Source organism: Winogradskyella sp. (assembly GCF_013042245.1).
Lineage (GTDB): Bacteria > Bacteroidota > Bacteroidia > Flavobacteriales > Flavobacteriaceae > Winogradskyella.
In genome coordinates, this window is the sequence record NZ_JABDQL010000024.1 from 1 (window position 1) to 92331 (window position 92331).

Annotated in this window: 89 protein-coding genes, 5 tRNA genes and 2 pseudogenes; 67 read left to right on the forward strand and 29 right to left on the reverse strand. The window is 33.1% G+C overall.

The window, feature by feature from the left end; all coding sequences use genetic code 11:
* Positions 1-214 precede the first annotated feature (214 nt).
* Positions 215-1411 carry a prolyl oligopeptidase family serine peptidase gene (locus HKP48_RS01610; RefSeq protein WP_296342135.1) on the forward strand — a complete coding sequence of 399 codons (1197 nt, stop codon included), beginning with the start codon at positions 215-217 and terminating at the stop codon, positions 1409-1411.
* Positions 1412-1489: 78 nt separating this feature from the next.
* Here HKP48_RS01610 and HKP48_RS01615 read toward each other — a convergent pair whose 3' ends face one another.
* Complete coding sequence (locus tag HKP48_RS01615) at positions 1490-2167, reverse strand: Crp/Fnr family transcriptional regulator (RefSeq protein WP_296342137.1); 678 nt, start codon at positions 2165-2167, stop codon at positions 1490-1492.
* Between the two features lie 111 nt (positions 2168-2278).
* On the opposite strand from HKP48_RS01615, the gene HKP48_RS01620 reads away from it, so the two are divergent.
* The 9 genes from HKP48_RS01620 to HKP48_RS01660 all read left to right on the forward strand — a co-directional run bounded on the left by HKP48_RS01620 (position 2279) and on the right by HKP48_RS01660 (position 11279).
* Positions 2279-4654: a heavy metal translocating P-type ATPase metal-binding domain-containing protein gene (locus HKP48_RS01620; RefSeq protein ID WP_296342139.1), complete on the forward strand. Its 2376-nt coding sequence runs from the start codon at positions 2279-2281 to the stop codon at positions 4652-4654.
* A 79-nt stretch (positions 4655-4733) separates the two neighbouring features.
* A complete protein-coding gene (gene ccoS, locus HKP48_RS01625) occupies positions 4734-4904 on the forward strand; it encodes a cbb3-type cytochrome oxidase assembly protein CcoS (protein ID WP_296342140.1) in 171 nt (56 codons plus the stop codon).
* 16 nt (positions 4905-4920) lie between these two features.
* Positions 4921-7119, forward strand: coding sequence for a cytochrome-c oxidase, cbb3-type subunit I (ccoN, locus tag HKP48_RS01630; protein ID WP_296342141.1), 2199 nt, complete (start codon positions 4921-4923; stop codon positions 7117-7119).
* A 6-nt stretch (positions 7120-7125) separates the two neighbouring features.
* Complete coding sequence (locus tag HKP48_RS01635; RefSeq protein WP_296342143.1) at positions 7126-7311, forward strand: CcoQ/FixQ family Cbb3-type cytochrome c oxidase assembly chaperone; 186 nt, start codon at positions 7126-7128, stop codon at positions 7309-7311.
* Positions 7308-8267: a cbb3-type cytochrome c oxidase N-terminal domain-containing protein gene (locus HKP48_RS01640; RefSeq protein ID WP_296342145.1), complete on the forward strand. Its 960-nt coding sequence runs from the start codon at positions 7308-7310 to the stop codon at positions 8265-8267. Before HKP48_RS01635 ends, HKP48_RS01640 begins: the two co-directional genes overlap by 4 nt.
* Positions 8268-8317: 50 nt before the next feature.
* Positions 8318-9742: a cytochrome c oxidase accessory protein CcoG gene (gene ccoG / locus HKP48_RS01645; protein ID WP_296342147.1), complete on the forward strand. Its 1425-nt coding sequence runs from the start codon at positions 8318-8320 to the stop codon at positions 9740-9742.
* A gap of 10 nt (positions 9743-9752) precedes the next feature.
* A complete protein-coding gene (locus HKP48_RS01650; RefSeq protein WP_296342148.1) occupies positions 9753-10199 on the forward strand; it encodes a FixH family protein in 447 nt (148 codons plus the stop codon).
* Positions 10200-10201: 2 nt separating this feature from the next.
* Positions 10202-10903 carry a sulfite exporter TauE/SafE family protein gene (locus tag HKP48_RS01655; RefSeq protein WP_296342151.1) on the forward strand — a complete coding sequence of 234 codons (702 nt, stop codon included), beginning with the start codon at positions 10202-10204 and terminating at the stop codon, positions 10901-10903.
* A 121-nt stretch (positions 10904-11024) separates the two neighbouring features.
* A complete protein-coding gene (locus HKP48_RS01660; RefSeq protein ID WP_296342152.1) occupies positions 11025-11279 on the forward strand; it encodes a hypothetical protein in 255 nt (84 codons plus the stop codon).
* A gap of 81 nt (positions 11280-11360) precedes the next feature.
* Here the strand turns inward: HKP48_RS01660 and HKP48_RS01665 are convergent, their stop codons facing one another.
* Positions 11361-12194, reverse strand: a complete 834-nt coding sequence (locus tag HKP48_RS01665; protein WP_296342154.1) for a universal stress protein — start codon at positions 12192-12194, stop codon at positions 11361-11363.
* Positions 12195-12223: 29 nt separating this feature from the next.
* A complete protein-coding gene (gene hemN, locus HKP48_RS01670) occupies positions 12224-13588 on the reverse strand; it encodes an oxygen-independent coproporphyrinogen III oxidase (RefSeq protein WP_296342156.1) in 1365 nt (454 codons plus the stop codon).
* 153 nt (positions 13589-13741) lie between these two features.
* On the opposite strand from hemN, the gene HKP48_RS01675 reads away from it, so the two are divergent.
* Together HKP48_RS01675 and HKP48_RS01680 are read left to right on the forward strand one after the other, a co-directional pair.
* A complete protein-coding gene (locus HKP48_RS01675; RefSeq protein ID WP_296342157.1) occupies positions 13742-14323 on the forward strand; it encodes a superoxide dismutase family protein in 582 nt (193 codons plus the stop codon).
* A 94-nt stretch (positions 14324-14417) separates the two neighbouring features.
* Positions 14418-15590: an LETM1-related biofilm-associated protein gene (locus HKP48_RS01680; RefSeq protein WP_296342159.1), complete on the forward strand. Its 1173-nt coding sequence runs from the start codon at positions 14418-14420 to the stop codon at positions 15588-15590.
* Between the two features lie 473 nt (positions 15591-16063).
* Here HKP48_RS01680 and HKP48_RS01685 read toward each other — a convergent pair whose 3' ends face one another.
* The 7 genes from HKP48_RS01685 to HKP48_RS01715 form a co-directional block, all read right to left on the reverse strand.
* Positions 16064-16819 carry a LytTR family DNA-binding domain-containing protein gene (locus tag HKP48_RS01685; protein WP_296342161.1) on the reverse strand — a complete coding sequence of 252 codons (756 nt, stop codon included), beginning with the start codon at positions 16817-16819 and terminating at the stop codon, positions 16064-16066.
* A gap of 32 nt (positions 16820-16851) precedes the next feature.
* Positions 16852-17166 carry a 2TM domain-containing protein gene (locus HKP48_RS01690; RefSeq protein ID WP_296342163.1) on the reverse strand — a complete coding sequence of 105 codons (315 nt, stop codon included), beginning with the start codon at positions 17164-17166 and terminating at the stop codon, positions 16852-16854.
* Between the two features lie 5 nt (positions 17167-17171).
* Positions 17172-17522, reverse strand: coding sequence for a 2TM domain-containing protein (locus tag HKP48_RS01695; RefSeq protein ID WP_296342165.1), 351 nt, complete (start codon positions 17520-17522; stop codon positions 17172-17174).
* A gap of 66 nt (positions 17523-17588) precedes the next feature.
* The gene (locus HKP48_RS01700) at positions 17589-17912 is read right to left on the reverse strand and encodes a 2TM domain-containing protein (protein ID WP_296342168.1); all 324 of its coding nucleotides are present in this window, start codon (positions 17910-17912) and stop codon (positions 17589-17591) included.
* A 44-nt stretch (positions 17913-17956) separates the two neighbouring features.
* Positions 17957-19318, reverse strand: coding sequence for a histidine kinase (locus HKP48_RS01705; RefSeq protein WP_296342170.1), 1362 nt, complete (start codon positions 19316-19318; stop codon positions 17957-17959).
* A gap of 13 nt (positions 19319-19331) precedes the next feature.
* Positions 19332-19955: a hypothetical protein gene (locus HKP48_RS01710; protein WP_296342171.1), complete on the reverse strand. Its 624-nt coding sequence runs from the start codon at positions 19953-19955 to the stop codon at positions 19332-19334.
* A gap of 30 nt (positions 19956-19985) precedes the next feature.
* Entirely contained in the window at positions 19986-20462 is a 477-nt protein-coding gene (locus HKP48_RS01715) for a DUF2141 domain-containing protein (protein WP_296342173.1), read from the reverse strand.
* Positions 20463-20571: 109 nt separating this feature from the next.
* Between HKP48_RS01715 and HKP48_RS01720 the strand changes: the two genes are divergently transcribed.
* Positions 20572-21414, forward strand: a complete 843-nt coding sequence (locus HKP48_RS01720; protein WP_296342175.1) for a class I SAM-dependent methyltransferase — start codon at positions 20572-20574, stop codon at positions 21412-21414.
* Here the strand turns inward: HKP48_RS01720 and HKP48_RS01725 are convergent.
* From HKP48_RS01725 to HKP48_RS01735, 3 genes are all read right to left on the reverse strand, one after another.
* Positions 21411-22112: a tetratricopeptide repeat protein gene (locus tag HKP48_RS01725; protein ID WP_296342177.1), complete on the reverse strand. Its 702-nt coding sequence runs from the start codon at positions 22110-22112 to the stop codon at positions 21411-21413. The two genes, HKP48_RS01720 and HKP48_RS01725, sit on opposite strands and share 4 nt — an antisense overlap.
* A 129-nt stretch (positions 22113-22241) precedes the next feature.
* The gene (locus HKP48_RS01730; RefSeq protein WP_296342179.1) at positions 22242-22403 is read right to left on the reverse strand and encodes a hypothetical protein; all 162 of its coding nucleotides are present in this window, start codon (positions 22401-22403) and stop codon (positions 22242-22244) included.
* 357 nt (positions 22404-22760) lie between these two features.
* Entirely contained in the window at positions 22761-23693 is a 933-nt protein-coding gene (locus HKP48_RS01735) for a peptidylprolyl isomerase (RefSeq protein WP_296342181.1), read from the reverse strand.
* A 125-nt stretch (positions 23694-23818) separates the two neighbouring features.
* On the opposite strand from HKP48_RS01735, the gene HKP48_RS01740 reads away from it, so the two are divergent.
* Positions 23819-24253: a hypothetical protein gene (locus tag HKP48_RS01740; protein ID WP_296342183.1), complete on the forward strand. Its 435-nt coding sequence runs from the start codon at positions 23819-23821 to the stop codon at positions 24251-24253.
* A gap of 249 nt (positions 24254-24502) precedes the next feature.
* Positions 24503-24763 carry a hypothetical protein gene (locus tag HKP48_RS01745; protein ID WP_296342185.1) on the forward strand — a complete coding sequence of 87 codons (261 nt, stop codon included), beginning with the start codon at positions 24503-24505 and terminating at the stop codon, positions 24761-24763.
* Between the two features lie 59 nt (positions 24764-24822).
* Here HKP48_RS01745 and HKP48_RS01750 read toward each other — a convergent pair.
* Positions 24823-25017, reverse strand: a pseudogene (locus HKP48_RS01750) (IS3 family transposase); the annotation flags it as partial.
* Between the two features lie 399 nt (positions 25018-25416).
* Complete coding sequence (locus HKP48_RS01755; protein ID WP_296342187.1) at positions 25417-27621, reverse strand: ATP-dependent DNA helicase RecQ; 2205 nt, start codon at positions 27619-27621, stop codon at positions 25417-25419.
* Between the two features lie 95 nt (positions 27622-27716).
* On the opposite strand from HKP48_RS01755, the gene HKP48_RS01760 reads away from it, so the two are divergent.
* From HKP48_RS01760 to lptB, 4 genes are read left to right on the forward strand one after another with little or no spacing between them, the layout of a single operon-like run.
* Positions 27717-28682: a KpsF/GutQ family sugar-phosphate isomerase gene (locus HKP48_RS01760; RefSeq protein ID WP_296342189.1), complete on the forward strand. Its 966-nt coding sequence runs from the start codon at positions 27717-27719 to the stop codon at positions 28680-28682.
* Positions 28682-29518, forward strand: coding sequence for a twin-arginine translocase subunit TatC (gene tatC, locus HKP48_RS01765; RefSeq protein ID WP_296342192.1), 837 nt, complete (start codon positions 28682-28684; stop codon positions 29516-29518). Before HKP48_RS01760 ends, tatC begins: the two co-directional genes overlap by 1 nt.
* Before the next feature lie 8 nt (positions 29519-29526).
* A complete protein-coding gene (locus HKP48_RS01770; protein ID WP_296342194.1) occupies positions 29527-29877 on the forward strand; it encodes a carboxymuconolactone decarboxylase family protein in 351 nt (116 codons plus the stop codon).
* Positions 29878-29928: 51 nt separating this feature from the next.
* Positions 29929-30669 carry an LPS export ABC transporter ATP-binding protein gene (lptB, locus tag HKP48_RS01775; protein ID WP_296342195.1) on the forward strand — a complete coding sequence of 247 codons (741 nt, stop codon included), beginning with the start codon at positions 29929-29931 and terminating at the stop codon, positions 30667-30669.
* Positions 30670-30697: 28 nt separating this feature from the next.
* Here lptB and HKP48_RS01780 read toward each other — a convergent pair whose 3' ends face one another.
* On the reverse strand, positions 30698-31498 hold the full coding sequence (locus HKP48_RS01780) for a tellurium resistance protein TerC (protein ID WP_296342197.1): 801 nt from the start codon (positions 31496-31498) through the stop codon (positions 30698-30700).
* A 6-nt stretch (positions 31499-31504) separates the two neighbouring features.
* On the reverse strand, positions 31505-32257 hold the full coding sequence (locus HKP48_RS01785; RefSeq protein WP_296342199.1) for a CDP-alcohol phosphatidyltransferase family protein: 753 nt from the start codon (positions 32255-32257) through the stop codon (positions 31505-31507).
* 126 nt (positions 32258-32383) lie between these two features.
* Here HKP48_RS01785 and HKP48_RS01790 point away from each other — a divergent pair, with 126 nt between their 5' ends.
* The 3 genes from HKP48_RS01790 to HKP48_RS01800 all read left to right on the forward strand — a co-directional run bounded on the left by HKP48_RS01790 (position 32384) and on the right by HKP48_RS01800 (position 35008).
* Positions 32384-33454, forward strand: a complete 1071-nt coding sequence (locus HKP48_RS01790) for a PorV/PorQ family protein (protein WP_296342201.1) — start codon at positions 32384-32386, stop codon at positions 33452-33454.
* Between the two features lie 18 nt (positions 33455-33472).
* Complete coding sequence (locus HKP48_RS01795) at positions 33473-34654, forward strand: DUF4105 domain-containing protein (protein WP_296342202.1); 1182 nt, start codon at positions 33473-33475, stop codon at positions 34652-34654.
* 216 nt (positions 34655-34870) lie between these two features.
* Positions 34871-35008 carry a transposase gene (locus HKP48_RS01800; RefSeq protein WP_296342203.1) on the forward strand — a complete coding sequence of 46 codons (138 nt, stop codon included), beginning with the start codon at positions 34871-34873 and terminating at the stop codon, positions 35006-35008.
* Between the two features lie 139 nt (positions 35009-35147).
* Here the strand turns inward: HKP48_RS01800 and HKP48_RS01805 are convergent, their stop codons facing one another.
* Together HKP48_RS01805 and HKP48_RS01810 are read right to left on the reverse strand one after the other, a co-directional pair.
* Positions 35148-35567: a nucleoside-diphosphate kinase gene (locus HKP48_RS01805; protein ID WP_296342206.1), complete on the reverse strand. Its 420-nt coding sequence runs from the start codon at positions 35565-35567 to the stop codon at positions 35148-35150.
* Positions 35568-35645: 78 nt separating this feature from the next.
* A complete protein-coding gene (locus tag HKP48_RS01810) occupies positions 35646-36677 on the reverse strand; it encodes an alkaline phosphatase D family protein (protein ID WP_296342207.1) in 1032 nt (343 codons plus the stop codon).
* A gap of 85 nt (positions 36678-36762) precedes the next feature.
* Here HKP48_RS01810 and HKP48_RS01815 point away from each other — a divergent pair, with 85 nt between their 5' ends.
* Genes HKP48_RS01815 through HKP48_RS01825 form a run of 3 tightly spaced genes read left to right on the forward strand, consistent with a single transcriptional unit; the run spans position 36763 to position 39534 of the window.
* Positions 36763-37779 carry a bifunctional oligoribonuclease/PAP phosphatase NrnA gene (locus tag HKP48_RS01815; RefSeq protein ID WP_296342210.1) on the forward strand — a complete coding sequence of 339 codons (1017 nt, stop codon included), beginning with the start codon at positions 36763-36765 and terminating at the stop codon, positions 37777-37779.
* The gene (gldI, locus tag HKP48_RS01820) at positions 37779-38321 is read left to right on the forward strand and encodes a gliding motility-associated peptidyl-prolyl isomerase GldI (RefSeq protein WP_296342211.1); all 543 of its coding nucleotides are present in this window, start codon (positions 37779-37781) and stop codon (positions 38319-38321) included. Before HKP48_RS01815 ends, gldI begins: the two co-directional genes overlap by 1 nt.
* The gene (locus HKP48_RS01825; protein ID WP_296342213.1) at positions 38314-39534 is read left to right on the forward strand and encodes a peptidylprolyl isomerase; all 1221 of its coding nucleotides are present in this window, start codon (positions 38314-38316) and stop codon (positions 39532-39534) included. Before gldI ends, HKP48_RS01825 begins: the two co-directional genes overlap by 8 nt.
* A gap of 139 nt (positions 39535-39673) precedes the next feature.
* Here the strand turns inward: HKP48_RS01825 and HKP48_RS01830 are convergent, their stop codons facing one another.
* Positions 39674-41140 carry an aminoacyl-histidine dipeptidase gene (locus HKP48_RS01830; RefSeq protein ID WP_296342215.1) on the reverse strand — a complete coding sequence of 489 codons (1467 nt, stop codon included), beginning with the start codon at positions 41138-41140 and terminating at the stop codon, positions 39674-39676.
* Positions 41141-41285: 145 nt separating this feature from the next.
* Here HKP48_RS01830 and HKP48_RS01835 point away from each other — a divergent pair, with 145 nt between their 5' ends.
* The 3 genes from HKP48_RS01835 (at position 41286) to HKP48_RS01845 (ending at position 46737) form a co-directional block, all read left to right on the forward strand.
* On the forward strand, positions 41286-42353 hold the full coding sequence (locus HKP48_RS01835; RefSeq protein ID WP_296342218.1) for a DUF3810 domain-containing protein: 1068 nt from the start codon (positions 41286-41288) through the stop codon (positions 42351-42353).
* Between the two features lie 82 nt (positions 42354-42435).
* Positions 42436-45405: an amidohydrolase family protein gene (locus HKP48_RS01840; protein WP_296342219.1), complete on the forward strand. Its 2970-nt coding sequence runs from the start codon at positions 42436-42438 to the stop codon at positions 45403-45405.
* A 27-nt stretch (positions 45406-45432) separates the two neighbouring features.
* Entirely contained in the window at positions 45433-46737 is a 1305-nt protein-coding gene (locus HKP48_RS01845) for an amidohydrolase family protein (RefSeq protein ID WP_296342220.1), read from the forward strand.
* Between the two features lie 54 nt (positions 46738-46791).
* On the opposite strand, the gene HKP48_RS01850 is transcribed toward HKP48_RS01845, so the two are convergent.
* From HKP48_RS01850 to HKP48_RS01860, 3 genes are read right to left on the reverse strand one after another with little or no spacing between them, the layout of a single operon-like run.
* Entirely contained in the window at positions 46792-48051 is a 1260-nt protein-coding gene (locus tag HKP48_RS01850) for a hypothetical protein (RefSeq protein ID WP_296342222.1), read from the reverse strand.
* Between the two features lie 16 nt (positions 48052-48067).
* Positions 48068-48673 (reverse strand): hypothetical protein, encoded by a 606-nt coding sequence (locus tag HKP48_RS01855; RefSeq protein WP_296342224.1) that lies wholly within the window; start codon positions 48671-48673, stop codon positions 48068-48070.
* Entirely contained in the window at positions 48674-49888 is a 1215-nt protein-coding gene (locus HKP48_RS01860; RefSeq protein ID WP_296342226.1) for a hypothetical protein, read from the reverse strand.
* Positions 49889-50018: 130 nt separating this feature from the next.
* On the opposite strand from HKP48_RS01860, the gene HKP48_RS01865 reads away from it, so the two are divergent.
* Positions 50019-50384: a helix-turn-helix transcriptional regulator gene (locus HKP48_RS01865; RefSeq protein WP_296342229.1), complete on the forward strand. Its 366-nt coding sequence runs from the start codon at positions 50019-50021 to the stop codon at positions 50382-50384.
* Here the strand turns inward: HKP48_RS01865 and HKP48_RS01870 are convergent.
* From HKP48_RS01870 to HKP48_RS01880, 4 genes are all read right to left on the reverse strand, one after another.
* Positions 50374-51171 carry a DUF6503 family protein gene (locus HKP48_RS01870; protein ID WP_296342231.1) on the reverse strand — a complete coding sequence of 266 codons (798 nt, stop codon included), beginning with the start codon at positions 51169-51171 and terminating at the stop codon, positions 50374-50376. The genes HKP48_RS01865 and HKP48_RS01870 overlap by 11 nt on opposite strands.
* A 92-nt stretch (positions 51172-51263) precedes the next feature.
* Positions 51264-52154, reverse strand: a complete 891-nt coding sequence (locus HKP48_RS01875; protein WP_296342233.1) for a glycosyltransferase — start codon at positions 52152-52154, stop codon at positions 51264-51266.
* 170 nt (positions 52155-52324) lie between these two features.
* On the reverse strand, positions 52325-52531 hold the full coding sequence (locus HKP48_RS12180) for a methyltransferase domain-containing protein (RefSeq protein WP_363928576.1): 207 nt from the start codon (positions 52529-52531) through the stop codon (positions 52325-52327).
* Positions 52532-52936: 405 nt separating this feature from the next.
* Positions 52937-53620: an ATP-binding cassette domain-containing protein gene (locus tag HKP48_RS01880; RefSeq protein WP_296342235.1), complete on the reverse strand. Its 684-nt coding sequence runs from the start codon at positions 53618-53620 to the stop codon at positions 52937-52939.
* Positions 53621-53870: 250 nt separating this feature from the next.
* Here HKP48_RS01880 and HKP48_RS01885 point away from each other — a divergent pair, with 250 nt between their 5' ends.
* From HKP48_RS01885 to HKP48_RS01895, 3 genes are read left to right on the forward strand one after another with little or no spacing between them, the layout of a single operon-like run.
* Complete coding sequence (locus HKP48_RS01885) at positions 53871-56891, forward strand: tetratricopeptide repeat protein (protein ID WP_296342237.1); 3021 nt, start codon at positions 53871-53873, stop codon at positions 56889-56891.
* Positions 56892-56937: 46 nt separating this feature from the next.
* Positions 56938-58662 carry a TonB-dependent receptor gene (locus HKP48_RS01890; RefSeq protein ID WP_296342239.1) on the forward strand — a complete coding sequence of 575 codons (1725 nt, stop codon included), beginning with the start codon at positions 56938-56940 and terminating at the stop codon, positions 58660-58662.
* Between the two features lie 11 nt (positions 58663-58673).
* Positions 58674-59132, forward strand: coding sequence for a hypothetical protein (locus HKP48_RS01895; RefSeq protein WP_296342241.1), 459 nt, complete (start codon positions 58674-58676; stop codon positions 59130-59132).
* An 18-nt stretch (positions 59133-59150) separates the two neighbouring features.
* Here the strand turns inward: HKP48_RS01895 and HKP48_RS01900 are convergent, their stop codons facing one another.
* Positions 59151-59849 (reverse strand): methyltransferase domain-containing protein, encoded by a 699-nt coding sequence (locus HKP48_RS01900; RefSeq protein WP_296342243.1) that lies wholly within the window; start codon positions 59847-59849, stop codon positions 59151-59153.
* A 53-nt stretch (positions 59850-59902) separates the two neighbouring features.
* Here HKP48_RS01900 and HKP48_RS01905 point away from each other — a divergent pair, with 53 nt between their 5' ends.
* The 4 genes from HKP48_RS01905 (at position 59903) to HKP48_RS01920 (ending at position 62566) form a co-directional block, all read left to right on the forward strand.
* Positions 59903-60397 carry a YkgJ family cysteine cluster protein gene (locus tag HKP48_RS01905; protein WP_296342245.1) on the forward strand — a complete coding sequence of 165 codons (495 nt, stop codon included), beginning with the start codon at positions 59903-59905 and terminating at the stop codon, positions 60395-60397.
* Between the two features lie 2 nt (positions 60398-60399).
* Positions 60400-61299: a hypothetical protein gene (locus HKP48_RS01910; protein ID WP_296342247.1), complete on the forward strand. Its 900-nt coding sequence runs from the start codon at positions 60400-60402 to the stop codon at positions 61297-61299.
* 2 nt (positions 61300-61301) lie between these two features.
* Entirely contained in the window at positions 61302-62138 is an 837-nt protein-coding gene (locus tag HKP48_RS01915) for a sterol desaturase family protein (RefSeq protein ID WP_296342249.1), read from the forward strand.
* A 260-nt stretch (positions 62139-62398) separates the two neighbouring features.
* Positions 62399-62566, forward strand: a complete 168-nt coding sequence (locus HKP48_RS01920; protein ID WP_296342251.1) for a hypothetical protein — start codon at positions 62399-62401, stop codon at positions 62564-62566.
* A gap of 99 nt (positions 62567-62665) precedes the next feature.
* Here the strand turns inward: HKP48_RS01920 and HKP48_RS01925 are convergent, their stop codons facing one another.
* Positions 62666-63940 carry a DUF1343 domain-containing protein gene (locus HKP48_RS01925; RefSeq protein ID WP_296342253.1) on the reverse strand — a complete coding sequence of 425 codons (1275 nt, stop codon included), beginning with the start codon at positions 63938-63940 and terminating at the stop codon, positions 62666-62668.
* An 8-nt stretch (positions 63941-63948) separates the two neighbouring features.
* On the opposite strand from HKP48_RS01925, the gene HKP48_RS01930 reads away from it, so the two are divergent.
* The 31 genes and pseudogenes from HKP48_RS01930 to HKP48_RS02080 form a co-directional block, all read left to right on the forward strand.
* Complete coding sequence (locus HKP48_RS01930) at positions 63949-65181, forward strand: FtsX-like permease family protein (protein WP_296342256.1); 1233 nt, start codon at positions 63949-63951, stop codon at positions 65179-65181.
* 65 nt (positions 65182-65246) lie between these two features.
* On the forward strand, positions 65247-66227 hold the full coding sequence (locus tag HKP48_RS01935; protein ID WP_296342258.1) for a cysteine synthase family protein: 981 nt from the start codon (positions 65247-65249) through the stop codon (positions 66225-66227).
* 61 nt (positions 66228-66288) lie between these two features.
* Positions 66289-67563 carry a DUF2851 family protein gene (locus tag HKP48_RS01940; protein ID WP_296342260.1) on the forward strand — a complete coding sequence of 425 codons (1275 nt, stop codon included), beginning with the start codon at positions 66289-66291 and terminating at the stop codon, positions 67561-67563.
* An 8-nt stretch (positions 67564-67571) separates the two neighbouring features.
* On the forward strand, positions 67572-67799 hold the full coding sequence (locus tag HKP48_RS01945) for a PspC domain-containing protein (RefSeq protein WP_296342262.1): 228 nt from the start codon (positions 67572-67574) through the stop codon (positions 67797-67799).
* Between the two features lie 3 nt (positions 67800-67802).
* Entirely contained in the window at positions 67803-68825 is a 1023-nt protein-coding gene (locus tag HKP48_RS01950; protein ID WP_296342264.1) for a potassium channel protein, read from the forward strand.
* Positions 68826-68917: 92 nt separating this feature from the next.
* Complete coding sequence (locus HKP48_RS01955) at positions 68918-70534, forward strand: alanine/glycine:cation symporter family protein (RefSeq protein ID WP_296342266.1); 1617 nt, start codon at positions 68918-68920, stop codon at positions 70532-70534.
* A 19-nt stretch (positions 70535-70553) separates the two neighbouring features.
* Complete coding sequence (locus tag HKP48_RS01960) at positions 70554-71423, forward strand: helix-hairpin-helix domain-containing protein (protein WP_296342267.1); 870 nt, start codon at positions 70554-70556, stop codon at positions 71421-71423.
* 15 nt (positions 71424-71438) lie between these two features.
* On the forward strand, positions 71439-72605 hold the full coding sequence (locus HKP48_RS01965) for an acyl-CoA dehydrogenase family protein (RefSeq protein ID WP_296342269.1): 1167 nt from the start codon (positions 71439-71441) through the stop codon (positions 72603-72605).
* A 209-nt stretch (positions 72606-72814) separates the two neighbouring features.
* A complete protein-coding gene (locus HKP48_RS01970; protein WP_296342272.1) occupies positions 72815-74245 on the forward strand; it encodes a carboxypeptidase-like regulatory domain-containing protein in 1431 nt (476 codons plus the stop codon).
* A 138-nt stretch (positions 74246-74383) separates the two neighbouring features.
* Positions 74384-75010 (forward strand): hypothetical protein, encoded by a 627-nt coding sequence (locus HKP48_RS01975; protein WP_296342274.1) that lies wholly within the window; start codon positions 74384-74386, stop codon positions 75008-75010.
* A 9-nt stretch (positions 75011-75019) separates the two neighbouring features.
* The gene (locus HKP48_RS01980; RefSeq protein WP_296342276.1) at positions 75020-75643 is read left to right on the forward strand and encodes an outer membrane beta-barrel protein; all 624 of its coding nucleotides are present in this window, start codon (positions 75020-75022) and stop codon (positions 75641-75643) included.
* Between the two features lie 118 nt (positions 75644-75761).
* A complete protein-coding gene (locus tag HKP48_RS01985) occupies positions 75762-76298 on the forward strand; it encodes a YiiX/YebB-like N1pC/P60 family cysteine hydrolase (protein ID WP_296342279.1) in 537 nt (178 codons plus the stop codon).
* A 45-nt stretch (positions 76299-76343) separates the two neighbouring features.
* On the forward strand, positions 76344-76538 hold the full coding sequence (gene rpsU, locus HKP48_RS01990; protein ID WP_296342280.1) for a 30S ribosomal protein S21: 195 nt from the start codon (positions 76344-76346) through the stop codon (positions 76536-76538).
* 117 nt (positions 76539-76655) lie between these two features.
* Positions 76656-77546, forward strand: a complete 891-nt coding sequence (locus tag HKP48_RS01995; RefSeq protein ID WP_296342282.1) for a tyrosine-type recombinase/integrase — start codon at positions 76656-76658, stop codon at positions 77544-77546.
* A 17-nt stretch (positions 77547-77563) separates the two neighbouring features.
* On the forward strand, positions 77564-77866 hold the full coding sequence (gene raiA, locus HKP48_RS02000; protein ID WP_296342283.1) for a ribosome-associated translation inhibitor RaiA: 303 nt from the start codon (positions 77564-77566) through the stop codon (positions 77864-77866).
* 114 nt (positions 77867-77980) lie between these two features.
* Positions 77981-78054: transfer RNA gene (locus tag HKP48_RS02005), tRNA-Thr, on the forward strand.
* A gap of 88 nt (positions 78055-78142) precedes the next feature.
* Positions 78143-78224 (forward strand) — tRNA-Tyr (locus HKP48_RS02010).
* Between the two features lie 39 nt (positions 78225-78263).
* Positions 78264-78336, forward strand: a tRNA-Gly gene (locus HKP48_RS02015).
* A 73-nt stretch (positions 78337-78409) separates the two neighbouring features.
* Positions 78410-78481: transfer RNA gene (locus HKP48_RS02020), tRNA-Thr, on the forward strand.
* Between the two features lie 104 nt (positions 78482-78585).
* Positions 78586-79773 (forward strand): elongation factor Tu, encoded by a 1188-nt coding sequence (gene tuf / locus HKP48_RS02025; RefSeq protein WP_296342284.1) that lies wholly within the window; start codon positions 78586-78588, stop codon positions 79771-79773.
* Between the two features lie 61 nt (positions 79774-79834).
* Positions 79835-79907: transfer RNA gene (locus HKP48_RS02030), tRNA-Trp, on the forward strand.
* 110 nt (positions 79908-80017) lie between these two features.
* The gene (gene secE, locus HKP48_RS02035; protein ID WP_296342285.1) at positions 80018-80212 is read left to right on the forward strand and encodes a preprotein translocase subunit SecE; all 195 of its coding nucleotides are present in this window, start codon (positions 80018-80020) and stop codon (positions 80210-80212) included.
* 16 nt (positions 80213-80228) lie between these two features.
* Positions 80229-80786: a transcription termination/antitermination protein NusG gene (nusG, locus tag HKP48_RS02040; protein WP_296342291.1), complete on the forward strand. Its 558-nt coding sequence runs from the start codon at positions 80229-80231 to the stop codon at positions 80784-80786.
* Positions 80787-80859: 73 nt separating this feature from the next.
* On the forward strand, positions 80860-81300 hold the full coding sequence (rplK, locus tag HKP48_RS02045; protein ID WP_296342292.1) for a 50S ribosomal protein L11: 441 nt from the start codon (positions 80860-80862) through the stop codon (positions 81298-81300).
* An 11-nt stretch (positions 81301-81311) separates the two neighbouring features.
* A complete protein-coding gene (rplA, locus tag HKP48_RS02050) occupies positions 81312-82001 on the forward strand; it encodes a 50S ribosomal protein L1 (RefSeq protein ID WP_296342294.1) in 690 nt (229 codons plus the stop codon).
* Positions 82002-82020: 19 nt separating this feature from the next.
* Positions 82021-82542 carry a 50S ribosomal protein L10 gene (gene rplJ / locus HKP48_RS02055; protein ID WP_296342296.1) on the forward strand — a complete coding sequence of 174 codons (522 nt, stop codon included), beginning with the start codon at positions 82021-82023 and terminating at the stop codon, positions 82540-82542.
* A 59-nt stretch (positions 82543-82601) separates the two neighbouring features.
* Positions 82602-82979 carry a 50S ribosomal protein L7/L12 gene (rplL, locus tag HKP48_RS02060; RefSeq protein ID WP_296342297.1) on the forward strand — a complete coding sequence of 126 codons (378 nt, stop codon included), beginning with the start codon at positions 82602-82604 and terminating at the stop codon, positions 82977-82979.
* A 131-nt stretch (positions 82980-83110) separates the two neighbouring features.
* Positions 83111-86923, forward strand: coding sequence for a DNA-directed RNA polymerase subunit beta (rpoB, locus tag HKP48_RS02065; protein WP_296342299.1), 3813 nt, complete (start codon positions 83111-83113; stop codon positions 86921-86923).
* A 96-nt stretch (positions 86924-87019) separates the two neighbouring features.
* Positions 87020-91321 carry a DNA-directed RNA polymerase subunit beta' gene (gene rpoC, locus HKP48_RS02070; protein ID WP_296342300.1) on the forward strand — a complete coding sequence of 1434 codons (4302 nt, stop codon included), beginning with the start codon at positions 87020-87022 and terminating at the stop codon, positions 91319-91321.
* 109 nt (positions 91322-91430) lie between these two features.
* Positions 91431-91748: a DUF3467 domain-containing protein gene (locus HKP48_RS02075; protein ID WP_296342302.1), complete on the forward strand. Its 318-nt coding sequence runs from the start codon at positions 91431-91433 to the stop codon at positions 91746-91748.
* A 140-nt stretch (positions 91749-91888) separates the two neighbouring features.
* Positions 91889-92331, forward strand: a pseudogene (locus HKP48_RS02080) (secretion protein); the annotation flags it as partial.

A 92331-nucleotide genomic window follows, 5' to 3' on the forward strand; every position in this document is an offset into this window, starting at 1 on the left:
AAACTGTAACATTATGACTTTTATGGATATATTTACTATTCTGTGACATCGAGTCACAAAATAGTAATAATTAACGAGGCAAGCCTCGAGGTATTAAACCTGAAAGCGAATAAAAATTAATGAAAATCAAAGTGCCAATGAATCTCAGGATTTTTCAGCAGATAATTCATTATTTTATTACACAACAGATGAAGGTGGGGAATTTTCCGTTTTAATGTCTTATAATTTTAAAACTGAAGAACGTAAAAAAGTTCTCGAAAAGAAATGGGATATAAGCAGTAGTTATTTTACAAAAAACAATAAGTATATGATTGTTTTTGTAAATGAAGATGGCAAAAATGCTATAGAGGTAATGGATACAAAAACGATGACTCCTATTGATTTGCCAAATTTTGATGATAAAAGTATTACTAGCGTTTCATTTAGCGCAGACGAAAACTGGATGCGTATGTATGTTGGTGGCTCAAATACGCCTTCGGATTTATATACCTATAATTTTGAAACTAAAAAACAATACAAACTTAGTAACGTTCTAAACAGTGCTATTAATCCTGAAGATTTAGTGAGTGCAAAAGTCATTCGTTTTGAATCTTTTGATGGCACAATTATACCTGCTATTTATTACCTACCTCATCAAGCATCAGCAGAAAACAGAGTACCTGCAATGGTTTGGGTACATGGCGGACCTGGAGGACAAACACGACAAGGATTTAGCTCATTAATTCAATATATGGTAAATCAAGGCTATGCTGTTTTGGCTGTAAATAATCGTGGTAGTAGCGGTTACGGCAAAACCTTCTACCAAATGGATGATAAAAATCATGGTGAAAAAGATTTACAATATTGCGTTGAAGGAAAAAATTGGTTAGCAACACAACCAGAGATTGATGGTGAAAAAATAGGAATTATAGGTGGTTCTTATGGTGGTTATATGACCATGGCTGCTTTAACTTATACTCCTGAGGAGTTTGCTGTTGGTGTTAACCTTTTTGGTGTGACAAACTGGATGCGAACTTTAAGAAGTATTCCTCCGTATTGGGAATCCTTTAGAGAATCCTTATATAAAGAACTAGGCAATCCATTTTCGGCAGATTCGGTACGATTAAAACGTATTTCTCCTTTATTTTATACAGATAAAGTGACTAAGCCACTTATTGTATTACAAGGTTCGCAGGACCCAAGAGTATTACAAGTAGAGTCTGATGAAATTGTTGAAGGTGTTCGAAAAAATGGAGTTCCTGTAGAATATGTTTTATTTGATGACGAAGGTCACGGTTTTGTAAAGAAAGAAAACCAAATTGAAGCTAATGAGCGTATTGTGAAATTTCTAGATAAATACCTTAAAAAAGAAACCACACCAAAAGACGGTCAGGAGTCCGTTGAAGAAAAAATTGAAGCTGAGTCAAATTAAAATTACCGAGATGTAAAAAAAAGCCGATAGTTTATTGACTATCGGCTTTTTTATATCTAAAAGTAACATTTACGATACTTACTCAACCCATTTTAATCCACTTAAATTTTCTATTTTAATACGTTTCCCTGAAGTACTTATAAAATCATCTTTCTTAAACTGAGAGAGTATGCGGATTGCCGATTCTGTTGCAGTACCTACAATACTTGCATAATCTTCTCGAGATAGAATTATCGTCAAATACCCTTCATCATCGGTTCCGAAGTCGTCATAAATATATAACAAAGCCTCAGCCATTCTTTTCTTTACAGACTTTTGCGCCATATTTACTATAGAATGCTCTGACACTTTTAAATCTTCTGTCATTTGTCGCAAAACATCTAAAGTGAAATTGGGGTTCTTTTCTAAGTCATTCATTATTTCAGCCTTAGGAATAAAACACATTTCCATTTCTGTTAGTGCTGTAGCTGTTAAACTTGAAACTTGATTGGTAACCAAAGAACGTTTACCTAAAAGTCCACCTTTAACAATCAATTTTACAACTTGGTCTTTACCATTTTCGCTAAGCTTTGTCAATTTACAGACACCGTCTTTTACACAGTATACACCGTTAACTGAATCACCTTCTTCGAAAATGACACGACCTTTATCAAAAATTTTCCCTGTTTTACAAGCAGAAACTCTCATAAGTTCGTCTCTTGTCAAAGATTTTAAAGAGTTAAATTCCCTAACTATACATGACTCACATTTACTCATACCTATTGATTTAGTGATTAATCAAATATAATAAATTACATGATTTTTATCATGTTTTTTTTCTCAATAATGTAGAATATTTGCATCAGGTATGATTAAAATAGCAAGTTAATGGAAAACAATAATTGTTTTCATTGTGGTGATGACTGTGGTAAAAACCCAATAGACTTTCAGAACAAATTGTTTTGTTGTAATGGTTGTAAAACAGTTTTCGAAATATTCAACGAAAATGATTTAACCTGCTATTACGATTTACAAAATTCACCAGGTGCCATTCCTAAAGAAGTTGAAGGTAAATACGATTTTCTATCTCAAGAAAACATTATCGAAAAGCTCACGGAGTTTAGAGGTGATACTGTTGAGATTACAACACTTTACATACCTCATATTCATTGTAGTTCGTGTATTTGGATTTTAGAAAACCTCAACAAAATCAATCCTAATATTACAGATTCGCAAGTTAATTTTGGTAAAAAAACGGTAAGAGTTACCTACAAATCTAAAGAAACAGATTTGAAGTCCGTTGTGCTTATATTAAGTCAAATTGGTTATGAACCTTACATAAGTTTAGATGATTTTAAGTCCTCTGAAAAATTGATTAATCGGTCTTTAATTTATAAATTAGGTGTAGCTGGTTTTGGCTTTGGAAACATTATGTTTCTCTCCTTTCCTGAATACTTTGAGGTTAATGAGTTTTGGTTAGAGCAATACAAACATCTGTTTAGATGGTTGATGTTTGCCTTAGCACTGCCTGTAGTCTTCTACTCTGCTCAAGACTATTTTATTTCAGCCTATAAAGGACTTAGAGCTAAAATTCTAAATATAGATGTACCTATTGCCTTAGGTGTTTCAGTCTTATTTATTAGAAGTACTATTGAAGTAGCTTTGGATTTAGGTTCTGGTTTTTTTGATAGCTTGGCTGGTCTGGTATTTTTTCTTTTAGTCGGAAAATATTTTCAACAAAAAACCTATGATTTTCTATCCTTTGAACGTGATTATAAATCATACTTTCCTATTGCTGTTACAAAAATTAATAAAAGTGGAGACGAAGAAAGCATCCAAGTTTATGATATAAAAAAGGGAGATAGAATCTTGATTAGGAATGAAGAACTCATTCCTATGGATGGTATTTTAATCAATGGGCGCGCAAAAATAGATTACAGTTTTGTTACTGGAGAATCGCAATCCGTAACTAAACAATCTGGAGATAAATTGTTTGCTGGTGGAAAACAAACCGCTGGTGTTATTGAGCTTGAAGCGCTTAAATCTGTTGAGCAAAGTTACCTCACACAATTATGGAGTAACGATGTCTTTAACAAAAATAAAGAAGATGGTTTTACCAACATCACTAATAGAATAAGTAAACACTTTACCATAGCCATTTTAACTATAGCCTTTGTGGCAACAGCATATTGGCTATTCTATGATGCAAGCAAAGCCATGAATGTATTTACGGCAGTACTTATAATTGCTTGTCCTTGCGCCATAGCTTTATCTGCACCGTTCACTTTCGGCAACCTTCTTCGAATTTTTGGTAAGCTCAAATTTTACATTAAAAATGCTAACGTTATAGAACAGTTAGCACAAATAAACACTGTTATTTTTGATAAAACAGGAACTATAACCTCTAATCAAAAAAGCACTGCGGAATATGATGGTCAAATACTTACTGAAGATGAAGCTCTGGTTTTAAAAAACTCCTTAAGAGGCTCTAATCATCCTTTAAGCAGAACGTTATATGATATTCTAAAAACGAATGATATAGTAAGTCTAGACGAATTTGAAGAGCACACAGGTAAAGGTATTGAAGCTAAGCACAAAAATATAAATCTCAAAATTGGCTCTGCAAATTTTGTAGGCAATTCTGAAACGGCATCAGTATTAAATACTGCAGTACATATAAGTAGCAACAATATTTACAAAGGCAAATTCACATTTTACAACAGTTATAGAAAAGGTGTTTCAAAACTATTTAATAAATTCAAAAAGCATTACGATTTAGTCATACTGTCTGGTGATAATGAAGGAGAATTTGAAAACCTAAAAAAACTATTACCCGCAAAAACGAAATTAATTTTTAATCAGAAACCAGAAGACAAACTAGACTATATAAAATTTCATCAAAATGAAGGTGCAAAAGTCTTAATGGTGGGTGATGGATTAAATGATGCAGGAGCATTGGCTCAGAGTGATGTTGGTTTAGTCATTTCGGAAGATGTCAATGTCTTTTCGCCTGCTTGTGACGGTATTTTAGATGCTTCAAAATTTGAAGAATTATTCAAATATATACGTGCTTCAAAATCAGCTATTACGATTATTAAATGGAGCTTTGTGCTATCATTCTTCTATAACATTATAGGACTTTATTTTGCTGTTACAGGTCAATTAGCACCTGTCATAGCTGCTATTTTAATGCCTTTAAGTTCAATAAGTATTGTTGTTTTTACAACTGTTGCTACAAATATTTTAGGTAAACGATTGAAATAAAAAAACTTGTTCTACATGACAAATATCATGTTTTTAAAAATGGTTCAACTGTATTTTTGAGCTATAACTTCAAATAGGTATGAGCGTTATATATATTTTATTGGCTGTTAGTATTATAGTGGCTATTGTCTTTTTTGCAGTATTTGTTTTTGCTGTAAAATCTGGACAATACGATGATAGTTATACACCATCTGTTCGTATGCTTTTTGAAGATGAATTGGTAAAACCTAAAAAAACAAACACTAAATAAATCAATTACACTAACTATGGAAATTCAACAATTTTATTACGATAACAAAGTCGTTAAAAAATTCCTCTATGCTACAATACTTTGGGGAGTTGTTGGAATGCTGGTAGGGCTTATACTGGCATTTATGTTTTTATTCCCAAATATGACTGACGGTATCTCATGGCTGAGTTTTGGGCGTTTACGCCCATTACATACCAACGCTGTAATCTTTGCTTTTGTGGGTAATGCCATTTTTGCAGGAGTCTACTACTCTACACAACGCTTGCTCAAGGCAAGAATGTTTAGCGACTTTTTAAGTAATTTTAATTTCTGGGCTTGGCAATTACTCATTGTTGGTGCAGCAATTACATTACCATTAGGTTACACCACTTCAAAAGAATATGCCGAGTTAGAATGGCCTTTTGATATTGCTATTGCACTTATTTGGGTCGCATTTGGTATTAACCTTATAGGAACCATACTAAAACGTCGACAACGTCACCTTTATGTAGCTATTTGGTTTTACTTAGCAACTTTTGTTACCGTAGCTGTACTTCATATTTTTAATAGTTTAGAATTACCTGTTAGCTTGACAGGAATGAAAAGTTATTCTGTTTATGCTGGTGTTCAAGATGCCTTAGTACAATGGTGGTACGGTCATAATGCAGTAGCATTCTTCTTGACAACACCGTTCTTAGGTTTGATGTATTACTTTGTACCTAAAGCTGCAAACAGACCTGTATATTCTTATAGACTATCCATAGTACACTTTTGGTCTTTAATATTTATATACATCTGGGCAGGACCTCACCACTTATTATACACCGCTTTACCAGAATGGGCACAGCACTTAGGTGTTGCATTCTCAGTAATGCTTATTGCGCCATCTTGGGGTGGTATGATAAACGGACTGTTAACCTTACGTGGTGCTTGGGATAAGGTTCGTACAGACCCTGTTCTTAAATTTATGGTGGTAGCTATTACTGGTTATGGTATGGCTACGTTTGAAGGCCCAATGCTTTCACTTAAAAATGTAAACGCTATTGCCCACTTTACAGATTGGATTATTGCCCATGTGCACGTCGGTGCATTAGCATGGAATGGTTTCCTAGCTTTTGGTATGATCTATTGGTTAATACCTCGATTATTTAAAACAAAATTACACTCTATTGGTTTAGCCAATTTACATTTCTGGATAGGTACGCTAGGTATCATCTTATATGCATTACCAATGTACGTCGCAGGATTTACTCAAGCGAGTATGTGGAAGCAATTTAACCCTGACGGAACAATCGTTTACGGTAACTTTCTTGAAACCGTGACTGAAATCATGCCAATGTACTGGATGCGTGCTATTGGTGGTACACTTTACATAACAGGTATGTTAATCCTAGTTTATAACGTAATAGTAACGGTAAGACGTTCAGATGAAAAAGTTACTGATGAGTTAGCTGAAGCACCAGCATTACAACGGGTATCTAAAAGAAGAGTTGCAGGCGAAGGATGGCATACTTGGCTAGAGCGTAAGCCTGTATTATTAACTATATATGCAACAGTGGCTATTTTAATTGGTGGAATTGTACAGATAATTCCAACCTTAGTTGTTGAATCTAACATCCCAACAATTAGCAGCGTAAAACCTTATACACCTCTAGAATTAGAAGGTAGAGATATTTATATCCGTGAAGGTTGTGTAGGTTGTCACTCGCAAATGGTAAGACCTTTTAGAAGTGAAGTAGAACGTTATGGCGAATACTCTAAGGCTGGAGAATATGTTTACGACCACCCTTTCTTATGGGGAAGTAAACGTACGGGACCAGATTTACATAGAGTCGGTGGAAAATACACAGATAGCTGGCACCTAAGTCACTTGTATGACCCACAAGCTATGAACGAAAAGTCTATTATGCCACGTTACCAATGGTTAATTAAGAATGAATTAGATAAGTCCATGACTGAAAAGAAAATGGAAGCCATGGTCACTTTGGGTGTTCCTTATTCTAAAGAAGATATTACCAGTGCTCAACAATCAATGCTGGAGCAAGGTGCTCAAATAGAGAAAAACCTCTATGATGATCCTGACTTTGTAAAAAGTTATGAAGCAGACAAGGATGCTACAGGCAAAGATTTTGTAGAAATGAAGAATCGTGAAATCGTTGCTATCATAGCTTATCTACAACGCTTAGGTACAGATATAAAAGTTAAAGAAATTATTGAAGAAACCGCTCAAAACTAATTAGCTATGTTAAAATTTATAAAAGGACATATGGAAAGTATTACGGGTATAGAGATATATCCACTAATATCATTACTTATTTTTTTCATCTTTTTTGTAACACTTTTTTACTGGGTATTTACAGCAAAGAAAGACTATATCTCGAAGGTGAGTAATTTACCATTAGATAACCAAAACGACACATTATCATGAGAAAATTAATCCCATCATACATTAGAGTACCAGCTATCTTTTTCATTATCGCTGGTTTGGTAGAATATTTTGTAGAATCTGGTGACCAACCAGCTTTTATAGAAAAACCAGTAGTATTAGTGTTCCTATTACTTGTATTGGTCATTCTTCTTGCGGTAGAAGGTATTGTTGGTGCTATGGAGAATGTTTTGTATCAAAGTTTAGATGAAGAAGCTAAAGCAAGATATGATGCTAAGCAAGCAGAACCTTCAAAACTAGTACAATGGATTAAAGACACCTACAAAACACTTGCTGGTACAAAACAAATTGAAGAAGAAGGCGAAGTTATCCTTGACCATAACTATGACGGTATAAAGGAACTAGACAACAATCTTCCACCTTGGTGGGTATATAGTTTCTATATTACAATAATATTTGGAGTTGTTTACATGATACGTTATCACATCCTTGATGCAGATGACCAATTTGTAGAGTACGAAATTGAATATGCTGAAGCACAACGCGCTATTGAAGAATATAAAAAGAATGCAAAAGATTTAGTTGATTTTAATACCGTAGAACTTTTAACGGATATAGCCGACTTAAAAGCTGGTGAAAATATTTTTACTGAAAAATGTGCTGTTTGTCACAAGGCTGACGGTGGTGGTGGTATTGGTCCTAACTTAACCGATGAATATTGGATTCTTGGCGGTGGTATTAAAAATGTATTTAAAACCATATCTGAAGGTGGGCGTTCTGGTAAAGGAATGGTTTCCTGGAAAAAAGAAGGTTTAAAACCTGCCGAAATGGCTCAAGTAGCAAGTTATCTTTTACAATTTCAAGGAACTACACCAGCTGAACCAAAAGCTGCTGAAGGTGATATTTGGGTAGATAAAACTGCTCCTGAAGCTGATTCAGACGCAGAAGAAGTGCCTGCAAAAGAAGAAACAGAAACTGTTGAAATTGCTGAAAACTAAAAGAAACGATAGACAAACTATCAATCTGAACCGCAGACAGTACTAATAAAATGGAGACACCATCTAACGAAGTTTTTAGAGATTCTATTGCTACCATTAATGAAGATGGTAAGCGTAATTGGATATTCCCCAAAAAACCTTCTGGTCCTTTTTGGGAAAAACGCAAACTAGTAAGTTATTTTTTATTAGCTTTTTTATTTGCTGCACCATTTGTGAAAATCAATGGTAACCAGTTTTTAATGTTCAATGTTTTAGAACGTCGTTTCAATATTTTCGGGTTTCCATTTTGGCCGCAAGACTTTCATTTGTTTGTAATATCAATGATTATCTTAGTTGTTTTTATTACACTCTTTACGGTTGGTTTTGGTCGTATTTTTTGTGGTTGGATATGTCCACAAACCATTTTTATGGAAATGGTCTTTAGACGCATAGAATTTTGGATCGATGGTGATAGAAACAAACAACGAAAGTTAGCTAGGCAGAAATGGAACAAGGAAAAAATCCGCAAAAGAGTTACAAAGTGGTTTATATTTTTAATTATTTCATTTTTAATTGCTAATGTCTTTTTAGCCTATTTAATAAGTGGAGATAAACTCATAAAATATGTCGTAGAAGGTCCTTTTGAACATTTAGGTACGTTAATACCGTTACTCATTTTCACAGGTGTATTCTACTTTGTTTTTGCATGGTTTAGAGAACAAGTATGTATTATTGCATGTCCTTATGGACGCTTACAAGGTGTTCTTTTAGATACAAAATCTATTGTAGTAGCATATGACCATAAGCGTGGTGAAGGTGAAAATGGGAGAAAGTCTTTTCGTAAAAATGAAGATAGAGAAGGACTAGGTCATGGCGATTGTATTGATTGTCTTCAGTGTGTACATGTTTGCCCAACTGGAATCGATATTAGAAACGGTACACAGTTAGAATGTGTAAACTGCACAGCTTGTATAGATGAATGCGATACTATAATGGAAAAAATAAACCTCCCAAAAGGTTTAATTCGTTATGCAAGTGAAGAAAATATAGAAAACAAAACTAAGTTTAAACTTACTGCACGACTTAAAGGATATATTGCCGTACTAACAATATTAACTGGCGTTTTAATGGGTATGCTTGCTTTAAGAAATGATGTGGAAGCAAATATCTTAAGATTACCAGGACAGCTTTATGAGCAAAAAGGTGAAAATATTATTAGTAATGTATACACCTATAAATTGGTTAATAAAACCTCTGAAGATATAAAGAACATAAGTTTTAAGATTAGAAACGTAGAAGGAAAAATTAATCTTGTTTCCAACGCAGATAATTTAACATTAAAGGCTCAAGACATCGCAGAAGGTACGCTATTTATTGAGTTAAACAGAAGTGATTTATCTGGTGATAAAAATAATTTTACAATAGACGTTTATAGCGACGACACCCTTATAGAAACCACAAGTATTGGCTTCTTAGGACCACGAAGCTATAATTAAAATAAAAGTGATGAAAATAAATTGGGGAACAGCAATAGTTATTGCATTTGCAGGTTTTATATCTTTCATAATGTACTTTGTAATTAGTATGAGTACAAATAAAAAGTTTGACCATGATTTGGTAACCGAAGATTATTACCAACAAGAATTAAAGTATCAGGAAGACATCAATAAGGTTAAAAATTCAAAAAAACTTTCTGAAAATATTAGTTGGTCAAAAACTGACCAAGGCGTTCTATTGTCTTTCCCAGAAGATTTAAATATTAATGATATAAAAGGAAAAGTGTTCCTATATAGACCATCTAATAAGCAACTAGATTTTGAGATTACAATCTCATTGTCTAATCACAACTTGCTCATACCTGACAATCGCTTGTTAGATGGTCGCTGGAACATTAAAGTAGATTGGTCTTATAAAACAGACAAGTTTATGTATAAAAAGGGATTTAATTACTAAATATGTTAGCAACAGCATTTGCACTAGGTCTTTTAGGGAGTTTACACTGCGTCGGTATGTGTGGACCCATAGCCTTTATGTTACCTGTAGACCAATCTAACTCTTTCAAAAAAGTATCACAAATAAGTATTTACCACATTGGTCGGTTACTCGCTTATAGTATAATTGGTTTAGTTTTTGGCATTGTTGGTAAAAGCATTTACATTTTTGGAATGCAACAACAACTTTCAATAATTATTGGTGTGGTGATGATTGTTTTAGTATTGATACCTTATAAAACTATTGGAAAATATAACCTATCCAGACCATTACATAGACTTATATCTAAAGTTAAGTCTTCGTTAGGTGCCGCATTAAAAAAGAAAACAGCAGATGCGTTTTTAACCATCGGGTTTCTTAATGGCTTTTTACCTTGTGGCTTAGTCTATATGGCTGTATTTGGAGCTACAGCTACTGGGAGTTTAGTCAATGGAAGCATCTACATGCTATTGTTTGGCTTGGGAACGATTCCATTAATGACCTCTGCTATATACGTAGGAAAGTTTTTAAACAGCTCTGTAAAACAACGCATACAAAAAGCAATTCCTGTTTTTGTAATTATTATAGGTGCTTTATTTATTCTCAGAGGTTTAGGTCTGGGCATTCCTTATATTTCTCCGGAACCTTATATAGAAATGGCTTCTGGCAATATAAATTGTCATTAAAAGTTTTAATTATAGAAAACTATTCGATATTTAATATTGATGACGTATCAATCATTTATAATGCTTTACCATTTTTAGCAATTACCATAATTTATTCTGGAACATATATTTTAGAAAACAATTGTCACAAATAAAACTAGACTTGCCTTTAAATCAGAAGCTAACACATTATCAAACAGCTTCTATAATTAGATATGCATTGATTGAAGGACCTGCTATTTTATGCTTCATTATTACCTTAATAAGTGAACAAGTATCATTTTTAATTATCGGCTGGTGTATTCTAGTATACATGTACACTATAAGACCAACAAAAGATAAAGTCTTAAAAGACTTAAGACTAAGTCTAGAAGAACGCATTCAACTTTCAAAATAAAAACACCAACGCTGATGAGGCGTTGGTGTTAATTACTTGAGTCTAAAAAATACTAACCTAACCTTAAAAAAGAATCAAGTATTATATTTTAAATGTCATTACTGGTAATGTAGAATGATTTGCGATATCCTCAGATATACTACCTTCAAAGAAATGTGATAATCCTCTACGACCGTGCGTTGCAACGGCAACTAAATCTGCTCCAATATTATTAGCGAAATTCAAAATACCTCTTTCGACAGAATAGTCAGACACGACATGTACGTTTAAGTAATTGTCCAAATTACCGTCTGCCTTCTTTAAAAACTTAGTAATTAATACATCTATCTCAGTACTGCTTTTAAAGCCGTTGTCAGGTGTGTTTACGTATATAATATGCATATTAGAGTCTAACTTTTTAAAAGTGCTTTTTGCTCTTAAATAAGACTGAATACCATCCTCAGAAAAATCACTTGCAAAAATTGCAGTTTCAAATTCTACTAAAATTGGATTGTGCTTAACAATGAGTACTGGTACTTCTGCATAACGTACAACTTTTTCTGCGTTAGAGCCTATCACAACTTCCTTAACACCGCTAGCGCCATGAGAACCCATAACAATAAGGTTTATATCATGAGCATCAATAACATTATTGATATCCTTAAATACTTTAAAGTGTTTTACTATTGGTGTTACTTCTACTCCCTCTAAAAAGTTTCTGTCCAAAAATGTGTCCATCTTCTTTTCGGCAAGCTTCAAATAAAAAACAGCTTCTTCACCCAAGGAGTCTGAACTTGCAGTATAAATTGCATTAGACAACTCTAACATGTGCAAAACAAAAATTTCTGAGCCATGTTTTTTTGCTATAGCTGCAGCAGTTTCAAGAGCATATTCTGAATGCTCCGAAAAATCTATGGGTACTAGTATTTTTTTCATAACTAATAGTTTTAAGGTTACTAACTAAATTATACAGTCATTGAAAACAACTGTCTGTCCGGCTGCTTTCTCTGCAAAAGCAAATCAAAAGCCATACATATATTTCTTATAAATGGTTTTCCTGCGTCAGTAACTTTCAACCCATTTGTTTCAAAAGTTAGCAAACCATCTTTTTCAAATTCTTTAAGTTTTATAAGTACTTCTGGCAACTCATCAAAACGCTGATTGGCGTCTTTCCAAGTGGTTTGAAAATGACACATCAAATTCAAAACATGTTTTCTTATTTTTAAATCTTCGGTATTAAGAATATGACCTCTATATATTGGAATTATATTTTCATTCAGCAGGTGATAATACTCCTCTAAAGATTTTACATTTTGAGCAAAACCATACCAACTATCACTTATTGATGACACGCCTAGACCAATCATAGCTTGTGTTTTTGAAGCAGTGTAACCCATAAAATTTCGATGAAGTGTATTATTTTCCATCGAGGTGTACAAGGTGTCTGTAGTCAACGCAAAATGGTCCATGCCAATTTCCTTGTAACCAATTATTTCTAGCAACTTCTTCCCTGTTTGATACTGCTGACGCTTAGATGTACCGGATGGTAAATCTTCATCCCTAAAACCACGCTGACCGTTTCCTTTTATCCACGGCACATGTGCGTAACTGTAAAAAGCTATACGGTCTGGAAGCAATGCTTCTGTATGTTTTATAGTTTGAATAACATCTTCTTTAGTTTGAAATGGTAATCCGAAAATAATATCGTGACCAACAGAGGTATACCCAATTTTTCTAGCTAACTCTGTAACCTTTTTTACATTTTTAAAAGGTTGAATACGATTAATTGCCTTTTGTACTTTAATATTATAATCCTGGACACCAAAACTAACACGTTTAAACCCTAAATTGTATAAAGCTTGTAAATGTGCTTCGGTTGTATTATTTGGATGACCTTCAAAACTAAATTCATAATCATCGGCTAAATCGGAAGTAATCAGTAACTCCTCGATAAGAAATTTTAAATTCGCTTCAGAAAAAAATGTTGGCGTACCACCACCTATATGTAATTCTTTAATTTTTGGTTTAGCCCCTAAAACTTTTCTGTATAAACTCCACTCTTTTAAAAGGGCTTTTATATAAGGTAACTCAAGGTCATGACGCTTTGTAATGCGCTTATGGCAACCACAAAACGTGCAAAGGCTCTCACAAAAAGGTAAGTGTATGTATATACTTAGACCTTCGCTGTAATTACTTTCAGCGAAAGATTGCCTTAAAGACGATTTCCAACTGTCGAGAGAAAACGTATCTAAATTCCAATATGGAACCGTTGGGTAACTCGTATACCTTGGCCCCGCTACGTTATATTTATTAACTAGTGATTTACACATACCTATGAATTGATACTCAAAATTACTAGTATGTCTTATTATATAATATGACATTTGTCATATAGGTATATTAAAATTGTTTAAAGCTATACTAAAGCATTTGCAAAGCCCAGACAATCTACTTAACTTTACTTCAAACCAAAAAACAGAATGATGAAGAATTTTAAATTAATTACATTTCTATTTTCCTTAGTGTTTATAGTTGGATGTAAAGACAATAAAAAAACTGAAGAAGTTATAGAAGATATTGAAATTGAAGAAGTTGTTGAAGGCACTGAAAAGAAAATGGATATGACCATTACACTATCTCCCAAAAGCGAAAGTACAGTTAAAGGTACTGTAACCTTTTCTCAGGCTGACGGAAAAGTAAGTATGGTAGCTAATATGACCGGTCTTACAGAAGGTAAACATGCCATACATATTCACCAAACCGCAGATTGTTCTTCGGCAGACGGTAAATCCGCCGGAGGTCATTGGAACCCAACTAATGAACCTCACGGAAAATGGGGAGATGAAACAGGTTATCATAAAGGCGATATAGGAAATTTTGATGTTGCTGCTGATGGTGTTGGTAAAGTTGAATTTTCTACAGACGAATGGTGTATTGGCTGTGGAGATAAAAATAAAGATATCTTAGGAAAAGCTATAATTGTGCATCAAGGTACAGACGATTTTACATCACAACCTAGTGGTGCCGCTGGTGCTCGTGTAAGTTGTGCTGGGATTATAGAGTAATTAGAAAAAAAATAATATTACAAAAGCCGTCATAATAATGATGGCTTTTGTATTTTAGAAATTAAAATTAAGGTTTAGCCTTTAAATTATATCTATGAATCCTTCAGCTACAGGTTGGATAAAAAAATTACTGACTGTACTTCCTCAAAGTGCTCTACTAAATCTCAACCTTAAAGATTTTTACAGAAGGCTCAAGGAAAGTGGTTTTATATATGGGAGTAACGTTTCTTGCCTTTACGAATTGATAAAGAATAAAGACTTTAATGAGGAAGAACGGTGTAAAGTCAATCTAATAACTGCGTTTTATTATATCTATAACTCAGATAGCTCTACTTTAGATTTTATAGATTCAGTAATTGCATTTTATAAAATTACAGATGAGCATAAACGCTCGTTTCTTTCAGAATTATTTGGTGACCCAAGTGGAGACAGACTATTAGAAAAGATTATTCATAAACGTATTCATATTGATGATAATATTATCACTAAAAATTTTAATTACTTTTTAATTAATGCTTTCCTTTTTATAGATATCATTGGGTATCATCACTTTTTAAAACAAAATGAAGATACCAAAACCTATATTACAAATTTTGAATCTGTATTAGAAAATATTGTTTTTACAGTTTTAGACTCTAAAACCAATAAAACAGAGTACGACCATAATCTTATAAAATTATTTGAGGCTTCTTTAGGTCATAAAAACATAATACATAATGACAATAAAGACGTTGCAAAAACCATAAAAGAGCCATTAGAAAAACTCTATGTAATTGACACCGTTTGCATGGCGTCTTGGAGTGATAAACAAATTGATAAAGAAGAATACATATACCTCAATCAATTAAGACAAGATTTGCAAATAGACACAGAGACTTTAATACAATCGGTAAACGATATCAATAAATTTTATGAGTTAAATAAAGATAAAATAGCTTTTTTGAGTGCTAAGAATTTAGCCCAAAGTTTCTATGACAACAGTAGCAGCATTGTTATAAGACTTATAAAACGAAACAGCAAAAGATTACATAAAGAGTTATCTCAGAGCAAGGAAGCCATGTTGCTTTTAACACAATCAACTACAAGAAATCTTACAGAAGAGGAACATAAAAAAATACAGAATCAGCTTTTAGACATATTTAAGTCCATTCCGAGTTTAGCTATTTTTATGCTTCCCGGTGGCATGCTATTACTACCTCTTTTTGTAAAGTTTATCCCCAAATTTTTACCTTCTGCTTTTGATGAAAACCGTATTGATGACCACTAATTTGTAACATTTTAAAGGAATTTTTGACTTACAAGTAAATCCTTCTTTTAAAATGATAACAGACTACTACTCTATTCTTGGTGTATCTAAAGATGCTAATTTAGAAACCAAAAAAAAAAGTCTTCAGAAAGGAAATAGCATTCTACCATCCAGAAAAAAATAAATCTCCTGAGGCTTGAGAAAAATTAAACATGCTAATAGAAGCATTTAATGTACGCTCTGATGATAAGAAACGTAAAGATTATGATATCATTTTAGAAAAAACTTTTCAAAAAAACCAATAGTTATTACCCAAAAAGAAGAACAGAATTACAAAGATTGGCAAAAAGAGGCAAAAAAGAAATCTAAACCATCTTGGGAATCTGATTTGACCGATTTACTTATTCTAGACTTATTTTTTGATGCGAGTTTTTTTTGGAATATTTGATGGATTTGGTGATATTCTTGGTGATGGTATCGATGATATTTTAGATTTATTCTAACCAGTTTTTAAAATCTCTCACACGCTCACGTGCCACGATAATATCCTGATTTTTAAAGGTATTCAACTTTATCTGTAACCTTGAGTTTGTATAACTCACCATATCGTTTATAGCATTAATATTCACATAAAATTTACGGCTAATCCTGAAGAATATATGTGGTTCTAATTCATTTTCTAGCTGGTCTAAAGTAGAATCTAACAAGTAGTTTCTACCTTCTTTTGTGTAAGCATAAGTGCCTTTATTTTCGCTATAAATACATTCGATATCTTCGATATTGATTAACTTTAAATGTTGACCAACTTTTACCGAAAAACGCTTTTTATACTCACGTTCAATAGGATTTACCAAAAGATTTTTAATATCGTTAAAGTCTAAAGTCACCACTTGTGTCTGAGGTGCTCTATTTTTAAACTTATCTACCGCGGTTTTTAAATCATCTTCATCAATTGGTTTTAATAAATAGTCAACACTATTTAGCTTAAAAGCCTGAAGTGCGTACTCATCATAAGCAGTAGTAAAGATAACAGCAGATTTAATTTCTACAGCATCAAAAATTTCAAAAGACAAACCGTCGCTAAGTTGAATATCCAAAAAAATCAATTCCGGATGGGTATTTTTCTGAAACCAATGTAAAGCCTCTTCAACAGAATGTAACATGATCTCAACGTGAACGTCTATAGCGTTTAACATTCGTTGTAGGCGTCGTGCTGATGGTTTTTCGTCTTCAATGATTATTACGTTCATAAGTATATTTTATAATGCTGTTTATTTAGGTATTATTCCCAGTTTATATGATTATCGCCCATAAACTCTTTCATCTTTTTTTCTTCCCATTTTTCACTAAAAAAGATGTGACCTTTAAAAATTCTTAGCGCATGAAATACTATGAAAAAACCCCAAATAAAAATAGTAGAATAGTTTATGACCAAAATAAAATTTGTGTACGCTGTGTCTTCGATTATTAAGAGATTCCAAATAATCAGTCCGAGTATAACTAAATAGCCAGCTAAATGCACGTAAAACCACCTTAGTCTAGACACTTTTCTTTGTGCTTCTAAATATAAAAGTGCTTTGTTGTCTTTATCATTCATAGCTTTTAAAATTTATTCTGTTCCTGACGTTCCTTTTCCATAAATTCTTCTATTTTCTTTTGTTCCCAGTTTTTTCCCAAAACAAAACTAAAACCAAATACGCCTATAAAGTGAAATAATAAACCAATGCCCCAAAAGAATGCTGTAGCATAAGGTCCAAAGCCCGAAAATCCACTATTTGAATTTAATCCTATAAGTAATATTAAAAACAAATTAACTACGATATACACTGCCAAATGCCAGTAGAATCCAACCATAGCTTCTACCCGTTTCTTTGCACGTATATAAGCATCTTCTTTTCTAAAATCTCTTCGATTTTCTTCGTCTTTATAAGGTTCTATAGTATACTTTTCCATATTTTAAAATTTTAATTACCTACTGCTAACTCACTCAATTGAATGTTATTACAGTATAATAAATTGTTAGTCTTTTGAATTTAATTCTTCTTCCATTAATTGCTTTATCTTGCGTTCTTCCCAATCATATCCCATTATATTTGGAAATACAAATACAGTAAGCGCATGTATTAGTAAAATAATGCCCCAAACTGTCCATGAACTTAGCACGTCAAGACTTCTCATTTTGGTTATAAAAGCGTCCCAACTGTCTAGTTTATTTGAAACCTTAAATCCCGTTATCAATATATTGATGACTAAAAAGATACCCAAATGTGTGTAAAACCCTTTTAGCTTTTCTACTTTTCGCTTAGCGCGGTCAAACTTTGAAAATGATTCTTGACGTTTCATAATATTTTGATTTTATTGATTGATTGATTGATTGATTGATTGATTTATTTATATCGATTTTGTTCTTCCTCCTTGCGCATAAACTCTTTAATTTTACGCTGTTCCCAATTAACGCCTAATGTTGCATTATGATAAAACACCCGGTAAGCCTGAAAACACAAACTTAAACCCCAACCTATCATTGGAAACCAAAACCACTGGATTGTATATCTTGAATACGTGTACCAAATAAATATTAAAAAAGGAATAATAACAAAGTATGATGCAAGACTACCATAAAATGCCTTGAGTTCTTCCATACGTTTACGAGCATTCAGATAGCTTTCGTCTAACTTATTTTGAGGTAATTGTGATGTTCTCATGATTGATACTTGTTTTGTAAGCATCGGTATTGCTACTGCAAAATCCTCCGCTCTTTGATTGATGATAACTTTTTTATTTGACAGCAACTTATAACGCTGCTTAATATTCTCAAGACCAACACCGCTACTCTTTTTTACAATTTGCTTTGGCTGTAGATTATTCAAAACAACAAGGTAACCCGCATCTTCATATATTTTGATTCTTAATGGTTTGGTTGAAGTGACCATGTTATGCTTTACAGCATTTTCTAGAAGTAACTGAAGCGATAATGGTACTACACGACTCTCTGGGTTTGATGCTTTTTCTGGTATTTCAAAAATAATACTATCTTCAAAACGCATTTTTAATAAGGTCATATAAGTTTTTGCAAACTTCAACTCCTCATCAACAGTAACTAAATCTTTACTCTTTTGTTCTAAAACATAGCGATATACTTTTGACAAAGAAGTGGTGAATTTTTGTGCACTTTTTGGATTTTCCTCTATTAAACTTGTTAAGACATTTAGACTATTAAATAAAAAATGGGGGTCTAACTGATTTTTTAAGGCATCAAACTTTGCACTTGCTGCACCAGCAATAACTTTCTGCTCTTTTATTTTCGTTTTTTGATAACGATTATAAAAATAGATAACATAAAATCCTAAAATTATGGTAAGCGTAATCCACAGCGCAAAGGAGTAACCTTGCCAGCTATCTAACTCTATAAATCTTTGAAAGGTTTCACCATAAAATAAAACTGTAATACCTACTCTTAACAGAAATATTGTTAAAAGCGTAATTATTACTGCGCCAATTATTCCATATAAAACTCGTTTAACGATTTCATATTTGTCAAATTTCTGTTTTAATACAAAATTGAAATAGAGCGAATTCACATAACTAATACAAAACGTGTAAAGTTGGTAGAACCAGAACTCAATTAAAAATTCCCTAGCGTTATTGTAAGTAAACATATCTCTCGATAGTAACTCGCCAATGATAAATATTAGGCAACCTATAAGAAATGTAACAACTATACTCTTAAATGACTTTATATTAAACATACTTTTTTATTAATTAAGCTTTACACTGCTTTAAAGCTTCTTTGGCTCGCATTTCTCCCCAATTAGGGTGGTATTTACTTTCTACTTCAAAAGTTTCAAATAACTCTAATGAACTCTCCAACTCTTTGCAGTATGGTGTTGGGTCTTGTCCAAAATAACGTGCTGAACCCATCGCCCAGTCGGCCTTACACATCACAACTCTTGGGTTTTTTGGAGCTAATTCATAGGCTTTATTGTAAAGTTCCGAAACTTTTGCAGCGTATTTCATACCATAGGTTCGTCCGTCAAAAGCCACCCAATTGGTGTAAATTTGACCTTGCATCACTAATAATTCAGGATTATCTTCACTTAGTGACATTGCCGTATCTAGATGTGATTGTGCCTTGTCTAACTGTGCTTTTAAAACAGTTTCGTCTTTCTCATTCCAACTCTTAATACTGTTAATTTGCACGATGTAATAATGAGGTAACCAATTATCTTTTTCAGCATTAGCTATACGTTCAAATAAATTTTCGGCCTCGTTAATTTTATTGGCATTCCATAATTCAAAGGCTTTATCCATGCCTTTATTAAAATTAGATTGGGTGTTTAGCATTCCAAAGGCTAAAACTAAAGTTAAAGTAATTAGATGTTTCATGACGATGATTTTGATTGATTGATTGATAATTTATAATGTTATATGTACGACTTCGTCTTTACCCTTTAATTCAAACTTTGCATCTTTCCATTTTGGTGGTCCCATGGCACCCCTTGCATTGTTTGAACAACCATAATCTTCCTTAGGAATTCCTAGAAAATTAGTATCCATTTTTCCATTACTATTTTCGTCATGAATAAAAGAAACGGCATAGGTCCCTTCTGGAATATTATTAAAGACAACCTTTCCTGTTTTCTCTGAAATTTCAACAATTTCAGATTTAAAACGTTTATCCAAAAAGTTTTCTTCAGTATTGTACAAACCTACTAAAAGTCGTCCCTTATTACTTTCTAGTCCGCTAATATTTACGGTGATATTCTGAAATTTTAAGTCTTGCGCATTTCCGAATGTGGAATTTACAATTAGTAGAATTAAAATTTTTACGATAGTTGACATAACGATTACGCTTTTATTTTTTTCAAATATCGGAAGGCTTTCTTGTTTCATAAATCAATTTTTACTCAATTGTAGTTTATATAGGATGAATTGTAACTTTTTAGAACCAAATAAATTTTTAATTACTTATTTTTAAGTATTTATGTAAAAATACTGATTAGTGAGCAACTCAAAAAACATAAGAGTAAGTGATACCGCATTTGTCACTTGTGCATTTAGAAGATTGGATGAAGAGCTTAGTGGAGATTATTATGCAAAACTTTGGAATAACGAGAACGCAGAAAAAATTCTAAAGGGTTATATAAACTATGTTTCTAAAGAAGAAATTGAAACACATTGTATACGAAACAGGTATTTTTTAGAGACGATCAAAAATTTAGTAAAAAATAATGAGATAGAAATTTTAATCAACTTTGGAGCAGGTTTTAGTATGTATCCTTTTTTACTAGACAGTGATATAAGTCACATAGAAATAGATAAACCTGAAGTGGTAGAGTATAAAAAAGAGGTTATAACAAAATTGATTTCACAAAATAAATTGCCAAAAAGAGATCTCACTTATGTAGGTGTAGATTTTAGTCAGGACTATCTTGATAAACTGCTTACTAATCTAAAACAAATAGTAGATAATAGGTCTTGCTTTATACTAATTGAAGGTGTATTATTTTTCTTAAATAAATCTGAAACTATCTTAATATTTAGCTTATTTGATAAGCTCCAAAACACAAATGACTACATTGGAAGTGTGTCTTATACCGAAGATGCTAGAGAAACTAGTGCCTTTTCACGTTTAATAGAATACACCAATCGTGGTCTCAAAGATGCAAGTGCAGACGGTTGCCAAATTGTTCCTAATAGTTTTTATGAGAGTTTAGAATCTTACAGACTCATTAACAAAGAGGATTACTTTTCGTGTTCAAAATTATACAATCATAAACCCAAATTAGATGCGGATGATATTCTCAATGAAAGCTTTTATATACTTAAAAAAACTATAAGTTAATCTAAGCTACTCTCGTAAGCATCAATGTACTTTTTAGCTCTTTTATTACCTCTATTTAGCTCGTAGGCCTTCTTATAGTTTTTGTAAGCTCTTAAACTATCACCAGACACCAAATAAGCTTGCCCCAAACTATCGTAAACATTAGGGCTGTTTGGGTGCAACTTTGTATTCATTATAAAAACACCAATAGCATCATCATAATTTTTTTCTCTGAAATATTTATAGCCTAATCGGTTAAACTTATATTGATTTATAAAATCACTGACAGAATCTTTTTCTTTTATAGCTAAAAAGCCTTCTAATGCCTTATCAAAATTTTTATCGGCTAAATGCTCACTTGGTGTTTTATAGTTATTGGCAACCTTAAGGTAATCGTAACTCAAGCTATCTGGATTTGTTTCTGAGATTACAGAGAGGTATCTTGATTTTGTATCTGGGTGTTGTACAAAATGCAACTTTTGATACAAATCAGGAACAAAAAATTCATTAGTATCTGTTACTACAGGCTTTATTTTCACTCCTCGCCAATTTAAATATAAATCGTTATCATCGTAAGAAATTGTAATAATATCATCGGCATTAAACAAATATTTACCAGATGTTTTCGCTTTAAAATCATCAGAGTAGTTTATAGACGATGAACATGCTGTGATTAAAATAAAGAGAAATAAAAGTTTTGCTAAAAATTTAGTTTTCATATTCAAAGTTAAAAATTGATTGGTTGTTAGAAAAAGCTCACTAAAAGTGAGACGATTTTTAATCCAATTTGTTACTTGAAAAGTATAACCAAATAATTTACAATTCGGTAAAAATTTTTCTCTTGCCCATTACACGGCAGCTTCGAGGCTATTGAATCGTTGAATTTTTTTATTAAAAAACAGACTTTCAATGACTGTGTTAAGAATACTTCCATCGGTATAGGCTACAACTCCATAACCCTGAAGCTTATAACTATTAGTAAAAAATGTGAGCCATTCATTAGGTTTCACGTCATAAGAATTACTCCTATTTGAGATATAGATTAAATCATCACCATCTGTTTCAAGAAAATTAGTAACATCACTGACAACAATTTTTACATGATTTTCTCAGGAAAATGAAACACCACTATTTATTTCAGATATCACAATACCATCAAAAACAAAAACTGTAGCAAAGTCGTAGGTAAATTCTTTCAATACGTATTTATAAAAAATAGAATCCTTTACACTTATCATATAATTAATGGATTACAACATGATACAAAGTATCTAAAATTTAAGCTTTATTGACTAAATCTAGGATAAAGTATAAAAAAAAATCGTTCTAGTGAGGCTAGAACGATTTAATTTATCTGTGATAATATTTTATTTAATATCCATCAATTCAACATCAAAAACTAATGTTGCATCTGGTGGAATGACACCACCGGCACCAGCACTTCCGTAACCTAAATCACTAGGTATTACCAAACGTGCTTTATCGCCTACATTCAATAAACAGATACCTTCGTCCCAACCAGCAATAACTTGTCCTACACCAACCTGAAAGTCTAAAGGCGCATTTCTCTTATATGACGAATCAAAGACAGTTCCGTCTGCTAATTGCCCCTTATAGTGTACAGAAACCATATTTCCTTTTTCTGCTTTTTGTCCATCTCCTTTTTGAAGGATTTGGTAACGCAAACCTGAAGCTGTTTCTTCAAAACCTGCTGCTAATTTATCTAACTCAGTTCTTTTAGCTTCGCGCTCAGCTGCTATACGTTCTTCTCTAGCACCTTCAAAAGTTCTAAAAGCTTCTACAGCGTTAAATTTTTCAGAAGCATCACCTATTCTTACAATTTCTAAACTTTCAATAACATCTCCTTGAGCAACAGCATCAACAATATCTTGTCCTTCTACTACATGACCAAAAACAGTGTGCTTACCATCTAACCAATCTGTAGCAATATGAGTTATAAAAAACTGACTTCCGTTTGTTCCAGGACCTGCATTTGCCATTGACAAAATTCCTGGCTTATCATGTTTTAATTCTGGATGAATTTCGTCATCAAATTTATAACCTGGGTTTCCTGTTCCTGTACCTTGTGGACAACCACCTTGAATCATAAAATCAGGAATTACTCTATGGAATTTTAATCCGTCGTAATAAGGTTTTCCTTGAGGTTTAGCGGAATTTTCTAAATTTCCTTCGGCCAAAGCCACGAAATTACCAACAGTTCCTGGTGTTTTTTTGAATTCTAGGTTCACTAAAATCTCACCTTTTGTTGTATTAAATTTTGCGTATAATCCGTCTTGCATTGTTCTGTATTTTATTTAAGGCTGCAAAGATAATGCTTTAAGTTACAAGTAAAAAGTTGAACGTGTAAAGTTTATCTGTTCTCTAAAGTGGAAAATAATATTAGTTTTGCTAAAAACTAATATTCATGGGATTTTCATTTTTCAAAAAGAAAAAAATCAATGCCTTAGACAGTATTGAAACTATTATAAAAGATGTTGAAAATACACCGTTTGGGATTTCTGAAGAAAATGTACTCTATGCAGGTTTAAATGAACTCGGCGGTTATTACTTTTTTCAAACGGTTGTTGTAGGGAAATTAAAAGTAAAAACTATAGATGGTGCAACTCTAATTATGAAAGGAGTTGATACTGAATTAGAAATAAAATCTGATACGCCAGAGTTTGAGTCTGATCCTTCAAATATTCCTTCTAGGCATATCACAAAAATTGACTTTCAAATTGAAGAATCTGATATCGAAATACTTAAAAACAGTAGAATCACCAGTATTCAATTAAAAACTAAAAAACAAGATATTTTGTTTACGAAGCATGATGGTGTTGGTGATGAGGAAGAAGAGTGAACATGTACGAATAGCCAACTAAATCAATACAAACTATTTGGTTAAATTTATAAAACTAAATTTTAGCTTTATTCTAAATTAATGAAACGATTTCTATTTATACTTTTGCCTTTTTGATAGCTTTTATAAATAGTGAAAGCATAAACGCTCAGAAAACTTTAAACAATCATACTTACAATTTTAAAAGCCTAGATATCATAGATGGCTTTGATGTTTACGAAGTAAGCTAAATTTTTTTGATGACTTACGGTGGCTCTGGATTGCTGGCACAAATTTAAATGTAAACAACACACTTATTATAAAACAATTATTCAGCGTTATGACGGACAATCCTTCTACACATTAGAACTACCTGAATTTTATACCTCAGTAAAGCCAGAAGTTGGTATTACAAAGCGACAAGATGGACAAATTTATGCAAAGTATAAATCTAATAATGAAGTACAACTTTTCAGCATGAAAGTATTAAATATGCTGCGTAAAATTAAAGTTATATTAATGCGAGTTTAATAGAATGAAAAGTAGTTGTTGATTTGATGGTATAAATCTAATCCAGTATTAGGTGGATTAAGATAGATACTTTCATACTTGACCCTGCGCCAAAGTCTTTCTATAAACACATTATCAATAGCTCTTACCTTGCCATCCATACTCAGCTTTATGTTAGACAATACTGTTTTGGTAAACACTTCAGAGGTGTATTGACTTCCTTGATCGGTATTGATAATTTCTCGTGTGCCATATTGATTTATAGCTTCTTGTAGTGTTAGAGTACACCAACCAGCCTGTTTCCATTGTATTAGATACAGACCAATATATAAGTTAACCTGTTGTACACTTATCTCAAAGTGTTGTGATATTTCTTTAGTATTTGGCGTTCTTTTAGAGCTTCTAAAACGACTTTCGTTTTAGATCTTGAGGTGAATTTTCTTCGTGTTATATCAGTAAATTTAAGGCTCTTTTTTTGAACTTAACTTACTATCCTAATTATTGGAGTATGATCAGTAACTAAACAATTGATAAAAAAGTGATTCAATTTAGCTATTAATTCTATGGATGGCTCTGCGATATCTAATCTCAGACCTTTTCTTTTTTAAAACTAAAACTTACTTTCTACTGAAACTGAATACTTCTAACTATTAACTGAGAACTCCATAGTAAAATTAATTTGCCACCTCACTAATAAACTTAATACGATACAGACGTAATTCCTCGTCATCATAATCACCATCAAATTCGTCAATGGCAACGTCTATTTTATCGGTTTCGGATTCCATGAAGTACTCGTGGATTTCTTCCTGTTGATCTTCATCTAAAATCTCATCTACCCAATAACTAATATTTAATTTGGTACCTGAATAGACAATAGCTTCCATTTCTTTTATCAAATCAGGAAGTTCCATACCTTTTGAAGAAGCAATATCAGATAGCGGCAGTTTTCTATCCACATTTTGAATAATATAAAGTTTGTTCGCCGAATTGCTTCCCGTAGATTTTACAACCATATCATCTGGTCGTACTATATCATTTTCATCTACATAATCCTTGATGAGTGCAACAAAATCAGGACCATATTTTTTCGCCTTACTTTCGCCGACACCATGAACATTAGATAATTCTTCGATACTTATTGGATATTTAAGAGCCATATCCTCTAAGGATGGGTCTTGAAAAATCACAAATGGTGGCACTCCCAGATGTTTTGCATTAGATTTTCGTAAATCCTTAAGCATTTTCATAAGCTTATCGTCTGCAACACCTCCACCGCCAGATTTAGCGTTGGTAATGATACTGTTGTCGGTAGCTTCATCAAACACATGGTCTTCGGCCATCATAAATGATGTAGGAGTCTTTATAAAATCTTCTCCAGCCTCGGTAATTCGTAAAACACCATAAGTTTCGATATCTTTTTTTAAAAGCTTTGCAACCAAAATCTGTCTTATCAATGCCATCCAGTGACGCGCATCTTTAGCTTTACCTGCTCCAAAAAATGTTTGTTGGTCTGTCTTGTGAGAAGAAATCAAAGCATTAGATTTTCCAACAATGACTTGTACTAAATCCTTTGCCTTATACTTTTGATTGGTTTTCTGTAAGATATCCAAAACGATTTTAACATCATCTTTTGCCTCTTTTTGTGGTTTTGGGTGACGCACATTATCATCCATATCTCCACCTCCACCAGTGTCGTTATCAAACTCTTCACCAAAATAGTGTAAAATGAATTTTCGTCTAGATACAGACGTCTCACAAAATGCTACGACTTCTTGCAACAATGCATGCCCAATTTCTTGCTCGGCGACAGGTTTACCTGACATAAATTTTTCGAGCTTTTCGATATCTTTATAAGCATAATAGGCTAAACAGTGGCCTTCTCCTCCATCCCGACCAGCACGACCAGTTTCTTGGTAGTAACTCTCTATACTTTTTGGGATATCGTGGTGTACTACGAAACGTACATCTGGCTTATCGATTCCCATACCAAAAGCTATAGTTGCCACAACAACATCAGTATCTTCCATCAAAAACATATCTTGATGTTTTACACGAGTCTTAGCATCTAATCCTGCATGATATGGAACGGCTTTTATGCCATTAACCTGAAGTACTTGGGCTAGTTCTTCAACACGCTTACGACTTAGGCAATATATAATCCCAGATTTTCCTTCGTTCTGTTTTACAAAGCGGATAATATCTGCATCAACATTTTTGGTTTTAGGACGTATTTCGTAATATAAGTTAGGTCTATTAAAAGAAGCTTTAAATTTTACTGCACTAGGAATTCCTAAACTCTTCAGAATATCTTCTTGCACCTTTTCTGTAGCAGTCGCCGTAAGACCAACTATTGGAATATTATCACCAATGCGTTTTATAATGTGTCTTAAATTTCTGTATTCTGGCCTAAAATCATGACCCCACTCACTTATACAATGAGCTTCATCGACAGCCATAAAGGATATGGTGACGGACCTTAAAAACTCAACATTCTCTTCTTTAGTCAACGATTCTGGAGCGACATAAAGCAGTTTTGTAATTCCATTCCGGATATCTTCTTTGACGCGTTTGACTTCAGTTTTGTTTAATGAAGAATTTAAAACATGTGCAACGCCATCATTATCAGAGACACTTCTGATAGAATCAACTTGATTTTTCATCAAAGCAATTAAAGGCGATACCACTATAGCCGTACCTTCTTTTATCAATGCTGGCAACTGGTAGCAAAGCGATTTGCCTCCACCAGTTGGCATAATGACAAACGTATTATTACCCGCAACTACATTTTCTATAACGTCTTCTTGCAGCCCTTTGAATTCTGAAAATCCGAAGTATTTTTTTAGTTCTGCGTGCAAGTCAATTTGTGCAACTCTCATTAATACCTATTCCTAATTTTAATTTACCTTTGCGTGAAGTTTAAAGATAATAAAAATCTTAATAAATAAACCATTTATAAAAGTACGTTTCTGTTTTGAACACAAAAGCCAATATTCTCGACATTGCAAAGTCAACAATCACGATGGAAAGTAAAGCCATTGCTAATCTTGTTAACTTATTAACCGATGACTTTGCTCTAGCCATTGAACTGATTTACAACTCCAAAGGGCGTGTGATTATTACCGGAATTGGAAAAAGTGCCATCATAGCCAACAAGATTGTAGCGACTTTAAATTCTACAGGAACACCTGCAATTTTTATGCATGCGGCAGATGCTATTCATGGTGATTTGGGATTAATTCTTGAAGACGACGTCGTAATTTGTATATCCAAGAGTGGAAACACGCCAGAAATTAAAGTTTTAGTACCACTTATTAAGAATGCCAAAAACAAAATGATTGCCATTACAGGTAATAAAGATTCTTTTTTAGGACAAAATGCAGATTATATTCTGAATGCATACGTAGAGCAAGAAGCTTGCCCAAATAATCTCGCACCAACCACAAGTACAACCGCACAATTGGTAATGGGCGATGCATTAGCAGTTTCACTTTTGAAACTTCGAGGGTTTTCGAGTAAAGATTTTGCCAAGTACCATCCTGGCGGCGCATTAGGGAAACGCTTATATCTCAGAGTTAATGATTTATCATCTGTAAATCAAAAACCTGAAGTAACCCTAGATGCCACGTTGAAAGAAGTAATTATTGAGATTTCTGAAAAGATGCTGGGCGTAACCGCAGTTACCGAAAACTCTAAAATCGTTGGAATTATAACTGATGGTGATTTAAGACGAATGCTAAGTAAGAGTGATGATATATCTAATCTTACGGCGAAGGATATTATGGGTCGCCATCCTAAACGCATTGCTGAAGATGCGATGGCCGTTGATGCTAAAGAAGCCATGGAAGAATTTGGAATTTCTCAACTTTTAGTTGAAAATGAAGGTAAATATGCTGGAGTGGTACATTTACATGATTTAATAAAAGAAGGCATTTTATAATGGCAAATAAAAATGTAGACGAAATGTCATTTCTAGACCATCTTGAAGATTTAAGATGGCATTTAATAAGGAGTACAATTGCTATATTAATAGCAGGAATAGTAGCGTTCTGTTTTCCTAAGATTTTATTTGGCATTATCATTTTTGGGCCAACTGAAATGACTTTCCCTACCTATCAGTGGCTATGTGAAATGTCACAACTTATTGGAATTACTAATACTACATTTTGTGCAGATAGGTTTCCTTTCGATTTGCAAAATCGTCTAGTTGCAGGGCAGTTTTCTACACATATCTGGACCTCAATATACGCAGGTTTTATTATTGCATTTCCATACGTTTTATATCAACTCTGGAGATTTATTAGCCCTGGTTTAAAAGAAAAGGAACGTAAAAACTCAAGAGGATTTATTATTATTGCTTCTCTTCTATTCTTTACAGGTGTTTTATTTGGATATTATGTCATCACACCTCTATCATTTAACTTTTTAGCAAATTATAGTATAAGTAACTTAGTAGTTAATGATTTTGATTTAAACTCTGTAATAGCTGTTGTAAAATCTTCTTCATTAGCTGCAGGTTTAGTATTTGAATTACCAATTATCGTTTATTTCTTGACTAAAGTTGGTTTAGTTACACCTCAGATTTTAAAGAAATATAGAAAATTTGCCTTAGTCATAGTATTAATTATTTCAGCAGTAATAACTCCACCAGATATTGCAAGTCAAGTGATTGTGGCCGTACCAATTTTAATATTATATCAAGTAAGTATATTTATTTCGCGCATCGTTGTAAGGAATCAGAAGAAAAAAGAACAAAAAGCGAAAGCAAAAGCATAAACAAACCCATGTCAGACATAGTAAAAGAATTTAACGACTATCGTTCTAAGATGAACGATAAGATATTAGCCGATAATAACAAGATTGTTAAACGTATATTTAATTTAGACACAAACGCTTTTGCGCCAGGTGCTTTGGATGTAAAAACTAAAGAACTTTTAGGTCTAGTAGCCTCTACTATACTACGTTGTGACGATTGTGTACGCTATCACTTAGAAACATGCTATAAAGAAGGTGTTACTAAAGCTGAAGTCAGCGAAACTTTAGGCATTGCCACTTTAATCGGCGGCACTATTGTTATACCTCACCTAAGGCGTGCTCATGAATATTGGGAAGCTCTTGAAAACCAAAACGAATAAGTTGCGTACGAAAATTGTATTTTTACCGTTCTAAGGTCTAGATAATACTATATGAAATTACACGCTGAAAATCTAATGAAGTCCTACAGTGGACGTAAAGTGGTAAAAGATGTTTCTCTTGAAGTAAATCAAGGAGAAATAGTTGGCTTACTTGGCCCAAATGGTGCCGGTAAAACCACATCATTTTACATGATTGTAGGTATTATTAAACCAAATGGCGGAACCATATATCTCGACGACAAAAACATTACCAAATATCCAATGTATAAACGTGCTCAAAACGGAATCGGATATTTGGCTCAAGAAGCTTCAGTTTTTAGGAAACTAAGCATAGAAGATAATATTCTGAGTGTTCTACAAATGACTAAACTAAGTAAAAAAGAGCAAAACGATAAAATGGAATCGCTCATTGAAGAATTTGGTCTTGGGCACATCCGTAAAAATCGTGGTGATTTACTCTCTGGTGGTGAGCGTCGTCGTACAGAGATAGCTCGCGCTTTAGCCACTGACCCAAATTTTATTTTACTTGATGAGCCTTTTGCTGGCGTTGACCCTGTAGCTGTTGAAGATATTCAGCGTATTATTGCCAAGCTTACCAAAAAGAATATTGGTATTCTAATTACAGACCATAACGTACAAGAAACACTAGCAATTACAGACCGCACTTATCTTATGTTCGAAGGTGGTATACTTAAAGCTGGAAGACCAGAAGAACTGGCTGAAGACGAAATGGTACGCAAAGTATACTTAGGTCAAAACTTTGAACTTCGTAAAAAGAAGTTGGAGTTTTAAAGGTAAATTTTTGCTCTTCTAAATTCTATTATTTTTTTAAGTTTTCTTTTAGAAGTTTCTTCTGATAACGACCTTGTACGATATCTACAACAACTAAAACTAAAATAACAAAATAGAACGTCGTTTTACTCATTGGTACAATTTCATTACCAAAGATTTTGAGATGTGCTAAATGTCCGCCTTCTGTAACCAGCATAATACCTACAATAAAAAGGATAAATAAGCCTAGCACTTCGTACATTCTGTTTTTTGCTAAGAATTCTGAAATACGGTCTGCTAAAAAAAGCATGAGTAAACCACTAACAACAATAGCTATAGCCATGACTACAAATGCAACTGTTGAGTTTTCAATTTCATTGGTAAGTCCAATCGCTGCTAAAATAGAGTCAAACGAGAACACCAAATTCATAATGACTATGCTTGTTACAACAGCATTTGAAGATTTTGTACCTTTAGATTGGTCTTCAACATTTACTGTTAAGTCATTTAGAGATATCATATGCCAGATTTCCTTAATGGCTGTGTAAATAATAAATCCACCACCAGCTAAAACAATTAAACTGTGACCGTTGAATGCAAACTCTAGAACATCTTCAATTTTTCCAGTTAAAAAGGAAAATGGATTCTGAAAATAGCCGATTAAAGACACAAGCAAAAACAGCAAAACAATACGTAAGCCTATAGCAATAAGAATTCCTATTTTTCTAACGCGTTTTCTATCTTTTTCGGGCGCTTTTTTAGACTCTAGAGAAATATAAAGCAAATTATCGAATCCTAATACAGCTTGTAACATAACAAGCATGAGTAGTGTAAATATAACTTCGGCCATAAGTCTTTATGAGATTTGTTTTTGGGTAAATATTGAAACTAAAATATATAGAATGATAATAATAGGAATAGCGATAAAATGAAATACAATCAACAAAACAACACTAGCCAGCAAAAATAGATAACGCGTTATATTGGATTTAAAACTCCAAGATTTAAACTTTAAAGCGAATAATTTAATATCAGAATTAAGCAAATAACTACTCAAGAAAGTAACACCAATTAAAAACCAAACATTGCTAAACAAGTTTGAAACCGTTATCGAAAATTGAAAGTGTAATATTAACGGAATCGAAAGTATAAGTAATGTATTAGCGGGTGTTGGAAGCCCTTTAAAATAACTTTGCTGGTCTTCATCTAGATTAAACTTTGCCAAGCGATAAGCAGAGGATAAAGTAATTAAAAATCCAACTAAAGCTATAGGAATAATTTTAACACCTACCCAATTAACAGTGGCGTTCCATCCTTCGTCAATAACAAAAATACCTTGATTCCCTAGAGCTTTACTAATCAAACCATACATTACTAAACCTGGCACAACACCGCTTGTTACTAAATCGGCTAAAGAATCTAGCTGAATCCCTAAATTACTTTGCACATTGAGCTTTCGTGCTAAAAGTCCATCAAAAAAGTCAAAAAAAACACCAATACCTACAAATAAAGCGGCACCAACATAATGCCCCTGTACTGCGAATAAAATAGCAACACAGCCTGAAAGTAAATTTAATCCAGTAACAAGGTTTGGTATATGTCGTTTCATCTAGCTTGGTTAGTTTCTGTAAAAATATAAAAGTATTTGAGTTCTACCTCCAAAGTGTACAATAACTCTACACTTTTATAGTTTAATAGAAGTAAAATATTGTGCATCTTTGTAAAAAAATTGTTCTTGAAAAATTACTTTGTAATTCTTTTAACGTTTTTAGCGTTTTCAACGTTTGGGCAAACATCAAGAAAGTACTCTAATGAGTTTATGAATATTGGTGTAGATGCTGCTGCGTTGGGCATGAGCAATGCTATAACTTCACATACAAACAATGTCAATTCTGGCTATTGGAATCCTGCAGGTTTGGTTAATCTTGAGGATAATGAACTTGCACTTATGCACTCTAGCTACTTTGCCAATATTGCCAACTACAATTACATTGCATATGCAATGCCATTAGATGACAAAAGTGCACTAGGTATTTCTGTGATTCGTTTTGGTGTGGATGATATTTTAGACACCACACAACTCATCGACGACCAAGGAAATATCAACTTTGATAGAATAAACACCTTTTCTACCGCAGACTATGGCATCACACTATCCTATGCAAGAGAACTCCCTATAGATGGTTTAAATTATGGTATTAATGCCAAAATTATACGTCGTGTTATTGGTGATTTTTCATCCTCATGGGGTTTTGGATTCGATCTAGGTATTCAGTTTGAAGGTGATAACGATTGGAAATTTGGTTTCATGGCAAGAGATATAACTACAACTTACAACTCTTGGGCGATTGATGAAGATGAATTTGAAAAAATTAGTGGTGCAATTGATGGGCAAAATCAAACCTTACCCGAAAAATCAGAATTAACGCTACCTAAACTAGAACTCGGGGTATCCAAAGAATGGGTTTTTCATTATGATTATACGCTGCTAGCCGCTTTTAATCTCAATGCGCGATTTGCAGAAACAAACGATATAATTTCAACATCATTTGCCAGCATAGCTCCTGCATTAGGCTTTCAATTTGGATATACAGACTTAGTGTTTTTAAGAGCCGGAGTTGGTAACTTTCAAAATGAATTACAAATTGATAATTCTGAAAATTTAACCTTTCAGCCAAATTTTGGAGTAGGATTTAAATACAAAGGTATTGAAATCGACTATGCATTTACAGATATTGGTGACCAAAGTGCAGCATTATATTCCAATGTTTTTTCGGTGAAGTTAGATTTCAGTATTTTTAGATAGAATATTCCAAAGACACATATGAAACTTAAGTTATCGTTACTAATTACTTTTTTTCTTTTTTATATAAGTCCCTCACAAGAATTACAACTTTCTCCACAAGCTGAAGTATCGGTGCTAACCTTTAGTCCAAGTACAAACCTTAATGATGCTTTTGGACATAATGCCTTCAGAATTAAAGATAGAAATTTAGGACTAGATGTCGTTTACGGCTATGGTGGTTATGATTTTGAAGCGCCTAATTTTATACTCAAATTTGCACAAGGAAAATTAAACTATCTAATTACAAAAAAAAACTTTTCAGAAACATTACAGACATACAGTTATTATGACAGAACGATAGAGCAGCAAAAACTAAATCTTAATTCGGCCCAAAAACAAAAGCTTTATAACTATCTAATTAACAACTATAAGCCTAAAAATAGGCGTTACCTTTACGACTTTTTTTATGATAATTGTGCTACAAAGATTAGAGATGTTACTAATATTATAGTTAATCAATCCATTAGCTATACAACTACTAGTAATGAAGAAACAACTTTCAGAAACCTTATTCATGAGCAAGTAGGGCGAAATACATGGGGAAGTTTAGGTATAGATATCGCTCTTGGCTCCTTGATAGATAGAACTATAACTATTGAGGAAAAAATGTTTTTACCAAAATACATTTATAAGAATTTTGAAACCGCTAAAATCAATAATACACAACCACTTGTAAGTAGTACAAATACCATATATAAGTCTAGAGAAAACAAAAGCTATACTTCAAATGTTTTTATAACAAGTCCAATAGTGATTATTGGTCTACTATCGGCTATGATTCTATCCATAACTTATAGAGATTATAAATCGCATAAGAGAACCAAATGGCTAGACTTTATCATATTTGGTGTTACTGGCATAACAGGTGTATTACTTTTGTTTTTGTGGTTTGGTACTAACCATATAGCAACAGGTTATAATTATAATCTGCTTTGGGCATTTCCGCTGAACCTTCTAGCTCTAGTTCAAGTGTATAAAAACAGTGTGAAAAACTGGTTTAGAAGCTATCTCAAATTCACTGTTATTATGCTTTGCTTAATGACCATGCACTGGATTATTGGTGTTCAGATATTTGCATTTGCTCTACTTCCGCTTCTTGTTGCGCTTTTAACAAGATATATCTACATTATTAGTTTCTTTAAAAAACAGCAAGTGCTTTAGTTTTTTTTAGTTAGACTATTGTCCTCGGTAGTATAATACTGTACTCAGAGTTTTCAGAATAATATTTAAATTCAGAAATGGGCTAGGGTGTTTTATATAATATACATCGTGAACTTGCAAGAAGAAACTGGACAATTAGATAAGAGATTATGCCGCTAACTTTTTATTATAGATGTTTAATTCAAATTCGTTAATAGTTTTATAATTTAAATAGAAATGTCTTCTATTTTTGGTAACATCAAGCAAAATATGAACTTTAAACGCTTTATGCTAAGAGGAATTGATAAAGTAAATGTAAAAATAGGGCTTATTGCAATGGCTCATAACCTTAAAAAGTTCCGTCTAACCATGTAAAGTTAACTTGAAACTTGCTCTTTATAATCTTAACTTAAAATATGAACGCTATTAAAAATCGAATAGCTCTAAAAAAGAAAATCGCCTAAAAATTACTTTTTAGACGACCTCTTTTTTAATATTATAAACTCTAAATAGCTTAGAACATATCTCTACCTGAGAAATGGAAAGCACCTTCAATAGCTGCATTATCATCACTATCACTTCCATGAACTGCGTTTTCACTAATAGAATCTGCAAACATCTTACGGATAGTTCCTTCTGCTGCATCAGCAGGGTTAGTAGCACCAATTAATGCTCTAAAATCTTCAACAGCATTATCTTTTTCTAAGATAGCTGCTACGATTGGTCCACGAGTCATATACTCTACTAATTCTCCAAAGAATGGGCGCTCACTATGAATTGCGTAAAATTCCTGAGCATCAGCCTTAGTCATTTGCGTTAATTTCATTGCTACGATTCTAAAACCCGAAGCGTTGATTTTTTCTAATATTGCGCCAATGTGTCCTTTTTCAACAGCATCTGGCTTTAACATTGTAAATGTTCTGTTAGTTGCCATGTTTTTCTTTTTTAGCTTCACCAAAACCCTTGGCGAATTCGCGTGCAAAAATACGCTATTTTATAAAATACACAAGCATCAATACTCTTGTATCAGTTGGTTTATTTTCTCATTGTCATTAGCATACATTTCCATAATTATTTTGTGGTCTTTAAAGTTAAATTTTAAAAGACCATAGCTCTTTACAGAAACCACCTCTCCAACTCTATTTTTATTCGATTCACTCGTAAAGCTTGAATAAGAGTGTGTCAATCCACTCGATGTAAAATCTATTAAAGGATAATCTAAACCATCAACATTAATTTTAGAAAATTCTGAAATATGTCTATCACCAGACAATAGCAATACACCTTTTGCATTAGAATCTGAAATTATATTTTTTAATCTTTCGACTTCATGAGGAAAGTTGCCCCAAGTTTCGAAGCCATGCTCCATTGACAAAAATTGGATACTACCAACGATAATATTAAAATCTCCTTTAGAGTTATTAAGCTCATCTTCTAGCCATTGCCATTGGGTCTCGCCAAGAACTGTAGACGTATTATCTGTTGTAGGTTTGTATCGTTTTCTACTCTCGGTATCTTTTACTAATGCTGATCTAAAATAACGTGTATCTAAGACTATAACTTTTATAGTTCCTTCTGCAATTTTTATTTCCTCAGCGTGATAAACACCTTCTCTATTTCTTCTTTTATCATTTTGAGCAACACCCATAAAATCAAGGAACTGTTGCTGACTTTCCTTCTTCATTTTAAATTCTAAACCACCATCATTTAAGCCATAGTCATGATCATCCCAAGTACCTAGAATTTTAGTTGTTTCCACTAGTTTTTTATATGCTGGGATATTAAGTTGCTTGGTGTATTCGGCTTTTAAAACAGTCATATCATCTGTATCTGCGTATATATTATCGCCGCCCCATATCCATAAATCAGGATTCTGTTTCAAAATATCATCCCATAATTCATTTTTGACATCTTGCTTGTTACAAGACCCAAAGGCTATTGTATAATCTGTTTCTGTTGAATTTAGTCTTGAATTTTCTTTTTTTGTTCCGCAGTTATAGAACACCAAAAAAGCGAGAAAAATAGCTTTAGATATAAACTTCATGATTAAATAATTTACAGTCAAAGATAATCTAAAATATGCCTAAAGCCTTTCAAGGATTTATTATTAAATTGTATATTGGTCCGTTATGAAAAAAGAAGATATTTCGGCTGTAAAAACGCTATTAAGCGTGCCAAAAAGGATTATAATCGTTCCGCATAGAAACCCAGATGGCGATGCTATTGGTTCAACTCTAGGCTTAATGCATTACCTAAAACTCAATAATCATGAGGCTAGGGTTATTGCGCCTAATGATTATCCTGATTTCTTGAAATGGATTCCTGGAGAAGATTCAATCTTAAAATTTGAATCGCAAAGAACTGATTCTAAAAAGCTTATTGCAGAAGCAGACATTATTTTTACATTAGACTTTAATGCCTTAAACCGTACAGGTAATGATATGGCAGAAGTCTTAGAAGCCTCAATAGCTACAAAAATTATGATAGACCACCATCAAGCACCAGATGATTATGCAAAATATATGTATTCTGACGTGAGTATGTCTTCAACCTGTGAGATGGTGTTCAACTTTATTGAAATGCTTGACGATACTGACAAAATCACTCCAGACATTGCTACTTGCATTTATGTTGGAATTATGACAGATACAGGTTCTTTCAGGTTTAGATCTACAACAAGCCGTACACATCATATTATTGCAGATTTGATTGATAAAGGCGCCGATAATACGGAAATCCACAACCAAGTTTATGACACTAATAGTTATCATAGACTGCAACTGTTGGGAAAAGCACTTCAGAATTTAAAGGTTTTACCCGAACTAAACACGGCTTATATAACGCTTTCTCAAAAAGAATTGGATGAATTCAACTTTAAAAAAGGAGATACAGAAGGTGTGGTTAATTACGCATTATCCATAGAAAATGTTGTTTTAGCTGCTATTTTCATAGAAAACATACATGAAGGTATTATTAAAATTTCACTACGAAGTAAAGGCGACTTTTCGGTAAACGAATTTTCAAGAGCACACTTTAATGGTGGTGGACATACCAATGCTGCTGGCGGACGAAGTGAAATGTCCTTAAAAGAAACTGTTGAAAAATTTATTGCTATATTGCCTGAATATAAAACCCTACTGTCATAATGCGTCACCTACCTTTAATTTTTATATTGGTAATTTTTACAGTAAGCTGTAAGTCTCCCGAAGCACGTCCTCCTGTCGTTGTAAAATCGGGTTCTTTTATTGAAGAATCGGTAGAGCGTAACAAAGCACTTAATAAAAAAGAACGTAAAGAAATACAAAAAGTCATAGCCAGTTTTTCTGATAAAGATTTTATGAGTTCAGAGAACGGCTTTTGGTATCACTATAATTCTAGAGCACAAAACGATATGGTTACACCACAATTTGGTGACCGTGTAGAATATACTTATACCGTTTCAGACCTCAATGGGATAGAGATTTATTCTGAAGATGAAATTGGTACTCAGTTTTATACTATGGATAAAGAAGAATTATTTTCTGGCTTAAGAGAAGGTTTAAAACTCATGAAAGCTTCCGAAGATATTACTTTTATATTTCCATCTCAAAAAGCCTTTGGCTATTACGGAGACAATAACAAAATTGGCACTAATGTGCCGCTAATTTGCAACGTAAATTTAAAAACAATAACCCAAAACAATGATTAAGAAAATTTTTATTCCACTACTCGCCATAGCATTATTAGCTACAACTAGTTGTAAGAAACCTCGTTACGACCTAGAAGATGGATTATATGCCGAATTTGTAACTAACATGGATACTATGGTTGCTAAATTATATTATGATAAAGTACCGGTAACTGTCGCTAATTTTGTAGCCCTTGCTGAAGGGAAACACCCATTGGTCAAAGAAGAGTATAAAGACAAAAAATATTACAACGGTACAACCTTTCACCGTGTTATGGATGGTTTTATGATTCAAGGTGGTGACCCAACTGCAACTGGTTCTGGTGACCCAGGTTATAAGTTTGAAGACGAATTTAGTAACGAACTAAAGCATAGCAAATCAGGAATTTTGTCTATGGCAAATTCTGGACCTAATACAAACGGTTCTCAATTTTTTATTACTGAAAAAGCAACACAGTTCTTGGATGCATACCAAGCAGACGGAACCCTAAAAAAATGTGGCCGTTTCCCAGGTGGTGGATGTCATGCAGTATTCGGTGAATTAGTATTAGGATTAAACGTACAAGACTCCATCTCTAACGTAAAAGTTGGGGCTGCCAACAAACCTGTAGAAGATGTTGTACTTAAAGAAGTAAATATTATCCGTATTGGTTCTGAAGCTAAAAAGTTTGATGCCCCTAAAGTTTTTACAGAAGAATTACCAAAGATTAAGGAACGTGTTGCAGCAGCAGAAGAAGAAGCGCGTAAAAAAGCTGAAGAGGAGCAACGCATTAAAGACGAAAAAACAGCAGCTGCCACTGCAGAGTTTAAAACAACAATTGACAATTATACTGCAAAAGCAAAGCAATTACCATCTGGTTTAAAGGTACACTACCTCAATAAAGGCAATGGTGCAAAACCAAAAACTGGACAAATGGCTTTAATCAATTATCAAGGCTATTTTACAGATGGAAAACTTTTAGACAGTAATGTAAAAGAGGTTGAAGAAAAGTACGGTATGCTCAATCCTCAGAAAACACAGCGTAATATGTATGCGCCTACACCAATGAAAGTGAGTCCAGATGCGGCTTTGTTTGCTGGTTTTAAAGAAGCACTTGCAACTCTACGTGTTGGTGACAAGGCATTCTTTTATTTTCCATCGCATTTGGCGTACGGCGAAAGTGGTCGCCCACCAATGGTACAACCAAATACAGATTTAGCATTTATTATTGAAATGGTAGATATTCAGAAATAAGATTTTGGTTTGAACTCGTTATAGAGTTTGAAAAAAAAGCAGTTGTATAAAATTATATAACTGCTTTTTTTTTCAATTTTAAAAAAGGTTTAAACTTGGAGTTATCCTGAAGTCTAGAAGTTAAATCAGATCTTCTCTCCTAACTCTTTACTGGAATATTCTTCAAAATTTCTAAAACAAAATCCCAATATTTTTGAGCTGAAGAAATTTGAGCTCGCTCGTCTGGTGAATGCGCGCCTTTAATATTAGGTCCAAAACTAATCATATCCATTTCTGGATAATTCTGTCCAAGAATCCCGCATTCTAAACCTGCGTGGCAAGCTGCTACGTGTGGTTTTTCTCCATTATTGAGGCGCTCATAAATAGGCACCATAAGTTTTAGGATATCAGACTCCATATTTGGTGCCCAACCTGGGTAATCACCAGAAAATTCAACCTCACAACCTGTTAACTCAAAAGTAGCACGTAACGTATTTGCCAAATCATACTTAGAACTCTCCACAGAGCTACGTGTCAAACAGCCAATTTTAATTTGGCCATCTTTTACAATAACACGCGCTATATTATTAGAAGTTTCTACCAATTCTGGAATATCAGCACTCATTCTATAAACACCATTTAAAGCTGCATATATAGCTCTAGTCAAACCTTCTTGAACCCCTAATTCCATGATTTTTTCTGGAATAATCGTTTTAGAAATCAGGATTTCTAAATCTGGCTCCATTGTCCTATACTCGTTTTTTATAATTTCTGAAAGTTGCGCCATTTCAAAATTAAATGCTTCTTCATGCACTGCATCTACAGCAACAATTGCATTACTCTCTCGAGGAATAACGTTACGTAAACTTCCGCCATCAATTTGTGATATACGTAATCCAAAATTTTCAAATCCATCAAAAAGTAAACGATTCATTATTTTGTTTGCATTACCTAAGCCTTCATGAATTTGCATCCCTGAATGTCCTCCCTGCAATCCTTTTATAGTAATCGTATATCCAATTTTAAATTCAGGAGTTTCTTCTTCAGCATAAGTTCTTGTTGCCGTGACATCGACACCACCGGCACAACCCACACCGATTTCATCGTCTTCTTCAGTATCAAGATTTAGTAAAATTTCGCCTTTAAGCAAGCCGCCTTTTAACCCCATTGCGCCAGTCATACCTGTTTCTTCGTCAATTGTAAACAAAGCTTCTAGAGAAGGATGTGCAATATCTTTACTTTCTAAAATCGCCATGATTGTAGCAACACCTAAGCCATTATCTGCACCTAAAGTTGTTCCTTTAGCTTTAACCCAATCACCTTCAACAAACATCTCAATACCTTGTTTATCAAAATCGAAAACGGTATCGTTATTTTTTTGGTGTACCATATCTAAATGGCTCTGCATCACTATAGGTTTTCTGTCCTCCATACCTTTTGTGGCTGGCTTGCGGATGATTACATTTCCGACTTCGTCTTCAATAGTTTCTAATCCAAGATTTTTTCCGAAATCTTTCATGAATTTAATGACACGTTCTTCTTTTTTTGAAGGTCTGGGTATGGCATTTAAATCTGCGAATTTATTCCAAAGTTTCTTTGGTTCTAAGACTCTTATTTCTGAACTCATATGTGTATTTTTATATTAATACAAAGGTAGGAAATAGTCTTCGTAATATTTACCATTCTGAGCTTGATTCGGAATCTAACTAAAATGCTGAAACAACTTGTGCATAACTGTGTTTTCCCTAAAGTAAATTACTTATTTTTGAAACATGCGAGTAACCAAAAAAGGAGCATTATTTATTTTTTTAGCTATTCAAATTATTGCTATCAATATTCTGAAACAATTCCCTGAATTCATTGAGCAGTTTTACAGCAATGGTATTTATGTTTGGTTATCAAAATTGATGCGTTATTCTTTTGGTTGGGTACCGTTTTCTGTTGGTGACATACTATATACGCTTGCAGGAATTTATATTATAAGATGGCTAATTGTAAACTTTAAAAATAGCTACAAGGACACTATAAATTGGTTGTTGGATATTACAGCTGTGCTATCCATCGTCTATTTTTCATTTCATATGCTTTGGGGTTTTAATTATTACCGTCAACCGCTTCATAAATCGTTGAATATTAAAGCAGATTATTCAACTGAAGAATTAATTGCATTTACTGAACAGTTGATTGAAAAATCAAACCAAATTCACACTGAGTTAAGTATTTCAGACACGCTTAAAATTATTCTACCCTACAAAAAATTTGAAATTTTTGACAAGGTTAAATCAGGTTATGATAAACTTTCAAAAAACTATCCGCATCTATATTATAAACCTGTAAGTCTAAAAAAATCCATTTACAGTATACCATTAACTTATATGGGATTTTCTGGTTACTTGAATCCTTTTACTAATGAAGCACAAGTAGATGGATTAATTCCTATATACAAATTCCCAACAACCTCTTGCCATGAAGTTGCTCATCAGCTCGGTTATGCTGCGGAAAACGAAGCTAATTTTATAGGCACACTTGCTGCTTTAAGCAATGAGGATTTATATTTCAAATATTCCGGATATACATTTGCCTTGCGCTATTGTTTAGTTGAGATTTACAAACGAAATCCTAAAAAATATACGCAGCTTCTAGAAACTGTAAATGTTGGTATCCGAAAAAATTATCAAGAAGTTCAGGAGTTTTGGCAATCTTATCAAAATCCGCTTGAGCCTGTTTTCGAAAAAACTTTTGACACCTTTTTAAAAGCCAACAACCAATCTAATGGCATGAAGAGTTACAGTTATGTTGTAGCTCTTTTAGTAAATTATTACAATAACAAGCCACTTTAAAAACGTTAAAAATTCTTAATAAAAAAGAAGATTTAGCATTAAGCGTTATATTTAAAAAACAAAATTCTAACCAACAATACATATGATTAAAGTTTATTTACGGCTGCTCATGCTTATGTGCAGTTTTTCGTTATTTGCACAAGATTATTTTCCTAGTAATTCTGGTGTAAAATCTGACAACTCTAACTACAAGGCATTTACTAATGCCAAAATCCATGTATCGCCATCACAGGTAATTGAAAATGGAACTTTACTTATTAAAGATGGTAAAGTCGTTAGCGTCGGAAAATCGGTAAATTTACCAACTAACACTACTAAGTTAGATTTATCTGGCAAATCTATTTATCCATCATTTATAGATATGTACACGACTTTTGGTGTTACCAAACCAAAACGTGGTGGTAATGGCCCACAATACAGACCAAGTCGGAGTGGTTTTTATTGGAATGACCATATTATGCCAGAACAAGACGTTATGGCAAATTTTAAATACGACGCTAAGTCGGCTTCAGACATGCACAAGCTAGGTTTCGGCGTTGTCAATACACACATGGCTGACGGAATTGCACGTGGCACTGGTGCATTGATTTCCTTAAATAACGATGCAGACAATTCGCTTCGCGTCGTGGATGGCGAAATATCTCAACATTTTTCATTCAGTAAAAGTGTGAGGTCAAGACAGTCCTATCCATCATCAATTATGGGAAGTATGGCCTTGTTGCGTCAAATGTACGATGATGCTAAATGGTATGCCAACGGTAATGTAGATACAAGAGATTTGTCGCTTGAAGCTTTAAACGGAAACAAAAATCTACTTCAAATTTTTGAAGCTGGAAGTCGCGCAAATTTATTACGTGCTGATAAAGTTGGAGATTCTCGCAATGTACAATATACTATTGTTGGTGGTGGAGATGAATATGAGCGTTTGGATGAAATAAAAGCTTCTAATGCAACGATAATATTACCTATTGACTTTCAAATGGCATACGATGTGGAAAATGCTTTTTTAGCATCTACCCTTTCGTTAAGTGATATGCGTGCTTGGAATCAAGAACCACACAACCCAAGATTACTGGCAGAAAATGATGTGCAATTTGCATTAACCACTCACGGTCTTAAAAAGGTAAGTAGTTTTAAAAGTAATTTAATAAAAGCTATAGAAAATGGTCTTTCAAAACAAAAGGCGCTTGAAGCTTTAACGACTATTCCTGCGCAATTACTTGGAAAGTCTAATATGTTGGGAACTCTAAAAACTGGTAGTTATGCCAACTTTTTAATTACTTCAGGAGATATTTTTGATAAAAAGACAAAGCTCTATGAGAATTGGGTTCAAGGTATGCAACATGTTATTTCCGATATGAATGTAAAAAATATCGATGGTGATTACACTTTTACACTTGCTGGAAGTGATTATAAATTAAATATTTCTGGCAGCGCAAGCAAACCAAAAACAAAATTAGAATCTGGAGATAAGAGCTTAGGTACCAAAATGAATTATTCTGACGATTGGGTAAACCTTACCTTCAAAACAGCAGATAGTACAAAAAATGAATTTATTCGTATCGCAGCAAATGTTGCTAATGAAAACAATTTAAGCGGAAAAGCGATTATGCCAAATGGCGCAGAATATAATTTCTTTGCTACAAAAGCTTTAAAAGATGAAATGGCTAAGAAAGACAAGAAGAAAAAAGGTACCGCTAAGGATACACCTTACATGAGTCCAATAACCTATCCTAATATTGCTTACGGCTATGAAGAAAAGCCTAAAGCTGAAACTATATTGTTTAAAAATGCAACGGTTTGGACCAACGAAAGTGAAGGTATCTTAGAAAACACTGATGTTCTTATCAAAGACGGAAAAATTGCAAAAATAGGCAAAAACCTTTCCGATAGAAATGCAAAAGTTGTCGATGCGACAGGAAAACACGTTACAGCTGGTATTATCGATGAGCATTCTCATATCGGTGCTGCATCAATCAATGAAGGCGGACATAATTCTTCGGCAGAAGTGACTATCGAAGATGTTATTGACGATGAAGATATTGACATTTATAGAAACCTTGCTGGTGGCGTAACATCAATACAAATATTACACGGTTCGGCAAATCCTATTGGCGGGCGCTCTGCTATTATAAAATTAAAATGGGGAGAAGCAGCAGATGACTATGTTTATGAGAATTCGCCTAAGTTTATAAAATTTGCTTTAGGCGAAAACGTAAAGCAATCGCGAAGCCGAACTAACTCACGTTTCCCACAATCTAGAATGGGAGTTGAACAAGTATTTATAGATTATTTCAGTAGAGCTAAGGCTTATGATGAAGCTAAGAAAAGTGGAAAACCCTATAGAAAAGATACTGAAATGGAAGTTTTAGTCGAAATTTTAAATGGTGAGCGTTTTATCTCATGCCATTCTTACGTACAAAGTGAGATTAATATGTTAATGAAAGTTGCCGAGCAATTTGATTTCAGAGTCAACACATTTACTCATATTCTCGAAGGTTATAAAGTCGCCGATAAGATGGCCGAGCACGGGGTTGGAGGCTCAACATTTAGTGATTGGTGGGCTTATAAGTATGAAGTAAATGATGCCATACCATATAATGCTGCGATTATGCATAATGCAGGTGTTGTAACTGCTATTAATAGTGATGATGCAGAAATGTCACGTCGCCTGAATCAAGAAGCTGCTAAATCTGTGAAATATGGTGGTGTTAATGAGGAAGATGCTTTTAAGTTTGTGACACTTAATCCTGCAAAACTATTACACTTGGATGACCGTGTAGGTAGTCTAAAAGTTGGTAAGGATGCGGACGTTGTATTATGGAGTGACCATCCGCTTTCAATATATGCAAAAGCAGAAAAAACAATCATTGAAGGTGTGACGTACTTTGATTTAGAAAAAGATAAGCAAATGCGTCAAGCCATTGCTAAAGAGAAAAGCGAATTGATGAACTTAATGCTTCAAGATAAAAACAAAGGCTTGAAAACTCAACCTGTTAAAAAGAAGGAAAAAGTGTTGTTAAACTGTGACTCTATGGATTCAGGCTATTAATCAGACTCAAAATTTAAATTTATCAAAATGAAAAATTACATATATATCGCAGCTATTTTACTCTCAATGAGTATTGGTTATGCACAACAAACACCAGCATCAAAACAGACAAAAGATATTGCTATCGTTGGAGCTACTGCACACATTGGTAATGGAGAAGTTATTGAAAATAGTATTATTACATTTTCTAACGGAAAAATAACCAATGTAGGTGATGCCACTACAATTCGTATTAATTCTGCAGAAATGGATGTCATAGATGCAATGGGAAAACATGTGTACCCTGGTTTTATTGTATCTAACGGAACATTAGGTCTTGTAGAAGTTGATGCCGTAAAAGCCTCAAATGACTTATCTGAACTGGGAACTTTTAATCCACACATAAGAAGTTTAATCGCTTATAATGCAGAATCAAAAATTGTAGAATCCATGAGACCTAATGGTGTACTCTTAGGGCAAGTTGTTCCTCGTGGCGGACGTATTGCCGGAACATCATCTGTTGTACAATATGATGCTTGGAACTGGGAAGATGCGACAATCAAAGCAGATGATGGGATACACATCAATTGGCCAAATAGTTTTAGTCGTGGCCGTTGGTGGCTTGGTGAAGACCCAGCTTTAAAACCAAATAAAGATTACAACAAACAAGTTAAAGAACTATATATGTACTTTAACGAATCTAAAAGTTATAATGCTGGACCAAAAGATGAGCGTCACTTACCTTTTGAAGCCATGGCTGGATTATTTAACGGTTCTAAACATTTATACATTAATGTAAATAACCAAAAGAGTATCACTGATGCAGTTAATTTTGCTAAATCTCAAGGTGTATCAAATATTACTATAGTTGGCGGTTATGAAGCTGGTGAGATTGCAAATTTCCTAAAGCAGAATAATGTATCTGTATTTTTAAGACGTATACACACACGACCAAATAACGAAGATGATGATTACGATCAGCCTTTTAAGTTAGCAAAACAATTAGTAGACGCTGGTGTTTTGGTTGCTTTAGAACCAAGCGGACAAATGGAACGCATGAATTCTCGTAACTTACCATTCTACGCAGGTACAACAGTTGCTCATGGATTAACTAAAGAGCAAGCATTACAGCTAATTACTCAAAATCCTGCAAAGATTATGGGTATTGATAATATGTATGGAACTCTAGAGCAAGGCAAAAGTGCGACGCTGTTTATTAGTGAAGGTGATGCTTTAGACATGCGTACCAATATTGTAACAAACGCATTTATTGACGGTCGTCAATTAAGTTTAGAAACCCATCAAACAAAATTATGGAAACGTTATTCAGGAAAATATAATCAACAAGAGTAAAAATAAAAATGCGAGCCATATGGCTCGCATAAATTTATTATCTACGTTATTTGCTTAGCCTAGTAATTCATTCAAGCCTTCATTATCGAAAAGAATTTTACCAATATTTATCTGAGACCAACCCTTTTTTACTTTATAAGTTAACATTGGTTGTGAATCTTCTAATTTACACTCCATATGGTAAAATGTAATATTTTCATTTTTTAAATGGTTTAAATTTTTTAAGTGGCTAGATATAAAAAAGTAACCTTTTGTTGTTTTACTCAAACCTGAAATTGTTTTTTCAATGAGTAATTTAGCATCATCAATATCAGTACCATTAAAGAGTTCATCAAAAATAGCAAAACAAAATTTGCTATCTTTTGCATTTACGAGTGTATCTTTTAAACTAATAACCTCATTCATAAAATGACTATAACCATTACTAATATCATCAAATTTATTAATACCAATTGAAAAGTAATTACAAAAGGGAATAGTACTATTATTATCTGCTGGTATTGCCAATCCTAAGTTACCAAGATATGTACATAAGCCAATTGCTTTTAAAAATGTAGATTTACCAGACATATTTGCACCATTTAAAACTATAACACCATTACAAATCTTAAAATTATTTTTAACTGGCGATGATAAACTGGGATGGTAAAAAGCCTTTAAATCTAGTGAGTTTGGAGAAATTTCAGGAAACTTGAAACCGTGTTTACAGGTACCTTTCGCTATAGACAAATAAGCTTCAAACCTAAAAAGACAATCCCAAAACGTACTAATCTTATTTGACTTATATAAATCATCAATATGTTTACAAATATTTTTGAGCTCTTTAAACTTTAGCCTACGTATCCTTAAACTGCTAGTATAAACTTTAAGATTAAAGCTTTTTAAAAACTGTTGAAAATACCTAATTTCTTCTTTGTATTCTTTAGGGAAACACTTCAAATTTATGTGATTGAAATATAATTCCAGCTTAGAAAAAAACAAAAGTATAAGTTGAATATTGTCCCTAACATCACTGACTACGTGTTTATTACTAAAAAATGAAAGGTTTGTATTAGGAATAGGATTATGCCAAGAGTTCAGATAGTTAAAAGCCTTATTAAATGATAAAAAAGAATAGTTGTAACTGTCTAAAAGATGATTATTTTGAATAAAACCCTCTAAAATTTTTTGTCTGTGAGTAATAGCTTCAATTGAATTTAGAGAATTATTAAAAATATCGTGTAATACAACTTTTGAATTAATATTGATAGTAAAATCAAATAAAGGAAGTATCTGAGTTTTTATTTGTAAATCATTTATATTCTGTGCCGTCATTTTTACTAAATAATATCTAATTTAAAATGTAATTTAATAATAAGTGTAAAAAAGCATAATAACTAAGCATACCTAAAAAAAAGCAAAACCCTATTTTGAATATCGTATTAATCGTAAATTTTATTCTCTTTTGTAAAATAAAAATACTAGCTATAAAAAAAATGAAAACTAAAACACTAATACTATAATAAGGCAATCCTAAATATGTACTTGCTGCAAAAACTTCTTTAAATGGATTAAAAAAACTAATATAATATTGATTTTCTGCCTTAATTAAGCTGAGCAATATTAAAAATACTCCTAATGCTTGAATGATAAAAAAACCATATAATATGAAGTATATCAATCTTATTTTATTGTTGTATAATTTTATTAAACCATATATCCCAATAATTAATAAAATCACAAAAAGAAAAAAATCATAAGAATTTGAACCCTCCATCGGATAAGAACAAAACCTTGATTTACTACCAAAATGCTTACTTAAAATAAAGGGCATAAAACCATCGGTAATGTGATAAAATAAATTTAAAATAAATTTTATGCAAAACGTCAGTAATGAAAAAAACGGGAACATCAAAAATGCACCCGCTTTTAAAATATTTTGTTCTGATCTTATCATTTAACCTCTACTTAAAATGTCATTTAAAACTGCAGATCTTGATTTGTTTTTAAAATGATTTATATCATTTTTGATATTGTTAAAAATTGATACCAACATGCTGTAATTATTATTTCTTATTATTTCATTATCTATGAATACTATCAAATCAGAAGCTTCTCTACTTGATAAAACTTCACCGTTATAAGAACTATCTTGAATTCTTTTACTTACTGCATCTATAGTTGTATAAATGTAATAATATTCATCTAATTGTCTCCAATTATACAAATTTTCTTTACAGTATATATCACTTACCATATAGTAACTATCAATATAACTTCTTGTAAAATTATTAGATTGCAAAAAGCCATCCCTAAATGAATAAGCGTTTGATAAATCAACAATTCTATTTTGATTAGTAGTTTTATCGGCTAAAATTCTTACGCAACAAATACAGCCATTATCTTCACAATAAGCAGTTTTTACATCTGTAATAACTGGATCATCACCACCATTTGGAGTTTCAATACAATCTTCAAAATCTTGTCCATAATCGCATCTACCTCCACATGTTGGATTACTTCTTTCAACAATACTAGCGTTTCTAAAAGAAACATCTCGAATATCTAAATTTTTATAAATTAATGATTCTAACCTTTCTCCAGTCAAAATTTTATTAATCCTGTATCCTTGGGTAGTTAAAAAAGAATAAAAGAAAGAATTACCTTCAAAATCACCAACAGCGTAATTAAATAATTTCTCACTTATTGATGCTTTTAAGTCTTTAAGTTGACCATTTAATTGAGTTTGGTTTACAAAACCATTGTTGTTGTTTTTAAAAAAATTATGATTTATAATTTTATTGTCATCTAAATAATAAATGTTTACGCCAAAGATATCATCAATATATTTTATGTATTCTGTTTTAGCTGATATATCAACCTTAATTATATCACTAGTATTGTAATCTATATTAGCTAACTGAAGTATCGTAATTAAGGTTTCATTATTTACTGAATAAAAATTTTGACTATCAGTAAAGTTTATACTTGTCCCAAAATTAATAACTCTTGTCGTTGATTTAGTATTAATAACATCTATTGTATTATTAAGGATACTAATTTTTTCTATTTTTATGAAATCAGAAGAAGTGTCGTTTTGTATTTCATCACTGGAGTTATCACAAGAGAAAAAAAGAATTGAAATCAAAAAGAATTGAAAGAAGTTTTTCATAATATTTTTATTTTATTGTTTGTAACTGTAAAGTTGTGATAAATCTTTATAATAAAAAATAACACTTTCCTTTAAACTATAAGTTTTACTTATATTTACTAAACTTTTAATAATCACTATTTAATTGAATATGGAAATTGGTGGAAAAATAAGAAAGCTCAGAAAACTTAAAGGTTTCTCTCAAGATTTTATGGCTCATGAACTGAATATAAGCCAGGTAGCATACTCTGATTTAGAGAATGATAAATCAATGATTAGCATTGATAGACTTGAGAATATTAGCTCAATATTAGGAATGGACATCAAAGATGTATTAACTTTTGATGAAACAAAAATTTTCAACAATACATTTAACGATTCTGCTAAAGGTTTTTTTAACGTCCAGAAAGTTATTAATCATGCATTTAATAATGAAAGAGAGTCATATCTAAAACAAATAGAATTTCTAAAAGATGAAATCACTTACCTAAGAAATAAACTAGACTCTAGCGATTAAAGACTTTAGCACCTTCTGGCATTCCAAACATTGTATTTTCAGGAGCTTCTTCAGAAACAAGAACATCTACAAATTCTCTTACTGTAGCAGCTTCGGTTGGCTTTCCATCTTTAACGTTATACCAAGTCAAACTATTTGGTAACACCAAACCATTAATTTTTTGCCAATCGTTATAGCGGATGTAGCTAAATTTATTACTTTTTTCTTCTTTACCATAAGTTACGGTATATGCCAACCATTGCATTTGTCCAGTTTCGGCGTCATAGTATACAATATATTGGTCATTTGGAGATTCACCTATACCTGCATCATAAGAAATTAATACGCCAGGATATGTCTTACCTTCAAAGGTTAATGGCTCTGCTTCTTCATAAATAATACCATCATCACCAACAATAAAAGGCATGGCATAGAAATATAGCATTAAGCCTTTGTAAAACTTAGCATTCCCTTTGTATTCATTACCGTCTTTTTCGTTAACCCATAAGGTTCTGCCATCAAAACCAGCAGCATAAGTCGGCGTTTCAATTAGTTCGGCCCTTGTTTTTAGGTTTGTTGTCGTTACTTCAGCACCATTTGGTTTATTCATAGTAAAAGACAATGTTTTCATTCTGTTCCAGTTGTCTATTCCGCCGTGAGCGTCAAATACTTTTGTAATATTTTCTGGATAGATACTAGTTGTGATATCCTCTTTAGATATATCTTCAATAAGTGTAGATTCTTTTTTATTCTCTTTGCAAGCAATAAATAATAGTGCAAGTGTGAATACAAATGGTAATTTTTTCATGTTTTTATATGTATTGTTTTTTTAAAGGACACATGCTGTTCGCTATTAATCATTCCTTTGGGTGATAATATGTTTAGCATGCGCGTTTCATACTATTGATTAAGGTCTCTATGACTCATGAATAGTAGTTTATAAATCTGAAGTAAATATATATTAGGAGAGTCACTTAATAAATTTATACGAATACTCTTATTAAAAAAAAGATACAACAATGCAGTAAAACAATTTAGTTTTATTTTTTTAATAGAGCCGTAAGTTTTTAGTAATTTATTGTTGTGAGCGGTTACATTTTCTGAGCCCATCATCCACAAGAGAGTGTCAATAGCCTCTTCGCTTTTTCTTAAGTAAGCAGCATTATCTTCTAAACCATAATGATAGACTTCATTATTAATATGCAATACTTTTGCTTTTTGTTGCTTTAGTAATGCAGAAAAATAATTATCAAGACCGTAACCTTTTCTGTTTAATTTGGGATTAATCTCATTAAAAATGTCTTTCCTTATCATAAAGTTAGCAGATATTATAAGTCCGTATGGTTTGAGATTACGTCTTTTTGCATCGACCTCTTCAAATTTTTTTCCGTACTTCCAACGTAAGATACCTTTTTCAATTGTTTTTGTAGTGTCATAAGCAAAACCACCGAAAACTGCATCGTAATTAAATCTGAAGTAGTTAGTATAGTTTTTAATAAAATTATTGGTTTTTGGTATTACATCAGCGTCCAGAAATAATAGCCAATCGTATTTTGCTTTATCACATAGAAACTGTCTGGAAGCTGTCCGCCCCATATTTTTATCAGATGTAAAATAGCAGACGTACTCTAACTTTTCTACACTACTCTTATTCTTTTCAACATATTTAGAGGAAGCATCGTCTTTGCATAAAACTTCAAATTCAATACCAGTATCAATAGCTTGTCTGTGCAATACGTTTACTAAACCAGTTATTTGATAGTTGTATGTTGGAATTAAAATAGAAAGCATAAAACAAATATAAAGTTTAGAAACAGTAGTTTAATGTAATCGTTGAAGATTAAAAATTTATTTTTTGTATACGATTACTGTCTCATCAAAATAGCCAAATAAAGAATCCTGTTTATAATTCACAATCTCAGTATAAAAACCAACAGGTTTTAATTTTGAATTTAAACCTTCTATCGAATAAATACCAACATGATCATCTTGACCAAAATGTTCAAGCCTATCTTTAGGCTTTTTAATCGTATAATCTTCGTAAATATCAGTTTCCTTAAAAGGTGTTTGTATATAACAAATACCATATTTTTTAGTACCCGATACAATTCTCGCATGGCTTTGATATCATCTTCTATATGTTCAAGAATATGAAAGCAAAGAACAATACCAAATTTGTTATTATCTTAGCTAATATTTGTGATATCAAACTTATAGTTTGCTAAAAAAGCATCAGTAAAATCTGTGCTGTAATAATCAATAGCATTATTTAGGTTTAATTTTCTGTATATGCCTCTTGAGGGAGAAAAGTATAAGATGGTTTCTCTAAATAAATTATTTTTAGATAACTTATCATAAAGTCTTCTTGTTCTTGAAAGACCTCCGCAAAAGGGTAAAATAAATCTGTATTCTCATAATTTATAAATGAGCTTAATTTATTATTACAAATGGAACACTGACTAGATTTACCTTTGTAAAAAAGTCTAAAAGTGTACCTGAAAATGAATTCGTATTTATGAAGAACTTTATTTGCAACAATCTTCTGTAATAGAGCCTTAAAGATTTATACATTATTATGATTTACGCTGCACAACCTCAAACACCTTATTTTCATCACACTTAAACGTCTTACTTGGATATTTAAGAAGTAAAGCATAATCATGAGTAGCCATTAAAATGGTATTTCCATTTTTATTAATGTCTTGTAAAACTTCCATGACTTCAATACTGGTTTGCGGATCTAGATTCCCAGTAGGTTCATCAGCTAAAATTAGCTCCGGTTCGTTAAGTAAAGCACGAGCTATAGCAATTCTTTGTTGCTCACCACCAGATAGTTCATGAGGGAATTTAAAACCTTTATTACCCATGCCAACTTTGTCCAAAACCATAGAAATACGTTCGCTAATTTTAGTTTTTTCTTTCCAACTGGTAGCTTTTAAAACAAATTCTAGATTACCGTTTATGGTTCGGTCTGGTAATAGTTTAAAATCCTGAAATACTATACCCAATTTTCGTCTTAAAAACGGAATATCTTTTTCTTTTAAGCCATTGAGTTCAAAATCTACAATATAACCCTCGCCTTCAGTCAATTCCAAATCGCCATAAAGGGTTTTCATGAAACTACTTTTTCCACTTCCTGTTTTTCCAATAAGATAAACAAAATCACCGCGTTGTAATTCTACATTAACATCACTAAGCACAAGGTTACTGGCTTGGTATATATTTGCGTTTTTAAATTGTAAAACGGTATCAGACATAGGCTTTATTTGGTGTAAAAAATGTTAATGGGTATAAAAGTATTGTAAAAAATTCAATTTATTGATTTTAAAACTGGTATAATAATTGGCAGTGTAATAACATCGTTTTAATTAAAAACGTTGTATAGTTTTTCAATAATAAGAAACTTTGTTTAATAACTTGGTTTATAATTATCATTAATTTTCTGCGTTACCATTTAGGTATTGACTTACTTTTATCATCATAATTTCAAACCAAAAAACAATGCAAATGACGCTACTAAAAAAACAATTTCTTGGCATTTGTCTATTGCTAACATCTCTTCTTTTTGCACAAGAAACAGCTATTTATACAAGTCAGTTTAAAGATTATCAGAAGGCACTGACGCTATATAATAACAAGCAGTATAAAGTAGCTCAGTCTTTATTTGACGACATTAAATACGAAACTAATGATGAGGTTTTGAAATCTGATTGCAGTTACTACATCGCCAATTGTGCAGTACGTCTCAATCAAAAAAATGCAGATGATTTAATTGAGGATTTTGTTGAAGAATATCCAACAAGTACTAAAAAAAACACTGCATTTTTAGATGTAGCAGAGTATTATTTTGAAAATTCTGATTACGCCTACGCTAGGAAATGGTATGGTAAGGTTGATGATATGAGTATTGCACGTGCTGAGTTAGATAAATTCAATTTTAATTATGGATACAGTTTATACAAAACAAGAAACAAAAATGGAGCAGAAAAGTATTTAAATCGTGTAAAAGATAATAGTGAATATGCCTCTCAAGCTAAATATTATTTAGGATTTATGGCTTATGAAGGTGATGATTACAACTCTGCAAACGAATATTTTGATGCCGTATCTGATAACCAAAAGTATAAGGAGAAGCTTAATTATTATCAAGCAGATTTAAATTTTAAACTCGGAAAGTTTGAAAAAGCTATTAAACTCGCAGAAGCACAATTACCAAAAAGCAATGCCGAAGAAACTTCAGAACTATCGAAGATTATAGGAGAAAGCTACTTTAATCTCGAAAAATATGCTGAAGCCTTACCTTACCTTAAAGCTTACAAAGGTAAAGATGGCAAATTGAATAATACAGATTTTTATCAGCTCGGATATACCTATTACAAACAAAACGATTTTGAAAATGCTATTTCAGAATTTAATAAAATAATCGACGGAAATAATTCTGTTGCACAAAATGCGTATTACCATTTAGGTGAAAGTTATATCAATTTAGATAAAAAGCCTGAGGCGCTCAATGCATTTAGAAATGCATCGCAAATGTCTTTTGATAACAAAATAAAAGAAGATGCTTGGTTAAACTATGCCAAATTGAGTTACGAGATTGGTAATCCGTACCAATCAGTTCCGCAAGTATTGTCGAGTTATTTAGAAACCTATCCAAAAACACCATATAAAGAGGAAATTGAAGATTTATTGATTGACTCTTATATCACATCAAAAAATTATAAAGAAGCGCTACTATTACTTGAAGATAAAAATAGTTTTGAGAATAAATTAGCCTACCAAAAAGTAGCATTTTATCGCGGAATAGAATTATATAATGAAGACCAATATGCCGAAGCTTTAGAGATGTTTAATAACTCTTTAAAGCAGCCGAGAGATGAAGAGTTTGTAGCTAGAGCTACATTTTGGAAGGCAGAAACAGATTATAATCTGACCAATTATAACGATGCTTTAATTGGTTTTAAGCAGTTTAAGCAAGATGCAGCTTCAGATTTAAGTGAGGCCAAAAATCTAGATTATAATTTGGCATATACTTACTTTAAACTCAAAGATTACAAGCAGTCCTTTACTTATTTTCAAAATTTTATTTCTAAAAATTCAGATGATAAACTTAGAGCAAACGATGCCTATCTCAGATTAGGTGATGGTTATTTTGTTTCTAGTGATTATGCGAATGCGATTTCGGCTTACGAAAAGGCAATTGACATTAATGAGATTGAGTCGGACTATGCTGCTTTTCAGAAAGCAATGAGCCACGGATATATGGGGAAATCTTCTAAGAAGAATGAAGGATTAGAAAAGTTTATTAGAGGTTTTCTAAAATCAGGATTAAGAGACGATGCTATTTATGAGTTGGCAAATTCTTATATAAAAGCCAATGATATTAGTAGAGCAATGAGATTGTATGAGCAGTTAAATAAAGAATATCCTCAGAGTGCATTCATTTCAAAATCTCTATTGCGTCAAGGTTTAGTACATTATAATGCTGACCAAAACGAAGCGGCTTTGAGTAAATTCAAAAAAGTAGCTAATGACTTTGCAGGTTCTCAAGAAGCTGTGCAAGCAGTATCTACAGCACGTTTAATCTATATTGATTTAGGTCGTGTAGATGAATACGCACGTTGGATAAAAACCCTAGATTATCTCGAAGTCACTGATGCAGAATTAGACAATACAACCTATCTCGCAGCAGAAAAGCAGTATTTAGATAGCAATACAGATGAAGCTATTAAGCAGTTTAACAAATATCTAAATGCATTTCCAAGTGGAATTCATGCAGTAAAGTCTCACTTTTATTTGGCACAATTGTATTACAAAAAAGAATTATTTGGTAATGCAAAACCAAATTACGAAGCTGTCGTTAATGCTGCAAAGAACGAATACACAGAACAAGCTATGGTAAAGCTTTGTGAAATTTATTTGAACGATTCAGACTGGGACAATGCTAAATCTGTGTTATTACGTTTAGAAAATGAAGCGGATTATCCTCAAAATATAATATATGCCGAGTCTAATTTGATGAATGCCTATTATCAAACTGAGGATTTTAATGAGGCTGAAACTTATGCTGAAAAAGTATTAGCGAATTTAAATTTAGATAACAAAATCAAAAACGATGTACAACTTATTATTGCGCGATCTGCCTGGAAAACTGGTAATGAAGAAAAGGCAAAATCTGCTTATACAATTGTAGAAAAATCAGCGAGTGGTAGTGTTGCTGCAGAGGCTTTATATTATAATGCGTATTTCAAAAATAAAGAAGGTATATATGAGGCTTCTAATATTGTAATCCAAAAATTAGCTAAAGATTATAGCAGCTATAAACTCTATTCGGCAAAAGGCTTGGTGGTTATGGCTAAAAATTATGATGCACTAGGTGATGCTTTTCAAGCAACTTATATTTTAGAAAGTGTAATTTCTAGCTTTCCAGAATTTGAAGATGTAGTAGCAGAAGCTAAATCCGAATTGGAAAGAGTAAAATCAGAAGAAGCAAAAACAAATTCATCAATTAAATCAGGAGATAATTAAGCTCAAAAGAATTGAATTAATTATCATTTTAATCAAAACTAAATTCATGAATATCAAATATAAAATAGCAGTTTTACTAATCACATTTGTTTCATTTTCTTTTGCGCAGGTAGGCACAAAAGATACTATCGATGACCAAACTGTTAATGTTATAAAGCCATATACACCTACAATTTCTGATGCTTTTAAGATAAAAGAGAGGCCGTCTTTGAAAGATGGTAATACCATCAATCAAAAAGAGGTTAAGTATAATATTTTTTCAATTCCAGTAGCATCTACATTTACGCCCGCTAAAGGAAAAGCGGCTACTTTAGATAAAGCAAAACCTGTAAAGTTATATGATAATTATGCCTCATTAGGATTTGGAAGTTATACAACCATTATAGGAGAAGTTTACTTAAATCACGAGCTAAACTTTGGTGAGAATGTAGGTGGTTATTTTAGTCATCATTCCTCTCAAGGCGGCATAGAAGGTTTACTTTTAGATGATAATTTTTCAAAAACAGGATTAAATGTTAATTACTCTCAGAAGCTCAATGACTTTTCATGGAAAATAGACTTAGGTGCTGATGTCATGGCATATAATTGGTATGGCTTACCACAAGAGTTTTTTGGGCAAACAGAAGCCAATACAATAGACTCACAAATAAGGTATAATAGTTTTTACGTTGGTGGTAAAATGGGTTTCGATAACTCTTTTATTAAAGACGGAAGTGTACGGTTTAGAAGGTTTGGAGATAATAGAGATTCTGGAGAAAATCGTTTTGTAGCAAAGACATCTTTTGATGTACCGATTAGTGATCAAGTTATAGAAACAGAATTCAGAGTAGATTATCTTGGAGGAAGTTTCGATAGAAACTACAACACAACTACAGGTTTAGATTATGGGAATATTAATATTAGTTTGGCACCGTGTTATCAATTAAAACAAGATGATTTAACAGTTAATTTAGGAGTGCAATTAACGTACTTAAATGATACAGAGTTCAATGAAAATAAACTTTTAATTTACCCAAATATAGAGGCAAGCTATCGTTTGGTTAGTGATATTTTAATCGGTTATGCCGGGATTACAGGAGACTTAATACAGAATTCTTATCACGGTTTTGTAGAGGTAAATCCATTTGTGTCACCAACGTTATTGGTAACACCAACAGATCAACAGTATCATGGGTTTATAGGGTTAAAAGGGAAGATGTCTAATAATGTAAGTTATAATATCAAAGGAAATTATTTTGCTGAAGAAAACAAGGCTTTATTTAGAGCAAATAATGCGCAAACCTTTGCTGTAGAAGATTATCAGTTAGGCAACTCTTTTGGAGTTGTTTATGATAATGTGAAAACGTTTTCCGTAGGTGGCGAATTAAATATTGATGTTAATAGAAATTTTAAGCTAGCTATTAAAGGTGAGTATTTTAACTACAACACAGATGTAGAGTCTGAAGCTTGGAATTTGCCTAACGTACAAGGTTCTTTGTTTTTAGATTATCAAATATCTAGACAATGGTTTATGGGCGGAAGTCTATTCTTTACAGGAGAACGTAAAGATCAGTCTCTACTTCTTGGTACACTAATACCATCTAATCCGACCACAGTAACTTTAGATAGTTTCTTTGATGCTAATGCTCATTTAGGCTATAATGTTACGGACTACCTATCGGTTTGTGCAAAAGTGAATAATATTGCAAATCAAGATTACCAACGCTGGCAAAATTTCCCAGTTCAAGGTATTCAGTTTTTGGTTGGCGCGACCTATCAGTTTGATTTTTAAAAATTAAGACTATGAGAACTCTTTTTACTTTATTCGTATTCTGTTGCAATGTTACTTTTGCTAACGCACAGAAAACAAATCCAAATTACGATGCAGAACTTGCAAAAAAAGTAGGTGCCGACGATTACGGAATGAAATCTTACATTTTTGTAATTCTTAAAACAGGAACTAATACATCTACTGACAAAGCTAAAGTAGATAAGGCTTTTTCAGGACACATGTCTAATATGAACACCATGGTTGAGGCTGGTAAATTAGTCGTTGCTGGACCTATTGGAAAGAATGATAAAAATTACAGAGGTATTTTTATTTTAAATGAAAGTGATATTGAAAAAGCCAAGACACTATTGGCAACTGACCCAGCAATAAAAGCTAAGTTTTTAGACTACGATTTATTTCCATGGTATGGTTCTGCAGCACTATCAGAATATCTTGAAGCTTCAGATAAAGTTTGGAAAGTTGGGTTTTGAAATAGAAAAAATAAATACCTAAAAGCCAATTCTAGCTAGATAGTCATAATGGTTACCATCAATAATCTTCTCGCATTGTAAACCAACAGTTTTACAAGCTAGTTTTAATGTTTCAAAATCAAGGTAAAGCCATTTTATTGGGTTTTCATTTTCACCTTTATAGCTGAGATAATAATCCAATTCGCCATAATAGCCACTATTTATATCCATCCAAGTGCCACCATCTTCATCTATATACATATATTTAATGTCTGAGGAGTCAATGATGATTTGTCCATCAGGATTTAAAATCGATTTTAAGTGCTTTAGATAATAAGAAACTTGAATCATTTCTTGAAAAATTCCAGTGCCATTCATTAGTAGAAGAATAGTATTAAAAGTTTCAGTTTCTTCTAAAAGTGGTTTTAATTCTGCATGTATAACACCTCTTTTTTTTGCAACTTTAATTGCGCCTTTGGAGCTGTCAATAGCTTTGACATTAAAGCCCTTGTCTTGAAGATATAAACTGTGACTTCCTGCGCCACAACCAACATCTAAAACTTTACCTTTACAAAGCTGTAATGCCTCTTGTTCTAGCTTTGGCATTTCAGAATACACTCTAAACAGGTAGGGCAGTGGTAAAACATCATCATCTGAAATATTTGTAGATGTTATAATATCTTCAGAATAATTTCCGTTGAAATAATCTACTAAGGCATTGCCAAAAAGGTCTTTCATAAACGTTCTATAATGTATTTGATTCAGCTTTCTTTAATTTGTAATTTAGCATTATGCAAGACCAAATCGATAAACTTCCAAAATTAGCCAAAGATAAGCATAAGGAAAACAAAATGTTTTTTACTAAGCTAAAGAAGAAGCCTCCCAAAAAGTTGGATTATATGATGCAAGAGTTTCACGAGGAAGAATTTCAACGTACAGATTGTCTAGAATGCGCTAATTGTTGCAAAACAACGGGTCCGCTTTTTACAGATAAAGATATTGTGAGAATTGCTAAACACTTTAAACTAAAACCACATCAATTTACGGAACAATTTTTGAAGCTAGATGAGGAAAATGATTATGTACTTCAGTTAGTTCCATGTGCGTTTTTAGGAGCAGATAACTATTGTTCTATTTATGAAGTGCGTCCTAAGGCATGCCGAGAGTTTCCGCATACAGATAGAAAGAAGTTTCAGCAAATTTCTAATCTAACACTAGAAAACGTAGCTATTTGTCCTGCAGCTTACAATATTGTTGAAGCCATGAAGCAACAGATAAAATTATAACTATGAAGAGATTCTTTTTTACAATTCTTATTGGTTTTACATTGTCTCTGCCATCACAAAATTGGATGGAGTCTATGAAGATAGCAACACGATTAGCTAGAGCAGAAAATAAGTTGGTTCTTATGGTTTGGCAAGAAGCCACTGAGTATCCTTTACCCATAGTGATTAAGGATAAAGCAACGGGCAAGGATGTTTTTTTGAGAAATCTTTTTGGCTCTCCAGAATTAACCCAACTACTTTGGACCTATTTTGTACCTGTAAAAGTAGATGAAATTTTTTATGAGGATATGTTACAGGAGATAGAAGGGAAGCGAAGTCGGAGTTATATAGATGATTTTAGTGACGATTCCTTAAAAATTATGGATGCCAATGGAAATATTATTGGGACTTCTGGGGCTCTCGTAGATTTGTTAAATCTTTCAAATTTTATAACAAAGTATAATCTTAATACATCTTACTTAAAGCAAGAATTAGTCAATTATTTTTATAATAAAGATTTTTATTCTGCATTTTATTTGGGGGCAAAATACCTAGACTACAGCATTTTTGTCAATAAGTCTGTAAGGTCTGAAATACTGAAATTATCAGAAATCTATTTTAATGAAGCAGAAGAGTTTATTTTAAATGATGAGGACCTGAAAGACAAACCGGCTTTGAATCAACGTGTTTTATTAACTAAGTTGAAAAAAGATTTAATAAAAAACAGACCAAAAAAGGTACTGAGACAGCTTAGAAAGATAGATGATGAAGATTTGAAGGAAACCAATCAATCATTAAAAGCATTTTTGTCTTACACAGCCTATAAATTATTAGGGGAAACAGAAAAATTTGCTGCTTTAGAAAAAGATATTTCTTTATTAAATTTGAAACTTGCCCAGCAAATAGTAAATATCAAGAGATGATTATGGAGACACTTTACAATTATTTTGAAACGATACCTTCTTCGCATAGAAGTATACTATTAGTGTCAGGTATTATTTTGTTTTGGTTACTAGAAGGAGCAGTGCCGTTATTTAAATTCAACTATAAAAAATGGCGACATGCGGTACCAAATTTCTTTTTTACACTAACCACTATTATTATAAATTTCGGATTAGCCTTTATACTGCTTTGGTCAGCAGATTGGGTAAAAGCAAGTAATTTTGGTATTATAAATTGGTTGCCAGAAATACCGCTTTGGAGTTATATTCTTATAGGTGTATTATTATTAGACTTCTTTGGGGCTTATCTCGCCCATTTTGTTGAGCATAAAATAAAACCATTATGGATGGTGCATTTGGTGCACCATACAGACCACAAAGTAGATACAACGACAGCCAATCGTCATCATCCTATAGAAAGCCTGATTAGATTTTCGTTTACACTCTTAGGGATTTTTGTTGTTGGTACGCCAATAGCTATCGTTATGCTTTATCAAGCCATATCACTAATTTTTACTCAGTTTACACATGCCAATATAAAATTGCCAAAAGTTATAGATAAAGCCATTAGTTACGTTCTTATTTCACCCGATATGCATAAGATTCATCATCATTATAGATTACCTTATACAGATTCTAATTATGGGAATATATTTTCGATTTGGGATAGAATCTTTGGAACATATATGTATATGGAGCGCGAAAAATTAGTCTATGGTGTTGATGTCTTTCCTGATGAGCTTAAGAATAGTCGTATACCAGAATTATTAAAACAGCCCTTTCAACCTTACGAGAAGCCTACACTTTCTGCCGATAAGTAAGTAAAATTATTTTTTAGATTAATACTCATTATAAAGTACTGATATTCAAATTCTTAAATTTTAAAGCTGATATAAACTATTGTTAAACTAAAATTGAGACCATCTATAATCTCTTAAAACTCGTAGATTGAGCATGATTAATTAATTTCTGTTAAGATAAACTTTCGGTTTAACTTAGTAGAGATATGAAAATATTCCCCACCTAATAACAGCAATCCTAATTGCCGGCTTTGTTAATACTTCGTTTTCTCAAAACGGATTTGCGACGATACGCAAAACAAAAAATTGTTGCCTCAGGATTATATCATGATTTAAATAAAACTAAGGACACACTTATTCTTAGGAGTAATAAAAAAATAAACTATTTATATACTGCTAATAATTCTGAAGACAAAGAAGTTAACGTTAGAGTAGATCGTAATTCTTAAAAACTACCTCTTAATAGATTAAAAAAAAGGCGTAACGTCATGGTAGCTATATTGTTTTTGTTGTTGAGGTTTTAAGAATATCCTACTAGCGGTAAGTACTTACAACTCATATAGGAGATATTTCTGACGCATCATATTATAAGCGTTAATTTCATCTTTCCAGCTTTCTCTAATTTCACTCTCACTTAATCCCGATTCTATTTGTTTCTGTAATTTTTCTGTACCTGCGTGCGAAGTAAAGCCTGATGTTATAAAGAATTTAGTTTTGTCTGTAGAATTATTATAAGCGTCAATAATATATTTTAGACTAAAGCTTCTATCTGCATTTGTATTAGATAAATCTACACCATAACAAACAGAATTTTGGTGTTTTGGATATTTTGCACCAAAGTTTGAAACTGGAGTATAGCTAAAAGAGTAATAATTCTTATCTAAAAATGGAGCACCATAGCGTTGAAACTGAAATTCAGTTCCTCTACCGGCATTAATATTGGTGCCTTCAAACAGACCCAAACTAGGATACAGCATTATAGATTGGTCGTTTGGTAAATTTGGAGAAGGTCTTATGGGTAAACTATAAGTCATTTGGTGATTGTAATTTTTAATAGGAATAATAGTTACATCACACTTAATACCATCTTTTAACCAATTTTCATCATTAATCATTTGCGCATACTCGCCAATAGTCATTCCGTGTACCAAAGGAATAGGATGCATACCTAAAAAACTGCTGTGTTTTTTTTCTAAGACTGGTCCATCTACATAAGAACCATTTGGGTTTGGCCGGTCTAATATTAAAAGTGGTATGTCACTTTCCGCACAAGCTTCCATAACATAATGTAGAGTTGATATATATGTGTAAAATCGAACACCTACATCTTGGATATCAAAGACCATGACATCTATATCTTTGAGCAGTTTTGCACTAGGTTTTTTAGTTTTTCCATGTAAAGATGCTATAGGTAATCCTGTTCTACTGTCTTTACCATCTTTAACCAATTCTCCAGCGTCTGCTTTACCTCTAAAACCGTGTTCTGGCGAAAAAATTCTCTTTACATCTATGAATCCGTAATTATGTAAATAATCGACAATATGCAGTGTAGTTTTAGAGCTGCCCATTGTCGAAGCGTTAACGGGATTTTTTTGTAAAACCGTTATCATTGAGGTTTGGTTAGCAACAATTCCAATAGACTTTCCTTTTAAAATGGGTAAATATTTTCCAACTCGGTCTGCTCCAATAATGATGTTTTTGTTATCCTGAACTTGTTTAGTGGTTACATCAATATCAGCAACATCGTTTTTAGTTTTAGAAGCACACGAAATCGCTATCAAAACAATAAATAAAACTGTATTTTTGAGCATCTTAAATCCCATATCAGATTTTGAATTTTGAGTTGTTTATAGCCAAACGTATAATTGGCAGTAAATCTTATAAAAGTAGTGTATCGGCACCAATAATTAAAATTGGGATTGCTGCAATTGCTATTGGTATAGTGGTTATGCTTATTGCTATCGCTACAGGTTTGGGTCTTCAAGAGAAAATTAGAGATAAAGTAGCAGCTTTCAACGGGCATATTATCGTTGATAATTATGACACTAATGCTTCTGACGAATCACAAGTTCCTATAAGTATAGACCAAGATTTTTACCCTGAGTTTACTGCAGTAGAAGGGATTACCCATATTCAAGGTACAGCAAGTAAGTTTACCTTAATCCGTACAGAGCAAGATTTTGAAGGTGTTGTAGTCAAGGGTGTTGGTAAAGATTATAGTTGGAATTACTTTGAAGAATTCCTTGTCGATGGTAGATTGCCAGATTTTTCAGGAAAGCTAAATAATGAAATATTGATTTCAAACTACTTAGCTAATAGATTAGGTTTTAAAGTAGGCAATCAGTTTCAAACACTTTTTGCTGAAAACCTTGACAGGCTTCCGCGTATACGTAACTTTGAAATTGTTGGAATTTACAATTCAGGTTTTCAAGAATTAGATAAAAAGTTTTGTCTTATTGATATTAGACACATTCAACGTCTAAACAAATGGGAACCAGATCAAGTAGGTGCTTTTGAAATTTTTATTAACGATTTTACTAAAATTGAAGAAAAAGGAGAAGAAGTATATCGTGAGGTTCCATCTTTGATGAAGTCAACTACTATTACTAAAAAGTACAGTTCTGTATTCAATTGGATTGAAATTTTTGATAACAACACCTATGGTATCATTGCTATTATGATTTTGGTAGCTGGTATAAATATGATTACAGCATTGCTTGTTCTTATTTTGGAACGGACACAGATGATTGGTATTCTTAAAGCTTTAGGTACTGCGAATTGGTCTGTACGTAAAGTGTTTTTATATAATGCATCCTACTTAATTGGTCTGGGTCTACTTTGGGGAAATATCATAGGTTTGAGCTTATTGTTTGCGCAGAAATATTTCAAATTATTTCCTTTGAACCCAGACACCTATTATGTAAGCGAAGCGCCCGTTTATCTAAGTTTAGATTACATTCTGTTACTTAATTTTGGAACATTTGTATTGTGCCTATTAATGTTACTAATTCCTTCAGTTATTGTTTCTAAAATTTCCCCTGTTAAGGCAATCCGATTCGATTAAACATAATAGTTATTTAGCTTTCACTTTTTAACTTTTAGCGTAACTTTGCACCGCAAAAATGACTTATGGACTACGCAGAAAATATATTAGGAACTATTGGTAACACACCAATGGTTAAAATAAATAAATTAGTTGAGGATTTACCTTGTTTGGTATTGGCTAAATACGAAACATTTAATCCGGGAAACTCAGTTAAAGATAGAATGGCGCTTCAAATGATTGAAGACGCAGAAGCAGACGGACGTTTAAAGCCAGGAGGAACTATCATTGAGGGTACTTCTGGAAATACAGGAATGGGCCTCGCTTTAGCTGCTATAATCAAAGGCTACAAATGTATTTTTGTAATTAGCGACAAGCAGTCTAAAGAAAAAATGGATATTTTAAGAGCAGTTGGAGCTGAGGTTGTAGTCTGCCCAACAGATGTTGAGCCAGACGACCCCCGAAGTTATTATTCAGTATCAAAACGCTTAGGTGAAGAAACACCTAATTCTTGGTATGTTAATCAATATGATAATCCAAGTAATTGTAAAGCACATTTTAAAACTACAGGTCCTGAAATTTGGGAACAAACCGATGGTAAAGTCACACATTTTGTAGTAGGTGTAGGTACAGGAGGAACAATTTCTGGAGTAGGAAGTTATTTGAAAATGAAAAATCCTAACGTTAAAGTTTGGGGAATTGATACTTACGGTTCAGTATTTAAAAAATATCATGAAACTGGTATTTTTGATGAAAATGAGATTTACCCTTATGTAACTGAAGGTATTGGCGAAGATATTTTACCTGCAAATGTAAACTTTGGCGTAATTGATGGCTTTACTAAAGTAACGGATAAAGATGCTGCAGTTTACACTCAAAAACTTGCTAAGGAAGAAGGTATGTTTTTAGGTAACTCTGCCGGAGCAGCTATTAAAGGTGTATTGCAACTAAAAGACCATTTCGGGCCAGATGATGTTGTTGTTGTCTTATTTCATGACCACGGTAGCCGTTATGTTGGTAAAATGTTTAATGATGATTGGATGCGCGAAATGGGTTATATAGACTAATCAAAAAGATATTTTTGAAATTAAAATCTCGAGCATTGCTTGGGATTTTTTATTTTAGTGCATGCAAGAAGATTTTCTTCATTTTATATGGAAATACAAAAAGTTCGACACCTCTTGTTTAGAGTCAACTAACGGAGCGCTTATTTCTATAATTAATTTGGGACAACACAATCATAATTCTGGTCCAGATTTTTTTAATTCACTACTTGAAATAGATACCCAAAAATGGGCTGGTAATGTTGAGATTCATTTAAAGTCTTCAGACTGGTATGTGCATAATCATGAAAAAGATGAGGCTTACGACAATGTCATCCTCCATGTCGTGTGGGAGCATGATACCGAAGTTTTTAGAAAAGATAATTCAGTAATACCAACTTTAGAGTTAAAGGCTTATGTTAATACTAAATTACTTCAAAATTATAAAAAGCTTATACTCTCCAAAACTTGGATTAATTGCGAAAATGATTTCAATTCTGTAGATGACTTTACGATTAATAATTGGTTAGAGCGTTTATATATTGAACGTCTTGAACGAAAATCTAAAGATATCTATAAGTTACTAGATAACTCTAAAAACGATTGGGAAGCCGTATTTTTTAAAATGTTGTGCAAAAACTTTGGACTTAAAGTTAATGGAGAAACATTTATGAGTTTGGCAAATGCTACAGATTTTTCAGTTATTAGAAAAGTACGTAATGACGTTTTAGATTTGGAAGCCTTATTTTTTGGTCAAGCCAATTTACTAGTTAAAGATGTAGAAGAGACTTATTTAAATGATTTAGAGAAACGTTATCAGTTTTTAAAACAGAAATTTCAATTAAATAATAAAGGAGTTTTACCACTGCAATTTTTTCGACTGCGGCCACCTAATTTTCCAACAATTCGTTTATCCCAGTTGGCGATGTTGTTTTTTAGAGAACAGAATCTATTTTCAAAAATAATTGATATTCAAAATATTAATGAAGTCTATACTTTGTTTCAAGTAGAAACTTCTAAATTTTGGGAATCTCACTATACATTTTCAAAATCATCAAAGTCGACTAAAAAGAGATTGACTAAATCGTTTATTGATTTATTGTTAATTAATACTATCATACCTATAAAATTCAGCTATGCAAAATCATTAGGGAAAGCTTATGAAGATGCTATTTTAGATTTGATTAAATCTATAAAAATTGAAAAAAATAGCATAGTCGATAAGTTTTTAGCTTTAAAAGATTTAGAAAAGTCAGCGATGACATCTCAAGGATTAATACAGCTTAAAACCCAATATTGCGATAAAAATAAATGCTTACAATGTGCAATTGGTAATGGTTTAGTGGTAAAAAATAAATAACTTGCAGGATGAAACTATTTTATCAATTACTATTGTATTTTCAAAAGAGAGGTTATTACGTTTGTCAGCGTATAGCAGACCGTATAGGGATTCGCGCAAAGATAGTACGTACTACTTTTATGTATTTGACTTTTGTAACTTTAGGTTTTGGTTTTGCACTTTATTTATTTTTAGCGTTTTGGATGCGTATCAAGGATGTTATTTACACCAAAAGAACCTCGGTATTTGACTTATAAATTATGGGAAATCCATTATTAAAATTATTTAGGTCTAGGATATATACAGCATTAATAATGCTACTCATTATAATGTTTATAGGTGTTTTAGGTTATAGATTTATTTCAGATTACTCTTGGGTTGATGCCGCTTACATGACGGTTATTACAATAACTACTGTTGGTTTTGCAGAAGTAAATCCTTTAGATACCCAATCTAAGATATTCACAATTTTTTTAATACTTGCAAGTATTGTAATTGTAGGTTATGCTATAACAATTATTACAGAATACATTTTGAATAAAAATAATTTTGAAAATATAAAACAACGTAAAATGCAAAAGCTAATAAATAATATGTCTAATCACATTATTATATGTGGTTTTGGGCGCAATGGAAAACAAGCAGCCAAAAAGCTACTAGCTTATAAAAAGTCTTTTGTTATTATAGAAAGGGATAAAGATATAATTGAAAAATTTCAAGATGAAGATTTATTGTTTGTACATGGTAATGCCAATGAAGATGAAACACTCTTTGAAGCAGGTATAGAAAGTGCAAATACATTAATATCTGCATTACCAAGTGACGCCGATAATTTGTTTGTAGTACTTTCTGCAAGACAGATTAATAAAACAATGAGTATTATAAGTCGTGCCTCTCAGGAGACATCTTATAATAAGTTGAAATTAGCAGGAGCTAATAATGTAATCTCACCAGATAGAATAGGTGGTGATCATATGGCGTCTTTAGTTGTTATTCCTGATTTAGTAGAGTTTATAGATAATTTAGGTATTGTCGGTGAACAAAACATTAATATAGAAGAAGTAAAGGTAGAGCAGCTTTATGATGTAAGTGTTGTAAAAACAATAAGACAGCTAGATTTAAGACGGCAAACAGGCTGCAGTGTTATAGGGTTTAAAGACGGAAAAGGTGAATATTTAGTCAATCCTGAAGCAGATACTAAGCTTATCGCAGGTTCTAAGATTATAGTCCTTGGGCGCCCAGAGCAGATAGAAAAATTGAATTCAGAATATAACATCGCTTAATCTTACCTTTTTAACGCTGTAAGCTTTATAAAATCATTTTTTTTTAGCATCTTGTAGCCTACTTTTAAAAAAAACTAACTAATACTTTACTTATGAAGAAATCTCTTCTGACTATTTTTGCACTTTTATTACCCATATTAAATTTTGCTCAAGAAGCACAAGAAAAAGGTTTAGACCAAAAAATTGATGAAGCATTTCAGCCAATCGCTGATGGTTTTTTCGACGCAATTTTCTTCCCCATATATAAATCAGAAACAATGGAAATTCCATTTGTTTTAGTGCTCTTAGTGGGTAGTGCAATGTTTTTTACATTTTACTTTAAGTTTCCTAATATTCGTTTTTTCGGTAAAGCAGTAAATGTTGTTAGAGGTAAATATGATGATATTGATCACCCAGTAGTGGAAGAAGCTTATGGTGATTCTACGCCAGGAGGAGATTCTATAGAAACAATAAAAGACGAAAGTGAAGAGGGAGAAGTAAGTCATTTTCAGGCCTTAGCTACCGCAGTCTCAGGTACTGTAGGTAATGGGAACATTGCAGGTGTTGCACTAGCTATAGCTCTCGGCGGTCCTGGAGCGACGTTTTGGATGATTATTTGTGGTCTATTAGGAATGTCGACAAAGTTTGTAGAATGTACTTTAGGCGTTCAGTTTAGAGATGTTGGAGAAGATGGGGTTGTTTATGGCGGACCGATGTATTATATCAGTAAAGGTTTAAAATCTAAAGGATTTAAAATACTTGGTAAAATTGCAGCTGCAATATTTGCGGTATTTTGTATAGGAGGTTCTTTTGGTGGAGGTAATGCTGCTCAATCTAATCAAGCTACAATAGTTATTAAGGAATTATTTAACTGGGAAAGTACAGCGGCAGGAGCAATTGTTGGAGTAGTTCTTGCAATATTAGTAGGTATAATAATCATTGGAGGAATTAAACGTATAGCTCAAGTAACAGAAAAAGTAGTTCCGTTTATGGCAGTAATGTATGTTGCAGCATGTTTATACATCATTTTCAGTAATTTTAGTTTAATTGATGACGCAATAGGACTTATTGTTAGAGAAGCTTTTAATCCAACAGCATTTGGTGTTGGAGGGTTAATTGGTGTACTATTAGTTGGTTTTCAAAGAGCAGCATTCTCAAATGAAGCTGGTGCCGGTTCTGCATCTATTGCCCATTCTGCGGTTAAAACAAAGTATTCTGCTTCTGAAGGTTTAGTCGCTTTATTAGAGCCATTTATTGACACAGTTTTAATTTGTACAATGACTGCTTTAGTAATTGTTATTTTTAATTTTGGAGGCTTCTTTGAATATGGTGGTGACGGTTCAGGAGTCGTGTTTATAGACGGCGTTGGATATGAAGGCGCAGGTATCACTTCGAAGGCTTTTGCTGAGTATATTCCATATTCTAATATATTTTTGACGGTAGCTGTTGTGTTGTTCGCAGTATCTACAATGATATCATGGTCCTACTATGGCCTACAGTCTTGGAAATTTTTATTTGGAAGAGGTAAAACGGCAGATTTAGTATACAAGATTCTATTTTTAATGTTTGTTGTAATCGGAGCGGCTGCAAGTATGGGCTCAATTTGGAAATTCTCAGACGCAATGATATTTGCAATGATATTCCCTAATATGGTTGGCTTATTCTTTTTATTTCCTATTGTGAAGAAACAATTGACTAGGTATTTGGATGCTATAAAAGCAAAAAAATAATTTCTATTACATAAATTTTATGAAATCCCACTTCAAGTTTTCCAAGCAAAAACGAAGTGGGATTTTTTTATTAGTATTACTGATAGTAATTGCACAATATGTTTATTTTTTTGTAGATTTTTCATCCGAGGACATAGATAGTCTAACAGATGAAGAACTCGAAATTTATAGAAGTGAAATAGATTCTTTGCGCCAAGTAGCAATTAAAAATAGTGTACCAAAAACATATCCCTTTAATCCAAATTATATAACAGATTATAAAGGGTATACGTTAGGAATGTCTAATGAAGAAATTGATAGATTACATCAATTTAGATCAAAAAATCAATGGGTGAATTCTGCTAAGGAATTTCAGGAAGTTACAAAAGCTTCAGATTCTTTACTAGCAAAAATTTCACCGTATTTTAAATTTCCGGATTGGGTAACTAATTCTAAACCAAAGACCTACAGTAATTCATATTCTAATACAAATAAGGTTAAAACCTATGCTCAAAAGCAAGACTTAAATAAAGCAACAGCTTCTAAGCTTCAAAAAGTATATGGAATTGGAGAGAAGCTTTCAGAACGTATTATAGCATACAGAGAAAAATATAATGGTTTTGTGTCTGAAGTAGAATTAACTCAAATATGGGGATTAACACCCGAAGTTATAGAACGAATCAATCAGCAATTTATAGTAAAGACACCAAGGGCTATAAAAAGCTTTAATCTTAATACAGCGACGAGAGACCAATTGGTTACTATACCACATATTGATTATGAAATTGCCAATAGTATAATTGAAGAACGAATACTTCGAGATGGATTTAAAACTATTGACGATTTAACAAAAGTTGAGTATTTCCCTCTTAAAAAATTAGATATTATTAGGTTATATTTGCAACTCTAATAAAATTGCTAATAAATGTCAAAGTTATACTTCACTGAAGAGCACGATTTATTTCGTGAAAGTTTAAGAGATTTTTTACAAAAAGAAGTTGTTCCGCATATTGATAAGTGGGAAGAAACAGGCTACATAGAACGTTTCATTTGGAAGAAATTTGGTGATATGGGCTATTTTGGTTTAGCCACTCCCGAAGCTTATGGTGGCTTAGACCTTGACCTTTTTTATACAATTATTTGGTTAGAAGAACTTCAGCGTATCAATTCTGGAGGATTTTCTGCAGCGATGTGGGCTCATGCTTATTTAGCAATGACACATCTTAATAAAGAAGGCAACCACGCCCAAAAAGAAAAGTACTTAACCCCAAGTGTATTAGGGGATGCTATAGGTTGCCTATGCATAACTGAACCTTTTGGTGGTAGTGATGTTGCAGGTATGCGAACTACGGCTGTAAAAAGAGAAGAGACATACGTCATTAATGGTTCTAAGACTTTTATAACCAATGGTGTTTACAGTGATTATTTAATTGTAGCTGCTAAAACAAACCCAGAACTAGGTAATAAGGGCATCAGCATTTTTGTTATTGACAGAGATATGCCAGGTGTTTCAGCAACAAAATTAGATAAGCTCGGCTGGAGAGCTTCAGATACTGGAGAGATAGCCTTTGATAATGTGATTATTCCTGCGGAAAACTTGATGGGCGAAGAAAATCAAGGCTTTCCATACATAATGCAGCACTTTGCTTTGGAGCGTTTAATTATGGGAGTTAATGCGCATGCAAGAGCAGAATTTGCATTAGAATATGCAAAACAATACATGTCTGAGCGTACTGCTTTTGGAAGAACTATAAATAAATTTCAAGCTTTAAGGCATACGTTTGCAGATTGTGAAACTCAAATGGAAATTTGTAAACAATTCAATTATTACGTAACAAAACGCTTAGATATGGGCGACTATGTGGTAAAAGAAGCGACAATGTCCAAGTTGCAATCTACTAAAATGGCAGATGATGTAATTTATCAATGTCTTCAGTTTTTAGGAGGTTACGGCTATATGGAAGAATATCCACTAGCACGTATGGCTAGAGATAGTCGTTTAGGACCAATTGGTGGTGGAACATCAGAAATCTTAAGAGAGATTATCGCTAAAATGGTAATCGATAATAAAGATTACAAACCAGCTACATGATTTTCTGACTAGCTTTTTAGCGAAAATTGTAAAATAATTTCGCTAAAATGGTAATCGATAATAAAGATTACAAACCAGCTACATGATTTTCTGATTGATGCCAAGGACTTTAAACTCTCAACATAAAATAATTTGATTAGTTTTGGAGTTTATACATAACGGAATGGTCTTTGCCATTGTGTAATTATAAACAACATAATCAACTTATAATGTTATATAATCGCTTCAAATTTTACCTTTCTTTAAGTTTTCTTTTATTAACCTATATCGGATTTTCTCAAGTAGAAATCACAGGAAAAGTTATTGATTCAGTCTATTCCGAACCTATTGAAAATGCTAGTATTTACGTAAAGAATACGACAATTGGTACTATAAGTAATACCGATGGTCGTTTTGCTTTGACAGTCCCTTTAGCAAATAAAAAAGATACTCTAATCATATCTTCGATAGGCTTTAAGAGTTTCAGAATTGCTGTTGAAGAATTTCAAAATAATCAAGATGTATTTTTATATGAAGATGTAGCATCTTTAGATGAAATTGTTATTCTCGCAAACCCACGGCCAACGACAGGTAATGCCATTGTTTTAAAGGCTATTGAAGAGCTTTCAGAAAATTTACCAGATTCAGCCTATTTACAAAAAGGATTTCTTCGTCATAAAGAGCGAAATAAATTAGAGTTTAAGTGGCTTATTGAAAGTGCAATTACAGTCTATGATTCGGGCTACGGAGCTAAAAGCACAGAGCATCTTAAGATTAACGTTGACGAAATGAGAAAGAGCTATGATTTACGAAATGTAGATAGCATTTTTTCTTATGTATCTTACCGAAATAGAATTTCAAAAAGGAACAGGCTCAGAGCTCAAGACATTCGAAGACAAGATGTATCAAAACAACAATTGGTTAATGCCATCAAGTGGAATGATACAAGAGTTAATGGACTTCAAAATTTATTTCAGGGTAAGCTAAGTTTACTTCGCAATGTTCAAGATACCAAATCACTTTTCGGAGAAGATATTCTCAAAAGGCACCAGTTTGCTTTAGATACTATATTGGTAGATGATGGCAGAAAGATCTACAAAATTAAAATAGACGAAAGTTCAGATTTTGTAGGTTTAGACACAAAAGGCATGTATAATGAAGGCTATAAAGCGCAAGGTTGGTTATACATCTACTATGATAATTATGCGATAAAACGAGTAGAGTATGATTTGGTAGCTGCATCAGACAAGCAAAAAAGCAGGAGTAAGCGTCTTTTTGGAACACAAACCAATCATAAACTCGTTATAAACTATATAGAATACAATAACAAGATGTATCCAAACTACATCTATTATGAAACGCCGAAGCTGGTAAACGTTGGGCTAAAGACGGACAAAAAAGTAACTCAAAAAGAAATAGACAGATATAACAGAGAGGAACGCTACTATTACACAGTACAAGAAATACTCTTTACAGAAATTATACAAGATAGAGATATCGTTCAGTCAGAGTTAAATACCAAACCATGGAATATGGATATCTTTATGTCTAAGCCTTACAATAAAGAATTTTGGAGAAATTATAATATCCTTCTTGAAAGTGAAGAGGATGAGGAAATGATTGATGATTTGTCAAAACGAGCTTCACTTTTTAAAGATTAGATTACGGAAAAACCGTAACTGTATTGTTGTTAGTGGTTTAGTAAGTTAAAATTTTTGTTAAAGTGATGATTTTCTTTCTTTCTTTCTTTCTTTCTTTCTTTCTTTCTTTCTGATAAATAATTTTAAAACTTATTTATTATGAAAATTTTAAAACAAACAAGAAAACTAATTGCAATCTTTTTAATGGTTACCTTTCTAATGCCAAGTATTTACAGTTGCTCAGATAATAATGTCAATTATCTAGAAACTAATCAATATGAAAAGGAGTCTGAAGGAATTATTAATGCTATAAATAATTATAATAACTCACAGAATTCTCAAGCTTTTAGAGCAAATAGTAATTCTGTAATAACCCAACAACTTGTTGATGAATATTTAGTTTTGTTGGGCTTTAGTTCAGGAGAATTATTAGCCTCTGATGTAGATAATATAGTTACTACCCAATTACAAGGAAGGACTTATAATGAACTTATGCAAGATTACAATCTATCAAGTTTTGCAAGATTATCTTTAAATGAAATTAAAGATGGTGCTTTTTTAGATGATTTGGTAAACAATCCAGATTTTCAAAATTTAAGCGATAATGAAAAACTAATAGTATCTTTATCTAACTCCTTTATGGATGCTCATAGAGGAAGTGGTCATACAATAGAAGAAGCTACTGGTGCTTTGATAGGAATAATTATTGGAGCGGCTTGCTGTGGTTTTCTTGGTGCTATTGGTGGCGCTATCATTGGCGCATTAATTGGTGGAGGAAGTAAATAAGGTTAATTGATGAGAAATTTAACAGTTATCATATTTGTCATATTGGCACTCAGCTCATATGGGCAATCAGAAAAAAAAGTTAGTACAGAATCCAACGGACAATGGCTGGTTACCAATCAATTTGGTATTGCTACGTTAGAAGCAGAGAACTTATTCAAGGTTAATGCCTCAGTATTTGAAGGTTTAATCGGTAGAGAATTTTATTTGAGTAATAAGACTTCGCTAATTACAGGTATCGAGTTTTTGAGAGTTAGAGGCGATTTCTTAAATACGAATAACCAAAATTTATTTCTAAGTAATGATCATATAAATATTCCACTTTCTTTAAGATTTTATAATAGTAAAGAAAATAAAATCTCAATATTTGGAGGATTTGGTATTTATGGTTCATATTTACTAAAATCAGAAATTGAAAATATCTTGTTAAATACTACCAGTGATGACAATGGGCTCGGTTTTAATTTCGGTATGCATTTAGATGTAGGTCTTATTTATGATTTGGACGAGAAATGGAACATTTCATTAGGCTTTAAGTATAAGTCAGATTTTTTAGAGAGCTACAGAGATAGTAATCAGATTTTCAATCTTACCGATTTTTATGCAGTTCAGCTAGGTTTGGGGTTTAAATTATAAATCTTCAAATTTGGTTAGATATTTTTTAGTCATCATGTTATCATTATTCCTGTTCAATTGTAAAAATGAGCAGGAATTTTTTCTAAATGAATTAAGTCTAAAGAAAAATAAAGTTTATTTGGCTTATAGAGGTACTAATACTAAGCAAGGTTTCTTTGCTAAGGATTTTAATATAAGAGACACTTTAAGTTCGCACGTAGGTATTTTATTGTATGAAGATTCAGATTGGTTAATATATAATGTAAATAATTTTAAAGATGGTTTATCTGACTTTCGTTATCAAAATCTAAAAGAGTTTTATGCTATTGAGCAAGAAAAAATAAACTATGCTTGTATTTATGAAGTAAGTTCAATAAAAAGAAATCAAAAGAAAATATTAATTAAAGGATTTCATAAATTAAAAAGGGTATCAATAAAGTTTGACAAGCGTTTTTTATTAGACAATCCCTATAGACTATACTGTTCCGAATTTGTTAGAAATGCTTTATATCATTTAGATTCAGTAAATCTAAATTTTCAAACACATAAAAGAGAATTAAAGGGTATTTACAAAACCTATTTTAGAAAAGACTCACTAGAATATTATCCAGTAGATATTTTTCAATTAAATCCTAATCTAAAAAAAATTAAGCATTGGTCTTTTCCAAGATATTAATATATTTGCGCCTCAAAAATTCTAAAAGAAGGGAGGTTAAGACCTATGTTAAAAATTCAAGTTAATTCTGGAGAAAATATAGAAAGAGCATTAAAGCGCTACAAGCAAAAGTTCAATAGAACTGGTGTGCGTAGTGAGTTACAGTCTCGTAAGCAATTTGAAAAACCTTCAATAGTTAGGAGAGCACAAATTCAAAAAGCAGAATATGTTCAAGGTTTAAAAGACGAAGAACAATTTTAGTTATACAAATAACACTAAAGAGAAAACAATCCCGTTACTGTAAAAAGTTAACGGGATTATTTTTTTAGTTTCAACATCAATAAAATAAAACCTATTTTTAGAGTGAAAATTAAGCTTATGTCTCTAGAAAAATTCTCAGATTATTTATTGCTAGAAAAAAAGTATTCTGTACATACGGTTACCGCATATCTTAAAGATTTAAAAAGCTTTCAAGAATTTCTAGAGTCAGAGTATAATGGTAATACTATTGAGAAAACAGGTTATAATATTATAAGACAATGGATAGTAAGTTTGGTAAATTCTAAAATTGCCAATAGAAGTATTAATAGAAAAGTGTCTTCATTAAATTCATACTACAAGTTTTTGATGAAAATAAGGTTGCTAGAAATAAATCCTTTAAAAACCCATAAAGCATTGAAGGTCGAGAAAAAAGTCCAAGTTCCTTTTTCACAGAATGAAATGAAAGCTGTTTTTGAAGATTTAAATCATGTGGATGATTTTATAAGTGCTAGAGACAAGCTTATGGTAGAATTATTTTACGCTACAGGAATTAGGCGTATAGAGTTAATTGAGATTAAATTAAAAGATATTGATGCTTCGAGCGCAATTTTAAAAGTATTAGGTAAGCGGAATAAAGAGCGCTACATACCATTAATACCATCGGTAATTAATAGTGTTAGCATTTATAAAGAGTACAGAAGTAAACTAAGTTTAATTATTGATAAAGATTACTTGTTGCTAACCCAAAAGGGAGTAAAAGTTTACGAGACGCTTGTTTATAGAACAATAAATAAGTATTTTAGCAGGACGTCTACAAAATTAAAATGTAGTCCACATGTTCTAAGACATTCGTTTGCAACACATCTATTAAATGAAGGAGCTGACATAAATTCGGTAAAAGAATTATTGGGACATGCGAGTTTGGCGGCAACACAAGTTTATACACATAATAGTATAGCTGAATTAAAAAAAGTGCATGCCAAAGCACATCCAAGAAACAAAGACTAACCTTAAAGCCATTTTATATGAAGGTAAACATACAGTCCATTAATTTTATAGCAGATAGAAAGTTAAAAGACTTTATTCAAAAACGTTTTGACAAGCTAGATATTTTTTACGACAAAATTATTCAAACAGATGTTTATTTAAAGGTCGAAAATACAAGTGATAAAGAGAATAAAATATTTGAAGCAAAGCTCAGCGTTCCTGGAGATGTATTTGTTGTGAAAAAACAAGGGAAATCTTTTGAAGAAGGCGCGGACTTAGTTGCTTCATCATTTGAACGACAACTAAAAAGAAGAAAAGAAAAATTAAGGTCACATACCTGATAAAATTCTTTCAAAAATATTTTGAAAGAAAAAATAAAATCTTACATTTGCAGTCCGTTAGAAATAGCGGACTTTTTTATGTCTAAAATTTAGTCTAAAAAAGCATAAAAAAAAGCCGATGTAGCTCAGCTGGCTAGAGCAGCTGATTTGTAATCAGCAGGTCGTGGGTTCGAGTCCCTCCATCGGCTCTTTATTTAAGTAGCAAAAAAATGTTCTTTTACAGAATTGAAAATCAATAATAAAGTTGTATTTTGGCAGCCTTAAAAATTGATGATTGGGGAGATACTCAAGCGGCCAACGAGGACAGACTGTAACTCTGTTGTTTTTAACTTCGCAGGTTCGAATCCTGCTCTCCCCACGAAAATTAAACCTTTCAAAGCTTAAAGTTTTGATAAATGCGAGAGTAGCTCAGTTGGTAGAGCGTCAGCCTTCCAAGCTGAATGTCGCCGGTTCGAACCCGGTCTCTCGCTCTAAAATAGTTTAAGGGTTACGAGGTGCGATTTACGAATCGTAAATCATAAATCGGCAATTGTAAATGGTATTGCCGGCGTAGCTCAGGGGTAGAGCGTTTCCTTGGTAAGGAAGAGGTCACGGGTTCAAATCCCGTCGTTGGCTCTAGAATTATAGATGATTTTATCACAATAATAATTGTGATGATTGATTCTTTTTGGTATATAAAAATTAAACACTAATATAAATTAAGATTAAATAAATTAAACATGGCAAAGGCAACTTTCGATCGTTCAAAACCACACCTTAACATAGGTACTATTGGGCACGTAGATCACGGTAAAACAACTTTAACTGCTGCTATTACTAAAGTATTAGCTGATGCAGGTTTATCAGAAGCAAAAGACTTCGACCAAATTGATAACGCTCCTGAAGAAAAAGAGAGAGGTATCACAATTAACACATCTCACGTAGAGTATGCAACAGCAAATCGTCATTACGCTCACGTTGACTGTCCAGGTCACGCCGATTACGTAAAAAACATGGTAACAGGTGCTGCTCAAATGGACGGTGCTATTTTGGTTGTTGCTGCAACGGATGGTCCTATGCCACAAACTCGTGAGCACATCCTTTTAGGGCGTCAGGTAGGTATTCCTCGCATCGTTGTATTCATGAATAAAGTGGATATGGTTGATGATGAAGAGTTATTAGAATTAGTTGAAATGGAAATTAGAGATTTATTATCATTCTACGAGTACGATGGAGATAATGGACCTGTAGTTGCTGGTTCTGCTCTAGGTGCGCTTAACGGTGAGCAAAAGTGGGTCGATACAGTGATGGAATTAATGGAAGCTGTTGATAACTGGATTGAAGAGCCTGTTCGTGATATGGATAAACCTTTCTTAATGCCTATTGAGGACGTATTTTCTATTACAGGTCGTGGTACTGTTGCAACTGGTCGTATTGAGACTGGTGTAGCTAACACCGGTGATCCTGTTGAAATTATCGGTATGGGTGCTGAGAAATTAACATCTACTATTACAGGTATCGAAATGTTCCGTCAAATACTAGATAGAGGTGAAGCTGGTGATAACGCTGGTATCTTATTAAGAGGTATTGAGAAAACTCAAATCTCTAGAGGTATGGTAATTACTGCACCTGGTTCTGTAACACCACACTCTAAATTCAAAGCTGAGGTTTATATCCTTAAGAAAGAAGAAGGTGGCCGTCACACACCATTTCACAACAACTACCGTCCACAGTTTTACGTTCGTACAACTGACGTAACAGGAAACATTGCGCTTCCTGATGGAGTAGAAATGGTAATGCCTGGTGACAACTTAACTATTACTGTTGAGCTAATTCAACCAATTGCAATGAACGTAGGTTTACGTTTCGCTATCCGTGAAGGTGGTCGTACAGTTGGTGCTGGTCAGGTAACTGAAATTTTAGACTAAATTATTAGCTAAATATATAATTAAGGTGTCCCGATTTTTTGGGGTACCTTGATTTATGTTTACGGGTTTAGCTCAGTTGGTAGAGCACTGGTCTCCAAAACCAGGTGTCGGGAGTTCGAGTCTCTCAACCCGTGCAAAGTATAGATAGAGCGACTGTTAGTCACTTAACTATATGATAAAATAAGCAAAAAGCGAAAGTATTATAAAATTATAATGTTTTCAACCTGAAATAAAAGATATAAAAATGGCAGGAATAGTAACATACGTAAAAGAATCTTTCGAAGAGCTAAAAAATAATGTAACATGGACACCATGGCCAGAAGCCCAGCGATTAACAATTGTCGTAGCCGTTTTTTCTATATTATTTTCGTTAGCTATTTGGGGAGTTGATACCGTATTTAGTAGAGTTATTAAAGCATATTTCGGTCTAATTAATTAAACAACAAATCAATTACATGTCTGAAAAAAGCGGAAATAAAAAGTGGTATGTTGTTAGAGCCGTAAGTGGTCAAGAAAACAAAATCAAAACTTACATCGAGAATGAAATTTCTAGATTAGGATTAGGTGATTATGTTGATCAAGTGTTGGTGCCTACAGAAAAAGTAATACAAATACGTAACGGTAAGAAAATAAATAAAGAACGTACTTATTTTCCAGGTTACATTATGATACAGGCAAACCTTAGTGGTGAAGTGCCACACATCATTAAATCAATTACAAACGTTATTGGTTTCTTAGGTGAAACAAAAGGTGGCGAGCCAGTACCATTAAGACAATCTGAGGTTAACCGCATGCTAGGTAAAGTTGACGAATTGGCTTTGGAGGCTGATGCAAACATTGCTATACCATTCACCATTGGTGAGACTGTGAAAGTTATTGACGGTCCATTCAACGGGTTTGACGGGACTATCGAAAAAATAAATGAAGAAAAGCGTAAGCTAGAAGTAATGGTGAAGATTTTTGGAAGAAAAACACCATTAGAATTGAGCTATATGCAAGTTGAAAAAGTATAATAATTGTTACATTATATAAGGCGTATGTTTTTAGGCTTCCAATTTAAGAACATCGCATAATTTTAAATTTAAAATGGCAAAAGAACTAGACAAAGTAGTTAAATTACAAGTTCGGGGAGGTGCAGCGAATCCATCGCCACCGGTTGGACCCGCTTTAGGTGCCGCTGGAGTTAATATCATGGAGTTTTGTAAGCAGTTTAATGCTAGAACCCAAGATAGACCAGGTAAAGTTTTACCTGTGGTAATTTCTGTTTACAAAGACAAATCTTTTGAATTCGTAATCAAGACTCCACCAGCAGCAGTACAATTATTAGAAGCGGCCAAAGTAAAGAAGGGATCAGGAGAACCAAACCGACGTAAAGTAGCAAAAGTAACTTGGGACCAAGTTAAGACTATTGCAGAAGATAAGATGGTAGATTTAAATGCATTTACTATTGATTCAGCTATGAAAATGGTAGCTGGTACGGCAAGATCGATGGGTATTACAGTTAAAGGTGGAGAAGCACCAAACTAAAAATTTTTGAAATGGCAAGATTAACAAAAAAGCAAAAAGAAGCCAGAGCTAAAGTTGATAAAAATAAACTTTACTCTGTTGAAGAAGCTTCAGCTTTACTTAAAGAAATCACATACACAAAATTTGACGCCTCAGTAGATTTAGCCATAAGATTAGGCGTAGATCCACGTAAGGCAAACCAAATGGTTCGTGGTGTGGTTTCACTACCACACGGTACGGGTAAAGACATGAAGGTTCTTGCACTAGTAACACCAGATAAAGAAGAAGAGGCTAAAGCAGCTGGCGCTGATTATGTGGGGTTAGATGAATACTTACAAAAAATTAAAGATGGTTGGACAGATGTTGACGTCATAGTTACAATGCCGAGCATTATGGGTAAGTTAGGACCATTAGGTAGAGTATTAGGACCAAGAGGTCTTATGCCAAACCCTAAAACTGGAACAGTAACTATGGACGTAGCTAAGGCAGTTTCGGAAGTAAAGGCTGGTAAGATAGACTTTAAAGTAGATAAAACAGGTATTGTACATGCACCAATTGGTAAAGCATCTTTTAGTGCAGATAAACTTGTAGGAAATGCTAACGAATTATTAACAACATTAATGAAGCTAAAACCAACAGCGTCAAAAGGTGTTTATGTAAAAAGTATTTTCATGTCTAGCACAATGAGTCCAAGCATAGCAATTGATACAAAAATAGGATAGTAGTTAAACTTAGAATATTATGACAAGAGAAGAAAAATCCCTAGTAATTGATGAGTTAACTGCTCAGTTAGCAGATAATGCAAATATTTATTTAACGGATATATCTGGATTAAATGCAGTAGATACTTCAAATTTACGTCGTGCTTGTTTTAAAGCTAATGTGAAATTAGCAGTTGTTAAGAATACATTATTAGAAAAGGCAATGGAAGCATCAGACAAAGAGTTTGGAGAGTTACCATCAACCCTTAAAGGTAATACCTCTGTAATGTACTCTGAAACTGGTAATGGACCAGCTAAAGTAATTAAAGCATTCCGTAAAAAGTCTGAAAAGCCTTTATTAAAGGGAGCTTTTATTGAAGAGTCAATTTACATTGGAGATGACCAATTAGACGCCCTAGTCGACATCAAATCAAGAGAAGAATTGATTGGTGAAGTAATAGGCTTATTACAATCTCCTGCTAAAAACGTTATTTCAGCACTTAAATCAAGTGGTGGAACAATTGCAGGATTATTAAAAACATTATCCGAAAAAGAAGGATAATATTACAAGTACGCACTTAAAAACTAAAATAAAAACACATTTATTAAAACGATAGAAAAATGGCAGATTTAAAAGATTTCGCAGAACAATTAGTTAATTTAACTGTAAAAGAGGTTAATGAATTAGCTGATATTTTAAAAGAAGAATACGGTATTGAGCCTGCTGCTGCTGCAGTAGCTGTTGCTGCTGGTGGTGCTGCTGCTGGTGGAGAGGCTGAAGAAGAGCAAACTGAATTTGACGTAATCCTTAAAGCCGCTGGTGGTTCTAAATTAGCAGTTGTAAAACTTGTTAAAGAATTAACTGGTTTAGGATTAAAAGATGCTAAAGGTTTAGTTGATGATGCACCAAGCGCAATCAAAGAAGGCGTTGCTAAAGACGAAGCTGAAGCTTTAAAAGCACAGTTAGAAGAAGCTGGAGCAGAGGTTGAGCTTAAGTAAGCTCAGTTAATACCTACAATATAAGGTTTAGGTTTATCCCGCTTTTTGCGGGATAATGCCTAGACCATTTTGTGTATATAAATAGTATGTACACTTTATTACATTATTTTTAATCAAAAACGCGTTCATCGATGTTAGCAAAACAAGCTGAAAGATTAAATTTCTCCTCGATTGTAAATAGAACTGAATATCCAGATTTTCTGGACATTCAGATAAAATCCTTTCAGGATTTTTTCCAATTAGAGACAAAATCTGATCAAAGAGGTAACGAAGGTTTATACAACACCTTCATGGAGAATTTTCCAATTACCGACACAAGAAACCAATTCGTATTAGAATTCTTGGACTACTTTATAGATCCACCAAGATATTCAATCGAAGAATGTATAGAAAGAGGACTAACATACAGTGTGCCACTTAAAGCACGTTTGAAATTGTATTGTACAGACCCTGAACACGAGGACTTCGAGACTATTGTTCAGGATGTATACTTAGGAACAATTCCTTACATGACACCAAGCGGTACATTCTGTATAAACGGAGCAGAAAGAGTTGTTGTGTCTCAGCTACATAGATCACCTGGTGTATTTTTTAGTCAGTCGTTCCATGCTAATGGTACCAAATTATATTCAGCAAGAGTAATTCCTTTTAAAGGGTCTTGGATAGAATTTGCTACTGATATTAACAGTGTAATGTACGCTTATATTGACAGAAAGAAAAAACTTCCTGTTACTACTTTATTTAGAGCTATTGGTTTCGAAAGAGATAAAGATATTTTAGAGATATTTGATCTTGCTGAAGAAGTAAAAGTTTCTAAATCTGGTTTAAAGAAAGTTATCGGTCGTAAACTTGCGGCACGTGTACTTAACACATGGCATGAAGATTTCGTAGATGAAGATACAGGTGAAGTAGTATCTATCGAGCGTAACGAAATCGTTCTTGACCGTGATACAATTATAGACAAAGAAAATATTGAAGAAATCCTAGAAGCTGGTGTAAAGACTATTCTTCTTCACAAGGAAAGCGGACAGCAAGGAGACTATGCAATTATTCACAATACATTACAGAAGGATCCAACAAACTCTGAAAAAGAAGCTGTTGAGCATATCTACCGTCAATTACGTAATGCAGAGCCACCAGATGAAGAAACTGCACGTGGTATAATTGATAAATTATTCTTTTCTGATCAACGTTACTCTTTAGGAGAAGTAGGTCGTTATAGAATGAATAAAAAATTACAGTTAGATATTGGAATGGATAAGCAAGTGCTTACCAAAGTAGATATCATAACTATTATAAAATATCTAATTGAGCTTATTAACTCAAAAGCAGAGATTGATGATATTGATCACTTGTCTAACCGTCGTGTACGTACAGTAGGCGAACAATTATCATCTCAGTTTGGAGTTGGTTTAGCACGTATGGCACGTACTATTCGTGAGCGTATGAACGTTCGTGATAACGAGGTATTTACGCCAATAGATTTGATTAATGCTAAGACTTTGTCTTCAGTTATTAATTCATTCTTTGGAACTAACCAGTTATCTCAGTTTATGGATCAAACAAATCCACTAGCAGAGATTACACACAAACGTCGTCTATCGGCTTTAGGACCTGGAGGTTTATCTAGAGAAAGAGCAGGTTTCGAAGTTCGTGATGTACACTATACACACTACGGTCGTCTATGCCCTATCGAAACACCTGAAGGACCAAACATTGGTTTAATTTCTTCATTATCGGTGTTTGCAAAAGTGAATTCTATGGGATTCATAGAAACACCTTATCGTAAAGTAGAAAATGGTGTAGTAGATATTAAAAATACGCCAACATATCTAAGTGCTGAAGAGGAGGAAGATATGTTAATTGCACAAGCTACAATTGAAGTTGACAATAAAGGTAAAATTTTACCAGAAAAAATCATTTCTCGCCAAGAGGGCGATTTCCCTGTAATTGAGCCTTCAAACGTAAATTATACCGATGTAGCCCCTAATCAAATTGCTTCGATTTCAGCATCTTTAATTCCATTCTTGGAACATGATGATGCCAACCGTGCGTTGATGGGATCTAACATGATGCGTCAAGCCGTACCACTATTGCGTCCACAAGCACCAATTGTAGGTACAGGTTTAGAGCGACAAGTAGCATCAGATTCTAGAGTATTAATTAATGCTGAAGGCGCTGGTACTGTTGAGTATGTAGATGCAGAAAAAATAACAATCAAATACGAGCGTACAAAAGAAGAAGCTATGGTAAGCTTTGATAGCGATACCAAAACTTACCCTTTGGTTAAGTTCAGAAAGACTAACCAAGGGACGTCTATTAACTTAAAACCTATTGTACAAAAAGGTGATAAAGTTTTAAAAGGACAAGTGCTCTGTGAAGGTTATGCAACTCAAAAAGGAGAGCTTGCTCTTGGGCGTAACATGAAAGTGGCATTTATGCCATGGAAAGGTTATAACTTCGAGGATGCGATTGTAATTTCTGAAAAAGTAGTTCGTGATGACATATTCACTTCAATTCATATCGATGAGTATTCTTTAGAAGTAAGAGATACAAAATTAGGTAATGAAGAGTTAACTAATGATATCCCTAATGTTTCTGAAGAAGCTACCAAAGACTTGGATGAAAATGGTATGATTCGTGTTGGTGCAGAAATCAAACCAGGAGACATTTTAATTGGTAAGATTACACCAAAGGGTGAGTCAGACCCAACTCCAGAAGAAAAATTATTACGTGCAATCTTCGGTGATAAAGCAGGAGATGTAAAAGATGCTTCATTAAAAGCTTCACCATCATTAAATGGTGTTGTCATTGATAAGAAGTTATTCGCACGTGCTATAAAGGACAAGCGTAAGAGAGCTCAAGATAAAGAAGATATTGAAAAGCTGGAAGATGTTTACGATAAACGTTTTGAAGACCTTCAAAATGTTTTAGTTGAAAAGTTATTTGCTATAGTTAATGGTAAAACTGCCCAAGGTATTTATAATGACTTAGGAGAAGAGATTATTCCAAAAGGAAAGAAGTATACCTTGAAAATGTTAAATGCTGTTGATGATTATGCGCATTTAACTTCAGGAAGATGGACAACAGATGATGCAACTAACGCATTGGTTGAAGATTTAATCCACAACTACAAGATTAAAGAAAATGATCTACAAGGTTCATTAAGACGTGAGAAGTTTACAATTTCTGTAGGCGATGAATTACCTGCAGGTATCATTAAACTAGCAAAAGTTTATATCGCTAAAAAGCGTAAACTTAAAGTTGGTGATAAGATGGCAGGTCGTCACGGTAATAAAGGTATTGTGGCACGTATCGTTCGTCAAGAGGATATGCCATTCTTAGAAGATGGAACCCCTGTAGATATTGTATTAAATCCGCTTGGTGTACCATCTCGTATGAACATCGGTCAAATTTATGAAACGGTTCTTGGTTGGGCAGGTCAAAAATTAGGTAGAACATATGCGACACCTATTTTCGACGGTGCAACACTAGACCAAATTAATGGATTTACAGATGAAGCTGGTGTACCACGTTTTGGTCATACATATTTATATGATGGTGGAACAGGAGATCGTTTTGATCAACCTGCAACTGTCGGTGTAATTTATATGATTAAACTTGGTCATATGATTGATGATAAGATGCACGCGCGTTCTATAGGACCTTACTCATTAATTACGCAGCAACCATTAGGTGGTAAAGCACAGTTTGGTGGTCAGCGTTTTGGTGAGATGGAAGTATGGGCACTTGAGGCTTATGGAGCATCAAGTACATTACGTGAAATCTTAACCGTAAAATCGGATGACGTTATTGGTAGAGCAAAAACTTACGAAGCTATCGTAAAAGGTGAGCCAATGCCAGAGCCGGGACTACCTGAATCTTTCAACGTACTTATGCACGAATTGAAAGGACTAGGATTAGATATTAGATTAGAAGAATAAATTAAGTCGGCAGTTAGCAGTCGTTAGTAAGCAGTTTCTATACTGTATCAAAAATGACTGAAGACTGCAAACTGCAAACTGAAGACTATAAAAGACATGGCAAGAAGACAAGATAAGAATACAGTACAGAAGTTTAACAAAATCTCTATTGGTTTAGCATCACCAGAGTCTGTTTTAGCAGCATCTCGTGGTGAAGTATTAAAGCCAGAAACTATAAATTATCGTACACATAAACCAGAACGTGATGGTTTGTTCTGTGAGCGTATTTTTGGTCCTGTAAAGGATTTTGAATGTGCTTGTGGTAAATATAAAAGAATACGTTACAAAGGTATCGTTTGTGACCGTTGTGGTGTAGAAGTAACAGAAAAGAAAGTACGTAGAGATCGCGTAGGACACATCAACTTAGTTGTGCCTGTAGCTCATATCTGGTATTTCCGTTCCTTACCTAACAAAATAGGTTATTTATTAGGCCTGCCATCTAAGAAATTAGATATGATTATTTACTACGAACGTTACGTAGTTATTCAGCCAGGTATTGCTATGAATGCTGAAGGTGAGCCATTACAAAAAATGGACTTCTTAACTGAGGAAGAGTATTTAAACATACTTGAAACTATCCCTCAGGAGAATCAGTATTTAGACGATACAGATCCTAATAAATTTATCGCAAAAATGGGAGCAGAATGTTTAATAGACATTTTAGCACGTATCGATTTAGACCAGTTGTCTTATGACTTACGTCACAAGGCAAATAACGAAACTTCTAAGCAACGTAAAACTGAAGCGTTAAAACGTCTTCAGGTTGTCGAAGCATTTAGAGATTCTAACGAGAATAGAGAGAACAAGCCAGAATGGATGATAATGAAGGCTGTGCCTGTAATCCCACCAGAATTAAGACCTTTAGTGCCTTTAGATGGTGGTCGTTTTGCTACGTCTGATTTAAATGATTTATACCGTCGTGTAATTATCCGTAACAACCGTCTTAAGAGACTTGTTGAGATAAAAGCGCCAGAAGTAATTTTACGTAACGAGAAGCGTATGCTCCAAGAGTCTGTAGATTCTTTATTCGATAATACACGTAAGTCTTCTGCGGTTAAAACCGATTCTAATAGACCGTTAAAATCACTTTCAGATTCACTTAAAGGTAAGCAAGGACGTTTCCGTCAAAACTTATTAGGTAAACGTGTTGATTATTCTGCACGTTCCGTAATTGTTGTTGGACCAGAATTAAAGTTATTTGAATGTGGTCTTCCAAAGAATATGGCAGCTGAGCTTTACAAGCCATTCATCATTCGTAAGTTAATCGAAAGAGGAATAGTAAAAACAGTGAAATCTGCTAAGAAAATTATAGACAGAAAAGAGCCAGTAGTTTGGGATATCTTAGAAAATGTTTTAAAAGGACATCCGGTTCTTTTAAATCGTGCTCCTACGTTACACAGACTAGGTATTCAAGCATTCCAACCAAAACTTATTGAAGGTAAGGCAATTCAGTTACACCCATTAGTGTGTACTGCATTTAATGCTGATTTCGATGGAGACCAGATGGCTGTACATTTACCACTAGGGCCAGAAGCTATATTAGAAGCGCAACTATTAATGTTAGCGTCTCACAATATTTTAAACCCTGCAAATGGTTCACCAGTAACAGTACCTTCTCAGGATATGGTACTTGGTTTATATTACATGACCAAGCACAGAAAATCAGATAAGGATTATAAAGTTAAAGGTGAAGGCTTAACATTCTATTCTCCAGACGAAGTAACAATTGCTTACAACGAGAAGAAAGTTGACTTAAACGCTGGAATAAAAGTCCGTACAAAAGATTTTAACGAAGAAGGAGAGTTAACAACTCAAATTATAGAGACTACTGTAGGTCGTGTACTTTTCAACGAAAAAGTACCTGAAGCTGCTGGTTATATCAATGAGGTATTAACTAAGAAATCTTTAAGAGATATTATTCATGGTATTCTTAAGAAAACTAGCGTACCTGAAACTGCAGCATTCCTTGATGAAATCAAAACATTAGGATACAAATTCGCTTTCCAAGGTGGTTTGTCTTTCAGTTTAGGAGATATCATTATTCCTCAAGAAAAACAAGGAATGATTGATGCTGCTAATACAAAAGTAGATGGTATTATGGGAAGCTATAATATGGGTCTTATTACCAATAACGAACGTTACAACCAAGTTATTGATATCTGGACATCTACGAATGCAGAATTAACAGAGCTATCTATGAAACGTATCCGTGAGGATCAACAAGGATTCAACTCAGTATTTATGATGCTAGATTCTGGTGCTCGTGGATCTAAAGAACAGATTCGTCAGTTAACAGGTATGCGTGGATTAATGGCTAAACCTAAAAAATCTACATCAGGAGGAGGTTCAATTATTGAGAATCCAATTCTTTCAAACTTTAAAGAAGGACTTTCAATTTTAGAATACTTTATTTCTACACACGGTGCACGTAAAGGACTTGCAGATACGGCTCTTAAAACTGCCGATGCAGGTTACTTAACACGTCGTTTAGTAGATGTATCTCAAGATGTTATTGTATATCAAGAAGATTGTGGTACATTGAGAGGAATCGAAGTTTCTGCATTAAAGAAGAACGAAGAAATTGTTGAAAAACTAGAAGCAAGAATCGTTGGTCGTACGTCTGTGAATGATGTTTACAACCCATTAACTGAAGAGCTATTGGTTGAAGCAGGAGCTCATATCGATGATGTTATTGCTAAGAAAATTGGTGATTCTCCAGTTGAGTCTATAGAGGTACGTTCGCCATTGACATGTGAAGCCAAGAAAGGTATCTGTGTCAAGTGTTACGGACGTAACTTAGCAACAGGTAAAATGGTACAACGAGGAGAAGCTGTTGGTGTAGTAGCCGCACAATCTATTGGTGAACCAGGTACACAGTTAACATTACGTACATTTCACGTAGGTGGTATTGCTGGTAACATTTCTGAAGAGAATAAGTTAATTGCTAAGTTCGATGGTGTTGCAGAAATCGAAGATTTAAAAACAGTTAAATCTAAGGATAGTGAAGGTAATGAAGTAGATGTAGTTATTTCTCGTACCTCGGAATTGAAATTAACAGACGCTAAAACAGGTATTATTTTAAGTACTAATAACATCCCTTACGGTTCTCATATATTTGTTAAGCCTGGTGCTAAGATTAAGAAAGATACTGTAGTTTGCCAATGGGATCCATATAATGGTGTAATTATTTCAGAATTTGCTGGTAAAGTGAAGTATGAAAATATCGAACAAGGTGTAACATATCAAGTCGAAATTGACGAACAAACAGGTTTCCAAGAGAAAGTAATTTCAGAATCTAGAAACAAGAAGTTAATTCCAACATTACTGATAGAAGATAAGAAAGGTGAAACCATCCGTTCTTACAACTTACCAGTAGGTGCACACATTATGATTGATGATGGTGAGAAAATTGATATAGGTAAAATCTTAGTTAAAATTCCTCGTAAATCATCTAAAGCAGGAGATATTACTGGTGGTCTTCCTCGTGTAACGGAGTTATTCGAAGCACGTAATCCATCCAATCCAGCTGTTGTAACAGAGATTGATGGTGTTGTATCATTTGGTAAGATTAAGCGTGGTAACCGTGAGATAATCATCGAGTCCAAATTAGGTGAGATTAAAAAATACTTAGTAAAGCTATCTAGTCAAATTCTTGTACAAGAAAACGATTACGTAAAAGCAGGTATGCCATTATCTGATGGTTCTATAACACCAAACGATATCTTAAACATCAAAGGTCCTTCAGCGGTACAACAGTACTTAGTAAATGAGGTACAAGAAGTTTACCGATTACAAGGTGTGAAGATTAATGATAAGCATTTCGAAGTTGTTGTAAGACAAATGATGCGTAAAGTGAGAATTATAGATTCTGGTGATACTATTTTCTTAGAAAACCAATTAGTTCACAAATCAGATTTCATCGAAGAAAATGATAAGATTTTCGGTATGAAAGTGGTTGAAGACGCTGGAGATTCTGAGAATTTAAAAGTGGGCCAGATAGTGACCACGCGCGTATTACGTGATGAGAATTCTAGTTTGAGACGTGAAGATAAGCAATTAGTAACAGCCCGTGATGCAAGTAACGCAACAGCAACGCCAATTCTACAGGGTATTACTCGAGCATCTTTACAGACGAAATCATTTATCTCAGCGGCATCGTTCCAAGAGACCACAAAAGTACTTAATGAAGCCGCAGTAAACGGTAAAGTTGATACGCTTGAAGGTCTTAAGGAAAATGTAATTGTAGGTCATAGAATTCCTGCCGGAACTGGTGTTAGAGATTACGAAAATATCATCGTAGGCTCAAAGTCGGAATTTGATGAAATGATGAAGCAAAAAGAAGAAATGAATTATAACTAGATTATAGTTTATCTCGCGAAGGCGAGAGTATAAATTAAAGCCTTCATTCTAAAATTAGATTGAAGGCTTTTCTTATAAAACAGAGTATTAACTAAAGAAAATAATAGAAATGGCAGATCAAAATAAAACTCCAAAAAAAGGACAAATCAATATTGAATTAGATGAACAAGTGGCGCAAGGCACTTACTCAAATCTTGCAATCATTAATCACTCAGTGTCAGAGTTTGTCGTAGACTTTGTAAATATTATGCCAGGTACACCAAAAAGTAAAGTAAAGTCACGTATTATACTAACACCTCAGCATGCAAAACGTTTAGTAAAAGCATTAAACGATAACGTAAAACGATTTGAGCAGGCTCATGGTACTATTAAAGATTATGAACAACCCCAAGTTCCAATAAATTTTGGACCTACAGGACAAGCTTAGATTTAGATAACGTTTTTTGCTTTGTTACCATTCACTAATTCGTTTAACTTCTATTAGCTGCGTTTTATCGATTTAGTGTTTAACTTATTGATTATGAATTATAAAAAATTTAATTTGTATTCATATTTAAGTTTTTATTCATGAGGTACAGTCAAAAAATCATTTTAATTATTCTAACTTTTTTTGGTATAAATAGTATTTGTGCTCAGTTAACAGTAAGAAATGACGCCTATATTTTTGTTGATGATAACGTAGTTTTTGTAGAAGATAATATAAATCTTCAGGAGGCAAATTCTATGATGTATCTTAGAAATGAATCTCAATTCATACAAGGTACAGGTGTTACAGGTAATTCAGGTTTAGGACAGTTAAGTGTACAACAAAGAGGAACTTCAAACGAGTATGCCTATAATTACTGGTGCTCACCAATAGGAAACAATTCTCTTGCTTCTGGTAATGAGAATTTTCAGGTAGATTTGATAGATGACTCTACAGGTCTTATAACTAGTATTGACGCCGCATTTACAGCCAATTTCAACGGTACCAGTTCTCCATTAACTATTTCTAGTAATTGGCTTTACAC

What these genes read in the sequence shown, in the direction of transcription:
- HKP48_RS01835 (WP_296342218.1), top strand. Translation starts at nt 41,286, where the DNA reads ATGCGAGTAACCAAAAAAGGAGCATTATTTATTTTTTTAGCTATTCAA.
- HKP48_RS01640 (WP_296342145.1), top strand. Translation starts at nt 7,308, where the DNA reads ATGAGAAAATTAATCCCATCATACATTAGAGTACCAGCTATCTTTTTC.
- HKP48_RS01695 (WP_296342165.1), bottom strand. Translation starts at nt 17,522, where the DNA reads ATGGAAAAGTATACTATAGAACCTTATAAAGACGAAGAAAATCGAAGA.
- HKP48_RS01655 (WP_296342151.1), top strand. Translation starts at nt 10,202, where the DNA reads ATGTTAGCAACAGCATTTGCACTAGGTCTTTTAGGGAGTTTACACTGC.
- HKP48_RS01810 (WP_296342207.1), bottom strand. Translation starts at nt 36,677, where the DNA reads ATGAAGTTTATATCTAAAGCTATTTTTCTCGCTTTTTTGGTGTTCTAT.
- HKP48_RS02075 (WP_296342302.1), top strand. Translation starts at nt 91,431, where the DNA reads ATGGCAGATCAAAATAAAACTCCAAAAAAAGGACAAATCAATATTGAA.
- rplK (WP_296342292.1), top strand. Translation starts at nt 80,860, where the DNA reads ATGGCAAAAGAACTAGACAAAGTAGTTAAATTACAAGTTCGGGGAGGT.
- HKP48_RS01700 (WP_296342168.1), bottom strand. Translation starts at nt 17,912, where the DNA reads ATGAAACGTCAAGAATCATTTTCAAAGTTTGACCGCGCTAAGCGAAAA.
- HKP48_RS01620 (WP_296342139.1), top strand. Translation starts at nt 2,279, where the DNA reads ATGGAAAACAATAATTGTTTTCATTGTGGTGATGACTGTGGTAAAAAC.
- HKP48_RS01860 (WP_296342226.1), bottom strand. Translation starts at nt 49,888, where the DNA reads ATGAAAAACTTCTTTCAATTCTTTTTGATTTCAATTCTTTTTTTCTCT.
- HKP48_RS01885 (WP_296342237.1), top strand. Translation starts at nt 53,871, where the DNA reads ATGACGCTACTAAAAAAACAATTTCTTGGCATTTGTCTATTGCTAACA.
- HKP48_RS01680 (WP_296342159.1), top strand. Translation starts at nt 14,418, where the DNA reads ATGAATCCTTCAGCTACAGGTTGGATAAAAAAATTACTGACTGTACTT.
- HKP48_RS01725 (WP_296342177.1), bottom strand. Translation starts at nt 22,112, where the DNA reads ATGAAAACTAAATTTTTAGCAAAACTTTTATTTCTCTTTATTTTAATC.
- HKP48_RS01960 (WP_296342267.1), top strand. Translation starts at nt 70,554, where the DNA reads ATGAAATCCCACTTCAAGTTTTCCAAGCAAAAACGAAGTGGGATTTTT.
- HKP48_RS01955 (WP_296342266.1), top strand. Translation starts at nt 68,918, where the DNA reads ATGAAGAAATCTCTTCTGACTATTTTTGCACTTTTATTACCCATATTA.
- HKP48_RS01935 (WP_296342258.1), top strand. Translation starts at nt 65,247, where the DNA reads ATGGACTACGCAGAAAATATATTAGGAACTATTGGTAACACACCAATG.
- HKP48_RS01875 (WP_296342233.1), bottom strand. Translation starts at nt 52,154, where the DNA reads ATGCTTTCTATTTTAATTCCAACATACAACTATCAAATAACTGGTTTA.
- HKP48_RS01840 (WP_296342219.1), top strand. Translation starts at nt 42,436, where the DNA reads ATGATTAAAGTTTATTTACGGCTGCTCATGCTTATGTGCAGTTTTTCG.
- HKP48_RS01890 (WP_296342239.1), top strand. Translation starts at nt 56,938, where the DNA reads ATGAATATCAAATATAAAATAGCAGTTTTACTAATCACATTTGTTTCA.
- HKP48_RS01755 (WP_296342187.1), bottom strand. Translation starts at nt 27,621, where the DNA reads ATGAGAGTTGCACAAATTGACTTGCACGCAGAACTAAAAAAATACTTC.
- HKP48_RS01780 (WP_296342197.1), bottom strand. Translation starts at nt 31,498, where the DNA reads ATGGCCGAAGTTATATTTACACTACTCATGCTTGTTATGTTACAAGCT.
- HKP48_RS01690 (WP_296342163.1), bottom strand. Translation starts at nt 17,166, where the DNA reads ATGAATGATAAAGACAACAAAGCACTTTTATATTTAGAAGCACAAAGA.
- HKP48_RS01945 (WP_296342262.1), top strand. Translation starts at nt 67,572, where the DNA reads ATGAAACTATTTTATCAATTACTATTGTATTTTCAAAAGAGAGGTTAT.
- HKP48_RS01770 (WP_296342194.1), top strand. Translation starts at nt 29,527, where the DNA reads ATGTCAGACATAGTAAAAGAATTTAACGACTATCGTTCTAAGATGAAC.
- ccoG (WP_296342147.1), top strand. Translation starts at nt 8,318, where the DNA reads ATGGAGACACCATCTAACGAAGTTTTTAGAGATTCTATTGCTACCATT.
- rplJ (WP_296342296.1), top strand. Translation starts at nt 82,021, where the DNA reads ATGACAAGAGAAGAAAAATCCCTAGTAATTGATGAGTTAACTGCTCAG.
- HKP48_RS01675 (WP_296342157.1), top strand. Translation starts at nt 13,742, where the DNA reads ATGAAGAATTTTAAATTAATTACATTTCTATTTTCCTTAGTGTTTATA.
- HKP48_RS01685 (WP_296342161.1), bottom strand. Translation starts at nt 16,819, where the DNA reads ATGAACGTAATAATCATTGAAGACGAAAAACCATCAGCACGACGCCTA.
- HKP48_RS01965 (WP_296342269.1), top strand. Translation starts at nt 71,439, where the DNA reads ATGTCAAAGTTATACTTCACTGAAGAGCACGATTTATTTCGTGAAAGT.
- HKP48_RS01710 (WP_296342171.1), bottom strand. Translation starts at nt 19,955, where the DNA reads ATGAAACATCTAATTACTTTAACTTTAGTTTTAGCCTTTGGAATGCTA.
- HKP48_RS01845 (WP_296342220.1), top strand. Translation starts at nt 45,433, where the DNA reads ATGAAAAATTACATATATATCGCAGCTATTTTACTCTCAATGAGTATT.
- HKP48_RS01615 (WP_296342137.1), bottom strand. Translation starts at nt 2,167, where the DNA reads ATGAGTAAATGTGAGTCATGTATAGTTAGGGAATTTAACTCTTTAAAA.
- HKP48_RS01715 (WP_296342173.1), bottom strand. Translation starts at nt 20,462, where the DNA reads ATGAAACAAGAAAGCCTTCCGATATTTGAAAAAAATAAAAGCGTAATC.
- HKP48_RS01850 (WP_296342222.1), bottom strand. Translation starts at nt 48,051, where the DNA reads ATGACGGCACAGAATATAAATGATTTACAAATAAAAACTCAGATACTT.
- HKP48_RS01975 (WP_296342274.1), top strand. Translation starts at nt 74,384, where the DNA reads ATGAAAATTTTAAAACAAACAAGAAAACTAATTGCAATCTTTTTAATG.
- tuf (WP_296342284.1), top strand. Translation starts at nt 78,586, where the DNA reads ATGGCAAAGGCAACTTTCGATCGTTCAAAACCACACCTTAACATAGGT.
- secE (WP_296342285.1), top strand. Translation starts at nt 80,018, where the DNA reads ATGGCAGGAATAGTAACATACGTAAAAGAATCTTTCGAAGAGCTAAAA.
- HKP48_RS01855 (WP_296342224.1), bottom strand. Translation starts at nt 48,673, where the DNA reads ATGATAAGATCAGAACAAAATATTTTAAAAGCGGGTGCATTTTTGATG.
- rpoC (WP_296342300.1), top strand. Translation starts at nt 87,020, where the DNA reads ATGGCAAGAAGACAAGATAAGAATACAGTACAGAAGTTTAACAAAATC.
- HKP48_RS01900 (WP_296342243.1), bottom strand. Translation starts at nt 59,849, where the DNA reads ATGAAAGACCTTTTTGGCAATGCCTTAGTAGATTATTTCAACGGAAAT.
- rplA (WP_296342294.1), top strand. Translation starts at nt 81,312, where the DNA reads ATGGCAAGATTAACAAAAAAGCAAAAAGAAGCCAGAGCTAAAGTTGAT.
- nusG (WP_296342291.1), top strand. Translation starts at nt 80,229, where the DNA reads ATGTCTGAAAAAAGCGGAAATAAAAAGTGGTATGTTGTTAGAGCCGTA.
- HKP48_RS01995 (WP_296342282.1), top strand. Translation starts at nt 76,656, where the DNA reads ATGTCTCTAGAAAAATTCTCAGATTATTTATTGCTAGAAAAAAAGTAT.
- gldI (WP_296342211.1), top strand. Translation starts at nt 37,779, where the DNA reads ATGCGTCACCTACCTTTAATTTTTATATTGGTAATTTTTACAGTAAGC.
- rpoB (WP_296342299.1), top strand. Translation starts at nt 83,111, where the DNA reads ATGTTAGCAAAACAAGCTGAAAGATTAAATTTCTCCTCGATTGTAAAT.
- HKP48_RS01905 (WP_296342245.1), top strand. Translation starts at nt 59,903, where the DNA reads ATGCAAGACCAAATCGATAAACTTCCAAAATTAGCCAAAGATAAGCAT.
- HKP48_RS01940 (WP_296342260.1), top strand. Translation starts at nt 66,289, where the DNA reads ATGCAAGAAGATTTTCTTCATTTTATATGGAAATACAAAAAGTTCGAC.
- HKP48_RS01740 (WP_296342183.1), top strand. Translation starts at nt 23,819, where the DNA reads ATGGGATTTTCATTTTTCAAAAAGAAAAAAATCAATGCCTTAGACAGT.
- rplL (WP_296342297.1), top strand. Translation starts at nt 82,602, where the DNA reads ATGGCAGATTTAAAAGATTTCGCAGAACAATTAGTTAATTTAACTGTA.
- HKP48_RS01880 (WP_296342235.1), bottom strand. Translation starts at nt 53,620, where the DNA reads ATGTCTGATACCGTTTTACAATTTAAAAACGCAAATATATACCAAGCC.
- HKP48_RS01980 (WP_296342276.1), top strand. Translation starts at nt 75,020, where the DNA reads ATGAGAAATTTAACAGTTATCATATTTGTCATATTGGCACTCAGCTCA.
- HKP48_RS01635 (WP_296342143.1), top strand. Translation starts at nt 7,126, where the DNA reads ATGTTAAAATTTATAAAAGGACATATGGAAAGTATTACGGGTATAGAG.
- lptB (WP_296342195.1), top strand. Translation starts at nt 29,929, where the DNA reads ATGAAATTACACGCTGAAAATCTAATGAAGTCCTACAGTGGACGTAAA.
- HKP48_RS01970 (WP_296342272.1), top strand. Translation starts at nt 72,815, where the DNA reads ATGTTATATAATCGCTTCAAATTTTACCTTTCTTTAAGTTTTCTTTTA.
- ccoN (WP_296342141.1), top strand. Translation starts at nt 4,921, where the DNA reads ATGGAAATTCAACAATTTTATTACGATAACAAAGTCGTTAAAAAATTC.
- HKP48_RS01830 (WP_296342215.1), bottom strand. Translation starts at nt 41,140, where the DNA reads ATGAGTTCAGAAATAAGAGTCTTAGAACCAAAGAAACTTTGGAATAAA.
- HKP48_RS01895 (WP_296342241.1), top strand. Translation starts at nt 58,674, where the DNA reads ATGAGAACTCTTTTTACTTTATTCGTATTCTGTTGCAATGTTACTTTT.
- tatC (WP_296342192.1), top strand. Translation starts at nt 28,682, where the DNA reads ATGGCAAATAAAAATGTAGACGAAATGTCATTTCTAGACCATCTTGAA.
- HKP48_RS01800 (WP_296342203.1), top strand. Translation starts at nt 34,871, where the DNA reads ATGTCTTCTATTTTTGGTAACATCAAGCAAAATATGAACTTTAAACGC.
- HKP48_RS01735 (WP_296342181.1), bottom strand. Translation starts at nt 23,693, where the DNA reads ATGCAAGACGGATTATACGCAAAATTTAATACAACAAAAGGTGAGATT.
- HKP48_RS01805 (WP_296342206.1), bottom strand. Translation starts at nt 35,567, where the DNA reads ATGGCAACTAACAGAACATTTACAATGTTAAAGCCAGATGCTGTTGAA.
- raiA (WP_296342283.1), top strand. Translation starts at nt 77,564, where the DNA reads ATGAAGGTAAACATACAGTCCATTAATTTTATAGCAGATAGAAAGTTA.
- rpsU (WP_296342280.1), top strand. Translation starts at nt 76,344, where the DNA reads ATGTTAAAAATTCAAGTTAATTCTGGAGAAAATATAGAAAGAGCATTA.
- HKP48_RS01870 (WP_296342231.1), bottom strand. Translation starts at nt 51,171, where the DNA reads ATGAAAAAATTACCATTTGTATTCACACTTGCACTATTATTTATTGCT.
- HKP48_RS01785 (WP_296342199.1), bottom strand. Translation starts at nt 32,257, where the DNA reads ATGAAACGACATATACCAAACCTTGTTACTGGATTAAATTTACTTTCA.
- HKP48_RS01950 (WP_296342264.1), top strand. Translation starts at nt 67,803, where the DNA reads ATGGGAAATCCATTATTAAAATTATTTAGGTCTAGGATATATACAGCA.
- hemN (WP_296342156.1), bottom strand. Translation starts at nt 13,588, where the DNA reads ATGTGTAAATCACTAGTTAATAAATATAACGTAGCGGGGCCAAGGTAT.
- HKP48_RS01795 (WP_296342202.1), top strand. Translation starts at nt 33,473, where the DNA reads ATGAAACTTAAGTTATCGTTACTAATTACTTTTTTTCTTTTTTATATA.
- HKP48_RS01915 (WP_296342249.1), top strand. Translation starts at nt 61,302, where the DNA reads ATGGAGACACTTTACAATTATTTTGAAACGATACCTTCTTCGCATAGA.
- HKP48_RS01705 (WP_296342170.1), bottom strand. Translation starts at nt 19,318, where the DNA reads ATGTTTAATATAAAGTCATTTAAGAGTATAGTTGTTACATTTCTTATA.
- HKP48_RS01865 (WP_296342229.1), top strand. Translation starts at nt 50,019, where the DNA reads ATGGAAATTGGTGGAAAAATAAGAAAGCTCAGAAAACTTAAAGGTTTC.
- HKP48_RS01650 (WP_296342148.1), top strand. Translation starts at nt 9,753, where the DNA reads ATGAAAATAAATTGGGGAACAGCAATAGTTATTGCATTTGCAGGTTTT.
- HKP48_RS01610 (WP_296342135.1), top strand. Translation starts at nt 215, where the DNA reads ATGTCTTATAATTTTAAAACTGAAGAACGTAAAAAAGTTCTCGAAAAG.
- HKP48_RS01665 (WP_296342154.1), bottom strand. Translation starts at nt 12,194, where the DNA reads ATGAAAAAAATACTAGTACCCATAGATTTTTCGGAGCATTCAGAATAT.
- HKP48_RS01815 (WP_296342210.1), top strand. Translation starts at nt 36,763, where the DNA reads ATGAAAAAAGAAGATATTTCGGCTGTAAAAACGCTATTAAGCGTGCCA.
- HKP48_RS01925 (WP_296342253.1), bottom strand. Translation starts at nt 63,940, where the DNA reads ATGGGATTTAAGATGCTCAAAAATACAGTTTTATTTATTGTTTTGATA.
- ccoS (WP_296342140.1), top strand. Translation starts at nt 4,734, where the DNA reads ATGAGCGTTATATATATTTTATTGGCTGTTAGTATTATAGTGGCTATT.
- HKP48_RS01825 (WP_296342213.1), top strand. Translation starts at nt 38,314, where the DNA reads ATGATTAAGAAAATTTTTATTCCACTACTCGCCATAGCATTATTAGCT.
- HKP48_RS01910 (WP_296342247.1), top strand. Translation starts at nt 60,400, where the DNA reads ATGAAGAGATTCTTTTTTACAATTCTTATTGGTTTTACATTGTCTCTG.